This is a genomic window from Haloarchaeobius amylolyticus (genome assembly GCF_026616195.1).
GTDB classification, from domain to species: domain Archaea; phylum Halobacteriota; class Halobacteria; order Halobacteriales; family Natrialbaceae; genus Haloarchaeobius; species Haloarchaeobius amylolyticus.
The window spans coordinates 163736-274736 of record NZ_JANHDH010000002.1 but is presented as its reverse complement, the minus strand read 5'-3'; the positions used below and the strand labels follow the sequence as shown (position 1 = coordinate 274736).

The following is a 111001-nucleotide window of genomic DNA, read 5'->3' as shown; positions in this document are numbered from 1 at the left end:
CCGGAGGGCCACCCGTGCGACGAATCCACGGCGTCCCGGTCTTCGGCGTCTCGGTCGACCCCGAGACGCGGTGTGCCCACTACGACACCCGACGCGACGTGGTCGCCCTGCGCTTCGCCTGCTGCGACCGGTACTACCCGTGTTTCCGGTGCCACGAGGCCGTCGCGGACCACGACCCCGACCGCATCCCGCGGGCCGAGTTCGACCAGCCGGGCGTGCTCTGTGGCGCCTGTGGGACCGAACTGACGGTGACCGAGTACCGCGAGTGCGACGACGCCTGCCCCGACTGCGGACACGCGTTCAACCCCGGCTGTGCGAAGCACGCGGACCGGTACTTCGCGGTCGATGGGGAGGGTGGGTGAAGCCGGCCGGATACGAGACTGACCTTCTGGGTGGCGCGCGGGGACTCGCGTGTCTCAGACCGCGAGTCGGTAGCGCGCGAGGGATGAGCACCGCAGCGAAGTGGAGCACGGCGGAACGAAGCGAGGAGCACAATCGGCTGGGGAGGGTGTGGTTTCGGAGCTGTGCGGGGTGGGTTCGGGTGCGGTCTTTCGTTCCGCCAGCGCGAGTTACGTAGGCCACCAGACGTCCAGAGGCCACCAGACGTCCAGAGACCACCAGACGTCCGGAGGCCACCAGACGTCCGGCGCCAGCCACACGTCTGTGAGACTTCCCCCATCGACTCCTCCGAACACCAGCCATGATTCGCGAATCTCTCCAGCGACCCCGACCCCACCACAGAATCCCACACTTTCCACGGACCATCCACGCACCCCGCACCCACCACGTTTCCAGCTGGTTCCCTGAAAACCCAGGCCGCGGCCGTCGCTGGACCAAAAAGGTTGTAGCAGCCTGGGGGCTACTGTCTGGCGAACGACCATCCCGTCATGAACAGCAGGAAACACGTCTTCACCACGGTCGCCCTCGCGCTCCTCGTCGCCCTCGCCGGCTGTAGTGCCTTCGTCGGCACACCGACCGACGACGGCGACGACGACTCCCCGGAAGGGAAGGAGATCAAGGCCGACGCGGTGAACCAGATGCAGTCGGTCCACGCCTACAACTACTCGATGGTCACGGTCGTCGAGTTCTCCGACAACGAGCTGCGCACCGAGTCCAGCGGGACGGTGAACATCAGCGCCCAGCGCATGGCCGCGACGAACGTCGTCACCGCCGTCCGGACGAACTCGACGCAGACGCGCTCGTTCTCCGAGGCGTACATCTTCGGCGAGCAGCAGTGTCTGTTCATCGACGACGAGTGGAGCCAGTCCGACGTCGACCGCAGCCCGTGGCGCGCGAACGCCACCCTCGGCGCCCAGCAGGAGATCCTCAACAACTCCGAGACGACGCTGCGCAACGGCACCCTGAACGGACAGGACGTCTACGTCATCGAGGTCAGACCGAACCAGGAGGCCATCCAGCAACTGGTCGGCAACGACACCGGGAACGTCGACTTCGGCGAGGTGACCTACCGCCAGTACATCGACAAGGACTCGAAGAACCTCCTGCAGTCGACGATGAACGCGACCTACGTGGTCAACGGCCGGGCGGCCAATCTCAGCGTGAAGATGTCCTTCTCGGACTACAACACGACCCACGAGATCGAACTGCCCAGGGCTGCGGGCGGGAAGAACAGGCCCTGCGCCGGGATGAACGGTACGGCCGGGTCGAACCGCGTCGTCGCGCTGGCCTGAAACCGATAGCCGACGCCCGATTCTAGAGGTTCTCGTTCTGGTAACTGCCGTCGTACTCGTCCTCGTGGTCCGCCTCCGCCAGCACCAGCTGGGCGATGCGGGCGCCCTCCTCCAGCTCGATGTCGTGGTGGACCTGTAGCAGTCCCTCGCCGCGGCCCTCGTAGCCGGCGTCCCAGACCGCCGTGTTCAGCATGCAGGAGTTCCGCAGGAGCGACGAGCGCGGGTAGAGGAAGCCGACGTGGCCCTCGGGAATGTGGATGCGCTCGGCGTAGCGGACGACGTAGCCGCCGGGTTCGAGGTAGTGCGTCGGCGGCGAGTCGTCCTCGTACTGGTCGGGTTCGAGTTCGCTCCGGGCACCGACCTCCTTGCCGTCGCGGCCGATGCGACCCGGCTCGCGCTGTTCGAACACGGCGTCCAGCGTCAGGTCGACGCCGTTGGGCTGGACCTGCTCGTCTGTCGTCGGTGTCACGTGCTCTGCGACGAAGGCGCCTGCGCGGTGCATACGCGAGTCTTCCGGTGGAGTGGAATGTAGCTTGCGAGTTCGGACCGCCACAGGAGGCCGGCGGGGCATAAAAATCTGACTCCCAGGACCGGTCGGATCACCCGCCGTCGACCGGGAGTTGCGAGCGCACACCGGGTCTGTCGCGCTGGTCGGCAAGCATTGCACGAACCGACAGCAGAGACGGCGAATTCTGCACGGTCTTCCATCCATAAACACGCGGGATTTATGGTTGCGGGAGGTCGATTCCAGCATGCTATGGGACAGACTCTTACCGAGAAGATTCTCGAGGAGCACCTCGTCGAAGGTGAACTCGAGACAGGAGAGGAGATCGGGATCGAGATCGACCAGGTCCTCACACAGGACACCACGGGGACCATGGTCTGGCTGCAGTTCGAGGCGATGGACCTGGACGAGGTCCAGACCGAGATCGCCGCCCAGTACTGCGACCACCAGACCTACCAGTTCGACTTCAAGAATACGGACGACCACCGCTTCCTCCGTTCCGCCGCGGGCACGTATGGCGCGTATTTCTCTCGCCCCGGGAACGGTATCTGCCACAACGTCCACAAGGAGAACTTCGCCGCACCCGGCAAGACGATGCTCGGGTCGGACTCCCACACGCCGACGCCCGGTGGCCTCGGCGAACTCGCCATCGGTGCCGGCGGTATCGACGTCGCCGTCGCCATGGGTGGCGCCCCGTACTACATCGAGATGCCGGAGGTCGTCAACGTCCGACTCGAGGGTGAACTCCCCGAGTGGTCCTCCGCGAAGGACGTCATCCTCGAGCTGCTCCGTCGCCTCTCCGTGAAAGGCGGCGTCGGCAAGGTGCTCGAGTACACCGGCCCCGGTGTCGACACGCTCACCGTACCGGAGCGCACCACCATCACCAACATGGGCACCGAACTCGGCGCGACCTCCTCCATCTTCCCGACCGACGAGAAGACGAAGGAGTACCTCGCAAAGCAGGACCGCGAGGAGGACTACGTCGAGATCGGCCCCGACGAGGACGCCGAGTACGCCGACGAGATCGTCGTCGACCTCTCGGACATCGAGCCGCTCATCGCGTGCCCGTCGATGCCCGACAACGTCGTGCCCGTCCGCGAGGTCGCGGGCGAGCAGGTCGAGCAGGTCATGGTCGGCTCCTGTACGAACGGTGGCTACGAGGACATCCTCCCGGCCGCGAAGATGGTCGAGGGTCGCGAGGTCAACAAGAAGACCGAGATGATCGTCGCACCCGGTTCGAAGCAGGCCTCCGAGCTGCTCGCCCGTGAGGGCTGGGTCGCGGAGATGATGGCGGCCGGCGTCAACTTCTCCGAGGCGACGTGTGGTGCCTGTATCGGCATCGGCCACGTCCCCGCCAGCGACTCCGTCTCCCTGCGTACCTTCAACCGCAACTTCGAGGGCCGCTCCGGCATCGAGGACGACAACGTCTACCTCTGCAGCCCCGAGGTCGCCGCGGCAGCCGCCATCAAGGGCGAAATCATCGACCCGCGCGACCTGGCCGACGAAGTCGGCGACATGGAGGCGCCCGACTACGTCCTCCCCGACAAGTACGACGGCTCGAAGGCAGACCTCATCACCCCCGACGAGGCCGTCGACGACGAGCTCGTCAAGGGCCCGAACATCGGCGACGTCCCGCTGAAGGACGAACTCGACGCCAAGCTCGAGGGCGAGGCACTGCTGAAGATGGACGACAACATCACGACCGACCACATCATCCCGGCGACCCAGGACATCCTGATGTACCGGTCGAACGTCCCGAAGCTCTCGGAGTTCACGCTCTCGCGCGTCGACGACACCTTCGCCGAGCGCGCGCTCGAGTCCGACGGCGGCTTCCTCGTCGCCGGCGAGAACTACGGGCAGGGCTCCTCGCGTGAGCACGCCGCGATGTGTCCGATGTACCTCGGCATCGAGGGCGTCTTCGCACAGAGCTTCGCGCGCATCCACCGCGCCAACCTGTTCAACTTCGGTATCGTGCCGTACCTCATCGACGAGGAGACGTACGAGAAGCTCGACCAGGGCGACGACATCGAGGTCGTCGACGACGTCCGCGAGGGCGTCGACTCCGGCCAGGAGGAGTTCACCGTCCGCGTCAACGACGACTGGGAGTTCACCGCGACGCTCGACGCCTCCGAGCGCGAGCGCGACATGCTCGCCCTCGGCGGCAAGCTGCCGTGGACGAAGCAGCAGGCGACCGGCGGCGACGCCGCACCTGCGGACGACTGAACGCACGGATCCCGATTTCCGCCATTCTTTCGACGCGCTGAAACCGCTCCAGTGCCGACTCCGTCCCGATGGACCAGCGCCAGAGTCTCGTCGCGGGTGGGCTGTTCACCGTCTGCGGCGTCGTCGCCTGGGCGACGGGCCTGCCGTTCGTCTTCCCGAGCCTGGGCCCGACCGCGTTCGTGCTCGCGACGGCGGCCGACCCCGGCCCCCGTCGGGTCGTCGGCGGCCACACCGTCGGGGCCATCGTCGGGTTCGCGGCGCACGCACTCCTCGCGCCGGGACTCGTCGCCACCACGCAGTTCGCCCCCTTCGCACCCGCGTCGGTCCGCCTCGCCCTCGCCGGTGCCCTCGCCGTGGCCGGCACGACCGCCGGGATGCGCCTGAGCGGGACCGTCCACCCGCCGGCGTGTGCCACGACGCTCATCCTGTCGCTGGGACTGCTGGGCCGACTCCGCGCCGTCGGCGTGGTCGTCGCCGCGGTCACGCTCCTCTACGTGACCTTCCGTCTGGGGAGGCACGTGATTGATAGGCACGGGGAGCGAACCTACCCCACGTGACGACCACGGCCCCCAACCCCTCGAACGACGTGACCATCCGGCCGGCCGAGCAGGCGGACCTGCTGGCGGTCTACCGCATCGAGAAGTCGTCGTTCCCGCAGCCGTGGCCCTTCGACGCCTTCCAGCGCTTCCTCGACGCCCCGGGGTTCCTCGTCGCCACCGAGGGCCAGAAGGTGACCGGCTACGTCGTCGCCGACTGCATCCCGAACCACGGCCGCGGCATCGGCCACGTGAAGGACATCGCGGTCCATCCGAAACGCCGCGGGCAGGGCATCGGCCGACGCCTGCTCGCGCGAGCCATCGCGACGCTGGCCTCCCAGAACGCCACCTCCGTGAAACTCGAGGTGCGCGAGACCAACGACGTCGCGAAGGACCTCTACCGCGACTTCGGGTTCGAACCGCTCCGGCGCATCCCGCGGTACTACGACGACGGCGAGGCCGCACTCGTGATGGTCAAGGAACTGTAATCGAGGAAGCCACCGTTTTACGCGTCGCTCTCCTCCCCTCGCACATGGGATACGCCTGTCCAGTGTGTGAGGTCCCACACGCCGACGCGGAACACCTCGCGAACCACCTCGCGTTCACGGCGATGCTCCACAGCGACGAGCACGAGGACTGGCTCGACGAGCACGCCCCCGAGTGGGGCGACTCGAACCCGGCCGAACTCGGGCCGGTCGTCGCGGAGCACGTCGCGGAGACCGAGTTCGACGAGGTGTTCGACGACACGACACACCAGCACGACCACGACCACGGCCACGGTCGCTTCGAGGACGCGGTCGCCGAACAGGTCGGCCAGGGAGCGGGCCGGACCGCCCCCGCCGGCGGCCGGGGTGACCTGACCAGCGAGCAGGCCGACGTGCTCGAAGAGGCACGCGAACTCACCAGACAGATGCACGAGTCGGCGGAGGACGCGGCGACAGAGGATGGCGACGAAGACGAGGACGCCGCGGCCGACACCGAAAGCGAGTAACCGCCGGCGAACGGCACTTCGACCATGCACACCGTCGGGACCCTGACGCCGGAGACGGAAGCCGAGGCACGCGAGGCGTACGACACGGTCGGACCGACCGCCCAGCTCGTCGTCAAGGAGGTCGCCCGCTCGATGGACTTCGACCGCGAGGAGTACCGCGAGCGCGTCGACAGCGACGTGGTCGAGACCGCCCGCGACGTGCTGTTCGCCGCGGAACTCGCGGTCCACGTCGGCACGCGCGAGGAGTACGAGAACTGGCGCGAGGAGTTCGACGGCGAGGTGTTCGAGACCGGTACCGAGAACGTCGAGCACGTCGCCTGGCACGCCGCGCCCTTCGCCGGCGAGGCCGTCGCCGCGACGTTCCAGAACGAGGAAGACGCCGCCGTCGGCACGCTCCGCCGGCAGGCGCTCGGGCGCATCTACCGCGACCGCCTCTGAGTGCGGTCCGACGCGAAGAGCCGCGGATTCCGCCGACGAAACCCCCTTACTGCCCCCGTCCCAAGCCCACCGCATGCGACAGCGCTACGTGTTGCTCCTGGTCGGCCTGGTCGTCCTCCTGCTCGCGGTCGGCGCGCTGCCCTCCCTCCTCAAGAGCGGTGACCCGTACTACGTGACCGCGACCGAGGTCGAGACCGACCACGCCGCGGTCGCCGCCGAGAACCTCTCCGAGCGCCGCTACGAGTACGTCTTCGGGGCGCTCGAGGACGGCCGCTCGGCCGCCTACTACGAGGGCCCCTTCGGTCTGAAGGAGTCGTTCAGCAACTCGCCGTTCGACGAGTTCTCCGCCATCCGGACGTGGAACGGCGAGGCGGTCGAGGGCGACACCGTCTACGTCCGGCGAAACGGTACGGTTTACCGGCTGGCTATCACACAGACACCTGATGCCTGAGCACGACGAGTGGCCCGTCCTGGAGTCCGAGACCGAGTACGAGACCGGCTGGTACACCGGCGGCTACGACCGGGTCGAACAGCCCGACGGCAGCGAGAAGAAGTACTACTGGGCCGAGTTACCCGCGGCCGTCGTCGTCGTCGCGACCACTGGCGAGGAGGTCCTCTTCGTCGAGCAGTACCGCCCGACCATCCGCGAGACGCACCTGGAGTTGCCGGCTGGCATCGTCGAGGACGGCGAATCGTTCACCACGGCCGGGGCGCGCGAACTCCGGGAGGAGACCGGCTACGACCCTGCGGGCGTCTCGCTCCTGCAGGAGTACTGGTGCTCGACTGGCGTCCTCCGGCACCGCCGCGGCATCGTCTTCGCGGAGGGCCTGGAGCCCTGCGAGCGCGACCTCGACAGCAACGAGTTCCTCACCATCCACTCGGTCCCCATCGAGGACGCCCTCGACCGCGCCCGGGAGCAGCCGACCAACGACGCGACCATCGAGGGGCTGCTGCTGGCGAAGGAGGACGGGCTGCTGTAGCCAGGCCTGTCGAGTGATGGCGAACAGCCGGTGCATCGGCGCTCCGCCGCCGGTGCACCGGACACCAGCCTCGTTCGACGGCGGGCGGTTCTCACTGCATCGGCGGTGCTGGCCGCTCCTTCCTACTTGAACCCCCGGCACGCGCCCGGGTTCCTGCTCCAGCACGCTTAACCGGCGTGCTGGTCAACTACCGGCAACGATGGACGGCGAGATACAGCCAGCCGAGGTGAAAGACCTCCTCGACGCGGGCGAAGACGTCTGTGTCGTCGATATCCGTAACGAGTTGCACTACCAGGAGGCCCACATCCCCACCTCGACGAACCTCCCCTTCCAGCGGCTCACGAGGGACGTCGAGCGCTTCGAGGGCTGTGACCACGTGGTCACGGTGTGCCCGCACGGGCAGGCCAGCGTGCAGGCCGCCCGGCTCATCGGCTCCTACGAGGGTTTCGACGGGACCGTCGAGAGCATGGCCGGCGGGCTCGAGGCCTGGGAGTGGGAGTTCGAAGAAGGGAACGGCGACGACGACTCCGCGGAGACAGAGGAGTCAGAAGGGCCCGAAGCGCCGTTCTGAGTCCGGGCGAGCCGGCGGCTTTCCGTACGGATACTCACACAGTCAGCGCTCCCGCGCTGTCATCGAAAACGAAGAGACACGGTGACGCGTGGATCCAGGTCAGGCGACGTTGAATCCGCGGTCGCGGAGGAAATCCTCGATGCGGCCCGAGTGGTTGCCCTGCAGCTCGATGTGGTCGTCTTCGACCGTCCCGCCGCAGGCGAACTTCGATTTGAGGTCGGACGAGAGACTGTCGAGATCGACGTCCTTCGATCCGAACCCTTCGATGACCGTTACTTCCTTACCGTATCTGCGCTCGTCAATGCGGATTGTGAGTTCAGTATCACCCTTGGCGACGTCCTCGCAGACGCAGAGTTCCTCGGGCAATCCACACGTCGAGCAGACTTCCGACATTACAGGTCGGACATACGAAATCGCCCTATTAAACACTATCGGGTGTGCGTGCAACGAACGGAACCGCGGCGGCGATTTCAGCCGTCTTCGGTGATAGGACCAGCGCCGGAATCTGGAACAACGGCGGTTATAAAAGGACGCCGGATGGGCCAGCGTCGCGGTGCGCCGCCGTCCTACCGGCTGAACCGGCGGAGGATGGGCGTCTGGGCCCGGACCAGCTCGTCGACGAGTTCAACCGCCTCGTCGGCCTCCTCGCGGCTCACGCCGGGACCGTACACCGCCTTCTCGTGGAGTTCACCGACGCGTTCGGCCCGGGCGTCGAGGCCCGAGACGGAGAGGTTGCTGATGTAGCGTCTGGGTGACTCCTTCGTGCGTCTGGGCCGGTAGCGGCGTTCGAGCAGGAGTTCGAGGCGTTCGACCGCCCGGACCACGTCGGTCTCCGGGTCGCGTCTCGCGCCCTGCCAGCGCATCTTCGCCTCGCGCTGGACCGCGCCGGTGACGCCGGCCCGGTGCGCGCTGGCGGCGAGGCCGACCATCGCGACGAAGCCGAACGCGAGCATGCGCCGCTGGCTGTCGGAGAAGCCGTCGAAGCCGCCACCACCGCCGCCACCGGTCGTCGGGGTCGCGAACGTCCCGTTGAACTGGCCGTCGCCGCGGGGCGTCGTCTGCCCGAGGTTCGGCGTCCGGAAGCTACGGGTCTCGTTCGAACCGTTGACCGACCCGTTCGTCGTCTCGGTCGGTTCCGGCGTCGTCGTGAGCGGTTCGTCGGCGCTGTCGCCGGTGTCGACGTTGGGTTCGCCGCTACTGCGCGCGTCGGAGACGCGCTCGTACTCGGCGTCCTCGCGGGGGCCGGCCGGCGTCGGGTCGAACTTGACCCAGCCGACGTCGGGGAAGTACACCTCGACCCACGCGTGGGAGTTCAGGCCGCGCATGACCCACTCGTTCTCGTCGACCTGCTGCCCGGGGGTGTAGCCGACGACGTAGCGCGCCGGGATGTCCTGTGCGCGGAGCATCATCGTCATCGCCGTCGCGTAGTAGACGCAGTACCCGCGGTCCATGTCCAGCACGAAGTTCTCGGCGATGTTCCCCCGCGGGCGGTCGACCTCGAGCGAGTACTCCTTGTTGGCCTCCAGCCAGCGTTCGATGGCCACGGCCTGCTCGTAGGGGTTCTCGGCGCCGGCCTCGGCGACGATCTCCTGGGTCCGCTGCTCGAACTCGTTCGAGAAGTCGGGCTGGCTGCTGTCGGCGAGGTAGCGGCTGGTTATCTCGTCGGGGTAGTCGGTACCCGCGGTCCGGAGCGTCGACGGCCCGGCGGTCGGCACCTCGCTGATGACGCGGTAGGTGTCGTTGGGCTGGAAGCGCACCGAGGACCGCAGGCTCCCGAGTTCCGTGACCTGGGTGAAGTCACGGACCTGCCCGTCGACCCGGACCGGCTGGTTCGCCGCCGGCATGACGTTCAGGTTGGACTTGATGGTCACGAGTTGACTCATGCGTTCGGTCTCACCCGGTGGCCCGTCGAGCGACCCCGAGTAGGGTTGTGACTGGCCGGTGCGTATCCACTTCCCGCCCGTGAAGCGGTCGTAGGCCCCGACCCGCATGTACTGTGGGTCGTCCATCTGCGCAGTGAAGCGCACCTCGGGCGAGAGCTCGATGGAGCCCATGATGGTGGTCTCGCCGGGTGCCTCGGTCAGGCTGCCCTCGACCGTCGTCGGGCCGGTGTCGTACAGCCGGAGCGCCGACCCGGCGAAGGGGAGCTGGATGGCGGAGGCGATGAGCATCAGCGTGAACAGGACGACGAGCACGTCGGCCTGCATGATGGAGCCGCCGCGGCGTTCGAGTTCGCCGAAGCCGACCATCGCGATGCCGCCGAGGGTCCCACCGAAGAGCATGCCGCGGAGCAACCAGCCCTGGTTGCCGAGGTAGGTCGCGGCGTCCCCGGTGAGGATGAGGACGAGGAACGCGAGCCCGCCGACCACCGCCGACCAGACGTACCGGCGGCGGAACGCGAGGAACCACGAGAAGAACACGGGCGCCGGGGCGAACCCGAGGATCCACAGGTTCGCCGCCTTCAGCCGGAGGATGGTGAGCCCGGTGAGCAACGCGATGGTGTCGGCGATGATCTTGTCCCAGGCCTGGACCAGTATCTGGAGCCCGTTCGGGGTCGAGAGGATGTAGAACAGGTAGCTGCCGACTAGGAGCGTCGCGGCCAGCACGCCGGCGACCTGTTCGGAGATGACGCGCGAGAGGACCGCTGCGAGCGCGATGGAGAGCGTGACGGCGAACAGCAGCGCGAACGAGCCGCCGACGACCTGGGTGAGCTTGTAGAGGACCGTCACCCACGTCGCGGTGAGCACCGCGAGCCCGCCGAGGGCGAACAGCCGGTACCAGTTGACCTCGTCCTGTGCGGTCGCCGTGGCGGTGCTCCTCGTGGAGCCGGTGTGCGTACTCATGCTGAGACCTCCCGTGCAGCGGCGGCGGTGGTCGCGTCACCGACGAACGATTCGAACGGAACCGTGCTCTCGCGCATCTCGACGCTGACGCCGGTGTTCTCGCTGGCGACGATGACGATGTCGGCCTCCTCCCGGTAGCTCTCGGGGACCTGGCCGGGTCCGACGGTCGCGAGCCGGTGGAGGATGGCCTCGCGCTGGTCCGCCCCGGCGTCGACCGGGAGGTCGCCGTTGGGTGCGGCGAGTCCGACCGCGATACCCGCGTCGAGCAGGTAGAGCGCGATGCTGGCGGCGGCCTCGGCCATCTCGTCGTCCCAGCCGTCGGCGGCCTCTGCGGCGATCTTCACGTCGCCGAGGTCGTCCTCGGCGATGAACTCCTTGACGACGAGGTCGTCGCCGGTCCGCTTCGCGCTGGACTTCCAGTGGACGTCACGGAGCGAGTCCCCGCGGGCGTACTCGCGCAGGCTGTCGAACTCCTCCCGGTTGTGCTCGGGCGAGCCCTCGGGGAGCAGGTTGAGGTCGTGGCGGGTCGCCCCCGTGAGGGTGTAGACCCGCGGGTAGACGAGGACGGTGTCGTGCATGCTGTAGGTGTAGGTTCGTTCGGTGAGGCCGAGCACGTCCCGGACCGTCACCGACAGGGGACCGAGTTCGTGCTGGCCCCGGAAGAGGTACTCTATCTCGTAGGTCAACTCGTTGTCGCCGATGGTCGTGTCGAACTCGTTGCCGGCGGCACGGACACCGGTTGGCACGTCGTCGACGACGCGGGCGCCGACCGGCGAGGAGAGGTCGAACACGAGCCGGACCGGCTTCGTCTCGCCGATGTACCCGTCGTCCGGGACCTTGCGGGTGACCTCGGGACGGCCCGTCATGTAGAGCTGGATGCCCGCACCGAGCAGCGCCACGACCACGGGGATGATGATGGCCCCGAGCTGGCGGGACCCGAACCGGATGGCCATCGCACTCGTGAGGACCACGAGCGCGATCGCCCCGATACCACGTCGTGTGAGTATCATTCGACGCGGACGTTCTCGAGCGCCTCCTCGACGACCTGGACGCCCTGGTCGCGGGGGCCACTCGCCTCGAGCCGGATGCGGTGGCTCAGTACGCGCGGGGCCTCGACCTGCACGTCCTCGGGGATGACGTAGCCACGGCCCTCGAGGACGGCACGGGCCTGGGCCGCCCGGAAGAGGGCGATGGTGCCACGGGGCGAGACGCCGAGCTTGGCGTGTTCACGCGTGTACTGGGCGATGCGGGTGCCGTAGTCGCGGACCGCCTCCTTGACCGTCACGCCGGCGACCGTCTCGCGCGCCCGGCGGATGGTCTCCATGTCGGTCACCGCCTCGAGGTCCTCGATGGGGTGGTGGCCGACGACGCGGGCGAGCATCTCGGACTCCTCCTGCTGGTTCGGGTAGCCCAGGTGGAGCTTCTTCATGAAGCGGTCGACCTCTGCGAGCGGGAGTTCGTAGGTCCGGTTCGGCTCGACCGAGTTCTGCGTCGCGATGACCGTGAACGGCTGGGGGAGCTTGCGGGTCCGGCCGTCGACGGTCACCTGTTCCTCCTCCATCGCCTCCAGCAGCGCCGACTGGGTCTTCGGCGGTGCACGGTTGATCTCGTCGCCGAGGACCATGTTCGCGAACACGGGCCCCTCCTGGAAGTCGAACTCGCGCGTCTTCTGGTTGAAGACGTTGACGCCGGTGATGTCCGAGGGGAGGAGGTCGGGGGTGAACTGGACGCGCTTGAACGAGCAGTCGATGGAGGCCGCGATGGCCCTGGCGAGCATCGTCTTGCCGACGCCGGGAACGTCCTCGAGCAGGACGTGACCGCGGGCGAGGACCGTCGTGACGACGTGTTCGATCTCGTCGTGGTGGCCCACGATGACGTTCTCGACGTTGGCGATGACGTCGCGGCTGACCTGGGCCGCCTCCTCGATGGGCAGTGCGTCGAGGTTGGTTTCAGGGCGAGTCGTCTGCGGCGTGGCGTCTGGGGTGTTTGCATCCGTCATAGGTGGCTAGACCGACCAGTCCGGTCGACAGTGTATGGTGGAGGGCCGTTGTCTTGCGGTGCGTTGGTCACCCGCATATGTTTTTTGTTCGCTGAGGTAACGTGGTACGCACCTGGTAACCGGCCCCTCGACCCATCACTGCGATGGTGTTTGGTCCCTCTAGCGGCCCCATCCTTGTAACGTTGGCTGTGCCATACCATCCCAAAGAAGCCCGAAACCGGCATCCTCGACCGCTTCTCCCGTCGGTTCTCGATAGCGCTATGTAGTGTTCCCCCTCACCACGTCTTGCACTCGGCACAGACGAGCAGGCTCCCGTCCCGCCAGCGACGGTCGACCGTCGCGCCGCACTCGGCACACTCGCGACCGTCGGGCGACCACTGGAACGTCGTGACTGCCGGGTCGGTGTCCGTGCCCGACGACGACGCCGTCGTGTCTGCACCTGCCTCGGCCGCGCCGGTGTCACTCCCGCCGCTGTCACTCCCACCGGCGTCACCCTCGTCCGTCGTCGGTTCCGTCGCTGGTTCCGCTTCCGCCGCAGCCTCCGCCTCCCCGGACGCGAACTCGTCGAGCGACCTGTCTCGTGGCATAGGCCACCCTTTGCGGTCCGTCGTCTTGATGGCAACGGACAGAACCAAGTACCAGTGCTCGAAGCCACAGGTATGGTAAGCGGACTCCCGCGGGTGGTCCTGCAGAGCGCGACCGACCCGATCTACAACGTGGAACAGATAATCGAGGGCTTCACGCAGGTCGCACAGAACGGCGACCCGCTCTCGCTCGTCCTGCTCGCCGTCGGCGGCCTGCTGACGGCGCTCGCGGCCGGCGGCTTCGGCGTCCTCGCGGTGGGTGGCCTCGGCAGCGCTATCGTCAGGAGTATCGCTCGATCGCCGCCGCCAGAAGGCGAGGCGCAGTAGTCGGGTCCGGGCCGAGCGGCGTCCCCGCCACGAAGCTATCGGCGTACTCGAGGACGTCCCCTATCTTCTCACCGACCTGTTCCGGCGTGCCCGCGATACAGAACGCGTCGAGCATCGGCTCCGTCACCCGCCCGAACGCGGTGTCGAAGTCACCCTCACCGAGCGCCTCGCCGACGGCCGCCACCGCGTCGTGGTCGAGGCCGTGGCGGTCGAGCAGCGGTGGCGCGGCCCCGGCCGCGATGAACGCGACAGGTGGCCGGGCCGCCTCGCGCGCCGCCGCCTCGTCGTCCGCGACGGAGACGCTGGCGAACGCCGCGAAGTCGAACTCGCCGCGCGAGTCGGGGCGCTCCGACAGGCCCTCCTCGACGCGGTCGGCGGCCCATTCGAAGTCCCGCGGGTGCGATCCGTTGAGCAGCACCCCGTCGGCGTGCTTGGCCGCCATCCGGGTCATGTGCGGCCCCTGCGCCCCGACGTACACCGGGATGTGGCCCACGTCGAAGTTCAGTTCGGCCGCGGTCGCCTCGAAGGTCCCGTCGTGGTCGACGCGCTCGCCGTCCCAGAGCCGCTGTGCGACCTTGAACGACTCCAGCACCCGGCGAAGGGGGCGGTCGTGCTCGTACCCGAGGTTCGAGAGTGCCGACTTATCGCCCGCACCGATACCGAAGACGGCCCTCCCCTCCGAGGTCTCGTCCAGGGTCGCCACCCGCGAGGCGAGCGAGACGGGATGCGTCTCGTAGGGGTTGACCACGCCCGGCCCCACGTCGAGGTCGGTCTCGCGGGCGATGCGGTCGCAGACGACGAACGGGTCGCGGTTGAAGTGGTGCGACGAGGCGAACACCGTGTCGAACCCGGCGTCCTCGGCCGCGCTGGCGGTCGCCAGCAGTTCGTCGATGGGGTGCTCGGGCGTGAGTTCGATGCCGAGTCTACGCATCGTACTCCCACCCCCGCAGTGCCTGCCGGACGAAGTCGGTCTCCACGTCGCGGAACACGTCGTCGTGGCCCTCGAGGTCACCGAACTTCCAGCCGCGGGCGACCGTCACCGGCGTGCCACCGGCCCCTTCGCCGGCGACGAGGTTCGCGGCCGCCGCGAGTTCGTCGACGACGCACTGGACCGTGACGCCGAGCTCCCGGCCGTCGCGGTCGTGCTCGCCGCGCCAGTCCCGGCTCGCGGGCATCCCCGCCCAGCCGATGGCGACGGCGGTCTGGCCGTGGCGGAACGGGCGACCGCTCGTGTCCGTGACCACGACCGGGTTCCCGTGTTCGAGTCCCTCGTGGATGCGCCGGGCGCTCGCGGTGGGGTGCTCGGGGAGCAAGAGCAGGTCGTGGCCGGGGACGTTCGACCGGTCGATGCCGGCGTTGACGCCGACGTGGCCGAAGCGCGTCTCCGTCAGCAGGAACGGTTCCTCCATGAGCAACTCGGTGGACTCCTCGAGGACCGCCTGGGCGAACCGCGGGTCCTTCTCGTCGCCCGTGATGTCCTCGAGACGCTGTGCGATCTCGCGTGCTCGCGGGCCGGCGGGGAAGTCCGCGAGGTCCGCGGACCGCCCCTCCGCCTTCGAGACGACGGTCGAGGCGACCACCACCACGTCGTCCGGCTGGAGGTCGAACCGCTCGGACACGATGGCGGCGAGGTCGTCCCCCTCCCGGATCTCCGGGATGTCGGGCACGGGGTGTAGTTCCATGCACAGGGGTGTGGGAGCGCCGGAGAAAAGACCGCCGATGTTGGAAACGTGTGCCCCTACCCTACCGCGAGCCCTCGCGGAGTTCGACCGAGACCTCGCCGTCCGCGACCGCGGCGACGTACATCGTCGGCTCGATGGCCGGCGCGGCCCCGGTCGCGCTCCCGGGGTTCAGGAGCCTGACCCCGCGGACCGTCTCGTCCATGACCTCGTGGGTGTGGCCGCAGATACCGACGGCCTCGCCGTCGGCGGTCCGCTCGACAGCGCCGACGACCCGGTTCCGGTAGCCATCGAGGGGGCCGGTCCCGTGGGTGACGACGAACGTGACCCCGCCCAGCTCGACGGTCGCGACCTCGGGGAGGTCGAGCGACGGCGGGTCGACGTTCCCGGTGACCGCGGTGAGTTCGGGCGAGAACTCACGGACCGCCTCGTAGGTCTCGGGCGAGTCGAAGTCCCCCGCGTGGACGACGTGGTCGGCGTCCGCACACGTCTCGCGGACCCAGTCGGGGATGCGCGGTTCGCGCGAGGGGACGTGCGTGTCGCTGATGATGGCCAGGCGTACCATGTGCGACAGTGTGCCGCCCGCCGACAAAAACCTCCGTGGCGAGAGGGGAACGTTCAGGTCCCGGGCGGTCGTCGGGTCGACCATGAGCGACGGAACCCACGTCGTGACGGCGTTCCTGCGGAACGAGGGCACGGTGTTGCTACTCCGGCGGAGCGACGCGGTCGGGACGTACACGGGGCAGTGGGGCGGCGTCTCGGGCTTCGCCGAGGGCGACCCGGACGAGCAGGTGCTCGTCGAGATCACGGAGGAGACGGGCCTCGACGAATCGGCAGTCGACCTGGTCCGGTCGGGGACGCCGGTCCGGTTCACCGACGCGGACCTCGACCGGGACTGGGTGGTCCACCCGTACCTGTTCGACTGCGACACGCAGGAGGTCGCGCTGAGCGAGGAGCACGACGCGTACGAGTGGGTGTCACCTACCGAGATTCCCCGACGGGACGCCGTCCCCGAACTCTGGACGGCGTACGACCGGGTCGCGCCGACGGTCCGCAGCATCACCGCCGACGACGAGCACGGCGCGGCGTACCTGTCGCTGCGGGCGCTGGAGGTGCTCCGCGACCGCGCCGGGCTGCTCGTACAGGAGGACGCCGCCGACGAGGACGCGTGGGACGAGCTGGCCGACCTCGGCAAGCGGCTGCTGCGGGCGCGACCGAGCATGGCCGTGCTCCGGAACCGCGTGAACCGGGTGCTGGCGAGTGCGGACCGGGCGGCCGCGAGCGTCGAACAGTACGCCATCGACGGCATCCACCGGGCCGTCACCGCCGACACCGACGCCGCGGTCCGGGCCGGGGCACTCGTCGGCGACCGGACGGTGCTGACGCTCTCGCGGTCGGGGACCGTCCTGCGGGCGCTCCAGGAGGGTGACCCGACCGAGGTGTTCGTGGCGGAGTCCCGGCCCGGGAACGAGGGTGTCGACGTGGCCGAGACGCTCCTCTCGGCGTACCCGGTGACGCTGGTGACCGACGCGGGCGTCGCGCACACGATGGCCACCGAGGACGTGGACGCGGTGGTCGTCGGTGCGGACACGGTGCTCCCCGACGGGACGGTCGTGAACAAGACCGGGACCCGCGCGGCGGCGCTGGCGGCGGCCCACGAGGAGATCCCGCTCTACGTGGTCTGTTCGACGGACAAGGTGAGCATCGAGGCGACGGTCAACCTAGAGACCGGCCGTCGGTCGGCGGTCTACGACGGGGACGCGCCGCTCTCGGTGTCGAACCCGTTATTCGACGAGACGCCGCCACATCTCGTCGACAGCATCGTCACCGAACGCGGCGACCTCGACGCTCGCGAGGTCACCGAGGTCGCCGAGGAGTTGCGGTCCCTCGCGTCGTGGGGGGACCGCGAGGTACCGGACGAGACGGCCGAAGAGGAAGAGGACACGCGGAGTCCCGCCGGTCGGGAGTCGTAGGGCGAACAGGCGGCGTCGTCGCTCCGTCCGGGGCACACCGCACACCCGCCTCGACCGCCGGACGGCACTGGGTCAGCGCATGGCCCTGCTTGGCGCGTTCTGGTACTTGAACCGTGAGCCGAGGAGCCACCGCTGTCGGCCGCTCACGGGGTGTGGCACGTGTTGCGAGGGCAACTGGTGAAATTATGAACGACTATTACACCAACTGTTATAACGCGGGGGGTCCATGCTACGTGTAATGCAACTACGGGACGCACTCAACGATTACAAACACCATCGGCACGACGCGACCGCCTTCCCGGGCGAGTCCCGGTCGACGACTGGCCACTTCTCGGGACGGGACGGGCGGCTCGTCCACGTCGACCCGGACGGTTCTCTCTCTGACTACGGGTATCCGCTGACGGGGCTGAACGGGCTGGAACGGTCCCGGTTCGGCCTCCGCGTCGACGACGACGTCGTCTGGTTCGACCACTGCCAGCCGACCGCCCAGACCTACCACCGCCACACCGCGCTGGTCGTCACCGACCACGAGACACACCTCGGAAGCGTCAGCCAGTACGACCTCACACTCGGCGACGCCCACGTCACGTACTTCGACTGTGAGGACCTCTCGGGCGAGGACGTGGAGGTCGTCGCCTTCGTCGGGTTCGCCCCCGACGCCCAGGACACCCGCATCGGCCAGCTCCACCACGAGACCGCCATCGAGGTGTTCCACACCGACGAGCACGACTTCGTCGCCAGCGCGACCGGCTTCGCCGAGATACAGGGGCAGGTCGCCGCGAAGTACGGCGAGATACTGTCGGACGAGCCGGTCGACCTCCCCCGACCCATCAGCAACGGGCGCTACGAGGAGGCTCGCCTGAGCGGTAACCTCGTCGCGTTCCTCCCCGTCGAGGACGGCTCGGCGACGCTGACGACGCTCCTGACCGACAGCAGCGAGTTCCCGCGCGAGGACGCCCTCGCGCACCTCGACGACCTCGCGGCGACCTACACCGACGCGGGAGCCCTAGAGGACGCCGCCACCGAGCAGGTCGAGGTCCCCGTCCCCGACGACCACGACTATGCCGAGGCGATGGCGGCCGACCTGCGCGTCCTCTCGCTGCTCTCCGGGCGGACCGGCCTCCGTATCGCCGGCCCCGACTTCGACCCGTTCTACGCCTACTCCGGCGGCTACGGCTACACCTGGTTCCGCGACGACGCCGAGATATCCCTGTTCCTCCTGGAATCGGCCGCCGAGTACGACCTCGCCCTCGACGACTGGCACGACCAGAGCGCGGCCGCCTACGCCGACACCCAGCGCGAGGACGGCTCCTGGCCCCACCGCGTCTGGCCCCACGACGGCAGCCTCGCCCCCGGATGGGCCAACGGCCGGCTCGAGTCGGGCGACGACGTGGACTACCAGGCCGACCAGACCGGGAGCGTCATCGCCTTCCTCGGCGCCTACGCCGACGCGACCGACGACGAGGCAGACCGGACCGACGTGACGGCGACGCTCGAAGCCGCCCTCGACAGCCTCGACGACACGCTCGAGGACGACGGCCGGCCCGAGGTCTGCCAGAACGCCTGGGAGGACATGACCGGGCGGTTCACCCACACCGCCGCCACCTTCCTCGAGGCGTACGCGACCCTCGCCGGGACCGCGGGCGTCGACGCCGACCTCGCCGACCACGCCGCGAGCCGCGCCCGGCAGGTGTACGACGCCATGGACGACCTCTGGGTCCCCGAGAAGGGCATCTACGCGCTCCGGGAGTACACCGAGGACGAGGAGGAGGGCACCGTCCTCGACGCCCGGTGTGACTCCGCGACGCTGGCCGTGGCCGCCGCACACCGGACCTACGACCAGTTCGAGTCCGTCGACGAGGCCCGCCTCGACCGGCTCGTCTCCCACGTCGAGACGGTCGTCCAGACGCTCTGGCGCCGCCCCACCGACGAGGTCGAGGGGCTCATCCGCTACGAGGGCGACGGCTGGCGGATGCGCGAGCAGCACGACGAGAAGATCTGGTCCGTCTCGACCGCGTGGGGCGCCCACGCCGCCGCCAGCCTCGCGGCGGTCCTGCGCGACCACGGCGACGACCGCGCCGACGAGTTCGCCGCGCTGGCCCGCGAACTCCTCGCGCTCGTCCTCCCCGGCGGCCCGCTGTGCATGGACACCAGCTACCTCCCCGAGCAGGTGTTCGACGACGGGACGCCCGACAGCGCGACCCCCCTGGGCTGGCCCCACGCCCTCCGGCTGGCGACCGTCGCGCTGATGGACGAGTACGACATGCTGGCGGAACGGCGCGCCGTCGCCGACCAGTAGGGACGCTCCGCTCTCGTTTTCGCGGTCTGGGTCACGACCGGAATCAGGCCGCCCGTAAGGCGCTGATGAACAGAACGAGGAACAGCAGTCCGAAGATCGGGAACGTGATGATGACGATCCAGGCCCTGATGCGCCGCAAGACGGTGACCCCTGTCAGCTCGTCGTCGTCCGACGGCCCGACGGGGTCCCCGAGTCCGGCGAGCGCACGGACCTCGTAGTAGAGGTACAGGCCGCCGATACCGAACAGGAAGAGCGAGGCTGCGAGCGACAGCCACGCGCGCTGAGGGACCGACTGGATGGCGTCGAGCAGGAGGGGGAGCATCGGCCTGGCCAACGTGACGAATTGGAGACACGTAACCGTGTCGGCCGTTCGGAAGACCGCTTCGAGAGGAGAGGAAGAACGGGTTCAGGCCGTGACGGTCTGCTCTTCGCCCCGGTCGAGGAACAGCGACTCGCCGGTCTCGAGGTCGAAGAGGTGCACGTCATTGGAGTCGAAGGTGATCTGGATCTGCTGGCCGGGCTCGGGCTCGATGTCGGAGTCGACGCGGGCGATGAAGTCGTCGCCGATGTCGAGGTAGAGGTAGTTGTCGCTCCCGATGGGTTCGAGCACGTCGAGGGTGGTGGTCTGGGCGTTCGCGCCGCCGTCGGTGACGAACACGTCCTCGGGGCGGATACCCAGCCGGACGTCGTCCCCGCTGTTCACCCGGCGGAGCGCGCTGGTCTCGGCCTCGGCGAGCTGGAAGTCGAAGCCGTCGGGACCCTTCAGGCTGATGCGGCCGGCCTCGTCGTGTACCTCCACGTCGAGGAAGTTCATGCTCGGGGAGCCGACGAAGCCGCCGACGAACTCGTTCGTCGGGTTGTTGTAGACCTCCTTCGGCTGGCCGACCTGCTGGAGTTCGCCGTCTTTGAGGATGACGATGCGGTCGCCCATCGTCATCGCCTCCTCCTGGTCGTGGGTGACGTAGATGGCGGTGGTGTCGAGGTCGGCCTGCAGGCGCTGGATCTCGGTCCGCATCGAGGTCCGGAGCTTCGCGTCGAGGTTCGACAGCGGCTCGTCGAACAGGAACACGTCGGGTTCGCGGACGATGGCGCGCCCCAGTGCGACGCGCTGTTTCTGCCCGCCGGAAAGTTCGTCGGGCTTGTCGTCGAGCAGGTCCTCGATACCCATCATCTCGGCCGTCTCGATGACGCGCTGCTGGCGCTCGTCCTTCGAGAGGTCCGTACTCATGCGCAGGCCGAAGCCCATGTTCTGGGCGACCGTCTTGTGGGGGTAGAGCGCGTAGTTCTGGAACACCATCGCCACGTCGCGGTTGCGCGCGTGGACGTCCGTCACGTCCTCGTTCCCGATGTTCACCCGGCCGGCGGTGGGGCGCTCCAGCCCCGCGAGCATCCGCAGCGTCGTCGATTTCCCGCAGCCTGACGGCCCGACCACGGTGACGAACTCGCCGTCTTCGACCTCGATGGAGAGGTCGTCGACGGCCACGATCCGCCCGTTGTCGTACTCCTTTCGTAGTTCGTCCAGCGTTACTGTCGCCATTATTGGCATGAGTCGTTTTCCCACAGTATAGTTCTTGCCCTCTGAGCGAAAACTGTGATGCATAATTTCGTAGCACTTTTGCCATCCACGGCACCAGCTAGCACGACAATGAGTGACGAGAGCGAACACGACCGGTCCGGGTCGACGCGGCGCGCCCTGCTGGGCTCGCTCGGCGGGGTCGCGGCGGTCGGCCTCGCGGGCTGCAACGGCCAGAGCGACGGCAGTGGGACCACGGCCGACACCGGGACCACGGCGGGAGCCGGCACGGGGACCGGGACGACGACCGCGACACCGGAACTCGACCCGGTCGAACTCGCGCCCTTCTGGACGACCGGCGAGAAGTACGGGCTCGGCACGGTGGCGGACCACGCCGCCGACGAGTCCTCGCGCGTCTGGTTCACGCTGACGGCGGGCGCACTCACCGAGCCGCGCTTCCCGCGCGTCGACCTGATGCACTTCCGGACCGTGGACTTCCTCGTGACCGACGGCGAGGGCTACGTCGCCCGGAGCCACGACCAGAGTCGGCGCGACGACGACCCGGTCGAGCGCCGGGTCGTCCCCGCCGCAGACGACGCGCTGCTCTACCGCCACGAGGTCGCCGCGAGCGACGACCGCGACTGGTCGCTGCAGGTCGAGTACGCCGCCGACCCCGCCGGCGACGCCATCCTCATGGACGTGGCCTTCGACGCCGCCGACGAGTTCGACCTCTACCTCGTCGCGCGCCCGGCCATCTCGGCGGCGACCGCGGGCGACGCCGGCGTCAGGGTCACAGACGGCGACGGCTACGCGCTGGCGGCCGAGGACGCCCCGACCGGCGGGCCGGTGCTCGACGAGGACGGGAACCCCTACGTGGTCGCCGCGAGCGTGGCGGCCGCCGACGGCTTCGACTGGGCGACCGCCGCCGGCGTGAAGGACGAGTCCGCGATGGCGCTCGTCCAGCGAGGCGAGGCGCTCGACCCGAGCGATTCCGCCGAGGGGAACCTCGTCCTCGCCGGGCGACTCGGCTCCGGCAGCACCGAGACCACCGCCGCCATCGGCTTCGTGCAGGACGCCGCCGCGGAGGACGCGACCGCGGAAGCCAGGCGCGCGCTGGACCGCGGCTACGAGGCGGTCCGCGCCGAGTACCGCGCCTCCTGGCGGTCGTTCTTCGAGGACGTGCGCGTCCCCGACTCGGTCGCGGGCGACGACGCCCTCGAACCGCAGTACCGGACCGCCGCTATGGCCCTGCGCGCGGTCGAGGACAAGACCTTCCACGGCGCCGGCATCGCCTCCCCGTCGGTCCCCTGGGGCAAGGGCGTCATCGCCGACAAAGCGAGCGACGTGGGCTACAACTTCGTCTGGTCGCGCGACCTCTACCAGGCGTTCACCGCCCTCGACGCGATGGGGCACGCCGAGGCGGCCATCGCGGCCACCGAGTACCTGCTGACGGTCCAGCAGGACGAACAGGGCTTCCTCCCGCAGAACACCTACCTCGACGGGCGCACCCGCTGGGGCGGCGAGCAACTCGACAACGTCGCCTTCCCGCTCGTGATGGCCTACCAGCTGCGCGAACGCCACGGGCACGGATTCGATGAGGCGGCCTACGGCTACGACAGCATCCGGGCGTCCGCGGACTACGTGGCCCGGAGCGGCCCCGAGACGGCCCAGGAACGCTGGGAGGAGGAGGGCGGCTTCTCGCCGAGCACCATCGCGGCCGAGGTCGCCGGCCTCGCGTGCGCCGCGCGCCTGGCCGCGGACGAGGGCGAGCGCGAGGACGCGCTGGTCTACCTCGGCCTGGCGGACCGCTGGCGCGACGGCGTCTCGGAGTGGTGTGCGACCACGACCGGCGCGGACGGCCACGAGCCGCCGTACTACTTCCGCGTGAACGACGACCGCGACCCCGACGACGGTGCGGACCGCGGGCTGGCAAACGGCGGCCCGACGCTCGACGAGCGCGCCGTCATCGACGCCGGCTTCCTCGAACTCGTCCGACTCGGCATCGTCCCGGCCGACGACGAGCTGGTGCAGAACTCGCTGTCGGTGGTCGACGAGACCATCCGCGTCGACACGCCCAGCGGCCCGGCCTGGTACCGCTACAACGGCGACGGCTACGGCGAGGGCGAATCGGGCGCGCCGTGGTCGGTCGCACCGAACACGAAGGGGCGGCTCTGGCCCATCTTCACGGGCGAGCGCGCCGAGTACGAGCTCCGCGCGGGGACCACCTCGGGCGACCTCGCCCCGCAGAACCTGCTTCGGACGATGGCCCGGTTCGCCAACGAAGGCCGCATGATCCCCGAGCAGGTGTGGGACCGCGAGGAGCCGACCGAGTACGGCTGGGCGTTCGGCGAGGGCACGGGCAGTGCCACGCCCCTCTCGTGGAGCATGGCCCAGTTCGTCCGGCTCGCGTGGAGCCTCGACGTGGGTGAACCGGTCGAGACGCCCGCGTTCGTCGAGCAGCGCTACGTCGAGGGCGAACAGACGCCGGCGCCCTCGCTCGACGTGACCTTCCCCGACCCGGTCGTGGACACGACGGAGGTGTCCCTCTCGGGGACGACCGACGCGGCCGAGGTCGTCGTCAGGACCGGCGCGGAGACCACCCGACTGCCCGTCTCCGACGGCTCCTTCGACGCGACCGTCACGCTCGCCGAGGGTCGGAACCAGATCACCGTGGTCGCGCCGAGTGGCGACGACCCGCTGGAGACGGTCGGGCTGGCGACGGCCCGGACGTCGGTCTCGGTCACGGGGTCCTAGAGGTCAGGGGGTACAACGGGAGTTGTACAAACAATAGTGACGGAGCCGAATGATTTAAGGTGTGAAGGACTAATTCATCTAATATTCACCATGTCAATGGAACGCAGGGCAGTGCTCAAGAAGCTCGGTGTGGCAGGTACCCTCGGCACGCTCGCGGGCTGTGTGGGCGTCCAGGAGCAGTCGACCGACACGCAGGCGAACGACGGCGGCGGTGGCAACGATAACGACGGCGGTGGCGACTCCGACTCGGAAGAGACGACGACCTCGTCCGGACCGGCCGGCACCGCGAAGGTCTGGTACAGCCTCCCCGACACGGAGATTCCGGCACGCAAGGAGGCCATCGAGAACTTCAACGGCAACTCCAAGCACACCATCAAGGGTGCGGACATCGCCGACCTCGCGAAGAAGACGACCAGTGCCATCCCCGCCGGCCAGGGCCCGAAACTCTTCGAGTGGGCACACGACTGGGTCGGCGACTACTCCCAGCGTGGCTTCCTCGCTGGCCAGGGCGACGAACTCTCCGTCAGCCTCGACCAGTTCACCGACGCGGCCGCACAGGCCGTCCAGTTCGACGGCAAGACCGTCGGCCTCCCGCACTCCGCGGAGACCGTGGCGCTCGTCTACAACAAGGACGTCGTCGATTCCCCGCCGGAGACGGTCGCCGACATGCGCTCCGTGATGGAGGACTTCCACGACCCCAGCAACGGGAAGTACGGCATCGGCTACCCGTTCGACCCCTACTTCGCCAGCGCGTGGCTCCAGGGCTTCGGTGGCTACTACTTCGACCCCCAGAAGGACCCGATGCTCGGCCTCGAGCAGTCGAGTACCGTCAAGGGGCTCAAGTTCGCACTCGACAACTTCAAGCCGTACATGCCGAAGGACCCCGGCTACGAGGCCCAGGCAGCCGTCTTCGCCGAGGGCAACGCCGCCTTCGCCATCAACGGCCCGTGGTACCTCTCGACGCTCAACGAGAAGGGCGTGAACTTCGGCGTCACGAAGCTCCCCAAGCCCGAGGGCGGCGAGCCCAACCCCTACACGGGCATCACGATGTGGTACTTCTCGAAGGCGATGGCCGAGGGCGGCGCCAGCGCGTCCGCCGCCCGGTCGTTCGCCGAGTGGCACGTCACGAACGAGGACCGCGCACTGCAGGCCGCGAAGGACCAGGGCGCCATCCCGGTCCTCGACAGCCTCGCCGGCAGCGACGAACTCCCGCCGCGCGTCCGTGGCTTCTCCGAGGCCGTCGCACAGGGCTACCCGATGCCGACGCACCCGAAAATGAACAAGGTGTGGGGCCCGGTCGGCGACGCCCTCACCAAGGCGTTCAACGGCGACGCGGACCCCGAATCGGCCCTCGCACAGGCCGCGAAGAAGATCCGGTCCAACTGGGAGTAAGATGAGCACCGAATCTGGCGTCGCACAGCGGGTCGAAGACATCCCGTTCCTGGAGCGCGAAGACGCATCGCTCCTCCTCGTCCTGCCGGGACTGTTCATGTTCTCGGCGTTCATGCTGTTCCCCATCCTGTACCTCATCGGGGTGTCCTTCACGAACGCGAAGCCGTCGAACCTGTTCGCCGGCGAGGGCGCGCTGTCGCTCCTGACGTTCGGTGAGGCGACGTTCATCGGACTGGAGAACTACATCTCCGTCCTCACTGACCCCGCGTTCTGGAACTCCTTCGGCATCACGTGGCTGTTCGTCGCCACGAGCGTCATCCTGAAGATCTGCCTGAGCCTCGGCATCGCCCTCGTCGTGACCGGTGACCGCGTGCGCGGCAAGCGGTGGATGCGCTCGCTCATCATCGTCCCGATGGGCCTGCCGGCCATCTTCACCATCACCGTCTGGCGTGGCATCTTCAGCTCCGCCGAGTTCGGGCTGGCCAACCAGGTGCTTGGCACCCTCGGCATGGACTCCATCGCGTGGATGAGCAAGCGCTGGATGGCGTTCATGGCCTACAACATCACCGAGGCGTGGCTCGCCTACCCGTTCATGGTCATCATCACCGTGAGCGCGCTCCAGAACGTGCCCGACGAACTCCACGAGGCGGCGATGGTCGACGGCGCGGGCTACTTCTCGCGCTTCCTGCACGTGACGCTCCCGTCCATCAAGCGCCCCGTGCTGTTCGCGTCCATCCTGACCGCCGCGGCATCGTTCCAGCAACTGCTCATCCCCTTCGTGTTCAACAACGGCGGCCCCGCGCGCGCCAACGAACTCATCATCCTCTACGCGTACAAGGAGGCGTTCTCGTTCTCCCAGTACGGTGAGGGTGCCGCCATCAGCCTCGTCGCCGTCGTCATCATCGGCGCGTTCATGTGGCTGAACGTCAAGAAGGGCAAACTCGCCGACGGGGTGAACGAGGCATGAGCCTGCTCCGTGCCGTCGGCCGCAGCATCAAGGAGGACGTCAAGAACGTCCTGCTGACGCCGGTCGAACTCGTCCGGGAGGCCCGGTACACGGTCCACGCGGTCCGGTCGGGGAAGATCCCCGCCACGAAACCGCTGAAGACCGCGGGCATCACGCTCGGCGCACTCGTCGTCGTGCTCGCCCTGCTGTTCCCGCTGTACTGGATCCTCATCTCTGCGCTGTCGAGCTCCGGTGGCTCCATCTACTCGACCAGCGGGCTCGTCCTCTACCCCCAGAACCCCACGATGAAGAACTTCGTCTGGGTCATCGGCGACCTCATCATCCCGGGGTACGCCATCAGCCTCAACGTCCCCCTGACGAACTCCGCCATCGTGGTCAACACCCCGTCGATCACGTTCCTCGACGCCTCAGCCTACGGCATCGAGAACCCGTCCGGGTTCAAGAAGTTCTTCGTCAACAGCCTCACCGTCGCCATCCCGACGGTCCTCATCGCGATGTCGCTCATCGTGCCGGGCGCGTACGCGCTCTCCCGGCGCGAGTTCATCGGCCGCGAGAAGATCCTGTTCGGGTACGTCCTGCTGACCCAGGTCGGCGGCGGCCTCGGCATCGCGCTGCTCATCGGGCTGTACACCGTCTTCGTCCAGCTCGGCGTGAACGACAACAAGCTCGCGCTCTCGGTCTACTACGCAGCCACCGCCGTGCCGTTCAACACCTGGCTGCTCAAGACCTACATGGACGGCATCCCCGTCTCCTACGAGGAAGCCGCCATCGTCGACGGCGCACCCCCGTGGCGCGTCGTCACCGAGATCATCCTGCCGCTCTCGAAGGCCGGCCTCGCGACGGTGTTCATCTTCACCTTCCTCACGGGGTGGACGGAGTTCATCGTCGCCCAGACGCTGCTCGGCACCGAGAACTACACGCTCCCGGTCGGGCTGTACTCCATCATCGGCGAGTACTCCATCCCGTGGGCGCGGTTCTCCTCGTTCGCGCTGCTGTTCGCGACGCCCCTCGGCCTCGTGTACCTCTTCGCACAGCGGTACATCGAGGGCGGGCTGTCGTTCGGCGGCGTCGAAGGCTGAGCCGTCTGTCCTCTCCTCTCGCTGTCCCTGCGGTCGTTCGGTCGATGCCAGAAAGGTGGATTCTTGACGCTCGGTCTCCGACGGCTAGTCGGTGGCAGTGACGACAGTTACCCCCTCCGAGGGACTGTTTCTATTAGCAGAGGACTGATTTCGGGTATCTTTCTGGTAGGGATTAGTGCTCTGTTCAATTCTGTAGAAGGTAACAAATTCCGTGGTCCGTGCTGAATACAGAGCGCATATTCAGCAAGATTCAACGGATATTCTATTCGGTAAACCAATCGCAATCGTCAATATCAGGGTCATCACCAACTTTCAGCCGTAGGAAAAGCCCATTCTCATACCCGATATCGGCACGGAAGCGCTTAATTTTCTCCTTGTCGCACTTCCCCGAATCAGAGGAGGACGTTTTCTTAATTTCTATAACCAGAAGGTTGTGGTCGCTGGAACCTCTCTTATGAACGACAATGTCTGGAAAAACTGTCTGGGCATTCGTATCATCAACCTCTATTTTTCTCCCTTGGCACTCATCAGGTAGTTTGTCATAACGAACTCGTTTCTTCGAATCCACCGTCGCTCCGTTTTCTTTGGTGACTCTATTGTATTCTACATCAACGTCATAATCCATCTCAAAGGCTTCAACTTCTTGTTCTAAGTACATCGCAAGCCTATGGCTGATACTTCGCTCATTAGCATCGTTAACTAGTAGCTTCCTATCCCCATCTCCGTCCAACAATTTATTGAGAGACCTTGCAACAGCGCTTTCCACAGCGCTCGATGTCGGTGGCATATCCAATAATCTAACAGGGTGGTAATAAGTTCTGACCCATCATGACAAAGAGGAGAATAGTATGAACTAGCAGAACCCTTTTTCAGAATCCATCCTCTAAGTCGGTCACGAGGTTCATGACACAACCCGAGTAGTTCGAACGGGCCGTGCTGAATACAGCGCGCGAATCGGCCATGAGAGATCTCTGCGCCTTCGATCATCCGAGTTGGTAGATACAGCGCATCAACGTGGCAGGGATAACTCGCGTGTGTTGGTCGGATTATCCGACAAACGTTGCAAGAACAGCGACGAGTAAGGCGACGAAAGTCCCGACGAAGAGGCCGACGGCCGCAGCCACAATCACCGAAAAGTACAGTGACGAGGCCGTGACTGCCCCAACGACGACGATAACCACCGGAAGTTGCAGCCCGAATCGGGAGACGAACCCGGACACCGACTCGGATTGAAACGTCATGTGTAGCGGATTTTATTCCTGTGTAAAAAAGCCTCCGTGTCGAGGGATTTGCATTCCAGGTCTGTCGGCGCATTCAGCGACTCGAAGCCGGAACAACCGAGCTTCCATTGCTGACTACATCCTCTCTAATCAGCACGCCGCTTCTGGCAGACTCTGAGTGGGTTTCAGTGGCTGCACTAAAAAGGTGGAAATCAAATCGATGAAAGCCCGAGTACAGCCCCCCTCAGGACGTGCAGGGGGATGATTTTATGACCTTCCGCTATCTTCGTAGGGTCATGCCAGCGGGTGACAAACTGGATGACCGGTTACGCGAATTCCGAGCATCACTCGAGGCAATACCCGAGGTATCAGAACCACCGAAATCAACGCTTCGAATCCTTGGCTCGATGAGAGCGGAACAGCAATGGAATACACTTCTGGCGTACTTCCTCGACCCGTCTGAACCACATGGGTTCGATGCCGACCTACTCAAGCGCTTCTTGGATACAGTGAGCGAAGAAACTGGAAGTTCAATAGACTATATCCACAGAGACATTGAGAGGGTTCGGGTCGACACGGAAGTCACCTCACCTCAGAATAATCGACTCGACATCGTAATTCGTGCACCCGAGAAGTGGTTCGTCTGCATCGAGTCGAAGGTGGATGCCTCAGAAGGAGAGAGGCAGACTCAACGCTACATCCAAGACAAGCATATCGGTAACGAAGAGAAGAGCGAGTACCCCCAAGATGGACACCACTACGTGTTTCTGTCGAAGGCACACGCATCTGACTCGGCTGCGGAACGGTTCGAAGACTGTACTGGCGACACGTTGTGGATGCCTTTCACGAGGAACTGCATCGATCCCACGGTCAGTACCCAGAGCGGAGCGTCAGCCAGCTCAACGACTTTCTGTCGACGATAATCACGGTGACCAGCATGGAAGACAACGATTTTACACAAACTCAGAAGGAGAAGGTGCGACTTCTCAGCGAATACAGGAGCGACTTCGACGAGCTTCTAGAAGCCGCAGAAAAGCTCCGCCAGCGCTCAGTCGAAGAGTGGCCCGAACAGTTCCAGAAACAGCTGAGCGACGATCTGTGGAGCGAAGAGTGGATGATCCGTTGTGAGCCACGCGAATATGGGTGTATATTCAAACATGGCTGGTACCTCAACGATGAGAATTTAGAGCCGACTAACGTCGCCGAAGAAACGAATGGTTACTCCGGCCTCAGACTCCATTTCAACCACCTCATTCGAAGCGAGCAATCGTTCAGTCAGGGGCAGCTTACGTACAGACTCCGTTGTCCAACCAACGTCCCGCTACGGGACGAATTCCATCAGCTCTACAATAGCGAACAATGGCAGTCCAAGCTTGAGCCACTGTTGGACGAGAAGGGAATCACGAACAAAGGGAACAAGCGCGATTATATGCAGAAAACGTATGATGTCGACCAGTCGGGGCTTCCTGAGAGCTATTTCAAAACACTCGTAGTCGCGTTTAAGGAATACCTCGAGATCGCAGACATCGTCGATGAAATTCTGGATGAAGCTCGGGTGAATATCAAAGATTAATGAATTTGGGAGAAACGAGAGCAGAGTGGTTCTACCGGTAATTCCAATCCAAAAGTCATATTTGCAGTTCTGTCAACGTTCTATACGGGTCAGGAGCGTCGTCGGTGCGTTTGTTGTGCCAAAAATGAACAATCCACGCCGTTCTTCCCTGGCCCCTTACTTCAGTCCCGACCCCGAGTAGATACTCACACCTGATTTTGATCAGAGCAGGTGGAATATCTTATCTCGGTAGAGACTGCGGATGTCCTGATAGTGAGCGGTGAGATACTCGTCAATCGACTCACCTTCTCCAGCACCTAGCTTGTCCCCACGCATATACTGGACTAGCTCCCGCGGAATATTCTCTTTCAGTTTCCAGTAGCTCGTGAAGTAGTGCCGTCCGTAGTGCGATGTAATGTTCCGATAGCCCTCCAGATCATTGAATTCCGAGAAGTGCTCTTTCCACACTGTGTTCACAGCATCTCCTCGCTCGATTTTCTCGTACGTCCGCTTGCTCAGTATCAGCCACGGCTCTTCCACAGTTGGACGGGTAGGAAGGTACTGCATCAACACGCGCTTCGCTTCGTCGTCGATCGGTAGAATCCGAGGTCGGGACGACTTGTTGCCTTCACGCTCGTATTTCGACGGGATATAGAGCGCGTTCTCGTATCCCGCAAGCGCATCCGCGGTCCCGATTTCTGGGTACCACTCTTTGAGCCCGGAGTGTGCAATCGCGATGTCCTCGAGCCGGATGTTCAGTAACTCACCCACGCGAAGGCCGAACTTCAGCTGCCAGACCAGGAACAGCCGTTCGCGAACGTTGGTACAGTCAGCAATAACGGAGCGAAGTTCAGATATCGATATCGGAGGGTGCTTCAGCTCCTCATTCTTCCTCCCCAAGTCAGCTTCACGAAGTGCGATTCGGAACGGGTTGTAGTCGCCCGGGTGAGGAAAGGCGTGGTGTTCCTGCCACCACTCGTACGCACGATTGACGTTCCCAACCTTGCGCTTGGTCGTCGAGATGCTGTTTTCTCGGTCCTGGAGAAGGTACTCGATGAACCCTCTCACGTGGGTATTGCTCGGACAGGCGAAATGGCGGTCAACCTCTTGCATGAACTCCCGCCACTGGTCGAACGAGTACTGGTAGTTCTTCTGGGTAGACTCAGTTGGGTCCTTCGCCATGAGGACGCGGTCGAAGTACGCGTCCAATGGGTCGACCGCCAGCTGTTCGAACTGTCCCTCGTACTTCGTGAGGGGGTCCGGGTCTCGACCGAATGCTGTTGCTATTCGCGAGATCTCGTCGTCGGTATTGGGGAGAGTCATCCTCGTGTCACCTTCTCTTCCCACAATGCTCGACTCGGTTCGTAGGCGGCTGCAGCCATGACGAACGGGTGGTACCGATGAGGATAGTCCGTGTGATGGAACATCCACCGGTAGAACTTCTCGACGTCTCCCCAGTACCTCGCTGCAGTCTCGAGGGTTACGTCAAATTCTTCGATGAGTTTCTGCGCGTACGCGTCTGCGTCAGCAGGTGTGCAGAGTGCATGGTGGCGTTCTCTCGACTGCATGAACGACTTCCACCGCTCCTCAGCACGAGCCAGATATCTTCTCCGCCCGGGGGTGGCAGATTCATTCCAAGAACGAGTCGCCAGATACGCCCGCCACGTATCCCGGTTTTCGAACTCATTTTGATAGACACGTAGTCGGTGGTGGTCAGGCACTTGGTCGATTAATTTGTACATTCCAGCGCGAATTGTCGGATCGACTGGGATCCACCGACCAGTTTCAGTCATCGCCAGTACCCCCAACGAGCCTGTATTCACCGTCGACATACTCGATCTCGTCTCCATCAAGTTGGTCAACCAGTTCAGCGACGCGGACTGGAGCATCGTCGATGATGTGCTGTACTAGCTCAGGGAAGGTTGCACCTCCTGATTGGTGTTCCAAGAATTCAAGCACCGACTCACGCTCTCCACGATAGAGTTGCTCTTCGACTTCTTGGAGTCGTAATCGAGTCTGGTCCAGTTCCCGTTTCAGGTCGTTTCGCTGCTTGCGAAGTTCGTCTGAACCATTTCTCAAGTTCAAATTGAGATTCTTGTAGCCTCGCTCTACATTCTGGATTATAAAGCGGGATAGGCTCTTGTATCCTCTTTCATCCGCTAACTGCTTCCATTTTGCGTGCTGAGCCTTCTGAGGATAACACATCGTCGGCTGGGTATCCTCACCCACGTTAGTCATGGCGTTCACCCAAAGTTCTGTAGCAGATATGCCCCATCAGAGTTCGAGGTTCAAGAAGAAGTTGGAGGACAAAATCAAGCACCGATTGTTGCTCTCTTCCAAATGAGTATTTACTCATTCGCCTCCACCTCCTCTGAACACCTTGACAGCTCTATTCGTTGAGTCTCACCATCGACAGAGAGTTTAAGATAATCTGCTCCATCAACTTCGACGCCAAGTTCTCGGAGCTCATCGAGAGTCAGGTAGAGACATACACCGAGGGTGGTTCCATTTTCACCGGAGGGAAGTTCTATCCGTCTGCTAGACCCTCCGACATCTCCATCGGGGAGGTTTTTATTCAATGAATGACACCACCGTTTGAGGTATACTTGAGAAATCGGAGAATCTGCTCTCAATGCGGCCCCATCTGAAAAAGTTCTTTCGAGTCCTTCCACTTATACCAGGTATAGGAATATATTTTCCAATAATTGACTGAATAACCCAACAGTTGTAGCAAGGTTGAAGTGTTCTCTGTGGTGGATATGTTCCCACGGGGATGGTTGCTATACTCCACAGTCGATTCGGTTCGGTTGACCAACCTCGAGTACCGTCTCTTCGCAGAGGAAATACCCGAGCTCTGGTGGACAAAGCCATGGCCGTGTCAACCAGAGGTGGAACGGCCATTCTGCGAAGAGAATTTAAGTGGGGGTCTGGAAACTCACTGATTACAGCCGAAATATCGCGGCGTTTCTGGAGGGTTGCTCAATCAGACCCCCAAACAGTGGAACAGAGCGATCAGAAAATCTTGCGGCAGATAGAGAACAATCATGAGTTCTAACACCGATCAGCCAGTCGAAAATCCGATTCAGAAGTATCGAAATATAGACCCAGAACGCTTCGAAGACTCGCACCACAAAGATTGGGATGATAGGCAAGGAATCGCCTACAGGAGAGTCAGCAGCGAGGAACAGGCAAAAGAGGGGCGGAGTCTTGATTCACAGCAAGACCAAATTGAACGTCTCTGCAACGAGATGAACATCTCCTTGAAGGAAGAACTAATCACAGACGCAGGTCTATCGGGGAGTGACTTCGACAGACCAGGTATCAAAGAGATACTCAAGCTCGTGGATGAGTACGAAGTCGACTATCTGGTTGTAACTAGAATAAACCGCCTCGGACGAGACGCTCTGAAGACCATAAACCTCATCGGTAGGCTGCGAACAGAATTCGGAGTTAAACTGGTCACGAATCGATTCAAGGAGCTGGATTTCGCGAAACACGAACACAGACCGATAATCATCACTCAGGCCGGAGAAGCACAGCGCACGAACGAGTCTCGCAGCGAATCCGCTCAAAGGGGAGTTATCCAGAGCTTCAAGAACAAAAACTGGAACGCAGTCTACGACAAACCACCCTACGGCTACGAATCTACGAATCAAGGCTGGATCCGTCCGAAGATGTCTGCCGCGGCCAATGTGAGGAAGATATTCGGCACCTTCGTCAGTGCAACTCCTTCCAGAGCTTACACAGAAACCGCTGAGGCATTCCCAAGACAGGATTTCACGACGTCCCAAGTTAAGGAGATTGTCTCCAATGAGATCTACGTCGGATGGGCGATTGCGGTGATCATGGACACCTGTGGCCTATCTACCAATTTGTTCGCGGAAACGAAGTACGAGCGTGAGCTCGTGATTGTCAGTGATGACCTCTTCGAGATGGCACAGCGAAAAATTGAGAGGCTGGACGAACTGAACGGAGTTGACGACACTCAGAGAGGGTTAGAGAAACTGGAAGGTACTATGGAATCAGTTCCGGCGCTGATTACCTTTCCAGAGATGACCCTGCGGTGTCCCAATTGTGGTCAACCGATGACTAAAAACGGGACTCCGGAAGACCCCGAACGGCTCAGTCACTACTACCGCTGTAGCGACTGCGGGAACGAGCGGCTATTCCCGAAAAAGAGGGAACTCAGGCGGCTAGAATCAGAGCTATCTGATTTCAAACATTACGGTGGGAATGGTGACTGACATAGAGAGCATGAACCCAGCCGAGAGGGTCACCATGCCGGATTACGAGATGAAACTCCGCGCTAGCGGTGAGCGCGTTGAGGTAACCGTACCCTCCGATCTGGTTGAGTTCCACGAGTTGGAAGGTGGTGATCCAATCGCATTCAGGCCGACCCTACAGGATGGTGAAATAGTGTTCGACCTCTACCCAGGATTAGGTGGTTGGGCGAATGAGCGGAACCTTTCACAAACTGGGAAGTGTAATACAACGCTATTACGCTTCCCTAAGGAGTTCGCCGTTGAATCTGGGCTCTTTGACCTTGTGGAGACAGGTGGAGCTGAAGTAAAATTCAAGACTCATCTACAGAAAGAGCTCACCCTATCATTGAATCCCCCGGTAAGACCAGTGTGCTACGATGATGTACGAAAACTTGCCAAGCCATTCTATACTCGACTGGCGAAGAACACCAACCGGTACTCTCACCAACTGCGTATCGGAGTTCCTCAGGCGTGGTCTGACGAAGATCTCCTGAACCTAAATGGTGGGGAGAAGTATGCAACCCGGCTCGCTGCCCGTGGTGGACAGTTGGTAGTGGTTCTCGATTTGAGCGGCGAACAACTAAGCAGTGACAGGAGTAATGTCAGGGTCTTCTTCGAGAAGGACATGAGCTATCTCGAGAACACGGAATCCGAGAACTACAGTAGAATTGTCGGGACATTCTCAAAACCATTCGCCCACGGCTTAGATTTGTCTTCTCCTACTGATAGAAAGACCAGCGTGAAGATGTGGCCAGAACCGAATAGAATTGTGGTTCAACCTCTCCCATCGGGCAGAATAAACTGGTTTGCTATGTAGGTAGTATACAAAACTGATTCCACCAAGGGTCAGTCCTCCAAGTACTCAAGATATTTATCCAGAACTTCGGTCACGAGTCTTCGTTTTCTCTGCTTTGCCATTGCAGGCTTGGGAGCGTTGTTCGAAGTCTGAAACCGAGTCCGAACATCCGTTGCTTTCTGGAAAAGTTCGTCACTCAAGATTCGATATTCATCTACTCTTGCACTGACCGACCGAACCGAGTATTCACCAGTGTAAATGGGGTTCCTGAGAATAGCACCAACCGAGTTTGGTGTCCACTGCATATTCCCTTTCCCGAACCTCTGGTCCTGGTTTAATACCTCCGCTACAGCGGGCATGGACTCTTGCTCTATGTACTCCCTGAATATCCGTCTCACAAGGGTGGCTTCACTGGGAACGACCTCTAGATATCCGTCCTCGCGCACCTCGTACCCGAGCGGTGGCGATGAATTCGGCCATTTGTGTTCCATCGCCCTGGCGAGGTGACCCATCTTCGTTCGTTGCTTGATTAGTTCTCTCTCAAATTCGGCTGCGTTGGCTATATTCCTGAAATTGAATCTACCGGCTGGGCTCGTCGTATCCAGTTGCTCAGTCACGCTATGGAGTGCGAGTCCCATATCGGAGAATTGTTTCTCAAGCTGGACTGCGTGCATGATCGATCTCGAAAACCGATCCAGCTTCCAGAAGACGAGGACATCGAATGCATCGGCTTCAGCCATCGAAATCATCCGTTGGAACATTGGCCGGTCCGTATCACTCCCACTCTCGGCTTCGTCCTGGAAGATGTAGTGAACCTCCCAGCCGAGTAGATGGCATCGGTCAACACACAGGCGGACCTGTTCACCAATCGAGTATCCATATTTTTGGCTGGTGGTCGATGTTCGTGCGTAGACGGCTGCCCTGAGAATTGAATTGGATTCATTTGAAGGCTGGAGAGCCCCAACTAAGGCGGTATCTTGACTGGTCATTTTTTCACCTCATTTGAACGGATATCTCTTACTCTCACACGCAGAGTCTCTCCAGTGATCGCGGCTGTCTGCGCAATTTGTCGTTGGGTAACGAGTCCATCAGACGCGAGGTAGAGTGCAGCACCAGCAAACCCTACTGGGCATTTCCCTGAAATGGTAGTCTCGTCAAGAGACTCTAGCAGTTCCAGCGCAGCATCTTCGTACTGGGCATCGAGACTGAGCTCCTGACGAAGGTACGGCAGGTAGTCATTTGGACGACAGACAGGGCTCGGGCGGGCGAGTTCCCTCGTGAGTCGTCGAATGAGACGCCCAAGTGAACCAGCCCGGACAGTGGCCGCAGATGCAATACGACCCGTGGGACGTGGGTCCTGTAGTTCGCGTGCAGCCACAGCAATGACCGAACCAATCAAGAGTTCAGTGGGACGACCATCAGTGAGATTTTCGATAGCTGCCTCGGCATAGATGGCTGCCGCTCGCTCTCGGACGTTCGTGTCGAGGTTCAGTTCATCAGCAAGGGTATCTAGGACCCCCATTGCAGTGGCTACCTGCTGCTCGGTGCTGTTCGTTATCGTGTAGTAGTCTGACCACGAGAGTTCCATCGAGGCTTCATCATCTGAATTCTCCAAGATTGTCGGGTGTTCAATCGTATCAGAGGCAACAGCCCCACAGTCGTCGCAGATAGGTTCAAGCGACGAGACCAGCTCGCGGAGTCGACGAGATCCGCAGGCCGGACACTGACCGAATTTGTTCGAAAGTCGGTCTGATTCATTCGATACTGGAGTTTTGGTTGGCATTTATTCCTCTCTCCGGGTCGCAGGTTGTACATCTGGCTTCGGTTCCTCGAGGGTGGCCAATAGACCACTCTCAGCACATGGTTTGCAGTACGGCAGTTGCTCTAGGTCGCCGTCCCAATCCACGCTCTCGAACGAGTACGAGGAGCTACAAGCTGGGCACTGCCAGTCGTATGTACCCCACTCCTCAGCTAGTTCAGGATACCGCAGTGCCAGAGTCGGCGTTAGCTTCGCGTCAGGATAGGCCTCGAGGTAGTTCTCCAGTTGCGCTCTTGGATAGTCATCAGTGAACGGTAGCAGACCAGTGACGTCCTCGTCCGAGAACTGGCTTCCTGCCCGACCACAGCGTCTTCGGTACGGGCAGTAGTCGCACTCCCACTCGAATTCTGGAGTCGGTGGTGGGAGTGATTGACTTCGCCGATATTCTGAGTTCTGGCTGGCCCAAGTTAGAACTCGATCTTCCCAGAACTCTTGCTCGAACTGAACGTGGAATACTCTGGTCGAGAAGTCATCACGCTTCGCGTATAGGATGACTGCGTCCGAGAGTCTACGCTCGAATTGCTCCGAAAGACCGTAGAGATAGGCGTGAACCTGGGCAAGGTGCTGTGGTTTCGGGGCCTCGAGATTGCTGAGAGAGGTGGTCGTTTTAATCTCAGTCAACAGGAGCGGCTCGCTATCGGCGTCGACGAACACTGAATCCGTCTCACCGCGAATTCGAATTGACTGGTCTGTACTATCGACGGTGAAATCCACCCACATCGAATTTCGGATGTACTCGCCATCTCTGGTCAGGCTCTGAAGAAAGGGAACAGCGACCTCGGTTTCGAAACGCGAACCGAACCAGAAGATTCCAGTCGGCTCTCCTTTCTCCGCTGGAGCATTGTGGAGCTGGTAGTATACCCGACGGTGGCATTTGAGCAGCTGGCTTGGACTGTGTCGTCGTGGGTCTGGTACCGGAGAGGGTCCGTTGAAATAGGGTTTCCCCCTCTCGACGTTTCTCTTGTGTTGTTGGCTTTTGTACCAAGAATTGAGTTCATTAGCAAGAACGTTCGAAAGGACACCCGCTGATTCATCTGCCGAACAATCGAACGATTCAGTTCCACCCGAAGGATCGGGGACCATGTCATAAGCAGGGTCCGGTGCTACTTGTTCAACGGCCGATTGCGCTGTTCGTGATTGGTCCGCATCTGATTGTGTCTCAATTCAATAGGGGGTTGGACTTCCAAGAGACTTAGCACGGCCTGAATCACAAGCTGTGGTATCCAATCGATAAGTCGGTGAGAAGCTTGATAGCTGGCTCATTGATAGCCAAGAGGATTGCAGCAAGAGGGTATCGTGGGCCGCGTGAGACGGTCTGTCGCTTGGGGTCATAGATTACGATACCAGCGTCAGCAAGGGTAGGTAAATGCGTCTGAGAGAGTGCGTTGTACACATTTCGATACGGTTCCCCTGTCGCGTGATTAGTCGGAGTATTTTGCTCAATACTGGCAATTCTTCGAGCAAGTTCCCGGGTTGGTATCGTGTTTCGATCGGAGTCTCCCAAAATCTGAACGACAAGACGCCGTCTTGTAGCTCGAAAAGCATGATAGAGGGTCGAGATTATTTGTTCAGTCTCGGGGGCCGGCATGGATTGATTTCGGACTGGCCCATGATGGACAGCGTTTGTCGTCAGTACTGTCCGCCACAGTCGTCCGTCAGATAAGGAATTTTACCTATAACCACAAAAAGTTGTGTCTATAGGTTGCTCTAACCGGTCTGTAGACCGGTTTTGTACGGGTCTTAGGTCGTCTCAAGCAGGAATATAGATAGATGCGGCCCCGAATTGAGTGGATGACACAAGCTGATGAGCGGGTTCTAGAGTTTCTCCACGAGAAAGACATCGTCGCGTCTCCCCCGGTGATTGCTGCCAATATTAATTATACCAGTGAATATATTTCACGGAGATGTAAGCGATTATCTGATGGAGGACTTCTACAGCGAGTTGATCCTAAAAATTACAAAGTTACTGAACTCGGTGAGCAATATCTTGCTGGAGAGTTAGAAAAGGAAGACGTAGAATTGGAATGAAGCCCCGAAAAAGAGCGTTTATACACCTCGGGTGAAGAAGAACAGATGGTGGCTATGATGACGGTTACCCCCACTCAGCCCCTTGTGATGAAGGATTAAAACTGAGCCACCACCTTCACAAATCATTGTCCAGAATAGAGGAAGAACCTCTGTCACAACGGTCAATCAGTGACCATCTCAAGAAACTGGATCCAGAGTGAATCAGTCAGGCTAAGACTATTTCCAAGGACAAATATAGTCTAAGAAGAAAGATTTTAACGGGTTTCAGTGAGCCTACCAGAGAGGACCTCGTCGAATACCCACATCAGAGAATCCGTTTTTAGCTCGACCCGAATCAGACCCGTTGTCCACGTAAGCTCGAACTTGGAGGCAAGACGTCTTTCTGCCTAATCAGCGGCAACAATCTTACTCTCTCTACCTTTCTCACGCTGTTTGAGTTTGAACATGGGAGAAAGATCGAACCCATCCAGTTCAGCGTTGGTGCAGAACAACAGGACCTGCCGGTCTGCCTGGTTAATGGCCTCGAACATCCGTTCTCTGGTAGCATGATCCACGCGACCGAACATCGTATCTCCGATCAGCGGAGGGATCGCAGGCATGACCTCGCCAGCAACCAAAGCGGCGGCATTTGAGATGATCATCTGACCCCCCGCAGAGAGGGCGGCCATCTCTTTCGGGGAGCCATTTTCTTTTCTGCGAGCGACGAGACCATCCTGCCTCTCCTCAACGTGGTACAAGTCACGTTGATCAAGTTCTGGGAGCAGGTCGTTGATCCGACTGATCATCTCGTCTCCGAGGTCGTAGTCGTTGGCGAAGTATTCGGGGAGATCTGTGCCGCGTGCTGCTGACTGTCGGGCTGCTGCTTCGCCTACGGCTTCGACAAGTTCGCTCCAACTGGTGCCGCCCCAAGGGTCATCAATCCCAACCGAGGATTCCGCGTCCAGCTTAGAAAACGTGAAGGCAGGAAGCGGGAACATTGTGTTTATCGCCTCTGACGAGCTGGTGCTGACCCATTCACCATTCTGCTCCTCTTTGACCTGTAGCGAGTCCACGGAGTTGACCGGCCCCCGGCGTGTCTCGGACGTCTGGAACTTACGGGTGAAACGGAACCGTCGACTGATTTCGCTGTCAGCGATTACGGTCGAGACCTTGGCAGAGATTTCTTCACCAGGAGAGAGCTCGTCGACCAGTTCGTAGGTGACTAAAGGAGCTTCGTCGTCGAACTCCCCGGTGAGACAGAGATGTATCGAATCGGCTAACGTGGTTTTGCCCAGGCCGTTGGAGCCTAGCACCACGTCGATACTGGGTTCGTCGCTTCGGTCGAGATCCAGCCGGTGCTCGCCACGGAAGCATCGCAGGTTCTCTACAGTGAGAGACTCAATACGAATAACCACTGCTGTAAATTTCGGGGTAGGGTGTAATCAATGTTACTGGCCTATGTTACACCAATCCACAGAGCTTCTCGGCGTATTCACTGGATATCTACCGGGGGGATTCGTCGAGGATATTCTGGTACCGGTTGAGCTGTTTGGCCACGACCGGGCTGCGGCATCTGACTGCAATCTTTTCAGCATCCCAGTCTTCAGGACGTTTTCGCGGCCATACGCCGTACAGGTCGATTTTCGGAAGTTCCAGAATGCCGAATTGGACGGCGTGGAGGTAGAGAGCGGTAGATGCGTCTTCCCATGTGACACCCTTTTTCCGTGGAAGTTTTTGAGGGAAATCAACGAGTACCGAGGGTAGGCCACGATCTCTAGCCGTGGAGATGAACCCGGAGTCGTTGCTGAATAGCAGGAGATCGAACCCCCCGGTTTGGTGGACTCCTTCACAGGCAACGGTGATATTGTTATCCTCCATACCAGACTGAATCTTCTCGGTGTATAGTTCACGTTGTAGTCGGCTGAAATACTGTCGTCCAAGCCGGAGCTGCCGCGGTGTCTTCTTCAATTGGTTACGAAGTTCTCTATATTCTTGGCCGAAGGCGTCTTCGAGTTGCCGGGTGTTATTGATTTTTTCATCACCATCGTAGTTCATCAATTCGTCCCGAACCCCGGTGACGACGGCATATCCGTTCAAACCTCGCTCTTGCTCAGGGGCTACCCCCAGTTGGCGAGCAGGCCAGTACTGTATCAGGTTAGTGTCGAAGACTGCGAGGGATTCAGTGTTCCCATGTTCTAGACGCCGGTTTCTGTATGGGTCGATGAAGTCCGAAATCTCGTCTTGGTTTTCGAACTCTAGCACGCTGGAAGTAAATGCGCCAATGAAGGCCCTGTGGTCTGGGATTTCTGATTCTGCTTGTTCTCCGTGACGGCGTCCTACTTCGGATCTTTCTTTCTGGTATTGACTGACACCGTTTGTGAACCGGATAGAGGCGGGAGTTCCTCGATCCAGCTCAATTTTATAGAGGGTAGAGAGGATACTGGATTTGTGGTCTACGGAGATAATCGGGTTCCCGGTGCTGTAGAGTGCGTTGAAGAGAAGGGGAAGCTGCTCTCTGGTAATCTTGTAGATGTCGTCGGTGCTACCGTGATCTCCTGGACCGGTTAGTTCCAGAGCAGAGTTCTTTTGATAGTCTATGAGATTCATCTCGGGCCGTGGAATCATCGGGTAGATAGTGGACTCCAGGTTAGCTGGGTTGGAGCCTTCTAAGGTGTAGAGATGGTCGAGTTTGAACTGGTCGAGTTGGTTGCTGGCTCCGATAAGGCAGGCGTTAAGAAGCCGTGATCCGCTGGAGATGCTGACAGCGTTTCCATCCCCTTGTTCTTGAAGAGTCTCTAAGACGTGCTGTGAGAGCTTTTTAGGTTTATTGACGCTGGGTGTTATGGAGAGTTTGATCCTGGCGTCCACATTATATTCGCGGCAGACGTTCTCGATGAGTCGGCGGATGGAGGGCAGTACATCTTTGTCGTTCTCCGGTACGAAGACGAGAATGTCGTCAGGGTTATCGCCGCTTTCAATCGACGCTATTAGCGAGTTCAGGAGTGGTGTGGGTCGGCTATCTGTGACGCCGATCCAAGTATCAGCCATTATGACGTGAGAAGAGACCATCCCAGAAATATCTATTTGAGTTGGACAACGAGACCCAGGTCCTCTATCCAGGAGAGGGTCGGGCCCCCTTTTTTAGTTTCAAATACGTACTATTGCTGTGAATAAAACCGGGCAACTACGGAGGTGGTTACCGATATAGAATCTGTCGGAGAGATCTGACCACACTTCCGGGAATCGAAGAGTAGGCGTAGTGTTCGTCCGGATAAGTTGGTGATAAGAGTGGACGGCGAGGCTAGTGGTGACTTGGGTTAGGGTGATCGTCGTGCTGTCTTAGCTGAGAAGGATATCGGGTTCGAGGTGGTGGAGAAGCCGTTGAGTCTTCGGAGGTCAGGCTGAGATCGAGTTCTCCGCCATCGAGTTCGCGGGTATAGGTTTCTCGTTCCCAGGGCCGGTCCTCGATTGGCTCGAACTCCGTGGAGGAGATATCAAGCTGTGGGTCGACGTTGTATCCCTGTCTTCGGCCACAGTTCTGCTGAGTGGACAGCTTGTTCACCGGGCAGTAGAGTTGGTTGTCTGCGCCCCAGAAGCAGTCTTCGGGCTTTGAAACAGGTGATTTATGGCTGCTATTGTCTTTGAGTTGGTGGTTGAGTAGTGTGCTAGCGGTTCCCTTTGCTGCGCCTCCGAGGATCTTGGCAGCGAAGTATTCAATTCCGTTCATACTGCTTGTTTAAGTGTTGAATGAGAAGTATTTTCCGCCGAGGCCAAGTACTCCGTTCACTTCTCGTTCTGAAATTAAGTCTAAATTCCGGTGTTGTGTGGTATCAATATATGTCGGATGATTTCCAGACAACTTTCTCGTCAGGGAAGGTTGACTCGGTTTCAGATGAGTATCCGGATCTGAAGTCGTTGGACGTAAAGGTAGATGACGAAGATGGGTAACGACCGTGTTGATTACAAGGGGCCCGACGAATCTGAATTGCCGAGTCATGTCCAGTACCAGATCTGTGGTACGAACGCTTTGGTCGGATGGAGGGTAGCGGATTACTTGAAGGAGAAGCAGTTCACAGACAGGGTCTCGTGCCAGTAGCACGAGGACAAGAGCGGTATCGTCTCCTTCGAGATCAAGGGAACGGCAGCGTACGTTTAGACATCACTGAGTTCGCCCTGCTCAGTATCCACTTCCTTAGTTCTCCGTCAGGTTGTCCACGATCTTGTCGCGCATCTCGGTAGTACGGGTAGGTGCGTCCGGGTACTTCTTTCGGTAATCCTCCACATCGTCTATTTCTCCGGTGCAGTTCTGGCTTTGCAGGTGGCCTTTCTCGATGGTTTCGAGTTCTGTTCCGCATTCTCGACACTTGATGGGACTGGGAGCGTATTTCGTATCGGTCATGTTTTGTCGTGGATGAGCTCGATGAGTTCCTGTGCGTCTTTTTTGTCGAAGCTGTGAGTGTGGAAGTGCTGGGTTACGTCGTCGGAGTCGCTTACCGAGATGATCACCGGTGAGACGAGGACTGTTGACTCGGCTTTGGAGACTTCTGAAGCTGTGTGTAGCCAGAGTTTGGAGGAAGATTCTCTTCCGATTTCGTCGGCTTCCTCGCCTGGCATAATTGCCATTCGTTCCCTGTCTGCTTCTTTTGGCGAGTAGATTGCGACCGGTGGATACGACAGGGTTTCCTGTACAAGGGCGTCGATGACGAGGCTGCGTTCATGTGCCTCTGCTCTTTTCTCCATCATGGCTTCGCCGGAGGTTGGCGGAACCATGTCTTCCATGACGACGTTGAATTCTGCATTGTCGGGGTTGAAGCCGAGATCCTGGATCAGGTCGGAGATACGGTCTTGGGTTATCCGATGATCGTTGCTGATGTCGGTCACGGTGTCGACTATTCCATCGGCGTCACCAGGCATACAGGACTGTCTCATAATGCGGTTAAAGTATTTTCCCAGTCAGGGAATTTCAGAGATGCTATTGCTTTTTTGAGGGGGAGTTACCGGATACCGAGTTATATTACCCGGGGGCGGACGACCACTACTGAAGCCGTGTTTCAGTCTCCGAGGTCGTCGAGGAGTTCGTAGTAGCGTTCAAGGAAAGTGTCCAGCTTCGGCGGAGGCATGATCTCGCTTCTGATTAGGCGGGAGCCTTTCTCCGCGTAACAGTTGAGAGCCTGGGTTCCTTCATTGGAGAGTCGGGTATTGGTGTTAGAGTCCAGAAGGGTGAGCATCAGCTGCTTGATTTCCTCTTTCTGTCCCCAGGGAATCCCTTCGCGCTCAATCTCAGCCACGATCAGTGCCCCGTAGATCTCGTATTTCTGGTCTTCGTAGCTTTGGATGACATAGTCGACGAACTCCTGTTCTGCAGGAGGTTCTTCGTCGTCAGGGACCCGGCTCCGAGCTTTGATCCCAGCCATTGCGGAGAGGTAGTATTTGTCCCAGTCCGTATCCAGTTTGTTGATGGTGCTGTTCTTGTTTATGTTGCCGTAATAACTTCTGGCCTCTTTGCTGAGTCGGAATGACATTCAGGCCACCTCTTCCAGTTGTTCTTCTTCGGTTTCGGATTGGAAGTCCATGAAGTAGTCCTTGTCCAGGCTTTTCTCGACTTCGCCTGGTTGCTCGGTTTTGTGGATGGTACAGTATTTGATGTCGCCTGAATCGAGTTCGCTGACGAAGCGTTCGCGTTCGGAGGAGATTACGAAGATCACCAGTTGATCGAACAGGTTGGAGATGATCGGTGCGACTTCTGCTCGTTTCTCGTAGTCGATGCTGACCGCCGGGCTGTCGATGACGAACGGTACATCGATTGCGGAGTCCTCGAACAGGGTGGAGAGGTAGGCGTAGGCGATTGAGAGGCTTTGGCCTTCGGAGACGTCCTCTTTCCCTTTGATCCTGATGGAGTTGTCTATGGCCTCGATTTGTACTTGTGAGAGGCCGAGGATTTTCTTCAGGCGTTGGTTGGTTTCGTCGATCTGATTATGTTTGAGTTCGTTAAGGTATCGGTCGATAAACTCGTCGAAGATACTTTCGAGTTTGTCTGCTTTCTTCCCGAAGTTGACGGTGTTACTGGCTTCTCGAACCTCTTTTTTCCGCTCCTGGACTTTTTGGCGGCAGAGGTGGATGTTGTTCTTCCAGTCGAGACCGAGTTCTTCTCTCTCATTTTTGTCGGTGCTGGTGAGTTTACGAAGCTCTTCTTCTTTCTGTCTTTTCTGCCGTTTCTCCTCTTCTTTCTGCTCGGTGATCTTCTCAAGTCGTTCGCTGAGGTCCGGATCGTCAAGGTCGACTCTGCCTTTCTCCTGCTTTTTCTGCTCCAACTTCTCCCGTTTATCATCTAACTCCTCGAACTTGTCTTCATAGTCCTCGAAGTCGGGTACTCCTCGCAGGTTTTCTTTGAGCAGATTGAGGACGCCGATATCTTCTTCTGAAAGGTAGTGGTCGGCGTTGGTCAGAATGGTTTTGGCGTGTTCTTCGTCGATTTCCCTGCCGCAGATGCATTTCGGGCGTTTGGATAGCTCGGTGAAGAACTCTTGGGAGGTGGGTTTCGGCAGCTCCATGATGTTCATGTTCTTCACCAGTTTTCCCATGTCGTCGTGGAAGTCTCTGTGAAGTTGACTGGGAGAGCGCATCCGCTCTAGGAGTTCGTCCGTCGCGTCTTCTATTTCGCCTCGGACTTCGTTGATTTCTCGTTCCAGGCGCTGGTCCTTCTCTAGTTGCTCCTGGTTCTCGGCTAAGAGTTCGCTGCGTTCTGTACCTAAGTCCTGGATAGCGTCTTCGTGGTCACTGATTTCTGTTTCAAGGGTTTCTTCCCGCGCTTCCAGTTTTTCCAGTTTCTTCTGGGCGGTATCTAGTCGACCCTTGAGGTTGCGGTAACCGGATTCGCTTTTGACGCTTGTGACCTCTTCCTCGTTCTGTTTTTCTTCTACTTCTTGGGGGATCTTGTTCCTCTGATCCTCGATCCGGTTGAGGTAGTTGACGATTTTAAGGGCGTTCTCGGCTTCGTCTTTCCCGGTTTGGATGAAGTCTTGGGTGAGCTCGCCGTTGAAGACGAATAAGTTGGCGAAGGACTCGTTGATGATCGTGTTCAGTTCGTGGTTGGGTAGGGAGTGGCCGAGCATATCCCCGCCGCCAGTTTCGCTGGGGGTGATGGTCCGGTACTGGTGGTCGTAGGTTTCGTAGTCAAGTTCCAGACGGAAGGTGAACGGGGTGTCGTTGGATTTGAAGTCAGCTTCGAACCAGCCTTCTATTGCGTCGAAGTCCTCGGGTTCCAGGTTTGAGACGGTGAGCTCTCCTTCCTTGTTTTTACTCAAATCCTTACCTACGAGGACAGTCCGGATCAGGTCCATAGTAGTGGTTTTTCCGGTGCCGTTAGGCATCTGGACGAGCGAGATGTGGTGGGCGTCCTCGCCGTCTCGCGTCAAGTCGATTTCCAGGTCTTTGAACTCCCGGATGTTGTGGTACCGGAAGCCTGTGATTCTAAGATCCATCGAGTCTCTCCTCTTCGGTGAGTTCTACTGTGTTAATCAGTCCTTGCAGGTCGTTGCCGCCGAAGTTTTCCTCTATCGCGTTTTCGTAGAAGTTCAGGAATCTCTCCTTGACCACGTCTGATTGACCGTGTTTTTCCATTACCTCTTCAACGATTTCTTCGACTTCTGGTTTTGCCATGGGTCAGTTTTCCTCCTTTGAAACTTTGCTGAGGTCGTTGAGCCAGTCGTACCGAATCTTGTCCGGGGGTATGTCGACCTCGTCATCCTCATCGTCTTCGTTGTCCTCAGGTTCTTCTTCGATGTCACTCCTGACAACAAAGTCAACTATGTTAGCTGTTTTCCCAGGGTTATCAGGATCCGTTCTGAGTGCTCTGCCGATGCGCTGGATGGTGGTTCCTTTGGAACGGTTGGATGTGAACAGGATGATGTTCTTCACGGATTTGATGTCGATGCCTTCGGAGATTGCCTTGCTGCTGACAAGGGTGGAGATATCGCCGTTTGAGAAGGCTTCGAGTGTTTCCTCCGGGTCTTCCCCGTAGTAGGTCCGGTAGCTCTTGGTGTGGTTGTGGATGATTTTCTGGACCTTGTGCCCGTACTCCTTTGTCTCGACGAAGATGAGGCAGCCCTCGAGGATTTCAGGGTTGTTCTCCAGGTATTCTCGGAAGACAGGTAGTTTCTCCTCGGAGGTTTTCCGGACCTTAGCCAGCATGATGTACAGCTGGCTTTTCGGGATGTTCGGATTCTGCTGTTTCAAGCCGCTGTATTTGCCGAACGCTGCTTTTTGCTCTTCCTTGTCCTCTTCTGAGAGTTCGTAGAAGAGCGGTGTGTAGTCGAGTTCGGTGAGGATTCCTCTTTTGATTGCGTCTTCGGCGGAGAACTCGTAGACGACGGGCCCTACTTCGTCTCGTATGAAGTCGTTCCTGTCCGGGTCGTAGGGGTCGAAGGGTGTGGCGCTGAGGCCGAGCCGGTGTTTGAAGGCTTCGAGTTTTCCGGTCAAGTTGGCTTGTCGTGTGTCGCTACCGATGTTGTGGACTTCGTCCGCGATCAACAGGCTTCGAGGGATTTTGTTGTTGACATCGTTTTCGATTACTTCGTGTAGGTTATCATAGGAGATGATCAGGGCTTCCAACTTGTCACGGTTCTTGGTCAAGAACTGGCTGAGGTCGTGGTCGCCGTCGTATTCCTGGTAGATCCACATTTCGTCTGCGCTGAAGCTCTCTGATAGGGTGTCGTACCATTGGTCAAGGAGGTCGTTTCCTCGGGTGGCGACGACGATGTTCTCTACGGCGTCCTGTCTTAGCAGGCGGTTCAGGATTTTGAGGGAGGTCCGGGTTTTCCCGGTTCCGGTGGCCATGTCGAGGATGCCGTGACCGTTTTCCAGGAACTTGTTCACTGCTACTTCTTGGTGACGCCAGCGGTAGGCGCTGGTCAGTTTCCTTGATTCAGAGGGGTTGTCGTAGGGACGGTCGTCATCCCGTAGTTCAGCTATGTTGAGGGAGATACTGTCAGGCAGTGAGAGGCTGTACACCCCTCGTTTGGCGTTGTCCCAGATATCGTCGAACCGTCTCTCGTGCTTTGCCAATTTGTTTGCTTCGCGTTCGGAGTCCCAGGAAATGAAGACAGTGTAGGATTCGTAGTTTGAGAATCCTTTGCTGCTGTCGTTTTGGGAGCCGTGAAAGGCAATTTTGTCGTCGTTGGCGTCTCGCATGATTCCCCATTTGTCGTGGAAGTCGCCGGAGAGGTTTTCCCCGGTGATTGCGAGCTTGATGTCAAGAAGACCGTCAGCGATCATCCACGCAATGGTATTCTGGGTCTCTTTTTCGAGTCCCTCCTCAATGTCGGAGACCAAGTTTTTGAGGCGGTCGTATAGTTCCTGGCTTCGTTTAGCTTCCTCCCCTTTCTGAAGGGCTTCCCAGTCCTCTTCCTCCAGTATTGGACTGATTATCCACTTGGCGGTGCCTTCGTTCTCCGCGAGACCCTTCAGCCCTCTTGAAGCGTGCTTAAACCAATTGCTGGTAAAGTAGCCGACACCTCGCTTGTACTCTACCGAGACACTAAGGGCAGGGTTGTAAAATTCCTCAGCAAAGTCTACGTCAGAGGTTTCGATGACGTCGGGGAGATCCAAGTCTCTTAGCCCCTTGTCAGAACTTACCATCTGAAATCTAGCAATAGCTAGTAGGTATTTGAATTTTTCCCACAGGCCCCAAGTGCGGCTGATCTTAACTATCGTGAGGCAAAACCTCAAACTCAGATGGTCCTATTGAAACAGATCTGGAGAGGGTAATTGATGACTCCACTGGAATCCAGAACACCTCTTGCCATAGAGATGATCAGGAAGAACAGCTCGTAGATCACGGTTAGGGAATCTCACCCTAAAAGAGGAACGCAAACGGAATCCAATCGACTTCGTTTGATTGTCTATAACTGGCAAAGTATTTTTACAGTAGCACGGAGAGACCCTATTTAAGAAGAAAGCATGAGCGATTCAGACTCAGGGACATTTGATATCGACGCCCATCCGGTCAAAGAGTTTTTTATCGAAATCATCACTCGGGACGTGAAGTTGATCGACACCATTCCAGAGTTCGTGGATAACAGCATTGACGGGGCTACAAGAATTGCAGATGATGAAGAGGATCTATCTGGCCTCTATGTGCGGATTGATGCGGATTCTGATGAAATCACCATTAAGGACAATTGTGGCGGCATTCCAAGAGATCTCGCTGAGGACTATGCATTCCGATTTGGCAGACCTGATATGGAGGGGGGAGATCTGCCATCCAAGATAGGGAAATTTGGTGTCGGAATGAAACGCTCATTTTTCCGGCTCGGAAAAAACTTCCTCCTGGAAACTTACTACCACGGAAATAACGAAAGATATGTTATAGAGATTGATTCGGAAGAGTGGAAACAACACGATGGTTGGAATTTCACTGGGGAATCTATCGATGAAGATGATCCCCGTTGCACTCTGGACGAGACGGGGACAAGGATCCAGATCACAGACTTACACGAGTCCCCAAGAGAGAATTTTGGAGACAATCTTTTCATCTCCAAGCTGCGAAGCCATTTGACATCCGAATTTAGTATGTTTCTCAACCGAAGCTTAGAAATCATTCTGAACAACGAGGGACTTGGTTACTCTCCTTTGGAGATGCTGGAGGATGATGACTTCAAACCCGCTTTTCAAAACTTTATTTTCGAGCGCGAAGAAGAAGAAGTTGAAGTTGATATCCGAGCAGGTTTAGGAGAAGCTGACCCAAACAAGGCTGGTTGGTACGTCTTTTGTAATGGTCGGCTGGTGCTTGAAGCGGATCAATCAGAAATGACCGGTTGGGGGGACCCCCTACCGAAATATCACAACGACTTTGCCCGTTTTCGAGGCATGGTAAATTTCAAGAGCTCTGATCCGGGCGCGCTACCATGGAATACAACGAAAACAGACATAAACCCTGATTCAGGTGTGTATCAGAGAGGAAAACAGAGAATGATTTCAGTAACTCGATCTGTGTTCAATTTCTTACGAGAAGTTAGTAATCAGAAATCAGATATGAATTTGGGGCAGGGTGAGAGTTCTCCAATTGAACAAAGAATCGACTCCGGGGAGTACGTTGATGTTAATCAAATGGATACCAGTGAGGAACGAGATTTCACAGCCCCAAATCCTGAAGAAGTTGAAGAGGAGGATGAAGTTGGGTATATCAACTATAGCAGGCCCAAGGACAAGATTGAGGACATCAAAGATGTGTTGGGGGTTGGAACGTACAAGGAGGTAGGCGTTGAGACGTTTGAATACTTCTATTCAGATCAGGTAGAGAGATAAAGCATGCCGTCCTATGATGATATCAATTTCAGGCTGAGGCCTGCGAAGAGTATTGAAAGGAAAATGTTGGCTGAACTTTTACAGAGAGCAGTTCATCTTCATCCACATCGGGACTACCGGTACATCGGTTTTGGGTCAATCTTTTTCAGTGAATTCAGGATACTGCATAAAGAATATGGGATCGATGATATGGTGAGTATAGAGCGTGTTTTCCAAGACAAGGAACGGTTTGAGTTTAATACACCATACAGTTGTATCGATCTCATACTGAAAGATTCGAAGGATGCGCTCTCAGAAATTGACTGGGACAAGCCTACGATACTTTGGTTGGACTACGAGACCTGTCTACAAGAGTCTATGATAGACAACGAATTCCAGGTGTTCTTTTCTGAGGCTCCACCGGGCAGCTTCTTTTTCACCACTTTGAACGCTGTGCCAGATAAGGACAGTGGGTTAGAAGAAGATGAATCCCGCCTTGACCGATTGAAAAAAGAGGTTGGTGCCGATAACATCCCTGATACTATCAGTGACTCTGATTTATTCGGCAACGGAAAAGCGAAGACTTACCAGAAGATCCTATCTAATGTTATCGAATCATATTACCTCAGACCCAGGAATAAAGGTGTGGCGGAAGACGAGCAAATAAAATTCCAACAATTAGTAAATTTCGAATATGAGGATAATGCGAAAATGATGACGTTTGGCGGTGTGGTATATTCCGAGAGCATGGTGGATTCCATAGAAAAAGCGAATTTTGAGGAATTCGAGTTCGTTGAAAAGGGTTCAGACCTCTTCCAGATCGAGAATCCAAACCTGACCCTTGTTGAAGCGAGGTCTCTCGACGAGGCACTTCCTGGTGACCCGATCAGTAACGAAGTACCGATCTCTGATGAAAAAAAGGAAATGTACGAGAAAGTCTATCGCTATTACCCATCGTTTGTAGAAACCGAGCTATGACTGTTAGTGAGGAGATCCGGAACACAGCCTCGTCCAACCTTTACCTGGAGTGCTTTGAGATATCTCCGGATTGCTCTGAGGAGAGTTTTTATCAGTGATAAAAGTTTAGACCCAATGTGGTGCGTGAGTACGGGTTACATGTGGATATTGGTTCCTTAACATGTGAGGTTACCTTGAGATCAAAAGGCCGCATTGGTGTTGTCAAGTATGTCGATGGAGATCCGACCGTGAAAAGTGTCACCGGAAATTACTTCAAGCAAAACAGTGGGGTTGATACAGTCTCAACTGTTCGTCACGAACTAATCAACGTCCATCTGTTGAATACGGAGAACGATACGAGTCACGGCTCGAGATTCAAGGAGTGGGCGGAGAGACTGAATACTTAATTATATTGTGAGGTGTTTACAGAGGCGAGATGGTTGGTCGTCTGCAGGAGTTGTGAGTCTTAAATTACGAGATATCGAAAATCGAAGCTAGTTGAGCATCCCGAGAAATATCGGTGCAAGGAATGCAGCAGCGAATTTCAAGTAAAAGAGAGATAGTAATTGATGGATTGAATCTCCACCGCCATCGATACATACAAAGACTTGTTTTTGCCACGCTACAGTTCTAGAAGGACAGGTTGCGGAGTCTGTTAACTATCTTGATTACTTCGTCGGTGGCGTACTCAATCTCTTCTTTGGTGTTGTCTTTCCCGAAGCCGAATCGTATTGCGTTGTGCCACCTGGCTTCGTTCTCGGTGATGGCCTGAAGGACGTGTGAGGCTTCTACCTGGCCCGTGGTGCACGCCGAACCTGCTGAGACTGCTATATCAGGTTGCAGGTTCTTGACGAGGGCCTTGTTCTCTACGCTTGCGAAACTAATGTTCAGGTTGTTGGGTATCCGTTTCTCCGGATGACCGTTCAGGACGATATTGTCCAGCTCGTCGTTGAATCGTTCCCACATATAGGTGGTGAGCGCATTCACGTGGTTAGTACGTTCCTTCATGTTCTTGTCGGCCATCTCAACTGCCTTTGAAAACCCGACGATAGACGGTACATTGAGCGTACCAGATCTCCAGCCTCGTTCGTGCCCGCCGCCGTGAAGCAAAGGTTCGAGTTTCACCTTTGGATTTCTGCGGCGGACATAGAGTGCTCCGACGCCTTTCGGCCCGTAGATCTTGTGACCGGAGATAGACATCAGGTCGATCCCCATTTCCTCAACATCGATGGGGAGGTATCCGATTGCCTGGACTGCATCAGTGTGGAAGAAGACCTCTTTCTTTTTGGCGATGTCACCGATTGTGTTGAGAGGTGCGGTGGTACCGATCTCGTTGTTTGCGGCCATAATCGAGATTAGCACGGTGTCGTCACGGATCGCGGTTTCTACGTCGCTGGGATCGACCTGGCCGTGTTCGTCGACAGGAAGGTATGTAACAGCGAACCCTTTCTCTTCCATTGCTTCGCAGGCTTCGAGTACAGCTTCATGCTCGGTGACAGCTGTGATGACGTGGTTCCCCTTGTCGTGTTTGGCCGCGTACTCGGCTGCTCCCTTGATAGCTAAGTTGTCGGATTCGGTAGCTCCGCTGGTGAAGATGATTTCCTCGGGGCGGGAGTTCACCACTTCTGAGATGCGTTCTCTGGCTTCGTTGACCGCTCTTTTGGCGTTGGCCCCGTAGATGTGGTCTTCGCTCGCAGGGTTCCCGTAATGTTCTATGAAGTAGGGCTTCATCTCCTCAATGACGTCTTCGTCTACAGGGGTGGTGGCATGGTGGTCGAGGTAGATGGGAGTTTCCACGTCAGAAGTCATGTTATCCTTCCTGTTGTGCGTGCTTCCCTTTCACTTCACCGGGTACCAAATCTTCGAGATCGGTTAGGTCTCTGACGTTGCCGTGGACTCTGATCACTCCTCGGTTGAGGTGTGCGACGAACTCATCGTACAAATCCTCTTCAGGATCTTTGTTTTCCTGGATTAGCCGCTCCTTCAGGAGGGCCATGTAGAGTGCGTCGTGTTCTCCGAGGAGGGTGTACCGGTTGAACGTCTGGCCCTCGTTGTCGTATTCTTCCGGATTTGGTGGCCGTGGTTCGTTCAGGGAGTAGCAGAACCCGATCCGGCACAGGTAGTTCGGCGTCATGCCGGTGTTGGCTTTCAACATTTTCAACCGATTGGTGGCGTCGTTACCTATCGTGATGCGGTTGAACTTCTGGCTCATGAGGTGATCTCCTCCAGGGACTGCTGGTTTTCGTCATCGTCGCCCCAGAAGTAGCCCTTCGAGGGAATGGTCCGGCCTTCTGTTTCGTCGTATTCGAGGTGGTAGGCATTGGAGATGTATCCCTCTAGTTTCTGGTACTGGCTGTCGTCGATTTCCGTGTCGGTAGAAAAAATGATGACTTGGTGAGCTGCTTCGGGGAAGAAGTGCGTGATGAGGTTGTCCCGGTGGTCGTTGTCGAGGCGTCCAAGGGGCGTGTCGACGATGAACGGAAGTGGGCGGTCGGAGATATCTGCTAGCGCCCAGAGTAGAGAGGTGGCGAATATCTGTCGTTCACCCGCGGAAAGCTCGGTGTGCGGCTTTTTGTTGCCGTGGATGGTCTTGATGGAGATGTCAAGGGTGTCTTCGTCTATCTCAATCTCGTCGTAGAAATCGCCCTTGTTGGAGAGAGTGATGTACCGGTCACTGAGTTTGCTCTCCAGTTTCCGGAGTTTTTCCTTGGCAAGTTGTTCTCGGAAGTCTTGAACTGCGTCACGTACGTCTGTAGCTAGGTTTGCCCGTTCGGAGACATCTTCGACACGGGCTTTCTTCTCCAGTTTGTTCTCGATCTCGTTTTCTTTCCGTTCGAGCTTTGTCTGTGTCTTACTGGTCTCTTCTTCGAGTTCTTCCAGCTGAGACTTGATCGCACCTCTCTCTTCCGTCAGCTCGTTGAGGTCATCGATAAGCGGGGAGATGAGTTCTTCATCAGGTGCTTTGCCTAAGCCAGTTTCTACTTCCTGAAGTTCTCGGGTTTCTTCTTCCAGTTCTTCAGTTGCCTCTGACAGCTGCTGCGGAACATTGTGTAGGGCCTTGTCCACCAGAGAGTAGATTTCCTGGCGTTGTGCTTCGGAGAACTGGTGTGCAAGTTCTGGCTCTTCGTCATCGATCTCAAGACGTCCCTGGAGCTTTCGCTTGATACGTTCAGCGACTTCCCCGATCTGGTTTTCAGGAACATCGGTTTCCTGCCAGACATCATTATCTCCGAGAACATCGTTGAGTTCGTCAGTGAGTTCGTCTCTGGCAGTTACCTTGTTCTGCCGTTCTGTCTCAGTCTTGAGCCGGTCAACTACGGCCTCACACAGATCGGGTGCCAGGGTAAACGGGTATGCACCCATGGCGATTTCCCGGATCTGGTCCTCGCGTTGTTCAATACTGGCTTTGAGTTCTGCCCGACGTTCTTTCAGCTCTCCCCGCTTTTCGGCATATGATCCACCTTCCTGAGCGATTTTGGCTTCTTTGTTTTCGATCTTTGAATCCAGTTCCTGCAGCCTCTCTTTTTTCTCCTCCTTCTCCTGCTGGAGGTCTTTGAGTTCCTGCTCAAACTCGACTCGTTCTTCTCTGAGTTCTTCGAGTTCGTTTTTGATACCTTCGACCCCGCTTTCATCCAACTTGCGGGAGATGTAGATGGAGAGGTCAGTGTCCAGCCGTTCGACTAGGTCCAAACCTAAGAGGGAGTACATCGAGTCCTCGAAGTCGGCGTCAGATTCAACTGCGGATGCGAGTTCCTGAATTTTCTCGCCATCGAAAAAGAACAGCTGTGAGACGCCGGGCGGGACAAGTTCCTTGAGAAAGTCCTGCCACTGGTCTTCGTTCAGCTCAGAGGGTATCTGCCCGTTTCTCCGAACCTCCAGGTTCTCGACGATGCTCTTACCTCTGTCTCGCCAAGAGCGTTCGACCGAGTAGTGGTCAACTTCGCCCATGTGGGCGTACTCGAACTCCAGACGAACTGAGGCTTCGTCTGCTTTTCCGTCAGGATATTCGTGGAGTTTACTTCGGATAGTCTGTTCGTAGTCCTTTCTGGCGGTGCGGCGGCCGAGTGAAGATTTCCCGTGTAGGCAGAATCCTATGGCCTCAAACAGAGTGGTTTTCCCCGCCCCATTTTTCCCGCCGAACAGGACAATAGGAGAGTCGTCACTTGATGAGAGAGTGATCTCGTTGGGACCACGATAGGGTCCAAAGTCCGTGATTTCCAGTTTATTTATTCTCATAAAGTACCTTCAGCTTCCTCCGATACCGTCGTACTGCCAGGCTTCTATCCGGTCCTCTCCTTCGATCTCTGCAACGATTTCTTCCAGATCGCGCCAGTCCTCTCTCATGACTTTGTCTATCTCGCTGTAAATGGAGGCCCGGCGTTTCATTCCGTAGTGCTGGAACTCGGTGTCGAGCAGGCGTTTGATAAGTTCTGGTTGTACATCGTGATCCTCACAGATGTCTTTCAGAACTTCTGCTTCCATCTCTCCGAAGGAGCCGAGGTCGTCGTGTACCCAGTTGAGGTTGTTGTCCATGACCTCGTTGTAGATCCGTGGCACGGAGTCGGCCCAGTCTGCACGTTCTTCACGCCACAGACGGCGAATCTCTCTGAGTTCTTCCTCTCGAATCAGCTCCATCTCTTCGTCTCCAGGGAGACCCTCGTTGACTTCTTTCTGCGTTTCCAGAAGCTTGCGCAGCAGATCTTTGCAGAACTCGAACTTGTGGGCACGGGGGATGATGCCATCGCTGCCGTTGTTTTTCTCCTTGACGTAGCCGTGTTGACGGCCCTTTACTTGCCGGAATTTCGGCTTCTTCTCCGGGTCTTGGGTTTCTTTGAGAAAGTCACGGAACTCCAGCAAGGGTTCCATCCAGTCCTCGCCCTCGTCGATCATGTTTTGCATAGCCTTGTCCTCTGAGACGACGGTGCATGTCCAGCAACCGAACCGGCTGTTCCCGCAGGACGGGGTCTTCGTATCGATCACCATAGGGCACTCGTCGTCGGCTTCCTGATAGAGGGCTGCAAGGTCTCTATTGTTCTTGCCCCACGGGTTTTCGACAGCCTGGATGAGGTACGTCCAAACGTCATCGACGATCCAATCCTCAATGGGGGTGTAGACGAAGGCGTTAGCGAACTTGTTGTGGCGGGAGAGCACGCTGCTTTCGATGCTGTGCATCTCCATCACCTGCTCGCGGGTGGCTGATTCTGCTTTGCGTGCTCCCAAGACGACTATGACTTCACCGTGTTCGGAGACTTTGTTCTCGATGAAGCGGTCAGCAGGGTCGATTTTGAGGCGTTCGGTACACCAGCGGAAGTTCTGGTTCGGTGCTGGGTAGCCTCGGCCAATCAGGTTAACCCAGAATGAGTCGTCGACCTTGGGAGTGACCTTGTGAGCCGTGAAAGGTAGATTTTTCTTTTCTGCATATTCGTTGATATTTTCGAGAGTGGAGATGATGTGGTTGACAATCTTCGGAGTTTCGACTAAGGTATCACTTGAGATAACATGGATTGGCTTGTCTCTTTTATTCTCTGGGAGATCTTCGATAGCGTACCAAATTAGCTGGAGGGCAGTGGTTGAGTCCTTGCCGCCACTGTACCCAATGACCCAAGGACGGTCATCCGCTAGGTAAGTGTCCTGTATTTCTCCGTAGATATCTGCAAGTGAGCGGTTGTCGAAAACGGACTCTCCTTTCTCTTGTCCAGTTTTCGCAACTTCTAGATTATCGGTACTCATTCTATAGTCTCTTATTAGTGTTCCCAAGCGGAAACCACTTGAAGGTATTTGTACGCACCGATGTTTTAACCGATGCCCCCGCCTCGGTCACCGAGGTTTCCATACTAATTCCTCTCCACGGACTCCAGATTCTTCTAAGTTGATAGCGCCCTTCTCCATCGCCTTCTTTTTCAATAATTTATTTTTCATGACGAGAGTCTCGTGTTGTCTCCTACGTTTTCTCATAAGCGAGTTTCTTCGTATGTCGTTTGAATCTGCTTTTTTCTCTACGACTACGCAGTAGTCCTCCACACCATCCTCCACTGTCAGTCCGTAGTAGTACTCTTCTAGGATTTTCATACCTGTTTGGGGTTGTCGTCTGTTATTTCGAATCTGTATTTATCTTCGTTGTAGTAGGTTCCAGTTGTTTGAACAGCTGGTTCTCGTCAAAGTACGTCTTGAGGATATAGTTCTCTCCAATGTCGTATGCTGTTATTTCCTCCGTTTCAATGTCGAAGCTGGGCATCGTTTTTCTCCTCTCAACGTTGTCTCTCTTCTGTGCTATTCACTTCACACGAGCAAAAAGCCGACCCATTCGGAGTGAAAGTGAAACCAGGGTACAACTGCCGTTCATATATTCTAGTTTAACGATCCGACCAACCGCTATCTGTTGATTCGATATCGTCGCAACTACCCGACTGAGGAACCCCGTAGGAAATGTGACTTACTCGCTACCAAATCTGGTGGTCGTGGGTCAGATTCAAAGAGCGTTTCTCTAATTAGTCGCGCGAGCGTACTCGCGAAACATCACTTGACAAATGAGGTCAGAAGGTCAACAACGTTGCGCTGCTCTCTAATGATGGAACGTCATGCGCATCCGGGATCGCAATACTGCGGTTGGTTTCATTGAGCTGCCCCCGCTTGGTGCTGGGGACGGCACATTTTACACAGGTTTGCGGAGGCCTCATTCCGCGATGAACGATCAAAATACTGTCCAATCTATTATCAGAAATCGTCTTGCCCCCACTCAGCCCCTTGTGATGAAGGATTAATACTGAGCCACCAATCCTGTTCAGGGAGGAGCCGTAATCCTAACTTTACTTTCGCCTTGGTTCGCGAACCCTTATCACGTGCGAATGTATTTGTGTCTGATACAAAATCAATGACGACGCTCCTCCATGTCAGCGACACACACCTTGGGAATCGCCAGTACGGAAGTGACGTACGGAAAGACGATATGGCAGAGGCCTTTGATCAGGCAATCGACGTCGCTGTGGACGAGAACGTCGATGCCGTCATTCATACGGGTGATTTGTTCGATAGTCGAACACCTTCGCTGCCCGAAGTCACTCGCTGCATTCAGACGCTGCGGAAGCTCGACGAGGCAGACATTCCGTTCTATGGTATCGTCGGGAATCACGACCGCAAGATGGACGAACAGTGGCTCGACCTCATTCGCGAGACAGGGACTGCTGAACGCCTCTCTCGGGAACCGACGATAGTTGGCGGCGACGTTGCCGTCTACGGTATCGATTCCGTCACCAAACCGTCTTGGCACTCGAAGGACTTCACCCTTGAGCCACCCGAGGACTCAGATGCGTTCACGCTCCTCTGTATGCATCAACTGCTCGCACCGCCGATTCCCGGGTCAGAAGACTTCATGGCTGACCACTCGACCGAGGAAGTGCTCGACCGCGTCGGGATCGGCTTGGACGCGCTTGCTCTCGGCGACTACCACAAGCCGGAAGAGGACATAGTCGACGACGTTCCGGTCTGGTACGCTGGTTCAACCGAACGCTGTAGTCTCAGCGAAGAAGAACCGCGGAGCGTGAGTCTGCTCGAAATCGAAGACGGTTCCATTCGGCGACGGAAGCGCGAGTTGGACACGCGCGAGTTCGCCCCAATCTCAATCGAGTTTAGCGAGGGCGACGCGCACAGTCGTCTCAACGATGTGCTCGACCAGTACGACCTTGGGGACAAAGTCGCACACGTGACCCTTCGCGGCGAACGCACCGCCCTGACGTCTAGCGACGTCTACAGCGCCGTGATGGACCGTGGCGCCGCCGTCGCCAAAGTCAAGGACGACCGCGGTCGGCAGGAACTCGACCTCGGTGGTGGTCCCGAGGGTGACGTTCAGAACCCAGACGAAATCATCGACGAACAGATCGCCGGCAAGGACCTGAGCGAGACCGCCCTCTCAATCGACAAACGGGTTCGTGGCGACGAGGGCCTGCCGAACAACAAGAACGATGTTGCCGACGAGATAGAGCAAGACATCAAACAGGCCCAGAACGAAGCGTTCAGCGACGACGAAAGCGACACTACCGAGGAGGTGGCAGAATGAGAATCAAGAAACTGACCCTCCAGAACATCCGCAGTTACGAGAACCAGACAGTCGAGTTCCCGGAAGGAACGATCCTCGTTCACGGCGACAACGGCGCAGGGAAAACGTCCCTCCTGATGGGGATCTTCGGCGGGCTCTTCTTGTCTGATATTACCAGCGCCGGCAATCAGAGTTTCAACCTCGATGACTTGGTCCGCCGCGGCGAAGACAAAGCCCACGTCGAACTGGTGTTCGAGATCGACGGGGTTGACTACACCGTTGAGTGGACGTTCTATACGACGAGTACGGGCCCCGACGCGACGCTCACCTCTCCTGCGCTTTCCGAACCGGTGAGTCAAGTCAGCAACGTCAAAGACGAGATCCAGAAGATTCTCGGCATGGACAAGGACGACTTCTCGGCCAGCGTCTACGTCCGCCAGGGAGAGATCAACCGGCTCATCGATGCGGACACTCGGACTGAGCTGATTGACAGCCTCCTCAACCTCGACGTAATCGACGAGTACATCACGAAGATGGAGGGCGCGAAACGGGGCGCGAAGCGCATTCGACGCGATAACGAGAACTATCGAGAAAAGGCCGAACAGCAACTCGAAGAAAAGTACGACCGAGACGAGCCCCAGTTCGAGGCCGACATTAGCGATCTCACTGACGAGATTCAGGAGAAGGAGGGCGAGAAAGAGGAGGTTGAGGAATTCATCGACAAGCTGGATGACCGACGAAGCGACCTGGAGGGGAAAATCGAGTCGTACGAGGAAACGCTGGAAAAGAAGGAAGAGAAGAAGTCCCAGATCGAGGACGATGAGAGTTCCCGGGCTGAGAAACGGCAGGAGAAACAAGATGCCCAAGACGCCATCGAAGCCAAACGCGCCGAAATCGAGGAACTGGAAGATGGAATCACCGAGTTGGACGAAGCCGTCGAGTACGACCTGAGTACGCCAGCTGCAGCTGAGGACGCTGCCGAGTCCGTCCAAGAGGAGTATACTGACGCGCAACAGGAGCGCACGAAGCGGGACGGTGAATTAGAGACGGCCCATGACAACCTCCAGGGTCTCGAGAGCGACCTCGATGATGAAGAAGGCGAGTTAGAGTCGATTGAAAGCGAACTCGCTGAAGAGGAGACAACGCTTGAGGACAGGCAGGAGGAGCTGTCTCGCGAGGAAGACGAGTTGCAGCGCCGCGTTACTGCACGCAACGAAAAAGCAGCAGAGTTCCTCCCCGAAACACCGGCCGACGCGGTTGACGAGAGCGTTCGCGAAGAGGTTGAAGCACGCGTCGACGAACTCGATGACGAACGCGAGGAAGCCGACAAAGAACTCACCAGAGTCCGGACAGAGCTCAAACAAACGCGAGACGACCTGAAGGACAAAGAGGAGGAACTTCAGGAGACCGAGTCTGACCTCGAAACGGCGCGTGATGAGCGGGATTCGCGTGAGCAGGCGCTAGAGGAGTTGGAGTCCGAGGTTGAGACCGCAAAGGAAGAGTTCCACAGTCGCGTTGAGGGCCTTCAGCAGGAGGGCGACTCTCTCGCGGTGGAGATTACCGCAGATAGTCTGGCCGAGGTTCGAGATGAACGTATCCCTGGGAAACAGGATGAACTGACGTCTGAAATCGAGTTGGTTAGTGAATCGATTGCCGGGTTGGAAACCCGGGAAGAGCAGCTCCAAGAAGACATCGAGGAAGTACAGAATCTCAGCGACCAGGACAAGTGTCCCAAATGTGGCCAGGACGTGGACGAGTCCCATGTCGAAGACGAAATCGAGGACTATGAGGACGAACTGGCTCACGTTCGGGAGGAACTTGACGAGAAGCGCAATCGAAAGACCGACCTCGAGAACGAACGCACGGCTCTCGACGACCTCCTCGACGACGTTCGTGACGCAATCAACTATCGCGACGAGGTACTCGAGGAGAAGCGAAGCGCCCGTGACGACAAACAGGGCGAGGTAGACGACGCTAAGGACCGTGTTGACGAATTAGAGTCCGACATCAGCGAGCTGGAGGACCTCATTTCTGAGCTGGAAGACGAGATTGAGTCGCTTGAAGAAGAGGAGTCTGAACTGAGTGAGCAGGTCGAAGAACTCGAAGCAGAGGTTGACGCTGGCGAAACGGTTCTCGATGCGTTCGACGACGTCGAAGAGCAACGGGACACGGTCGATACGCTCCAAGACGAGGTCGAAGACCTGGAAGAGGACATCGGTGATCTCGAAGACGAGATCGAGGACGTCCATGAGACGATTGACGAACTGGAGGCCGAGATTGAAGCACAGGAGGAGACGGTTGCGGAAAAAGAGGCGGCACTCGAGGAGGCCGAGGAACGCGTCGATGAGATTGAGGAAATCCGGTCACGCGTCGGTGACGCCCAAGACAAGTACGACGAGATCGACGCCCTACAGAACGACATCGATCGCCACGAGCAAACAGTCGCCCACTGTGATGAGCGAATACAGGACCTGAACCAGCGCATCAGTACCCTGGAGAGTGAGAAAGAGGCTCTCGAGGAAGAACTGGGCGACACCGATGTCGACAGTCTGCGCGACGACCGCGACAAACTCGATGAACGCATCGAGGAACTGGAAGGGAAAGTCGAAATCTACGAATCGGAAATCCAGGAGCTTCGCGACCAGCGGATATCGCTGGAGAAAGACCTGGAGAGCCTGCGCGACCTGAAGGCGGATATTGATCGCTACGAACGCCAGTACCAGTGGGCAGACGCAGTCATCGGCGAGATCGACACGATGCTCGCTGCCTATCGCAGTTCCAAGTCGGAACTTCGCGAGCAATACCTCGGGTACCTGCGTGAGTACACGAACGAAATCTTCGACGAGGTCTACAAGAACAGCAGCTACCAGCAAGTCGTCATCCGCGAGGTAGAGAACAAGAGCGACCTCCAGTACGACCTGAAGCTCCTGCGCAATGACGGCGAATTGGAGGACCCGAGCAACGCCAGCGGCGGCGAGAGAGCGATCGTCAATCTCGCCCTCCGCGCCGGCATCTACCGGTTGATTGCCGAACTCGAGGGCGGCGACCGCGGCAAACTCCCGCCCTTCATCCTCGACGAACCGACCACCTTCCTCGACGAGGGCCACGTCGGCCAACTCGAGGAAATGCTCAATACAATCAGAAGCTGGGATGTCCCACAGGTCATCGTCGTCAGCCACGACGAAAGCCTGATTCACGGCGCCGACCACGAGTGCAGAATCACTATCGATGAGGAAACCAACACCAGCCAAGTTGAGATGCGAGCCGCTGGTGGTGACGAAACCGCGATAGGGGACGACTGATGGACTCGAACGCCCTCTCTGTCGTCCGCAACCTGTTCGACCACATCGACGCGAACGTACCGCGTGAACAGGACGAGCAGGCCGCATACGCCCGGGAGCTGTTTGACCTCCTCAGTCACTCTGGTGGGTCAATAGAAGCGCTCGGTGAACCCAGTTATCAGAAGACGCGGCTCAGCGAACTAGGCACGTGGACTGAAGACCCGTGGGCTCAGCCAACCTACGGTCTCGACGCGAGTACCACACAGCCGATCGAGTTCAACAACGGCCTCATCGTCGACACCGCCTACGCGAAGATTGGGGTCGTGGGGCAAGACGCTGACCACACAATCGAGGAATGCGGGACCGTCAAGACCGTCGTGCACTTCGCCGACAGCGATAGCACGCTCCACGATACGGACGCTACTGAGGGGAACGTCGAGGGCGAAGTCGTCCGGTTCCCGGACGTTGGTCGATCCCGAAACCTGTCGAAAGACGTTGCGACTGCGGCGCAACACTTGGCCGAGAGCGAGCATCTCATCGAGAACGTGGACAGTATCGACGGCGTCTGCTTCATCGATGGGGCCGTCTATCCCCTAGGCGTCGTCTACTGGCTGTTGCTCGACGAAATCGGCCGGTCAACGCCCGCAGGAGCGTGGGAGGTCCCACGGCGAATCCTCGGGAACTACGCCGACTTCGTCGATGAACAGTTCGAGAAAGACCTACCCGTCGTCGGCGTGGTAAAGACGTCGACGATGGACGAAGTCCTGACGGCCCTCGATGAGAAAATCTCGCGCCACAACCTCACCGACGACGACGGAGTCCGCATGGACGTACCTTGGACGCGCGACCACCAGTTCATGGGTGAGGTTCTTCGCGACAGCAGCCTCGACCACTTGACCTACACCTCCTGGTTCGTACAGGAAGAACTCCCGCTTCGGAACAAGTCGTTCGACCTGCTCGGCAGTATCGAGTCCAGACTCTCACATGGCGCTGCGAGCGATTACCGACGGGCGTTCTTTTACGTCCGACTCCCGAAGACGGGCGACGTCCTGCGTGTCGAGGCCCCGTATCTGATGGTCCGCGACGAGGATCGACGGAGGGCCGTCCAGTACAAGACCCTCAAGGAGATTGCGAAGAAGCAAGACGTCCCCGGTGCCGTCGGCCGCGCCGATCGTATCGCCCGCATCACCAGCAAAAACCGCGAAACAATTCGGAACATGATTCGCTCGAGCGAAGCGTCCTTCGACCACAATTGGGACGGCCGCTGGAGCGACATCGAAGACGTTGACCTCGAACCATGACTGACGAAATCGACGACCTCCTGAACGAAGACCCGACCCTCGAAGACGACGCGGACAGTTCGACCACGACTACCAACGAGGAGACGAGTGAAACGGACACGTCCAACACCACCAGTGTCGTTCCTGAGACGTCGGTTCCGAGCGCCGACGGCGACCTCGCCGAGGGCGAAATCGGCCACGTCCTCGCGAGCGAGGAGATCATGGTCGGCCGCGACGAATACAACGTCAACGCGTTCATCACTACCACTGAGCGTAACGAGATTCGGGTTGGAGACTACGTCCAAATCCCGTATCCGAACAGCAACGACGAACTCTTCGCGGTCACGGACAAGCTGCGCTACGAACCCTACACCGACCTCGACGATAAATCAGACACGCACAACCACATTAGCCGCCACCAGGATCTCGACGAGTCAGAGTTCGTCCTGGTTGCGGCCCTCGATCCGATTGCGATCCTGAGCCCGACGCAAAACGGAAGTCTAGACAGGGGAATCGTGAACCGGATTCCGAAACCGAACACGCCGGTGAGCCTCTCGCGCGACGACGAGTATCTTCGAACTGGCCTGAGTATTCCCGACGAGGGCCCGTTCTGTGGCTACCTCTCGGTCGGCGGCGAAGAGATGGTCATCAACGGCGACAAATTCCCATACTACCTGTCGAACCCAGGAATCGATCCTGAGACAGGAGAACCAGAGCCTGGTGAACCAGCGATTTTCAGACACTTGCTCGTCGCCGGCTCCACTGGGAAGGGCAAGACGCACTTCACGAAGAATCTGCTGCGGCAGTTCGTCGACGGGAAGCGCTACCCGATTGAGCACCATGAAACGGGCGAGCAATTACAGGGCCGGCTGAACATCGTGATCCTCGACCCTGAGAACGAATACTGGCAGATGGGCGAAGAGCCCGAGCTTGACGACGAAACCAAACAGAAACTACGTCGGCAGGGGATCAAGGTCGGTGGCGTCGACGATCTCGAAGTGTTCGTCCCAAGCATCGGAAACGTGCCGAACCCAGGAACCGGTACGCAGCAGCCCTTTGGCATCCCCTTCGAGCTCGTTCGGTCGCGTCCGCAGTTGCTGATGCCGTACCAGCCGCGTGAGACCATCCGTAGCGCTCTGGAGATGGCCCTCGACTCGTACTTCGACCATGCTGACGCCGAGGGGGAGACGCCGACGTACACCGACTTCCGCTCCTACGTTCAAACGAACGAGGAACTCCAAGACGACAGCGAGATCGCGAGTCAGACTTGGTCTGCAATGATTCGCCGCATCAAGGAACCGACGTTCGAGAACGTTTTCGACCACGGAATGTCGTCACTCACCGACCTCGCTAATGACATGTTCCGCGAGGGCCAGGTAACTGTGATACCCACGAGCCATCTTCGCGGTGCGAAAGAACACCTGACCGTGCTCTCGATCCTCTCGTACATCATCGAGAACAAAATCGACGACCACCACGTGGTCGACCAGATCAAGAACACGCCCATGCTGGTTGCCGTCGACGAGGCGCACAATTACTTCTCGTCGCCGGATTCCCTGCGTGAACAGTACATCGTGCGGCGTGCACGAGAAGCCGTCAAGCAGGGCCGCAAGGACAAGTTAGGACTGATGATGATCACGCAGAACCCCGAAGATATCGACGATGACATCTTGAAGCAAATCAATACGAACATCTTCCTCGGTCTGCGCGAGGAAGTCGTTGAGAAAGTGCCCTCGATACCGCGTGGGTTCAAGCGCGATATTCCGAAATTCGGCAAAGGACAGGCCGTCGTCAAAGCGCCTGACGTTGAATCAGTTGAAGTTATTGGCCTACCTGACTGTGTAACGAAACACGAGTGATTCGGCTGTCAGTAGGCTAGTTGGATACAACTTGGCCATCAGGGTCGCCAATTATCTGGAGGGTGGCACCAGCGCTCTCAATCCACTATAGACAGGTAAAGAGGTCTGTATTGACGTTTTCACTTTCACTAGCGTCTAAATGTCCGATATTTGTCACCTACGGAATGGGGGTCTTCTATAGCCAGCTGTTTCACCGACGCAGTCGCTGGGCTGTGTTCTTCAAAAAGAGCACCTGAACTCGGGAGAGACTTACTCGTCTTCGAGCGCCTCGTAGATCTCTTCATGGCGACGTCCATCGAGTTTCCCCATCTCGAGGAGAATCGCATGCCGTTCCTCGTCGCTCTCGGCTGTCTGGTACCGCTCGTACAGTCGGCGGGCTTCTTCGTCGACCGACGACGAGGAATCGGTGCTGGACGCCATTGTTGATTTAGGGTACTCGTCGTGCCCCTTTATCAATTGCGGCGAGCACACGCCCGGAAGTAGATGACCGTGGTCTCGGTGTCGACGGTCGCTTCGTCGGTCGCGAAGCGATGCAGCAAGGCTCGTATCTCGTCACCGTAGTCGAACGTGTACCCGTTCATCATGTAGAAGACGACCACGGTTCGGAGAGCGGTTCGCTTGTTCCCATCGACGAACGGATGGTCCGCAACGAGCAGCCGCATCAGATGAACTGCCTTCTCGTGAATCGTCTCTGGAACCTCACCGAAGAATCCCTCGGAAACGTACTGGATAGCAGATTCGATTGGGTCCGATGACCGGACCCCTGGTTCCGTCTTCTCACCCTCCTCGACTATCTGTTCGTGCAGGTCGAGGACCAACTGGACGGAGGGATACGTGAGGTCGTCAGCCACACTTCGTCTCTCTCTCACGCCACCCGATAATGATTTCTGCTGACGACACACCCGCCCGCCGGAGTGTACTAATAGAAATCGGCTTGCCCCCTCCGAGCCCCTTGTGACGAGGACTTCCACCGAGCCACCGACCTTTCGCGGCCTGTGACCGGAGAGGGGCTGTTGCCGCGGCCCGTGTCTTGAAGCGGCGTGCTGTGGACGCACTACCCATGAGCGAAGGCTCCACGAGAATCGCGGTGACGGGCGGCCTCGGCGGCGTCGGTAGCTGGGTCGTCGACCGGCTGGCGGGCGAGGGATACGACGTGCTCTCCATCGACGTGGAGACACCGGACCACCACGTCGAGGGGGTCCAGTTCGTCGCGGGTGACCTCACCGACGCCGGGGAGACGTTCGACCTGCTGTACGAGTTCGACCCGGACGGGGTCGTCCACCTCGCGGGGATTCCGGACCCGACGGGACACGCCGGGACGCGGGTGTTCGAGACCAACACGCTCTCGACGTACAACGTCCTGGTCGCGGCCGGGCGCCTGGGGGCGGACGTGGCGTGGACCTCCAGCGAGTCGGCGTACGGGTTCCCGTTCTCGGAGTCGCTGGTGCTCCCGGACTACGTCCCCGTCGACGAGTCGCACCCGATGCGGCCCGAGGACCCCTACGGGACCTCCAAGGTCGCGGGCGAGGAGGTCGCCGAGATGGTCGTGCGACGGTTCGGTATCCAGGTCGCATCGGTCCGGCCGTCGTGGGTGCAGTATCCCGGCGAGTACGAGGCGAGTGGGCTTCGCGAAGCCATCGACGTGGCCGACGTCGAGCCGGGAACGAAGCCGCCCGGGAGCGGGAACTTCTGGTCCTACGTCGACGTGCGGGACCTGGTCGACCTGCTGGTCCGGGCCGTCGAGGCGGATGTCGACGGGCACGAGCCGTACCTCTGTCACGCCGCGGAGAACTACATGGGCGTCGAGACCACGCGACTCATCGAGTCGGTCCGGGCGGAGCCAGCCCCCGACCTGGCCGCGCTCTCCGGGGAGCAGTGCGCTTTCACGACGCAGAAGGCGCGCGACGAACTCGGCTGGGAACCCCAGCACACCTGGCGCGAGGCCGAGGACGCGTCCGTCGAGGGGCCCTCGTTCGTCTGACCGGCGCCCTCGCTCGTCTGCGACCGACCGACGAACTGCGGCCTGTTCGACCGACAGCCTCGACCTGCACGGTCGCTGCACTCTTGGCCCACAGCCACGTCTCCAGTCGTATGGTCACCCTCCGCCCGGCAAGCCGCGAGGACATGCCCGCGGTCGCCAGCCTCCACGAGGCCTCGGCACGTGAACTCGGTCGCACGCACTACGACGAGCAGCAGGTGCTCGCCTGGTCCGGGCGGAAGGACCCCGAGAAGTACCCCTACGACGAGCCGGGCGAGCACTTCGTGGTCGCGGAACTCGACGGCGAGGTCGTCGGGTTCGGCCACCTCGCGGTCGAGGACGGGGAGGTCCGGGCGGTGTACGTCAGCCCGGACGCCGCGAGGTGTGGCGTCGGGTCCGCGCTGCTCGCCCACCTCGAGGCGACCGCCCGCGACGCCGGCCACGACGACTGCTACCTCTGGGCGTCGCTGAACGCGGTGGCGTTCTACCGGCAGGCGGGCTGGACGGTCGTGGAGTCGGACGTGGTCGAGACGTCGGGGAACGGCGTCACCGCCGAGTTGCCGGTCAAACTGATGGAGAAGGAGTTCGCGTAGCCATACTGTCGACTGTCCGTCTTTCACGCATGTCGCCACTCCGGGGTGACGAATCGCCTGAGTCAGGGACAGTCGACAGTATCACCACCCGAGGGTGCGCCGACGCTCGTCGCTCAGGGCGACGAAGGCGGCGGTCCACTCCGGGACGTCGGGATGGCCCTCGACCGCGGTGGGCGTGAGCCAGTGCAGGTCGGCGACCTCGTCGGGGGCCGCGACGTGTGCCTCGCCGTCCTCGTGGCGCGCGAGGAAGACGACGTTGAGGCAGGGGTCGCCGCCGTCGGTGACGAAGGCGTTGCTCTGGACGTACCGCAGGTCCGTGACGGCGAGGCCGACCTCCTCCCGGACCTCCCGGTGGACGGTGCTCTCGAGCGCGCTGGTGTCGTGGTCGGTGCGTTCGACCTTGCCGCCGACGAGGGCGAGGGTGCCTGCGGCGTGGTCCTCCTCGACAGCACGCTCGGCGAGCAGGTACTCCCCGTCGCGGTAGATGGCGGCCTCGACGTTCACGACGTAGCGTCCGGCAGATGTCATCGTCTTGTCGTCTCTGGCGAGGTACTTATCACCATCGGCCATCCGGAGAGGGCGACCCGGCGACCCGGAGATCGTCGGGCAGCGGTCCGGCAGGCTCAGAAGAACTTCAGCAGGTCGTCGCGCTTCTGGTCGTGGAGGATGTCTCGGACGGCCTCCTCGAAGGCGGTGATGCGGCCCTGCTTCGCCGAGATGGGCGCGATGGTGTCCTGCCACTGCTTCCACGGTGGGTAGAGTCCGAGGCGGTCACAGAGGTCGTTCAGGCGCTCGTCCCGGTCGTCGACCTTGTCCATCTTGTTCACCGCGACGACCGTCGGGACGCCGAGTTCCTGCAGGAAGTGGAACATCTCCACGTCGTAGGGGATGGAGTCCGGGCCGGAGTGGCGGTCGATGATGTCGATGACGCTCTTGCCGTCGACGACGACGACGCCGACGAGGAAGTGGTCGGCGTACTCCTCGAGGTAGTGGACGATGTCGTCCTTGATGGCCTCGCGGCGCTCCTCCTCGACCCCGGACATGAAGCCGAACCCCGGCAGGTCGGTGACCATGAAGTCCTCCGCGGCCCAGTCGTAGTGGTTGGGCGAGCGCGTCACGCCGGGCTTGCCACCCGTATCGAAGCGGTGCCCGGTGAGCTCGCGCATCAGCGTCGACTTGCCGACGTTCGACCGCCCTACCAGGACGACCTCGGCTTCGCGGTTCGGGCGGTTCTCGAACATGCACGGTCGTAGCCCGAGCACGGGCAAAAACGTGTCTGGTTCGGTCGCGGGGTCGCCACCCATCCCTGACTCCCCACCAGCCGCGGTCGAACGCTGGGACTATGGCCCCCACGCCCTTCGGGTGGCATATGGCTCCCGGTGAATCGCTCGCGGCGCTGTCGGTCGGCGTCGTCGACGCCCTGTTGCCCGCGACGCTCGCGGCACTGCTCGGCTACCTGTTCGCAGCCTACGCCCTCCCGACCGACACCGCGCTCATGTTCACCGCCCTCCTCACCGGTATCGTCTTCGTCGGCCTGACCGTCCACGGCTACAACCAGTTCCGGCACCGGCGCTGGCTCTTCCCGGCGACGAAGTGGCTGGTCGGGGCCGTCCGCGGGCTCAAGCCCTGAACCGGACAGGACCAGCCGACCCTTCTTATCCCATGCCGCAGCCATCCCCGGTATGCACTGACCGTCGCTGCCGGGGGGTCCGCGGGTGTGCGACGCCCTCCCTGGCAGCATGCAGTTCGCGTCGCCTGTTCGCCACCCACGAGCGACCCCGCCGAGCGGGAGCTATTTCTATCAGCCTTCCGTCGGCACTGACGTGCGACTCGTCCAGGTCATGATCCCGGCGGGCAAGCGCGAGGCCGTCCTCGACGTCCTCGACGACGAGGGCATCGACTACGTGCTCACCGACGAGACGAGTGGCCGGAAGTACACCGGCGTCGTCTCCTTCCCGCTCCCCTCCGAGGCCGTCGAACCCATCCTCCAGGAGCTCCGCGAGGCCGGTATCGAGCGCCAGTCCTACACCGTCGTCGTCGACGCCGAGACGGTCGTCTCCCAGAAGTTCGAGCGCCTCCAGGAGCGCTACGCCGAGGAGGAGGAGACGACCAAGCGCATCTCCCGCGAGGAGCTCAAGTCACAGGCAAGGGAGATGGCCCCGGAGCTGCCGGCGTACGTCCTGTTGACGGTCGTGAGCGTCGTCATCGCGACCGCCGGCGTGTTGCTCGACTCGGCCGCCGTCGTCGTCGGCTCGATGGTCATCGCGCCACTCATCGGGCCCGCGATGGCGGCGAGCGTCGGGACCGTCCTCGACGACGCCGACCTGTTCGCCCGCGGTGCGCGCCTCCAGCTGCTCGGGCTGGGGATCGGCATCGTCGCGGCCGCGGTCTTCACCGCGATGCTCAAGACGTTCCACCTCATCCCCCCGATGGACATCCTGATCGTCGGACAGGTTCAGGAGCGACTGCGCCCGGACATCCTCTCGCTGGCGGTGGCACTCGGCGCCGGTATCGCCGGCGCGATGTCGATGCGCTCGGGCGTGTCGGCCTCACTGGTCGGCGTCATGATCGCGGTGGCGCTCGTCCCGCCGCTCGCCGTCGTCGGCATCGGCATCGCCTACGGGAAGCCACTGGTCGTCCTCGGCGCGACCGTGCTCGTGCTGGTCAACGTCCTCTCCATCAACCTCGCCGCGACGGCCACGCTCTGGTACTCCGGCTACCGCCCCGAGCGCTGGCTCCGGCTCGACGACGCCCGGACCGCGACCATCAAGCGCGCGACCATCCTCGTCGCCTCCATCGCGGTCCTCTCGGTGTTCCTCGGCGGCGTCACCTACATGTCCTACACCACGGCCGCCATCGAGGACGACATGGTCGCCGGGGTCGAGACGACCGTCGCCGACAACCCCGAGCTCCGGCTGGTCGACGTCGACCTCGTCCACGACGAGAACCTCTACGAGCGCGTCTTCGACCCGCGCCCGGAGCGGGTCATCGTCACCCTCGCCAGGCCACCCGGCGAGACCTACCCCGGACTGCCGGAACGACTCCGCGAGACAGTAGTGAACGGCGACGACGTGGTGGTCGAGGTCCGGTACATGGAGTACCAGTCGGCGGGGAACGCGACCGAAACCGCGTAACCCGTGGGTGCTCGACAGTTCTTCTCGGTTGCCCGCCTACCAGAGCGTAGCATGAACCTGAAACTCGCGGTCGCGCTCGTGGCCCTGCTGGTCACGACCGCCGGCTGCCTCGGTATGGCCGGCCCCATCGGCGACGGAACGACCGTCGCCAGTACCGACGACGGTGACGCGGCGAGCACCGTCTCCGTCTCGGGCACCGGGACCGTCTCCGCGCCCGCCGACCTCGTGGTCGTCTCCATCGCGGTCGAACGCGAGGGCAAGACCGCCGACAGCGCCCGCACGTTCGCCGCCCAGGACGCGACGAAGATGCGTGACGCGCTCCGCGCGGCCGGCATCCCCGACGAGGACGTCGAGACGACGAGCTACCGGCTCGTCCCGCAGTACGACTACAAGGACGGCCGGCAACTCGTCGGCTACACCGCCGTCCACGCCTACGAGGTGTCGAGCAAGAACGTGAGCGACGCCGGGCGCATCATCGACGTCGCCGTCGCCAACGGCGCGGCCCGCGTCGACAGCGTCTCGTTCAGGCTGAGCGACGAGCGCATCGCCGAGTTGCGGACCGACGCCATCGCGAAGGCCGTGACCGCCGCCGAAGGGGACGCGAACGCTGCCGCGGCTGCGGCTGGCGTCTCCATCACGAAGGTCAAGAGCATCAGCGTCTCCGGTGGCGGCTACCAGCCGCCGTACCCGGTGTACCGGAGCGCGGAGGCCGACGCCGCGACGACGCTCGAACCCGGCCCCATCGACGTCGAGGTGACCGTCAGCGTCGTCTACGAGGTCGCCTGAGTCGACTCAGCCGTCGAAGGGCAGTTCGGGCTCGTACCCGACCGCCTCGACCGCGGCATCGAGCACGGTGTCGAGGTTCTCGTCCTCGGTGACGCTCATGTAGTAGTCCGCCTCGACGTCGCGTGAGACGTCGCTCTTGTTGCAGACCGTGATGACCGGCACGTCGTCGAACTGGTCCTCGACCGCCGCCAGCAGCTCCAGCTGTGCCTCGATGGGGTAGCCGCAGTTCGCGCTGGCGTCGAGGACGAACAGCACGCAGTCCGCGAGGTGCGTGAGCGCGGAGACCGCCTGGGCCTCGATGTCGTTGCGCTCCTGCGGGGGCCGGTCGAGCAGTCCCGGCGTGTCGACGATCTGGTAGCGGATGTGCTGGCGCTCGAAGTGGCCGACGCCGATACCTTTCGTCGTGAACGGGTAGGTCGCGGTCTCGTGGCGGGCGCGGGTGACCGCGTTCACGAACGAGGACTTGCCGACGTTCGGGTAGCCGGCGACGACGATGGCCGGCTCGTCCGGGTCGATGTCGGGCAGGATCTTCAACTCGTCACGGGCCGCCCCGATGCGGAGCAGGTCGTCTTCGACCTCCTCGACCACGTCCGCGAGGCGGGCGAACGCCTGCTTTCGGAACTTTCGGGCGGTCTCGAGGTCGTTGCGACGGATCTTGCCCTCGTACTCCTGGCGGATCTCGGCGGTCTTGCGGGAGGCCCAGGTGACCTCCGAGAGCGACTGCCGGAGTTCGTCGACGTCGACCAGCGCGTCGGCGAGTTCGTAGTAGAACGGGTCGACCTCGTCGAAGTCCGGCCAGGCGGTGACGACGTTCTCCAGGTTGTCCGAGAGGATGTTCGACGCCGTCTGGAGCATCGACGTCTGGGCGTCGTGTCCCGACTTGGCCCGGCCTGTCCGGGCGGCGCGGGAGAACGCCTTGTCGATGAGTTCCTCCGACCGTGGTGTCGTCGGAAGGTTCTCGAAAATCATGCACGGTGCTACGACAGTCGCGCATAAAAGCGCGTTTATCGTGTGTTCCGCGTGCGAGAGCGACACGCGGAAGGTCGTCTCTCCCGGGGGTCGGCGCCCGTCAGGCGTAGCCCGCGTCGAGGTACGCCTCGACCGACCAGCCCCAGATGTCGTCCTCGAGCCAGTGCAGCCCCCACCAGGTGTAGCCGTCCTCGTCGGTCGGCCCGTTGACGATCTCGGCGTTCGAGCCGGTCGGCATCGTCGCGACGATGGGGGAGTCGGTACCGGGCTGTTCGCGGGTGTTCAGGTCGGCGGTGCAGTGGACGATGTCGCCGTCGGACCAGCCGGTGTCGCCGCCACCGCCGGAGCCGTCGGTCACGAGCGACATGAAGTAGTCCCAGTCCCAGGTGTCGCCGGGGTCGTACTTGCCGCCGGTGACCTGCGAGCAGTCGTTGGGGTCGGGCACCTGGCTGTGGCCGATGATGCCGCCCTCGCCCGAGTAGGCCGAGCAGGGTGCGAGGTCGTACGTCGGATGCTGTTTGGGGATGTCGAAGGTGTCACAGACGTAGCGGGCGACCTCGGCGGCCTGCTGGTAGATGGTGTCGCCGAAGTTCGTCTCGTCCGCGTAGCCCTCGAGTTCGATGGAGACGCCCGTCTCGTTGTACTCCCAGTTGCCCTGGGTCCACGCGATGTCCTCCAGCCGGACCATCTTCGTTATCTGGTCGGCGGACTCCCCGACCACGTAGTGCGAACTCACGTTCGCGTCGGGGTTCTGGAACCAGCTGATACAGCCCTCGTAGGAGCCCTCGATGGTGTGCATCACGAGCCAGCGCATGTCGCTCGCGGTCCGGCTCGCGTTGGTGTAGTTGCTCGAGTCGGCCGGCTCCCAGCGGTCCGCGACCGCCGCGGCAGCCGTGGAGGCCGTCGCACCGACGACGCCGACCGCGCCGAGTGATGCGCCCGTCGCCTTCAGGAAGGAACGCCTGTCGTGTCGCATGGCGTGGGAAGCCATGACAGGGGCTCGCGGAAAAGCGGTTCCAAACTTCCCCCTAGTTCATGGCTGTTTGTTCTGGTAATTGCTATTAGAAATTCGGCTCGGGGAGGGAGTCACCGCCGCTCCGCCAGTTCCTCACGCAGGTCGCTCACGTCCATGTCCTTCATCGAGAGCAGGACGAGCAGGTGGTAGACGATGTCGGCGCCCTCGTGGGCGATCTCCTCGTGGTCGTCGTCCTTCGCGGCGAGGATGAGTTCGGTCGCCTCTTCGCCCAGTTTCTCCAGCACCGCGTTCTCGCCCTTCTCGTGGGTGAACAGGCTGGCGGTGTAGGAGTCCTCGGGGAGCGTTGCCTTGCGGTCTTCGATGACCGCGAACAGGTCGTCGAGAATCGCGTCTGTGTCCTCTGTCATGCGTAGTCGGCTACCTCGCGGATGTCGTCGAGCATCTCGAACTCGGACGGGTCACGCTTGCCGTCCTCGTACACGTCCTCCTCGACCTCGAGGGGCGCGTTGGTCCGGGCGGCCAGCGCGAGCGAGTCGCTCGGCCGGGCGTCGATGACCACGTCGCCCCGCGGGGTGTTGATGTGCAGGTCGGCGATGTAGGTGCCCGACTCGACACGGCTCACGACCACCCGGGTCACGCGGCCGCCGAGTTCCTCCATCACGTCCAGCAGGAGGTCGTGCGTGAGCGGGCGGCCGATGTCGGTGGCGTCCAGTCCGCGGACGATGGCGATGGCCTCGTCGAACCCGATGAAGATGGGTAACACGTCGTCGTCCTCCTCGACCTCGAGGACGACGACAGGGACGGGACCGTCCTGCGTCCCGGCGACACGGACCGTGTCGATGGATGCCTTCATAGCCCGACGGAAGGGAGCCAGAAAGAAAAGTCTGCGTTCTCGGCCTTCGCCTCGTCGGGACCCGACCCCGCCGGCGGACCCGTGGCCAGTCGCCGGACGGACGGCTCGCCCATCCGACCGACGACGCGGTGTGCTACTGGCGCGCCAGCTGCTCGGCCTCGTCGGCCGCGTCCGCGAAGAACGCCAGCCGGTGGATGCGCACGTCCGGCGTGAGTTCGGGGTGGAACGAGGTGCCGACGACCGGGCCGTCCCGGACCGCGACCGGCTTGCCGTCCCACTCCGCGAGCACCTCGACGTCCGCGCCGACCTCGTCGATGAGGGGGGCACGGATGAACACCGCCGGGAAGGGTTCGTCGAGGCCGTCGACGTCGAGCGGGGCCTCGAAACTGTCCTTCTGGCGGCCGAAGGCGTTCCGGTCGACGGTCACGTCGAGGAGGTCGAGCGTGTCGACGCGGTCGTCCTTCGCGTCGGTCGAGGCGACGATGAGCCCGGCACAGGTCGCGAGCAGCGGCTTGCCGGCCTCGACGTGGTCGATTATCTCCTCCGCGATGCCCTCCTCGTGGAGGAGCCGGGAGATGGTCGTCGATTCGCCGCCGGGGAGCAACAACAGGTCGCAGTCGGGGACGATGCCCGCGTCCCGTATCTCGTGGACCGTCACGTCCTCGCCGTGGGCCTCGCCAGCACGCCGGATGGCGTCGGCGTGTTCGGAGACGTCGCCCTGGACGGCGACGACACCAGCTGTCAGCGTCATACCCCGAGGTAACGACCGGTCGAAGAAAAGCGTCGTGTTCGGCGGCGGGTCGGCCGCGCCCTTACAGCGCGACGCGCATGACCATCACGAGCGCCCCGAAGAAGATGCCGAAGGCGACGATGGTCTTCGGGTCGACTCGGATGGCGTTGCGGTCCTCGGCGTCGAAGTACCGGACGAGTCCGGCACTCGACATGAGGCCGCCGGAGTTCTGTCCCTTGCTCATGTCCGTCCCTCCCGTCCGCGTGCCTCTAAGTCTTTCGACACGGTTCCGGGGGTCGGCGAGGGGGTCGCGGTCGTGCAGGCTGCCCACCGGAGCGCCCGCGAACCAAACCCTTATGCGCGGCGCGAGGGAATTTTCGACTCGTTATGGCAGTCACGCTCAAGGACTTCTATGCGGACTGGTGTGGCCCGTGCAAGACGCAAGACCCCATCCTCGAGGAACTCGAGGAGGACTGGGAGGGCCGCTTCACCGTCGAGAAGGTGAACGTCGACGAGGAGCAGGACGTCGCGAACGAGTACCAGGTACGGTCGCTCCCCACCCTCATCATCGAGAACGACGACGGTATCGTCGAGCGCTTCGTCGGCGTCACCCAGCGCGACGACCTCGAGGACGCCCTCGAGAAGGCCGGCGCGTAATCGACAACCACGCGAGGTTTCTTCCCGCTCTCCACCCGCCAGACCCATCTCTGGTAAGCGTACGTTTTTCACACTCGCCCGAGATAGCATACCGCATGGATTCCTCCCGGGGAGCGACCGGACCGGACGAGTCACACATGGTCATCGCCGACGTGACCGTTCCGGCCCACGCCTTCGAACTCGGACGCGTGTTCGAGGCGGTCCCCAACGCCCGGGTCGAACTGGAGCGCATCGTCCCCATCGACGGGGGACGGATGCCACTCATCTGGGTCTCGAACGAGGAACTCGCCGAGGCAAGGGCAAGCCTCGAGGCGTCGCCCGCGACCGCAGAGGTGTTCGAGCGAACCGACGACGGCGACCGGACCCTGTTCGAGGTCCGCTGGACGGACGAACTCGACGGGCTGGTGTCCGTCCTCGAGGAGACGAACGCGAAGTTGCTCGAGGGCACCGGCATCGGTGAGGGATGGGACCTCCGCATCCAGTTCGACCAGCGGAGCGCCCTCCGGGAGTTCCGCGACAGGTGTTCCGAGCGGGACATCAGGGTCATGCTCCGGCGCCTCTACAACCCGCACCTCCCCAGCGACACCGCGCTCCTCTCCGACGAACAGCGCGAGGCCCTCGTCCTGGCGTTCGAGCGCGGCTACTTCGAGGTGCCCCGACGGACGAGCGCGCGGGAACTCGGGCAGGAGCTGGGCATCAGCGACAATGCCTTCTCCCAGCGTCTCCGCCGGGGCCTCTCGGCACTGATCGAGTCGACGCTCGTCGGCCGATAAACACGGCCTTCGATATCGAACCCGTGCCTCGATATCGAACCGGGGTCGCGCCACTCACCGAGGAGGTGGCCCCCCTCACGGAGGACGGCAAGCGGCTGCTGTTCGAGGTGCGCTGGAGCACGGACGTCGACGGCTTCATCAGGGCGCTCCTCGAGACCAGGGCGAAGATGCTGGAGGGCGAGAACATCGGCGACGGCTGGGACTTCCGGCTGCAGTTCCCGAGCCACGACGACCTCTCTGAGTTCCGTCGCCTCTGCGACCGGCAGGAGGTCCCCCGACGGCTGTACAACCCGCACTTCCCCCGCGACGGGAACTCCATGTCGACCGAACAGCAGGAGGCCATCCTGCTGGTCTACGAACGGGCTACTTCCAGGTCCCTCGCAACGGCAACGTCGACGAACTGGCCGAAGTCGTCGGAATCAGCGACAATGCCTTCTCCCAGCGCCTCCGCCGGGGCCTCTCGAATCTCGCCTACGAGACGATGGTGAACCACTGAGACCGGTTCGACGACGGAATCGGTTCGACCCCGAAGGATGGCCCCTGCTCGCGCCGGGTACGCCGCCGTCAGGCATCGCGGGAACCCCGGTCCCGGCGGAGGACCGACCGTGTGTCCCGTGACTTCGATGTCGAAGGAAACGCCCGTCACCCGTGCGACCGAATACCAGACTGCGGGAGCGGAGAAGCACCGGCGGCTGCCAGTGTCGAGAACACCGTCGAAGGGGGGTGGTGTTCCTGGACGCCGTCGTAGGGGGTGGTGTCCCGGGGGGACGACGCCGGCGGCTTCGCGACGCTTCGAGCACCGTCACCGTGAAGACGGTGCGCTGGTCTCCCGCTTCGTTCTACCAGAAGACAGCGTCGTCGTGACCGACGGGGCCGTCCCCGGACCGGCGACAGTCGGTGTCGGTCCCGCTCAGTCGAACTTGACACCCACGTCGTGCATCCCGTCGTTGTAGCGGGCGATGTTGATGACGAGGGGCGTGATGCTCTCTACCTCTGCCGCGTTGGCCAGCGGGCCGGCGTCGAGCGAGCGCAGCCCCTCGATCTCGTCGGCGAGCTGGCGCACGATGTCCTTGGCGTCCGGGTCGTCGCCGATGACGAGCGTGTCGAGGTCGAGGTCGGCGTCGAGGTTCGCGAGGCGGTCCGCCGAGAGGTTGTGGAACGCGCCGACCGTCGAGACGTCGTCGGGTGCGGCGTTCGCGGCGAGGGCCGTCACCGACCCCGCGCCGGGGCGGTGGTAGTGCATGCCGTCCTCGTCGCCCTTCATGCCGACTGCGGGCGAGACGAGGATGGTGTCCTCGTCGAGCTTGTCCGCGACGCTCTCGACCGTGTCCGCGACGTGGTACGGCGGGACCGCGAGGACGACGACGTCGGCGCGGTCGGCCGCCATCTCGTTGGCGAAGCCGTTGACCTTCACGTCGACGCCGCGGCTGTCGAGTTCGGTCTCGTACTCCTCGGCCATCGTGCGCGCCTTCTCGGGGTCGCGCGACCCGATGAGTACCTCGTGGTCCGTGTCGTAGGCCCAGCGCAGGGCGAGCCCCTGTCCGATGTCACCCGTGCCGCCGAGTAGTGCGATTCGCATACCTGTGTCGTGGTCCCGGACGGGAAATAAGGGTTCGGAGTCGGCAGCCCGGGCCGGTGTCAGAAGCGCGCGGCGTCAGGAGAACAGGCCGTGGAGCCGGTCGAAGACGCCGTAGTAGATGATGACCTCGGCGAGGAGGAACAGGCCGCCGACGCTGCCGGCGACCGCCCCGAGCTGGTACTCCTGTCTGAGGTCCCAGAGCATCGCCGGGTCGAGCCGGCTGAACGCCGCGCCGGCGAGTATCAGCAGGCCGAGCAGGCAGCCCGCGAACAGCCAGAGCCGGTTGGGACTCCGGCCCTCGGCGGGGTTCTCTTTCGTCGCGACGTGGTACCCGAGCAGGAGCGTCAGGGGCAACGCAGCGCCGACGTACGCCATCGTGCTGAACACGTCGGGCGGACTGAACGTGGTGCCACCGACGACCGCGGGTGCGGCCCCGAGCGGGACCGCCCAGGAGAGCCGGCGGAGTATCAGACTCATCAGCGAAAGATTGTCCCGGTATCGTATAAAACTGCTATTCACTCGGACTGTTTTCACCGAGCCGTCGGCGAACTGGGGCGGCACTCGGGGCGAACCCGAGCCACCCGGCGAGCAGGAACGCGGCGACCAGCAGGAGCGCCAGCTCGACGGCCGAGAGGGTCGGGTCCGGGACCAGGAGGACGCCGAGGATCACCACGCCGAGCGTCGTGACGGCGAACACCCAGAGGTCGCGGACACTCGCGTCGAGCACCTGGTGGCCGTGGCGGGCGAACCAGACGCCGAGGACGAGCGCGAGCGCGACGCTCGGCGCGAGCCACAGCAGTTGCGAGAACGGGTCCGGCGGGGAGAGCCACGCGGGCAGCAGCCACGCGAGGAACAGCAGCGGGAACAGCGACCGGCGGAGGGAGGGCCCGGCAGACATAGACGGGTGTTCCGGCGGCAGAACCGAGAGTCTTCTCCTACTCCTCGACGCCGAGCAGCCCCGGCAGCAGGTTCACGTCGTCGAGGATGGCCTTCGCGCCGTAGGCGACGAACTTCTGCTTGCCCTCGACGCCGGTGAGGCCGCCGGTGAGGACGCCGACGCCGGTGTAGTTCCGGTCCTCGTCCTCCTCGTTCGCCCGCCGGGCCGTGGTCACGTCGTCGATGGTGTCGCCGACGAACACCACGTCCTCGCTGTCGAAGCGCTCCGCGAGCGTCATGAGCGCCCGGGGGTGGGGTTTGCCCTCCTCCCAGTCGTCCATCGTGAAGCGGTGCTCGTCGGGGACGTCAAGCCCGACCCGCGAGAGCGCGATGTCGGCCTCGGCCGCGGGGCGACCCGTGACGACGCCGACGTCGAAGTTCGCCTGGAGCGCCTCGATGGTCTCGGGCTCGATGATGACCGGTTCGTCGTGGATGAACCCCTCGCAGTCGATGTCGGGCTCGCCGCCCTCCAGCGTGCGATAGAGGTCGCTGCCGAGGTAGAGCTGCTGGAACACGTCGCGGAGTCGCTCGGTGTCCCACTCCTCCTTGATGCGCTCGAACGCGTTCGCGCCGACCTCGGACCCCACCACGAGTTCGGCGCTGTCGAGGCCGCCCCCGTGCTCGCGGATCTCGCCGGTGAACTCCTCGAGCGAGAGTGACAGCCCCTCCCGAAGCGCCAGGACGTACAGTGCAGCCGCGTACGTCAGTTCCCAGTCGTTGTTGAACCCACCCGCGTCCTTGAACGACTGGATGTCCTCCTTCCGGATGGTCTGGTCGTAGACGCGCTCGACGGACTCCACGATGGCGCGGCGATAGGAGTCCGCCACGTCCACGAGCACCCCATCGATGTCGAGGACGACCGTATCTGCCTCCATGTTCACGCACACTGGTCCGACGGGTAATGGGCCTATCGGACCGGACAGGCAGGACTACCGGAACCGTCGGTCAGCGCCCCGGGCCGTCACGGGCCACGTACAGCGTATCGGCGGGTATCGTCTCTCGCTCGACCGGAATCGCGGGCTGGTCGCCGCCCAGCGTCGTGAAGACGAAGTCCGCACCCACCCGTTTCGCGACGTCCCAGACGGGCCGGTGCAGCTCGGGCGGGACGTTCAGCGCGTAGATGGCGTCGGCGTCGCGGTAGACAGCGAGGTCGGGGTCGGTCACGTCGTCGCGGACGAACCGGACCCCGTCGGGGACGGGCCGGTCGTACACGTCGGTCGCGGTGACCCGGACGCCGCGCTCTGCGAGGCCGGCGGCCACGTCCGTCCGGTGCCCGACACCGACCTCGACGACGGTCTCGTAGCGTGCTAACCACCCGCAGAGAGCGGGTGTCGAATCGGTCGCCACGGCGGGATGTTTATGCCCGAAGCTGCCTTATCGTTTCTCATGCTCGTTGATATCGTTCCGGTGGGTGACGTATCCGCGCCCGTGAAGCGCGCGGCGTCCGAGGGGCTGCGGACGGTCTACGGCTGCGACGTGACCGTCCACGAGCCCCAGTCGCTGCCCAGTGGCGCGTACGACCCCAAGCGCAACCAGTACTCCGCCGAGGAGTTCATCCAGCTGGCCGAGCGCGTCGGCAACGGGGAGAAGAACATCGCCGTCACCCCCAAGGACCTCTTCTACCGGCGACGCAACTACGTCTTCGGGCTCGCCTATCTCGACGGGAGCGGCAGCGTCGTCTCGACCTACCGGCTCCAGACCTCCAGCGACGGCGGCTTCTCGAACAAGAGCTCCGAGGAGATCTTCGAGGACCGCATCCGCAAGGAGATCGTCCACGAGATCGGGCACACGCTCGGGCTCGAACACTGCGACAACAACCGCTGCGTGATGAACTTCTCACCCACCGTCCGCGAGGTCGACGTGAAAGAGGAGACGCTGTGTGGCTCCTGCCAGCGCATGGTGCTCTGAGGTGCGGTGATGCAGGGGGGTGGGCTCCCGGTCGGCTGGGTTCGCGAGTACGAGGGCCGACACGGTGCCGAATTCTACCACGAAGGTCGCAACCTCACCGTGAGCGTGCTCCCCCGCTACGACTCGCCGGGCGGTCGCGCCAGCGCGATGACGCCCTCGGCCTACGTCGTCCGCGTCCATCGCCTGTTCTCCGCTGACTTCGCGGTCCCGCTGACCGTGGGCACCGCGCGGACCTTCGGCGGCGCGAAGGGGCTCGCGACGAAGTACATGGAGCAGTTCTCCGCCGAGTTCGTCCGCCGGGACGGCCCCGACGACGCGGCCGCCATCGAGGCGCTCTCGGCCGTCGCGGAGTACTCCGACGACCTGCTCGTCAGCGTCGTCCAGTCCCGGACCGACTGGGGCCTGCAGGGCATCGCCCACTGTGCCCCCGGCAGCGTCGAGGTGATCTTCCGCGACGACGACCTGACGCTCTCGGAGGCCGAGGCGACCGGCCTGTACGAGGCGGTCCGGGACGGCACCGCGGCGACGGCCGGCCGGGACCACCCCGTCGGCACCCTGACGACGACCGACGCCGGGACCGTGGTCTGGCTCACGCCGACGGGCGACCCCGAGACGGGGACGCTGTTCCTGTTCGACCCGGACACGCCGCTGTCGGTTCCGGCGTTCTTCGAGGACACGAGCGACATCCTCCGCGGACGGGTGGACAGCCGAGCGCCCTAGCGGCGCCCTAGCGAGCGCGGTAGCCCTCGACGCCCGCCCCCGCCAGCAGCAGGGTCGCCGCGACCAACGCGTAGAGCTGTTCTGCCAGTCCGTTCGGGAGGACGTACTTCGACACCGAGACGACGAACGCGAGCGAGGTGGTCACCGTCGAGCCCTCGTCGACGTTCGAGGCGAGGTCTTCCTCGACGGCGCTCGGGCCGTCGGCGCTCCCGTCGGCCCTGGCGGGCTCGGCGGGGGTCACCCGGTCGGCCTCGTAGGGCAGGTCGCCGGTCTCGACCGCCCAGACGACCTCGCCGTCCTCGTCGAGTTCCACGACCCGGTCGTTGTAGGAGTCGGTGACGAGCGTGTGGCCGTTGGGCAATCGGTCGGCGTCGCGCGGCCAGTCGAACAGGCCGCTACCGCCGGCCTCCCACGTCTTCTCGCCGTCGGGACCGAACTCGACCACGCGGTCGTGCTCGCTGTCGGCCACCAGCAGGGAGCCGTCCCCGAGCCGGTCGGGGTTGTGCTGTTCGTACAGCGGGCCGGCCTCGCCTTCGAACTGGTTCGGGCCGATGACCGGCTCGACGCGAACCGACCCGTTATCGGCGACGTGGAGTTCGACCACGGTGTCGAAGTTCCGCAGACTCACCTGGAAGACGCCCGGTTCGATGCGGTCCACGTCGTTCATGTGCGTCCAGTCGCTCTCCGGGCCCATGTCGGCGGGTCGGTCGTAGGTGTCGGTCGCGTTCCACTGCCACAGTTTCTCGCCGGACGCGTCGACCGCGAACACGCGGTCGTTCCCGAGGTCGACCATGACGTACCGCGGCTCGCCGTCGACCACGTACCGGTCGGCGTCGTGGAGTTCGTGCTCGTGCTTCTCGACGTCGTACCAGGCGTACTCCCAGACCACGTCCGTCGAGTCGCGGTCGACCAGCTGGAGGGCGTTGCGGACGCAGCCGTCGGTCCCGTCGCTGGCGTAGGGCTCGGGACACTCGGTGTCGGGGACGGTGTCGGCCGTCGCGACCTGCACCGTCGAGGCGTCGACCGCCTCCACGTCGAAGACGTCGCCGGGGCCCTCGTACGACCAGACGACCTCGCCCTGTGGCGAGAGTTCGACGACGCGGCCCTCGTCGGCGTAGCCCTGGATGCCGACGAGGGTGTTGTGTTCGGGCGGTTCCTCGGCGACGGTCAGCCGCGGGTCGTCGGGGGCGGTGACGTAGCCGGCGAGCGCGACGGCCAGCAGGACCAGCGCCACGACGAGGAACAGCCGGGCGCGAACGCCGGGCTCGCGGAGCGAAGAGAGGGAGGCCGCGAGCTGTCGGATGTGGGACGGGGACCGTGTCACGGGCTGGGAGAACGTGGTGCGAGAACCTTACCCCTTCGGTTCGATACGACGGTTCGACGACCGGTCAGGGCGCGTAGTAGTACTCGCCCTCGGACTTCTGCTTGCGGTCGAGCTGGGAGTCCGGCTTGTTCACCCGCGGGCGCTTGGTGCGCTCGTCACGGCGGAACGTCACGTCGAGGTTCGCGAGGAACTCGTTCATGCCCGAGCGCATGCCCTGGGGCGTGCCGGCGTGGCCGTGGTGGGCCGGCTCGCCGTCGAACACCATCAGGCGGTCCGCGAGCAGGTCGATCATGTAGATGTCGTGGTCGATGACCATGACCGTCGCGTCCTGGCTCTCGGCGTAGCGCCGGATGGCCCGGGTCGCCTGCACGCGCTGCTCGACGTCGAGGTGTGCGGATGGCTCGTCCAGCAGGTAGAGGTCGGCGTCCTCGGAGAGACACGCCGCGATGGCGACGCGCTGGCGCTCACCGCCGGAGAGGTCGTTCAGGTTCTGCTCCATGATGCGGCCGAGCTGGAGCGGGTTGGCGATCTCCGTCTCCCAGTACGACGAGCCGAACTGGTCGGTGATGGACTGCAGGAAGACGTCGACCCGCATCGGCTGGTCGATCTCGATGTACTGGGGCTTGTAGGAGATGTCGAGCCGGAAGTCCAGCTCGCCTTTCGTGGGCTCGATGCTCCCGTTCAGGAGCTTCGCGAACGTCGACTTCCCGATACCGTTCGGGCCGACGATGCCCAGGACCTCGTTCTCGCGGATCTTGCCGCCCTCGACCTCCAGGCCGAACTCGCCCTCGCCGTAGCTCATCGCGAGGTCGGGGTACTCCGCGATGACCTCGCCCTTGCTGACGGTCCGCGGGGCGTGCTCCTCGAACTTGATGGCGTTCGGCCGGATGCGCATGTTCTCGTTGTCGAGGTAGCCCTTCAGGTACTCGTTGATGCCGTTCCTGACGGACTTCGGCGTCGTGATGACACCGTAGGCCCCCGGCTCACCGTAGGCGATGTGGAGGTTGTCCGCGAGCAGGTCGAGGATGGCCAGGTCGTGTTCGACCACCAGCATCGACCGGTCGCCGTCCTCGGCGAGGTCGCGGATGAGCCGCGCCGCGGTGACGCGCTGGCCGATGTCGAGGTACGGCGTGATCTCGTCCAGGAAGTAGAAGTCGGCGTCCCGGGCGAGGGTGGCCGCCAGCGCGACGCGCTGGAGTTCCCCGCCGGAGAGGTTGTCGATGTCCTGGTCGAGGACCGGCGTGATGGAGAGACGCTCGGTGAGCTGGTCGAGGACGCCGCGCTCGTCGGCGGATTCGAGCAGCGTCCGGGTGACCCCGTCGAACTGCTTGGGAATCTGGTCGACGTACTGCGGCTTGCGGGCGACGGTCACGTCGCCGTCGCGCAGCGACTTCAGGAAGTCCTGCAGCTCGGTGCCGCGGTAGCGGTCGAGGATCTCCTCCCACTCGGGCTCGTGGCCGTAGTCGCCGAGGTTCGGCGCGAGTTCGCCGGCGAGGATGCGGACGGCCGTCGTCTTCCCGATACCGTTCGGGCCGAGGATACCCGTCACGCGACCCTCCTCCGGGGCCGGCAGGCCGTACAGCGAGAAGGCGTTCTCGCCGTAGCGGTGGGCCGGCTCCTCGGAGAGCTCCTGTGGCAGGTTGATGATCTCGATGGCGTCGAACGGGCACTTCTCGACGCAGATACCGCACGTCTCGCCCAGACAGATCTCCTCGGAGATGCGCACCTGGTCCGGCTTGCCCTCCATGGCGTCCTCGCCACGCAGGGTGATGCACTCCTTGCCGGTGCGGTTGGGCGGGCAGTAGTTCTTGCACTCGTAGTTACAGCGGTCGGGCTGGCACCGGTCCAGGTCGACGACCGCGATGCTGTCCTCCGCCATGGTCAGTTCGCCTGTGCGCTGAGCATGATGCCCCACGTGACGAACCACATGGAGAACGTCATGAACGCGATGAAGAGGAAGTCTTTCGCGCCGAAGTCGTCCTTGTAGACGCCGAGCAGCCGCTGGAGTACGGGCTGGACGGCGATAGCGACGAGGACGACCGCCTGTGCGGGCTGGTGGAGGGCGGCCGCTGCTGGAGCCATGTCCCCCGTGAGCCACGCGGAGACGAACGCCGCGGCGACGCCAGCCGCCGCCGACAGCGTCGTGCGCGTGACCGTCCCAAAGTGCTGACCGCCGGAGTCGGTGCCGGAGTCAGCTGTTTCGGTAGCCATGGTCGTTGGTGTGTGACGACCGGTAAAAAGGCGTTCGCTTGTCGATTCGCGCGTGCGTTCCCCGTACCCGTTGGGGTCAATCTTTATGAGCGTGGACGCTTTCGAATCGTAATGATGGCCGCTACAACTGGGGAAGATCTCGAGGAGCTACCGCCGAGCGCGAAGCTCGTCTTCAAGGTACTCGAGTACGACGGGCCACTCACACAGAAACAGATCGTCGAGGAGTCCATGCTCTCCGCACGAACCGTCCGCTACGCCCTCGAACGGCTGCAGGACATCGACCTCGTGAACCAGGACGTGTACTTCGCCGACGCGAGACAGAGTCTCTACGAGATAGACGAGCAAGCGGTCGCGGCCGACGGCGGCGACGCGGAACCCTGCTGCGCGGAGTGAAATCCCTCTCCTTTCGACCACAGCACTGGCCAGTGACGACGCCGCCACGGCCGCCGGCTGCCACAGCCACATGGTACTTGTAGGTCGACCGCGACGCAGGTGATATGACCGACGAGGCGGAGTTCCAGCGCGCCCCACAGGAGAAGCGGACGTGGGTCATCGCGCTGGTGTTCGTGATGCTGGCCGCGAGCGTCCTCGGCGTCGCCGGGGCGTACGTCTTGGGCGGCCAGGAGCCCCTGAACCCACCCGACACCGAGTTCACCTTCGAGCGGACCGGCGAGTCACAGCTCCGCATCACCCACGCCGGCGGGGAGACGCTGACCGCCGGGAACCTCCAGATCGTCGTCGACGACTCCCGGACCACGTGGGACGCGACCGACTTCGCCATCGACGCGGACGCCGACGTGGCCGAGGGCGACTCGACGAGCATCTCGGGCGTCAGACCCGGCCAGACCGTCCAGCTCATCTACGACCGGGGCTCGCGGACCTACGTCGTCGGCGAGTACGACCTGCCAGCCAACGAGACGAGTGGCTGAGGTCCCGGTAGAGCGACCGCCCGCCCGACACCGAACCGCCTTTCTTCCAGCGCTGTCCAATCAGTGTCCATGAACGTCAAACGAATCGTCGTGGTGGTGGTGACGCTCTTCGCCGCCAGTATCGTCGCCGGCACGGTACAGGCGACGCCCATCGCCGGGCTCTCGGAGGCTCAGCGGACCGCCCTCGGCATCGCGTTCTCGACGCCCGCCGGGCTGCTCGTCTTCGGCCTCATCAGTTCGAACTTCGACGTGGACGACTACCTCGAGTCGCGCTCGCGGGCCGCGATGTTCGGCGACCTCGTCTTCGTGGAGCTGGCCGCGGTCATCGTCTCCCTCGGCGCGTCGACCGGGCTGGAAGGCGCACTGCCCGGACTGGCCGGCTGGATCGGCGCCGGTGGCGGCTACTTCGCGGCCTTCATCACGTTCAGCTGGCGGGCCAGCGAGTACCTCGTGAACCCGAACGAGGACGAGTAGCCGGCGACGCGGCGGGGCGACCCGGCACAAAGTACTTGCTATTGTCTAAAAAAACACATGTATGCGACGACGCGTCCTCCTCGTGGCCGGGGCCGGGCTCCTCGGCGGTTGCCTCGGTGACGGAACAGCGGCGGGGACCACCGCGACGACCTCGACCGACCCGACAGCGACGACCACCGCTGGAGACGAGGCCGATGCCCCTGACGGCGTCCCGGTCCCCGATGGCGAGTGTACCGTCGCAGACCTCCCCGACGGGGACTACCCGTCCCTTCCGGGGACGCTGGACGACGACGCCGCGACGGAGTTCGCCATCGCGTTCGAGAAGGCCTACGCCACCGCGGAGCTGGAGACCGACGAGGACGTGCGGGTGTCGGGCTTCGACGGCTGGGACGCGAGGGTGATGGAGCGGTTCGAATCGGGCGTGCTGGTCGCGGCGTCGGTGTCGGTCGACTTCTCGGAGGAAGGCTACGGGACCGGGACGATGCTCGGCAGTACCCCGTCCCACGGCTGGTACTTCGTGACCGAGGGGTACGCCGCGCGAGCCCCCGGCGAGGAGAACCCCGGCGACCCGCCGACGTACACGTGGGAACTCGTCGCTTGCGGGTGAGCGAAACGGCGGATAGACACGGTTTCGTCGCCCTTACGGGAAACTACCAGGTCGGGGCCCCCGAAGCCCTATGTGCCACTTCTCTGTATCTGGTACGAGCGCATGTGCTCTGGAAGCTACTACATCATGGCCCTGCTGGGCATCCTCTTCGCGCCACCCATGGTCCTCTGGCCGACGAGACTGGCGCGGTGGGACGAGATGCTGGGCGCCATCGGGCGACGGCCCAGTGGGGCCGTCGAACCGGCGGCGTGGAAGGTCGCGCTGACGCGGTACGCCGGGGTCGTCTGGACCCTCGTCGGCGTCGGCTCGCTCGTGGCCTGTGAGTTGCTGTGACGGGCTCGAGGTGGTGACGCCCCAGATTTAGGCCGTGTGGACCGTCACGGTGTTCTTGCGGTCGATGGCGCGCTCCAGTTCGTCGGCGATGGCCGAACCGCGCGAGACCTGCACCTCGCCGCCGCGGCCGACCGTCGCGGTGAACAGGTAGTCGCCGTCGGCGCGGACCTCGACCGTCTCGCCGGTGTGGCCGTCGACCGGGATGACGATGTGCCGGGAGGTGATCTCGGGCGTGACGAGCTGGCCGGTGGTGTCCTGCTGTCCTGATTGTGAACTGCTACCGCCGCCACCACCGCCCGACCCGCCGGTCCGGTAGTTCGGGTTCTCGTCGTGGGTCCGGACGTCGATGTCGATGCCGAGGCGGTTCTCCACGTCGTTGATGCGGCCGCCGCCCTTCCCGATGACCGCGGAGATGTCGTCCTCCTCGACGTAGACGACCGCCTTGTTCTGGCCCTTCAGGTCGACCGAGACGTGCCCGCGGGCGATGGAGCGGATCTCGCGCTCGATCTCCTGTTTCGCGATGCGGTCGACGCCGGTGTCGCTCTTGCCGTCGTCGTCGGTGAGCGGGACGGTGACGACCTGCCGGTTGAAGGTGTAGATCTCGTACTCGGGGCGGCCCGTCTCGAACTCGTTGATGGTGATGACGGGGCGGGCGAGGTCCTCCTCGGTGAGGCCGTGGGGGACCTTCACCTCGGTCTGGACGTCGTACACTTTGGCGATCTCACCGTCCTCGATGTAGACGACGGTGTCGACGACCTGCGGGATCATGCCGAGTTCCACGCGGCCGACGAGGCGCTGGAGCGCGTCGATGGCGCGGGTGGCGTGGACGACGCCGATCATCCCGACGCCGGCGAGGCGCATGTCGGCGAAGACCTCGAAGTCGTCGGTCTTTCTGACCTCGTCGTAGATGGTGTAGTCGGGGCGGACCATCAGCAGGGCGTCGGCCGTGTTGGCCATCTGTCCGTCGAGTTCGGTGTACTGGGTGATGTCCGGGCCGACCTGCAGGTCGCGCGGTTTCTCCATCGTCTTGACGGAGTAGTCGTTCTCGGAGATGAACCGGGCGACCGCCTGCGCGAACGTCGACTTCCCGGCGCCGGGCGCCCCGGAGATGAGGATGCCGCGCTGGCGCTCCAGGATGCGGTCTTTGAGCTCCCCGGCGTGCTCGTAGTCCTCCATGTCGGTCTGGGCGATGGGTCGGACCGCGGTTATCTCGATACCGTCCGAGAACGGCGGGCGGGCGACCGCGATGCGGTAGTTCCGGAACTGGACGATGTCCATGCCGTTCCGGGAGAGTTCGAGGAAGCCCTCGGCGGACTCCTTGGCGGCGTTGATGACCTCGTCGGCGTACTCCGACATGGTCGCCTCGTCGAGGGGCTCGTCGGCGATCTCGACGTAGTGCATGTCGCCGATGTCGCCGCGCTTGGCCTTCGGGACGGTGCCCGTCTTGAGGTGGACGCTCATCGTCGCCTCGTCGAAGTAGTTCTCGATGGCGAGGCGCTCGATCTGGCGGGCCTCCGCGGAGAGGAGTTCGACGTCGAGGCCCTTCGCCTGGGCGACGTGGGACTGCACCACGTCGCTGGTGAGGAAGGTCGCCCCCATCTCGGCGGCGAGGTCCCGGATCTGGGCGTCGATCTCGCCCTCGGCAGCGTGGTCGATGCTGCGCGCGTCGGGTCGCTTGCCGACGTACTCCAGGGTGATGCGCCCGTCGTCGGCGAGGTCGGCGAGCCGCTGGAGTTCTTCCAGTCCCTCCCAGCCGGTGTCGAGCCCGGCGTTCGCCTGCGATTCCAGCTCTGCGACGACGGCCTCGGGGACGGAGATGGTGGCCCCGGCGTACTCGCCGTCGTCGACTTTCTCGGACACGCGGCCGTCGATGACCACGCTCGTGTCCGGTACAACGTTCATGTGCGGTGTTCGGGGACGACGCTTCTTAAGCGCACGGACGCGCGTCCGTCGCCGTCCCGCCGCCGGCACAGATTCCAACGCGCTGGGAATCCCCCTGCTGGCTTAGGTGCAACCGAACACGTTCGTCAGCTATGCAACCGGAACAGGAGTTCGGCCAGGGTGGGCTGAACCGGTTCGTCGACGCCGGCGCACTGGTCGATGACATCGGACTGGACGCCGAGGAGGTGGCCTGGCGCAAGGAGTTCATCAACTTCGACGGCGAGGACGAGGAACGCCTCGCCGACCTCGAACCGCTCCTGCGCGAGCACCAGGACGCCATCGCGGACGACTTCTACGACAATCTCTTGCAGTACGACCAGACCCGGGCGGTCATCGAGCGTTCGCCGAAGGGGGTGGACATGCTCAAGCAGACCCAGCGGGCCTACCTCGTCTCGCTGGCGACCGGCGAGTACGACCAGCAGTACTTCGCGAACCGGGCCCGCATCGGGAAGCTCCACGAGATACTGGACATGCCCCTGAAACACTACGTCGGCCAGTACGGGGTGTACTACGACCTCATCCTCTCGGAGGTCGACGACCGCGTCCAGGGGCAGGTCGTCGACGCCATCGAGGAGTGGGCCGAGGAACGCGAGGACGAATCGGGTGGCGGCCTCGGCCGGCTCGTCGGCGCGCTCGGCTTCGGCGACGACGGCGACGACGGGCTGGACGACTCCTTCGAGGCGACGGTCCGCGAGGCTATCCACGACGGCATGCAGGACGTGCTCGCGCTGTTGCGCATCATCAACCTCGACCTGCAGGTCGCGACCGACACCTACGTCGACTCCTACAGCCAGCGCCTCGAGGACGCCATCGAGCGCCGCGAGCAGCTCGCCCACGAGGTCGAGTCCGAGGTCCAGGGCCCGGTCGAAGAGCTGCACGAGGCGTCCAGCGCGGTCTCGGAGAGCGCCCAGACCATCAGCGACCTGACCGAGCGACAGGCCGCCCAGATACAGGCGACCGCGGGCGAACTGGACGAGGTCAGCGCGGCCGCCGAGGAGGTCGCGGGCGTGGCGGACGAGGTCCGGGCCGAGAGCGAACGCACCGAGTCGCTGGCCGCGAACGGGGCCGAGGCGGCCGACGGGGCACTGGCGGTGCTGGCGGCCATCGAGGACGCGGCCGAGCGCGTCGAGGACGCGGCCACGACGCTCGAATCCCGCACCGAGGACATCGACGAGGTCGTCGAGCGCATCGACGGGCTGGCCGAGCGGACCTCGGTGCTGGCGACGAACGCGAACATCGAGGCGACGCGGGCCGACGCCACGAGCGACACGCTGAGCGTCATCGCGACCGAGGTGAAGTCCTTCGCCGAGCAGGCCCAGGACGACCTCGACGAGATCGAGGACGCGGTCGAGGGCGTCCGCGAGGCGACGACCGAGACGGTCGAGACGATGGACGAGACCGCCACGAAGGTCGAGGAGGGGACCGACCAGGTCCGCGAGACGGTGGCCCACCTCGACGAGATACACGAGTCCGCACAGGCCACCGCCGCCGGGATGGACGACGTGGCGGCCGCCGCGGACCAGCAGGCCGAGAGCGTCGAGACGCTCGCGACCTCGGTCGAGCAGGTCGCCACCGCCGCGGACCGGGTCGCCAGCGAGGCCGAGAACGTCGCGGCCGCGAGCGAGGAGCAGACCGCGAACGTCGCCAGCGTCGCGCAGGCGGTCCGCCGGCTGACCGAGTCGGAAGAGACCGGACAGACGCCGGTGTACGAGCAGTTCGTGTCACAGTAGCCGCCTGAACTTTCTTCCCCGCCGGGCGAGTCGCCCCTGCCATGGACGAATGCACCGCCCTGACCCGCGACCTCGTCTCGGTGCCGAGCCACGACGGCGAGGCCGCGGCCGGGGACGTCATCGAGGAGTGGCTCCGCGAGCACACCGACGCCGCCGTGACGCGGGACCGCACCGGCACCCACGCCGGGGAACCGGCCCGCGGTGGCAACGTCATCGCCCGGAAGGGCGACGGCGACCGGAGCCTCGCCCTCGTCGGCCACCACGACGTGGTGCCCCCGGACGCGTCGCAGGTCGACGACGACGGGAGCTACGTCGTCTACCAGGAGGACGGCCGGCTCTACGGCCGCGGTGCGGCGGACATGAAGGGTGCAGTCGCCGCCGCCATGCTGGCCTTCCGGGACGCCGACCCCGACTGCGAACTCGTGTTCGCCTCCTTCGTCGGCGAGGAGGTGGGCGGCATCGGCGCCCGGTACGCCATCGAGCAGGGCTTCGCCCCCGACCACGCCCTCGTGGCGGAGGGCTCCACCGGCTACGACTCCCCCGAGGGCGTGGTCGACGTGGCGCTCGCGCACAAGGGTCGCCGGGGCAGTACCGTCACGGCCCGCGGGTCGGCCGCCCACGCCAGCGAACCCGACCGGGGCGAGAACGCCATCTACCGCGGCTGCGAGGCGGTCGAGCGCATCAAGGCGCTGGAGTGGCCGACGACCGAAGCCGCCGGCGAGACCCTGGAGGGGAGCGTCGTCGTCACCGAGATCGACGGCGGTTCGGCCTGGAACGTCGTCCCCGAGACCTGCGCCATCACGGTCGACGAGCGCACCGTCCCCGGCGAACGCGCAGACCTCGACTCGGTCGCGGAACTCCCGGGCGTCGAGTGGACCGTCGACCAGGACCTCCCGCCGATGCGGTGTGGCGACGAGGAATTCGGCGACGCGGTCCGCGACAGCCTCCGGACCGTCCAGTCCGGGCAGGGCCAGCACGTCACGAAACCCCATGCGACCGACGCGGGTTGGCTCTCGCAGGCCGGCACCGAGTGCGTGGTCTGTGGCCCCAGCGAACCCGGCGAGGCCCACACCGCGACCGAGAGCGTGAGCCTCGCCGTGCTGGAGACCTGTTACGAGGCGTACCTGGTGCTGGCCGAGAGCTGGTCGTAGTCGGCCTGCGTCGGTATCTCGAAACCCGGCCTGGCGCGTGCGGTCGGCGGGCCTGAACGCGAGTGAAGGCCGCCGACGGAAGCGCGCGAGGGATGACCGGAACGGAACGCAGTGAAGTGGAGGGAATCGGCTGGGGAGGGAGTGGTCCGGTGCTGTAGCGGTGGCGGTGCTGTGCGGGGCCGTCTCCATGCCACCAGCGCGAGTGAACTGCTCGTTCCCACAGACATACCCAGCGAAACCCACCACCATCCCACACCAGCCACAAGCCCCTGCTCACAAGCCCTTGCTACCCACCCACACCACACCGCGAGATTGATGAGTTACGAACCGAAACTGACGCGGTATGGCAACCGAAGCCGCCACTGACGAGACGGGTGAACTCTACGAGGAGTTCCTCTCGACGGTCCAGCGACTCTCGAACGTCGGGTACGCCCAGCAGGTGCTGAACTGGGACCAGGAGGTCATGATGCCCGAGGAGGGCACACGCGCACGCTCCCAGCAGCTCTCCGCCCTCTCCGCGGTCGGCCACGAACTGCTCACCAGCGAGGAGATGGCCGGCTACCTCGACGACCTCGAGGCCGCCGACCTCGACCCCGAGCAGGAGGCGGTCGTCCGCGAGATCCGCCGGAAGCACGAGCGCGCGACCCGCGTCCCGACCGAACTGGTCCAGGAGATCTCCGAGACGACCTCCGAGGCCCACCCGAAGTGGAAGCAGGCCAAGGCCGAGGACGACTTCTCCATCTTCGCGCCGACCCTGGAGAAACTGGTCGAGCTGAAGAAGGAGTACGCCGAGTACATCGACCCCGACAAGGACCCCTACGCGGTGCTGTTCGAGGACTACGAGCCGTACCTCGGCCTCGACACCGCCGAGGAGACCCTGGCGCAACTGCGCGAGGAGCTCGTCCCCCTCATCGAGGACATCCGCGAGTCCGACGTGGAGCTGGCGACCCCCTTCGAGGGCGAGTTCGACGACGAGACACAGGAGGAACTGGCCCGTGACGTGCTCGACACGCTCGGGTACGACTGGGACCGCGGCCGCCTCGACACCGCCCCGCACCCGTTCTCGACGGGCACGCAGTTCGACGCCCGCGTGACCACCCGGTTCAACCCCGCCGACCCCCTCGGCGCGCTCACCTCGACCATCCACGAGTTCGGCCACGCCAGCTACACGCTCGGCCTGCCGGACGAGCACTACGGGACGCCCCTGGGCGAGGCCCGCGACCTGACCGTCCACGAGTCCCAGAGCCGCCTCTGGGAGAACCACGTCGGGCGCTCGGAGGCGTTCTGGGAGCGCTTCCTGCCCGCGATGAAGGAGCGCTTCCCGCAACTGGAGGACGCCACCCCGCGTGACGTGTACGAGGCCGCGAACACCGTGAAGGAGGACAACCTCATCCGCGTCGAGGCGGACGAACTCACCTACCACATGCACATCGTGGTCCGCTTCGAGATCGAGCGCGAACTCATCTCGGGCGACCTCGACGTCGAGGACGTGCCGGAAGCGTGGAACGACAAGTACGAGGAGTACCTCGGTATCCGGCCCGAGACCGACGCGGAGGGCTGCCTGCAGGACATCCACTGGAGCCACGGCTCCTTCGGCTACTTCTCGACGTACTCCCTGGGCTCGGTGCTCGCGGCCCAGCTCTACGACGCCGCCGAGGACGACATCGACGACCTCGAGGCGAAGGTCCGCGAGGGCGACTTCGAGGAACTCCACGCCTGGCTCACCGACAAGGTCCACCGACACGGCAAGCGCTACACGACCGACGACCTCGTGCGCGAGGCCACCGGCGAGGACTTCACGGCCGACTACTTCGTCGACTACGTCGAGTCGAAGTACGGCGCGCTGTACGACCTGTAACCGCCGACCTGTAACCGCTGCAGAACTTTTTTCCGCGGGTTCCGAGAACCGGCGTGCATGGCACCGCCCTCCAGGCGTGCGTTCCTCACCAGCGTCGCCGCCGGCACGAGCCTCTTCGCCGGGTGTGGCGGCCAGGCCGAGACCCGCCCCGACCGCTTCACCGTCACCTCGACGCGGACGACCCGGCCCGCCGACGGCGACGACCCGGCGCCCGACCCCGCCACCCTCCAGCGACGCGTCGACGTCCCCGCCCGCGGGTCGTTCGTCCGGGCGTACGACCACCGCGGGCTCTACGTCCTGGTCGACCCGCGCAGTCCGGTCCTGCGGGCGACCGGCAGCGACGACCTCCATCTGCAGGTCGAGGCACGTGGGTATCCGGCCCCCGGCCCGGGCGACGTCTTCGACGAGGAGCAGGTCGTCGTCGAGCCGTCGAGCGACGGGCGAACCGGCGTCGCGGTCCAGCTGGACATCGGCGACGCCCCGCAGAGCCGTCCCCTGTACTACACCGTGTCGCTGCGCCGTGGTGGGGGCGACGGCGACCCCGTCCACCTCCACGAGACCGACCCGTTCCTCCGGCGTCCGGAAGGGGTCACGGTCGTCACGTCACCCGTCGAGGAGCAGTTCTCGGACGGTGGTCTGGATGGGGGCGAAAGTGGGAGTGAGAGTGAGACCGAGAGCGAGGGCGAGAGCACAGACGACCGCGGACCGCGGCGCACCACGTTCGAGGGCACCATCCGGGTCGAGTACCCCGTCGGTGACGACCGCGTCCGCCTCGACGTGCCCACGTCGGCCTACCTGCTGGCCGAACACTACGGGTTCGAGGCACTGCATCGGAACGAACTCGTCGCGGCCTCGGCCGCGGACGGAGTCGTCACCCGGCTCGCCCGGAGCATCGTCGGCCAGGCCACCAGGGCAGGGGTCGCGAGCACGCCCCGGGAGCTCGTCGAGTTCGCCGTCGACGCGGTACAGGCGCTCCCGAACGGCCCCGACTCGGTGACCGGGACGTACGACCGCCAGCGCCAGTCCCTCGCCCGGACCGTCGCCGACCTCGGCGGGGACAGCGAGGACCGGTCGCTGCTCCTCGCCGGTATCCTCCAGACCGCCCAGTTCGGCGTCGACACCATCGTCGTGGACATCGACGGTCACGCCGCGGTCGGGGTGGGACTCGGGTCGGCGTCCGGGTACACCCACGTGGTGAACGGGGGGTCGTACCTCCACGTCGAGACCGTCGAGCCAGGCTGGGCGGTCGGCGAGGTCCCCGAGGAGTACCGCGACGCGCCAGTCGAGTGGTACGATATCTGAGTCGGTCGCCGGCCGGGGCGGACCCCGAAGTTGATTACCGCCACGGTCGGAGACTGTCACATGGCAGCATACGACGACCTGCTCGACCGGTACCGCCGCATCTCCAACATCGGGAACGCCGCCGGCCTGCTGAACTGGGACCAGCAGGTGATGATGCCCGACGGGGGGACGCCGGCGCGCTCCCAGCAACTCGCCGCGCTCTCGACCACACGACACGAGTTGCTCGTGAGCGACGAGACCGCCGACCTGCTCGATGCCGCCGAGGCCGCGGGACTCGAACCCGCCGAGCAGGCCGTGGTCCGGGAGATCCGCCGCGAGTACGAGCGCGAGACCGACGTGCCGAGCGACCTCGTCGACGAACTCACCCGGACCCAGTCCGACGCCCAGGAGACCTGGCAGGACGCCAAGGCCGAGAGCGACTTCGAGTCGTTCGCACCGACGCTGCGGGACCTGCGCGACCTCCACCGGGACCGCGCCGGGTACATCGACGACGCGAAATCGCCCTACGCGGTGCTGTTCGAGGACGGCGAGCCCTACCTCCCGCTCTCCCGGGTCGAGCAGGTGTTCGAGGAGCTGAAGGCGGAGCTGCCCGACCTCATCGAGGCCATCCGCGAGTCCGAGAGCGAGGTCGCCTGGCCCTTCGAGGGGAGCTACGACGAGGACGCCCAGCTCGCGCTCTGCCGGGACGCACTCGACTTCCTCGGCTACGACTGGGACCGCGGCCGCCTCGACACCGCCCCGCACCCGTTCATGTCCGGCAACCAGTTCGACGCCCGCATCACGACCCGGTTCAAGGAGGGCGAGCCACTCGATGCCCTGACCGCGGCCGTCCACGAGTTCGGGCACGCGACCTACCAGCTCGGCCTGCGCGACGACGCCTACGCGACCCCCCTCGGGGAGCCGCGGTCCTCGGGCGTCCACGAGTCCCAGAGCCGCTTCTGGGAGAACCACGTCGGTCGAACCCGCGCGTTCTGGGAGGCGTTCCTCCCGAAGTTCACGGACCGGTTCCCGCAGCATGCGGACGCGACGGTCGAGGACCTCTACCAGGCCGTGAACAAGGTCCGCCCGGACAACCGTATCCGGGTCGAGGCCGACGAGATAACCTACCACCTGCACATCATCCTGCGCTGTGAGATCGACCGCGCCTTCGTGGAAGGCGACCTCGCCGCCGACGAGATTCCGGCGACGTGGAACGAGAAGATGGACCAGTACCTCGGCGTGCGCCCCCGGAACGACGCCGAGGGCTGCCTGCAGGACATCCACTGGTCCTACGGCTTCGCCGGCTTCCAGAACTACACCGTCGGGAGCGTCCTCGCGGCGCAACTGGAGGCCGCCATGGAAGAGGACATCGGCGACCTCGACGCGCACATCCGCCGCGGCGAGTTCGAGCCGATGCACGAGTGGCTCACCGAGAACGTCCACGAACACGGCTGCCGGTACACCACCGACGAACTCATCGAGGAGGCCACCGGCGAACCGTTGACCGCGGAGTACTACCTCGACCACGTCCGCGAGAAGTTCGGCGAGCTGTACGACCTGTAGCGGGTCGCCGACACCTCGCCGGGGCATCGCCGCCGCGATTCGACAACCCTACACCGGCCCGGGGTGAGTCTCCACACATGTCACGTGCTCGTTCGGTCCGTCACGCGAAGTTCGCCCTCGCCGGGGCAGTCGTCCTCTTCGTCGCCCTCGTGGCGGCGACGCTCGGCCTCGGGGTGGCGGTCGGCGACCTCACCCAGCGCAACACGCTCGTCGCCGGGATGGGGGCCATCATCGCCATCGTCGGGCTCCAGTACGTCGTCTACGCCGAGGCCTACTCGGCCTGGCTCGCCGGCCTCATGTCGGGGTCGGCTGACTACGACCGCATCGAGGTCGACGAGGACGACGTCCAGCAGCGCAAGCGCGGCGGCCTGCTGATGGTCGTCGGTGGTCTCCTCGCCATCGTCATCTCCGTCCTCTAGTCGCCGGCTGCCGACGACACGCCCTTTATCCCGGTCCGTGCCGGACTGCCTGCTATGAACGTCGTGACACTGCTGCCGTCCGCGACGGAGATCGTCTTCGCGCTCGGGGTGGAGCCGGTGGGTGTCTCACACGAGTGCGACCATCCGCCGGCGGCCACAGAGCTGCCGGCCGTCGAGTACAGCCACGTCGACGCGAGCGCCAGCTCCGACGAGATCGACCGGCAGGTCCAGGAGGCCCAGTCGGAACACGGGAGCGTCTACGGCATCGACGTCGACCTGCTCGACGACCTCGACCCGGACCTCGTCGTCACGCAGGGGATGTGCGACGTGTGTGCCGTCGACGAGGTGCTCGTCGCGGAGGCCGTCGAGGCCATCGACGCGAACCCCGAGGTGCTGACGACCGACCCGCACAGCCTCTCGGACATCTACGACGACATCGAGCGCATCGGCGCCGCACTCGGCCGGGAGGCCGAGGCGGCAGACCTCGTCGACTCGCTCCGGTCCCGGGTCGCCGCGGTGGAGGAGCGTAGCCGGACAGGCGACCGCGAGCAGAAGCACCTGGCGGTGCTGGACTGGACCGACCCCGTGATGGTCGCGGGCCACTGGGTGCCCGAACTCGCCCACCGCGCGAACTGCGAGTACGGGATGGCCGCGCCCGGTGACCGCTCGGTCCCCCGCGAGTGGGACGACCTGCTGCGCTACGACCCCGACGTGCTCGTGGTCGCGCCCTGCGGGTTCGACCTCGACCAGATTCGCCGGAACCTCGGCGACCTGACCGACCGACCCGGGTGGGACGACCTCACCGCGGTCCAGGAGGGGAACGTCTGGGCCATCGACGGCGACCAGTACATGAACCGGCCCGGCCCGCGCACCGTGGACTCGCTGGAGCTGCTGGCCAGCGTCGTGCATCCCGAGGCGTTCGACCAGCCGCCCGAGTCGGTCGTCCGGCCGCTGGCCGACCTCGAACGCGAGCGATACGAGACGGCCTGACGGGATGGGGGACAGCTACCTGCACCTCCCGGCCGACTGCCGCGGACACCTCCTGGCGCACGCCAGGGCGGTCGCACCCGAGGAATCATGTGGCGTCCTCGGCGGGACCGAGGACTCGGACGGCGACTGGACCGTGACCAGCGTCCACGCCGTCACGAACGTCGCGGACACGCCCCGGACCCGGTACGAACTCGACCCCGAGGAGACGTACCGGGTCGTCGAGGCACTGGAGGACGCGGACGACGACGTGGTGGGCTTCTACCACTCGCACCCGACCGGCCCCGACGGTCCGAGCGCGACCGACAGGACACAGGCCACGTGGGAGGGGAAGGTGTACTGTATCGTCTCGCTGGGTGGTGAGACGGAGAACGAAAGCAGCGAGCCGGAGCCCGACGGAGAAGCACGCATCGGCGCGTGGGTCTGGACGGGCGAGGCGTTCGAGCCCGTCGAGCTATCCTGAACCGGCGGTCAGCGCCCGAGGATGCGCACGTCGCCGTTGCTCGACCGGACCGTGACGAGCGGGCTGTTCCCGCCGTTGACGTTCCCGCGGACCTCGTTGTCGTCCCAGGTGGTCGTGGTGAGTTCGATGTCGCGCCAGGAGACCTCGCCGTTGCCGGTCCGGGCCTCCAGGGCGACCTGTAGCGACGCATCGAGTCGTGCCGTCACGTCTCCGTTGGTGGACTGGATGGACACGTCCCCGCGGGTACCGACGACGTCCACGTCGACCTCGCCGTTGGCGGTCGTGGCCGCGTCGATGCCCTGGGTGTTCCGGGCGGTCACGTCACCGTTGCTGGATTGCAGCGTGACGTAGCCCTCGACGTCGCGGACATCCACGTCGCCGTTGCTCGTCTCGGCGACGAGGTCGCCGGCGACGTTCCGGACCGTGACGTCACCGTTCCGGCTCCTGGCGCTCGTGACCCGGACGCCCTCGGGGACGCCGATCTCGAGGTCGACCGAGACGCTCTGGGCGAAGAACCCGCCGTCGGCGACCCTGGCGACGACGCTGTTCTCCTCGCCGGTGTCGACCGTGACGGACACCCGGTCGAACGCGCCGGTCGTGCCCAGCGTCCGCATCGTGTACTTCACGTCGAGCTGGTCGCCGTCGATGGGTGCGACCGTCACGTCGCCGTTCTCGGTCTCGACGGCGAGGGTCCCGCCGTCGACCACGTACTGGTCCTGCCTGACGGCGGTGCTGGTGGCGAAGCCGGTGCAGCCGGCCAGGCCGACCGTGAGGGCCGTCGCCCCGGCGCCGAGGAGGTGTCTGCGTGAGATGGCTGTCATGGTGAAATATTCGCGTGCTGAGACGATAAAGCTCCCACGAGCCGTGTGAACGCGGGGCTGGCTCGCGATACCGCCCAGCAGCAGCGTTACAACCCCGGCCGGCGAACGTCCACGCGATGACACGACGTGCGGCCATCGTGGACCTCGACGGCACCGTCTGGCGCAGCGAGCAACTGATTCCCGGCGCCGACGAGGGCGTGCTCGCGCTCCGGGACGCCGGCCTCGACGTCCGGTTCGTCACGAACAGCACCAGCGTCGACCGGAGCCGGTTCCCCGAGACGCTGGAATCGCTGGGGCTGCCCCGCGACGTCGGCGGCCTCTCCTCGTCGGCCTCGGCCACCGCGACCTACCTCGCCGAGCACCACCCCGACGCCGACGTGTTCGTCGTCGGCCACGCGGTCCTGCACGAGGAGATCCGCGACGCCGGCCTCACCGTCATCGAGGACGGGGACGCCGACGTGGTCGCCGCCGGGAAGGCCTACGACATCAGCCACGAGCTGCTGACCCGGACGCTCCGGGCGTTCCACAGGGGGACCCTGTTCGTCGCGACGAATCCCGACCGGACCTACCCCACTCCGGAGGGGCTGGAACCGGGTGCCGGCGCGACCGTCGGCGCCATCGAGGGCATGACCGGCCGCGACCCGCTGGTCATCGGGAAACCGTCCGAGCACATGGCCGACGCGGTCTGTGAGACCCTCGGCGTGAAACCGGGCGAGTGCCTCGTCGTCGGTGACAACCTGCATACGGACATCCTGATGGGCGAACGCGCCGGGATGGAGACCGCGCTGGTGCTGACTGGCGCGACGACCCGCGAGGAGGCCGTGGCGTCGGATGTCCAGCCGGACCACATCCTCGAATCGCTGGGCGACATCGAGGAGATCCTGTAGGCGGGGCGAGCGCGGATTTCGGACCCATCCTCCCACCGGGGCGCGTGCTGGCGAGCGTGCTGCGGGAACCGCAGCCGCGAGCCGAAATCGCGCGAGGGACGAGACGCGCAGGCGAAGCCGAGCATCGGAGTCGGCTGGGGAGGGCGTGGTGCAGGGCTGTGCGGGTGCGGGGCTGTGCGGGGCGCTCGCGGTCTTCCATGCCGCCAGCGCGAGTCGACGAAGCGAACCACTCTACACTCGAAGCGTCGCCCGAACGAAACAGACGCACTCGCACGACGCGAATCCAGCAGACAGCAACACTATTCGATAGCGCAGGTCTCGGCGTAGTCCACGTCCGCCACGGACCCGATCTCCGGGTCGTCCCCGCAGACCGGACAGTCGGGATTCCGACGGACCGGCACCTCGTCGAAGCTCATGTCCATCGCGTCGTAGAGCAGGAGCCGGTCGTCCAGCCCTTCACCCGCCTCAAGCACCTTCTTGACGGCCTCGGTGGCCATGATGCAGCCCAGGGTGCCGGGCAGCACGCCCAGCACGCCGGTCGTCGCACAGTCCGGGACGGTCCCCGGCTCGGGGGCTTCGGGGAAGACACACCGGTAGCAGGGCGCGCCGGGTTCGTAGGTCGTCGCCTGCCCCTCGAACTTGTAGATGGCGCCGTGGACGAAGGGGGTCCCCGAGAGCACGCACGAATCGTTCACGAGATAGCGCGTCGCGAAGTTGTCGCTCCCGTCGACCACGAGGTCGTAGTCGGCGACGAGGTCGGTCACGTTCTCCCTGTCGACGCGGGCCTCGTGCACGTCGACGGTCACGTCCGGGTTCAGGTCGCGGACGAACCGGGCGGCGCTCTCGGCCTTCGGTTCGCCCACGTCGGCGTCGCGGTGGATGACCTGGCGCTGGAGGTTCGACCGCTCGACCACGTCGTCGTCCGCGATACCGAGACGGCCGATGCCGGCCGCGGCGAGGTACTCGATGGCCGGCGAACCGAGGCCGCCCGCGCCGACACAGAGGACCGACGCGTCGAGCAGGCGCTGCTGGCCCTCGGGGCCGACCTCGTCCATGATGATGTGCCGCGAGTAGCGGTCCAGCTGGGTCGGGTCGAGGCTGAGGTCGGTCATACGGCGACTTCGGCCGGTGGGGGAAAAACTCTCACGCCTCGGGAGCGGGGACGGAGGGCCCGAGCGCAGTGTCCGGAGCCAGTGGGGAGAGCCCCTGTGACGCTAGTATGTTATATATTCCCTTCCATGCGTTGGTGAGTGTCACACCACAATCGTTTAATACGTGGTGTGCTTTACCATGTCACATGGCGTCCGCACCCCAATCCGGTGACGACGTGTTCGACCAATTCCTCGCAGACCGCGGCCACGAGACAGAACCGGTAGGGTGGGATCGAAGCTACAACAAGCTCCAGTGCCCCGACTGCATGGCGCTCCACGACGAGAGCGCCGACACGTGCGGGGTGTGTGGCTGGGAACCGTAGCCACACGACCGCGGTCGACGGACAGTTGACGAGGTAGGTGTCGCGCTGGCGGTGCGCGCGCGAGACCCCCGATTTCGTTCTAACGGCGGTAGCAATCACCGATAGCGGCGGTTCTGCCCCAGTTATCGGTCACGATTGCCCCATCTCACCGACGACCGACGGGCTCCTGTCGGACTCGCTAACTCTGGAGACTCCCCGAGACCACCGGACCTTTCCCACTCATGCTCGCATGTGCGTGAAGTGATATCACATCCCTGAGAACCGGCAACCGAGGTCACTAGGGGGAAACATTATTAAAGATAATTCCATCTGACCAGAATGGAGATTCAAATGCCGGAATGCCAGAACTGCGGGTCTTTCGTCACAGATGCGTACGCCAGAGTGTTCACACCACGCGGCGTCGAGGACCCCCGCGTCTGTCCCAACTGCAAGGACAAGATCCGTGACGGAAGCGACGTACGAGAGGCCCGCTCTCCTCGAAACAACTAGCATCGTCTCCCGATCGAGGACCGTCTACCGACCGTCTCAGGCCGGTCGCTCACTACCCGTTCTCTCGCCGGTTTTCACCACCCCGCAGCGCCGTTGGTATCGGCTCACAGGGCCCGGAGCAAACCCATGCCTCTTATCCGTGTCGGCCCCCAGTATGCGTCTAATGACTGACGCCGAGACGAAAGTGACCCGCCTGTTCGGTGGCCCCGGCAGCGGGAAGACGACAGCCCTCCTCGACAAGGTGGAGGAGATCCTCGAAGACGAGGACGTGACCTTCCGAGACATCCTCGTCGTCTCCTACACCCGTGCGGCGGCAGCCGAGATCCGCGAACGGCTCGCCGAACGCCTCGACATCAATCCCCGCTCCCTCCAGGGGAACGTCTGTACGATGCACGCGAAGGCGTACGACCTGCTGAACCTCTCCCGCAGCGACGTCGTCGGCGAGTCCGACAAGGAAGAGTTCTGTGAGGAGTACGGCATCGAGTACGAGGACGAGTACGGCGGTGCCGGCCGCCGGACCGCCCGCTCGACCACCATCGGCAACAAGATCATCGCGACGAGCCAGTGGCTCCAGCGGACCAACCGCGACGTGGCCGACTGGTACGACGTCCCCTTCCAGTGGGACGTCGAGACCGTCCGCCTGCCCCCCGAGATCGACCCGAACGCCCAGGAGGGCAACAAGTACACCCCGACGTGGCCCTCGGACGACGACCGCATCGACGTCCCCGAGACCATCCGGGCGTGGCGCAAGTACAAGGGCGACAACGAGCTCGTCGGCTTCGCGGACATGCTCGAACGCGTCGAGCAGCGCTCGCTGCTCCCGAACGTCGACTACCTCGTCATCGACGAGTTCCAGGACATCACGACGCTCCAGCACCGCGTCTACGAGGAGTGGCGCCCCCACATGGAGGGCGTCCTCATCGCGGGTGACGACGACCAGGTCGTCTACGCCTGGCAGGGCGCCGACCCCGACCTCCTGCTCGACGCCGAGCCCGACGACGACGTCATCCTCCCCAACTCCTACCGCCTCCCCTCGCGCATCCTCAACATCGTCAACAAGGAGATCCGCCACATCGAGAAGCGTCAGGACAAGGACCTCAAACCCCGCAAGGAGGGCGGCGTCGTCGAGGCCGTCCAGAACCCCTCGATGCTCGACCTCGTCCGGAACGTCCGCCGGACCATCCAGAACGACGAGGGGACCGTCATGATCCTCTTCCGTGCCCGCTACCAGATGTTCCAGTTCATCGACGAGTTCATCACGGAGGGCATCCCGTTCAAGTCGCTGACCGACCAGCGCATGTGGACCGACCGCCTCGACGACTACGTCACCGCGGTCGAGGCCATCGAGGCCGACGAGGACATCAACGGCCTGCAGGCCCGCCGCCTCGCCGACATGCTGCAGGATTCGGCCTTCGGCACGAACGAGCGCGACGAGTTCTTCGACGCCATCGACGAGGCCCAAGAGGAGGCCGACGTCGAGGACCTCACCGATGTCTCGGTTTCGCCCGACTTCGTGAGCGACTTCGTCCCGTTCATGCCCGGCCCGGCCTCGGCGTCGGACATGGTCCGGAAGGTCACCTCCTTCCAGCGCAAGTCGATGAAGGCGTACTTCGCGACCGGCGACTACCGCGGCATGGACCGCGACCACGTCCGCGTGGGCACCATCCACTCCGCGAAGGGTCGCGAGGCCGACCACGTCTTCATGGGCACCGACCTCACCGAGAAGGTCGTCGAGCAGATGGTCGCGACGGTCGACGAGGACGCAGTCCCCGCCGACGTCGAGTTCACCAAGACCACCTCGCCGGTCCCCGTCCTCACCGACAACGAGCGCCGCGTCTTCTACGTCGGGATGTCCCGGGCCCGCGAGCGCCTCGTCCTGCTGGAGAACCTCGTCGACGGCGCCCCGACGCTCTCGGTCGACGTGCTCCTGAACAACGAGATCACCGGCACGGACCTCGACGACCTCATCGAGATGGCGAAGAAGCCGGCCGAGGCCGAAGCGGCCGACTGAGGCCACGTGATGTCGCTCTCCATCGATTTCGAGCCAGTCCAGCGCGAGCTGCGGGACCGCGACGCCTGCGCGTTCGTCCACGTCGGTCGCGAGGCCGACCCGACGCTGCGCTCCCTCGCCCGGACCGCCCACCTCGAGGGCGAACTCGCCGTCGTCGTGACGGCCGACCAGGCGCTGTTGCTCGCGCCCGAGGCCCCGGACGCGGCGGCCGAGGCGTACCCCGACGCACAGATTCTGCCCGCCGGCGAGGACATCCCGACCGGCACCCGGGTCGCCACCGTCCTGGACGACCTCGGCCTGTCGGGGACGGTCCTGGCGCCCCGGACCATCCCCCACGACGCCGCGCTCTACCTCGAGAACGAGGGCTTCGAGGTGGCCTCGACCGCGGCCGTCGAGGACGCCCGCGAGGCGAAGACCGACGCCGAACAGCTCCGCCAGACCACGGTCCAGTCGGCTGCCTGCGCCGGGATGCGCCGCGTCGCCGCGGTGCTGGCCGCGGCAGAGCCGGGTGACCTCACCGAAGACGGGCATGGGCATGGACACGGTCACGATTCCAGCCCTCACCCGGAACCCGACGACCACGACCACGACGGCCCCCTCATCTGGGAGGACGCCCCGCTCACTGCCCTCCGGCTCCGGCGCGAGGCCGACGCCGCCATGGCCGCCGAGGGCGTCGCTCCGGGCACGACCAGCATCGGCGTCGCCGGCCGAACCGCCACCCCACGCTCGGACGACCCCATCGAACCCGGCGACACCGTCGTCGTCGACCTCGCACCCCACGGCCCGGACGGCTACCACGGCCGGCTGGTCCGGACGTTCGTCGTCGACGGCGACGGCGGCTGGACCCGCCGCGCCCAGCTCGCGGTCGAGACGGCCCTCGACGCCGCCCTCGGCGAACTCGAACCCGGCGTCACGGCCGGCGCAGTTCTCACCGAACTCGAGGCCGAGGTCGCGGCCTACGGTTTCGACGGGGACGAGACGGCCGCCTACGGCGTCGGGCTGGAACGCCGGGAGGCCCCCCTGCTCGGCGAGCTGCCGGACGACACCGAACTCGACGCCGGGACGGTGCTGGCGCTGGACGCCGGCGTGACCGACGCCGAAGAAGGGACCGTCAGGCTCGCGGAACTGGTCGCGATAACCGACGACGGCGGGCGAGCGCTCGGGGCGTTCCCGCGCTCGCTGTCGCCCTGACGCGGGTCAGAGACAGGCTGCGTCTTACTCGCGGTTCGACTTCGATGTCGACTCGTCGATCTCCTCGGGCTCCTTGACGACCGTCTCGACGACCGACCCGGCCAGTTTTCCGGGGAGGTCGAACGGGCTGTCGATGTACTTCTCGACGAGGATCATGAGGACGCCGATGACGACCAGCGCCGCGCCCATGGTCGTCTCGCCGCGCAGGAAGAACATGTCCAGCCCGGCGGCTATCGCCGGGAGCGCGAACGCGAGTACAGCCAGCAGTTTCACCGATTCGATGATGCTCCGACCCATCGACAGTCTGTTGGCCATACCCCGACAAAAATGGTGCGGACCCTGCGGTAATCGCGGCGGTGGCTGGAGTCGGTCGGTGGTGCCGAAGTCGTTTCTAGCGTCGGTGGTCGGTGGTCGCAGTGAAACGGTGGATAGCGACAGCGGCCAGTCCACTCGCGCTGGCGGCATGGAAGACCGCCCCCGCATGGCACAGTACCGCGACCGCACCACACCCTCCCCAGCCGACTTCCTCCGTTTCGCTCCACTGCGTTCCGCTTCACGCCGGTCGTCCACCGTGAGAGCAGGCTCTCACGAGCCCTCGCGCGCGTTCGACTCCGCGGGTTCACTGCCGTTCACCACGAGAGTCAGCGCGCGCCACCCGGTAGATTCGACTCGTCCACCCCAGATAGCAACCCTTTCCGCCGCCCGGGCCGAAGCCCCGGCCATGTTCACCGGCATCGTCGAGGAGACGGGCGAGGTGGTCGACGTGACCGAGACCGACGACGGGCGACGCCTGCGCATCGCGGGCGACGTGGTCCTCGAAGACATCGGGCACGGCGCGAGCATCAGCGTCAGTGGCGTCTGCCTCACGGTCGAGGCGTTCGACGACGAGACGTTCTCGGTCTTCCTCGCCGAGGAGACCGTAGCGAAGACCTACCTCGGGACCGTAGGCGAGGGCGACCTCGTGAACCTGGAACGCGCCATGCCCGCCGACGGGCGCTTCGACGGCCACATCGTGCAGGGTCACGTCGACACGACGGCCGAGGTGCTGGCGGTCGACCGGGTCGGCGAGGACTGGCGCTTCACCTTCGAACTCCCCGCGGGCTACGAGCAGTACGTCGTCGACAAGGGCTCGGTGACGCTCGACGGCATCAGCCTGACCGTCGCCGAGAAGGGCGACGGCGAGTTCGCGGTCGCCATCATCCCGACGACCTACGACCTGACGAACCTCTCGGCGAAGGAGCCGGGCGACCACGTCCACCTCGAGGTCGACGTGATGGCGAAGTACGTCGAGAACATGCTGGACGGCTATACCGACCGGCTGGCCTGATTTCGCACCTCAGTACCGCGGCGGCTGGTCGAACTCGGTGAGTTCGGACTCGCCGTCCTCGACGCCGTGACCCTGCGCGCCGACCTCGTCGTAGGCGCGGCGGTAGTTCCGTATCTTCCGGTAGAGGAACAGCCCGATGGCGGTGTCGTAGACGACGACGTAGCCGAAGAACGCCGCGATGGGACTCACGTCGAGGGCGGCCGAGAGCAGCTGGGGCACCCGGCTGACGGTCATGTTGTAGGTCGCGTGGAACAGCGACGCGAGCAGGAGGCCCTTGACGACGATGGGGCCGAAGTACTCCCGGTTGAACTTCGCGAGGCCGAGGTAGAACCCGGCGATGGCGGAGTAGATGACGTGGCCCGGGCCGGCGAAGGCGCGGACCGTCGCGATGGCCGACCCCGCGTCGACGATGGGGACGGTCGACGCCTGGTTGATGCTGCTGGTGATGTAGACCGCGTTCTCGATGGTGGCGAAGCCGAGGCCGGCGATGGCGCCGTACACCGCACCGTCGATGACGGCGTCGAACTCGGGGCGCCGGAAGGGGTACATCCGGATGGCGAGCCACTTCACGAACTCCTCGCCCGGACCGACGATGAAGAAGAAGTAGATGAACCCGCCGAGCAGCGAGGTCGTGGGGATGCCGACGAGGCGGAAGCCGGCGCTCATCACCGTGTTGACGACGCTGGCGAACGTCGAGAACAGGATGGCGAGCAGGAAGGTGCCGACGACCAGTCGCAGGGGTTCGTTGGTCGTCACGTCGCTCCGGTAGATGTAGACCGCAAAGAGCAACGCGGGGACGATGGAGAGCACGACGAAACCGCCGACGAGTGGCGTGGTGACGGCGCCGATGGCGACCAGCCCGAACAGCAGGAGGGCGAGGATGCCCGCGACGACGATGACGCCGAACCGGGCCGCCGGCCGGAGGCCCTCGTAGATGCTGACGGCGAAGTCGTCGAACTCGGTCCGTGGCTCCCACGTCGCGATCTCGTACAGGTCACTGGCCCGGTCGGCAGCCCGCTCGACCGGGTCACGGCGTGGACTCATTGCCCAGTCGTACGGACATCGGCCCCGTAACGCTTCCCCCTACGGCAGAGCGTGTGTCCACACAGGACCCTAGGTGACGAACGTCGAATCCTAGAATGACATTAATCCTCAATACGCGTAATAGGGGGAGGCTTATGCGAGGTGAGCCCGCTATGCGAGACAATGACAGAGAATAACAGCCGACAGATGCTTTACACCCCGCTTCCGACGGAGGAGGACGGGTTTAAGAAACCAGTACCTACACTTACACCGACAGACGACGAGCCGACCACGACCACCACCCCGCCCTCTTCTCGCCCGACTCGCACGTCGTCCTCCTGGGGCGACACCGCAGCCGACGACTGATTTCCGACGAACCGCTCCGCGGTCGCTGTCGTACCAGTAAAGACCCTGCCTCCTGTAGCGGCGCGTATGCACTTCGACCAGCGGACGCAGGCGGCCCTGCGCGAGGTCGGCCTGTCCACCGACGAGTTGCAGGCAGCCTCCGCGGCCATCGCCGAGCAGACCGAGGCCGACGCCGCGGCGCTGATGGAGTTCTTCGAGACGAACGACGTGGTCTACTCCGACATGGAGATGGCCCACAGCGCCAGCGAGCACCCCGAACACACCGTCGAGTACTGTGACATCACCACGCACGCGGCCGAGATGCGAGGCTGGTTGCGCTTCGACACGTGGGGCGTGTTCGTCGAAGACGGCCGCCTCCTCGACGACGGGACCGTCGAACTCACGCTCGGCCCGAGCGTCCACGATCGGGTCCGTTTCGCACCGACCCGCGAGCAGCTATGAGTGTCCGGGTCCGGGGCATCTACACGACCGCGCTCACCCAGCTCCTGCTGTCGGAAGGGTTCGACGTGGTGCAGGCGTCCCCGCCCATCCGGCGGCGCTTCGAGGACCACGAGGCCGACCTCTCGGCGAAGCCGGCCGCGGTCGAGGTGGCGACCACCGACGACCGCCAGGGCGTCAGCCTCATCGGCGAGCGCGAGACGCTCGAATCGGTCCGCGAAATCGTGACCGGCGTCGGCGTCGACGCGCTCGACTGGGACGGCGCGGCCCCCCGCGGCGCGGTCTTCGACGGCGTCGTCTCCGAGACGCTCGGCAGCGGCGCGGTCGTCGACCTGGGCGATGCCGAGGGCTTTCTCCCGTTCCGAAAGGTCGAGGGCTACGTCGACGACGGCGACGTGGTCCGGGTGCAGGTCGACGAGCCGGCCGCACCATGGAGCGACGACCGGGCCCTGCTGGGGACCGACATCACGGTCCACGACGGGCTGGTCGAACTCTCGCAGGGGCGCTCGGGCGTCTCCGCGAACGTCGACGGCGAGCGCGCGACCGAGATCGTCCGCACCACGGAGATCCTCCCGGTGGAGGTCCCCGACGGCTGGGGCGTCCGCTGGCAGCGCGCGGCCGCCGACGCCGACATGTCGGTACTCGCCGACGCGCTCCAGGCCGCGGTCGACCGCGCCGCGGACCTCGAGGACCAGCTGGCAGACGCGGGCGGCGACCCCGACGACGCGCCGAACCGGCTCGCGCCCGGCGAGGGCACCGCCTGGGTCTGGTTCGGCCGCGAGTGCCGCTTCGGCCTCGACGAGATCCGCCGGGACGTCGAGCGCACGATGGTCGGCCACCACCGCATCAAGGCGGCCCATCGCGCCGCCAGTACCGCGGTCGACTTCGTCGAGGCGGTCTGTGACGACCCCGGCGGCGAGTTCCCGTTCCAGGCCGTCACCGAGCAGTTCGGGCCCCAGCGCGGCGACCGCATCGCGCTCGCCCACGGGAAGCCGGAGGGCCGGCTCATCGTGCTGGGCCGCGGCGAGATAACCGACTACGACCCCGCCGGACAGGTCACCCTCGAACGCCAGATGTCCGGCGGCGGCAGCTACGACGCCCTCGGCGTCGCCCGCGAGCAGGGGGACGTGGCCATCACGAAACTGAAGGAGGGGCGCTGGTGGTACCCGACGGTCTACCGCGGCGAGGACGGCACGAAGAAGGGCACCTACGTCAACATCTGCACGCCGGTCGAGCTGTTCCCCGAGGCGGCCCGCTACGTCGACCTCCACGTCGACGTGGTGAAACACGCCGACGGGACGGTCGAGCGGGTCGACGACGACGAACTGGACGAGGCGGTCGCGGCCGGGCACGTGCCGGCGGCACTCGCGGAGAAGGCCCGCAGCGTCGCCGCCGCGGTGGAACGCGCGCTCGAGTGAG

Annotated in this window: 117 protein-coding genes; 59 read left to right on the top strand and 58 right to left on the bottom strand. The window is 62.8% G+C overall.

All coding sequences use genetic code 11. The annotated features are described in order from the left end of the window. The first annotated feature begins 14 nt into the window (after window positions 1-14). Entirely contained in the window at window positions 15-362 is a 348-nt protein-coding gene (locus tag NOV86_RS13810) for a CHY zinc finger protein (RefSeq protein WP_267642116.1), read from the top strand. Window positions 363-887: 525 nt separating this feature from the next. Then, window positions 888-1691, top strand: coding sequence for a LolA-like protein (locus NOV86_RS13805; RefSeq protein WP_267642114.1), 804 nt, complete (start codon window positions 888-890; stop codon window positions 1689-1691). Between the two features lie 22 nt (window positions 1692-1713). Here the strand turns inward: NOV86_RS13805 and NOV86_RS13800 are convergent, their stop codons facing one another. Continuing rightward, entirely contained in the window at window positions 1714-2193 is a 480-nt protein-coding gene (locus NOV86_RS13800) for a deoxyuridine 5'-triphosphate nucleotidohydrolase (RefSeq protein ID WP_267642112.1), read from the bottom strand. Between the two features lie 255 nt (window positions 2194-2448). Between NOV86_RS13800 and NOV86_RS13795 the strand changes: the two genes are divergently transcribed. The 8 genes from NOV86_RS13795 (at window position 2449) to NOV86_RS13760 (ending at window position 7935) form a co-directional block, all read left to right on the top strand. Beyond that, a complete protein-coding gene (locus tag NOV86_RS13795) occupies window positions 2449-4419 on the top strand; it encodes an aconitate hydratase (protein WP_267642110.1) in 1971 nt (656 codons plus the stop codon). A 68-nt stretch (window positions 4420-4487) separates the two neighbouring features. After that, on the top strand, window positions 4488-4976 hold the full coding sequence (locus NOV86_RS13790) for an HPP family protein (RefSeq protein ID WP_267642108.1): 489 nt from the start codon (window positions 4488-4490) through the stop codon (window positions 4974-4976). Then, window positions 4973-5443, top strand: a complete 471-nt coding sequence (gene rimI / locus NOV86_RS13785) for a ribosomal protein S18-alanine N-acetyltransferase (RefSeq protein ID WP_267642106.1) — start codon at window positions 4973-4975, stop codon at window positions 5441-5443. The genes NOV86_RS13790 and rimI overlap by 4 nt, the downstream gene beginning before the upstream one ends. A 44-nt stretch (window positions 5444-5487) precedes the next feature. Further along, window positions 5488-5946 (top strand): DUF5810 domain-containing protein, encoded by a 459-nt coding sequence (locus tag NOV86_RS13780; protein WP_267642105.1) that lies wholly within the window; start codon window positions 5488-5490, stop codon window positions 5944-5946. Between the two features lie 24 nt (window positions 5947-5970). Continuing rightward, window positions 5971-6384 (top strand): DUF5809 family protein, encoded by a 414-nt coding sequence (locus tag NOV86_RS13775; RefSeq protein ID WP_267642102.1) that lies wholly within the window; start codon window positions 5971-5973, stop codon window positions 6382-6384. Between the two features lie 73 nt (window positions 6385-6457). Beyond that, window positions 6458-6835 carry a hypothetical protein gene (locus NOV86_RS13770; RefSeq protein ID WP_267642101.1) on the top strand — a complete coding sequence of 126 codons (378 nt, stop codon included), beginning with the start codon at window positions 6458-6460 and terminating at the stop codon, window positions 6833-6835. Continuing rightward, window positions 6828-7364 carry an NUDIX hydrolase gene (locus NOV86_RS13765; RefSeq protein WP_267642099.1) on the top strand — a complete coding sequence of 179 codons (537 nt, stop codon included), beginning with the start codon at window positions 6828-6830 and terminating at the stop codon, window positions 7362-7364. Before NOV86_RS13770 ends, NOV86_RS13765 begins: the two co-directional genes overlap by 8 nt. A gap of 199 nt (window positions 7365-7563) precedes the next feature. After that, window positions 7564-7935: a rhodanese-like domain-containing protein gene (locus tag NOV86_RS13760; protein ID WP_267642098.1), complete on the top strand. Its 372-nt coding sequence runs from the start codon at window positions 7564-7566 to the stop codon at window positions 7933-7935. A gap of 99 nt (window positions 7936-8034) precedes the next feature. Here NOV86_RS13760 and NOV86_RS13755 read toward each other — a convergent pair whose 3' ends face one another. The 5 genes from NOV86_RS13755 to NOV86_RS13735 form a co-directional block, all read right to left on the bottom strand. Next, complete coding sequence (locus tag NOV86_RS13755; RefSeq protein WP_261649976.1) at window positions 8035-8328, bottom strand: translation initiation factor; 294 nt, start codon at window positions 8326-8328, stop codon at window positions 8035-8037. 173 nt (window positions 8329-8501) lie between these two features. Next, entirely contained in the window at window positions 8502-10778 is a 2277-nt protein-coding gene (locus tag NOV86_RS13750; protein WP_267642095.1) for a transglutaminase TgpA family protein, read from the bottom strand. Further along, complete coding sequence (locus tag NOV86_RS13745; protein WP_267642094.1) at window positions 10775-11788, bottom strand: DUF58 domain-containing protein; 1014 nt, start codon at window positions 11786-11788, stop codon at window positions 10775-10777. Before NOV86_RS13745 ends, NOV86_RS13750 begins: the two co-directional genes overlap by 4 nt. After that, window positions 11785-12777, bottom strand: coding sequence for an AAA family ATPase (locus NOV86_RS13740; protein ID WP_267642093.1), 993 nt, complete (start codon window positions 12775-12777; stop codon window positions 11785-11787). The genes NOV86_RS13745 and NOV86_RS13740 overlap by 4 nt, the downstream gene beginning before the upstream one ends. A gap of 275 nt (window positions 12778-13052) precedes the next feature. Beyond that, window positions 13053-13364: a DUF7573 domain-containing protein gene (locus tag NOV86_RS13735; protein ID WP_267642090.1), complete on the bottom strand. Its 312-nt coding sequence runs from the start codon at window positions 13362-13364 to the stop codon at window positions 13053-13055. Between the two features lie 72 nt (window positions 13365-13436). Between NOV86_RS13735 and NOV86_RS13730 the strand changes: the two genes are divergently transcribed. Continuing rightward, window positions 13437-13688, top strand: a complete 252-nt coding sequence (locus NOV86_RS13730; RefSeq protein WP_267642089.1) for a DUF8024 family protein — start codon at window positions 13437-13439, stop codon at window positions 13686-13688. On the opposite strand, the gene NOV86_RS13725 is transcribed toward NOV86_RS13730, so the two are convergent. The 3 genes from NOV86_RS13725 to NOV86_RS13715 form a co-directional block, all read right to left on the bottom strand. Next, a complete protein-coding gene (locus NOV86_RS13725) occupies window positions 13642-14619 on the bottom strand; it encodes a 5,10-methylenetetrahydromethanopterin reductase (RefSeq protein WP_267642088.1) in 978 nt (325 codons plus the stop codon). The two genes, NOV86_RS13730 and NOV86_RS13725, sit on opposite strands and share 47 nt — an antisense overlap. Further along, the gene (locus tag NOV86_RS13720) at window positions 14612-15370 is read right to left on the bottom strand and encodes a coenzyme F420-0:L-glutamate ligase (RefSeq protein WP_267642087.1); all 759 of its coding nucleotides are present in this window, start codon (window positions 15368-15370) and stop codon (window positions 14612-14614) included. Before NOV86_RS13720 ends, NOV86_RS13725 begins: the two co-directional genes overlap by 8 nt. A gap of 61 nt (window positions 15371-15431) precedes the next feature. Then, complete coding sequence (locus NOV86_RS13715) at window positions 15432-15932, bottom strand: metallophosphoesterase family protein (protein ID WP_267642086.1); 501 nt, start codon at window positions 15930-15932, stop codon at window positions 15432-15434. Between the two features lie 82 nt (window positions 15933-16014). Between NOV86_RS13715 and NOV86_RS13710 the strand changes: the two genes are divergently transcribed. Together NOV86_RS13710 and NOV86_RS13705 are read left to right on the top strand one after the other, a co-directional pair. Beyond that, the gene (locus NOV86_RS13710) at window positions 16015-17340 is read left to right on the top strand and encodes an eIF2B alpha/beta/delta subunit family protein (RefSeq protein WP_267642084.1); all 1326 of its coding nucleotides are present in this window, start codon (window positions 16015-16017) and stop codon (window positions 17338-17340) included. A gap of 238 nt (window positions 17341-17578) precedes the next feature. Next, window positions 17579-19639 (top strand): DUF7997 domain-containing protein, encoded by a 2061-nt coding sequence (locus NOV86_RS13705; RefSeq protein WP_267642082.1) that lies wholly within the window; start codon window positions 17579-17581, stop codon window positions 19637-19639. 43 nt (window positions 19640-19682) lie between these two features. On the opposite strand, the gene NOV86_RS13700 is transcribed toward NOV86_RS13705, so the two are convergent. Next, entirely contained in the window at window positions 19683-19961 is a 279-nt protein-coding gene (locus NOV86_RS13700; protein ID WP_267642081.1) for a hypothetical protein, read from the bottom strand. Window positions 19962-20045: 84 nt separating this feature from the next. Next, window positions 20046-21176 (bottom strand): ABC transporter ATP-binding protein, encoded by a 1131-nt coding sequence (locus tag NOV86_RS13695; RefSeq protein ID WP_267642080.1) that lies wholly within the window; start codon window positions 21174-21176, stop codon window positions 20046-20048. A 108-nt stretch (window positions 21177-21284) separates the two neighbouring features. Between NOV86_RS13695 and NOV86_RS13690 the strand changes: the two genes are divergently transcribed. The 4 genes from NOV86_RS13690 to NOV86_RS13675 all read left to right on the top strand — a co-directional run bounded on the left by NOV86_RS13690 (window position 21285) and on the right by NOV86_RS13675 (window position 27344). Beyond that, the gene (locus NOV86_RS13690) at window positions 21285-23906 is read left to right on the top strand and encodes a glycoside hydrolase family 15 protein (protein ID WP_267642078.1); all 2622 of its coding nucleotides are present in this window, start codon (window positions 21285-21287) and stop codon (window positions 23904-23906) included. A gap of 90 nt (window positions 23907-23996) precedes the next feature. Continuing rightward, on the top strand, window positions 23997-25298 hold the full coding sequence (locus tag NOV86_RS13685) for an extracellular solute-binding protein (RefSeq protein ID WP_267642077.1): 1302 nt from the start codon (window positions 23997-23999) through the stop codon (window positions 25296-25298). Window position 25299: 1 nt separating this feature from the next. Further along, a complete protein-coding gene (locus NOV86_RS13680) occupies window positions 25300-26265 on the top strand; it encodes a carbohydrate ABC transporter permease (RefSeq protein WP_267642075.1) in 966 nt (321 codons plus the stop codon). After that, on the top strand, window positions 26262-27344 hold the full coding sequence (locus NOV86_RS13675; RefSeq protein ID WP_267642074.1) for a sugar ABC transporter permease: 1083 nt from the start codon (window positions 26262-26264) through the stop codon (window positions 27342-27344). The genes NOV86_RS13680 and NOV86_RS13675 overlap by 4 nt, the downstream gene beginning before the upstream one ends. 262 nt (window positions 27345-27606) lie before the next feature. On the opposite strand, the gene NOV86_RS13670 is transcribed toward NOV86_RS13675, so the two are convergent. Both NOV86_RS13670 and NOV86_RS13665 read right to left on the bottom strand, forming a co-directional pair. After that, window positions 27607-28131, bottom strand: a complete 525-nt coding sequence (locus NOV86_RS13670) for a hypothetical protein (protein WP_267642073.1) — start codon at window positions 28129-28131, stop codon at window positions 27607-27609. Between the two features lie 259 nt (window positions 28132-28390). Next, window positions 28391-28585 (bottom strand): hypothetical protein, encoded by a 195-nt coding sequence (locus tag NOV86_RS13665; protein WP_267642072.1) that lies wholly within the window; start codon window positions 28583-28585, stop codon window positions 28391-28393. Between the two features lie 275 nt (window positions 28586-28860). On the opposite strand from NOV86_RS13665, the gene NOV86_RS13660 reads away from it, so the two are divergent. Together NOV86_RS13660 and NOV86_RS13655 are read left to right on the top strand one after the other, a co-directional pair. Continuing rightward, entirely contained in the window at window positions 28861-29487 is a 627-nt protein-coding gene (locus NOV86_RS13660) for a PD-(D/E)XK nuclease family protein (protein WP_267642071.1), read from the top strand. 14 nt (window positions 29488-29501) lie between these two features. Next, entirely contained in the window at window positions 29502-30137 is a 636-nt protein-coding gene (locus NOV86_RS13655; RefSeq protein ID WP_267642070.1) for a hypothetical protein, read from the top strand. 201 nt (window positions 30138-30338) lie between these two features. Here NOV86_RS13655 and NOV86_RS13650 read toward each other — a convergent pair whose 3' ends face one another. The 4 genes from NOV86_RS13650 to NOV86_RS13635 form a co-directional block, all read right to left on the bottom strand. Beyond that, window positions 30339-31439, bottom strand: a complete 1101-nt coding sequence (locus NOV86_RS13650) for a tyrosine-type recombinase/integrase (protein WP_267642069.1) — start codon at window positions 31437-31439, stop codon at window positions 30339-30341. Beyond that, complete coding sequence (locus NOV86_RS13645) at window positions 31436-31684, bottom strand: hypothetical protein (protein WP_267642067.1); 249 nt, start codon at window positions 31682-31684, stop codon at window positions 31436-31438. Before NOV86_RS13645 ends, NOV86_RS13650 begins: the two co-directional genes overlap by 4 nt. A gap of 217 nt (window positions 31685-31901) precedes the next feature. Continuing rightward, window positions 31902-32354: a hypothetical protein gene (locus NOV86_RS13640; protein WP_267642066.1), complete on the bottom strand. Its 453-nt coding sequence runs from the start codon at window positions 32352-32354 to the stop codon at window positions 31902-31904. A 110-nt stretch (window positions 32355-32464) separates the two neighbouring features. Next, window positions 32465-32788 carry a hypothetical protein gene (locus NOV86_RS13635; RefSeq protein WP_267642065.1) on the bottom strand — a complete coding sequence of 108 codons (324 nt, stop codon included), beginning with the start codon at window positions 32786-32788 and terminating at the stop codon, window positions 32465-32467. A 372-nt stretch (window positions 32789-33160) separates the two neighbouring features. On the opposite strand from NOV86_RS13635, the gene NOV86_RS13630 reads away from it, so the two are divergent. Together NOV86_RS13630 and NOV86_RS13625 are read left to right on the top strand one after the other, a co-directional pair. Continuing rightward, window positions 33161-34360, top strand: coding sequence for a recombinase family protein (locus tag NOV86_RS13630; protein WP_267642064.1), 1200 nt, complete (start codon window positions 33161-33163; stop codon window positions 34358-34360). Then, the gene (locus NOV86_RS13625; protein WP_267642063.1) at window positions 34350-35195 is read left to right on the top strand and encodes a hypothetical protein; all 846 of its coding nucleotides are present in this window, start codon (window positions 34350-34352) and stop codon (window positions 35193-35195) included. The genes NOV86_RS13630 and NOV86_RS13625 overlap by 11 nt, the downstream gene beginning before the upstream one ends. A gap of 29 nt (window positions 35196-35224) precedes the next feature. Here NOV86_RS13625 and NOV86_RS13620 read toward each other — a convergent pair whose 3' ends face one another. The 4 genes from NOV86_RS13620 to NOV86_RS23415 all read right to left on the bottom strand — a co-directional run bounded on the left by NOV86_RS13620 (window position 35225) and on the right by NOV86_RS23415 (window position 38581). Then, on the bottom strand, window positions 35225-36163 hold the full coding sequence (locus tag NOV86_RS13620; RefSeq protein ID WP_267642061.1) for a recombinase family protein: 939 nt from the start codon (window positions 36161-36163) through the stop codon (window positions 35225-35227). Beyond that, window positions 36160-36957 carry a transcription initiation factor IIB family protein gene (locus NOV86_RS13615; protein WP_267642060.1) on the bottom strand — a complete coding sequence of 266 codons (798 nt, stop codon included), beginning with the start codon at window positions 36955-36957 and terminating at the stop codon, window positions 36160-36162. The genes NOV86_RS13620 and NOV86_RS13615 overlap by 4 nt, the downstream gene beginning before the upstream one ends. Continuing rightward, complete coding sequence (locus NOV86_RS13610) at window positions 36958-38076, bottom strand: CRISPR-associated protein Cas4 (protein ID WP_267642058.1); 1119 nt, start codon at window positions 38074-38076, stop codon at window positions 36958-36960. Between the two features lie 124 nt (window positions 38077-38200). Next, entirely contained in the window at window positions 38201-38581 is a 381-nt protein-coding gene (locus NOV86_RS23415; protein ID WP_438266720.1) for a DUF7344 domain-containing protein, read from the bottom strand. Between the two features lie 182 nt (window positions 38582-38763). On the opposite strand from NOV86_RS23415, the gene NOV86_RS13605 reads away from it, so the two are divergent. Next, window positions 38764-39021: a winged helix-turn-helix domain-containing protein gene (locus NOV86_RS13605; RefSeq protein WP_497007455.1), complete on the top strand. Its 258-nt coding sequence runs from the start codon at window positions 38764-38766 to the stop codon at window positions 39019-39021. A gap of 386 nt (window positions 39022-39407) precedes the next feature. On the opposite strand, the gene NOV86_RS13600 is transcribed toward NOV86_RS13605, so the two are convergent. The 9 genes from NOV86_RS13600 to NOV86_RS13560 form a co-directional block, all read right to left on the bottom strand. After that, window positions 39408-40415, bottom strand: coding sequence for an AAA family ATPase (locus NOV86_RS13600; protein ID WP_267642055.1), 1008 nt, complete (start codon window positions 40413-40415; stop codon window positions 39408-39410). A gap of 88 nt (window positions 40416-40503) precedes the next feature. Beyond that, entirely contained in the window at window positions 40504-42048 is a 1545-nt protein-coding gene (locus tag NOV86_RS13595; protein WP_267642053.1) for a hypothetical protein, read from the bottom strand. A gap of 253 nt (window positions 42049-42301) precedes the next feature. Continuing rightward, window positions 42302-42727 carry a hypothetical protein gene (locus NOV86_RS13590; RefSeq protein WP_267642052.1) on the bottom strand — a complete coding sequence of 142 codons (426 nt, stop codon included), beginning with the start codon at window positions 42725-42727 and terminating at the stop codon, window positions 42302-42304. Window positions 42728-43192: 465 nt separating this feature from the next. Continuing rightward, window positions 43193-43399 carry a hypothetical protein gene (locus NOV86_RS13585; protein WP_267642051.1) on the bottom strand — a complete coding sequence of 69 codons (207 nt, stop codon included), beginning with the start codon at window positions 43397-43399 and terminating at the stop codon, window positions 43193-43195. Beyond that, complete coding sequence (locus NOV86_RS13580; protein WP_267642049.1) at window positions 43396-43914, bottom strand: hypothetical protein; 519 nt, start codon at window positions 43912-43914, stop codon at window positions 43396-43398. The genes NOV86_RS13585 and NOV86_RS13580 overlap by 4 nt, the downstream gene beginning before the upstream one ends. Window positions 43915-44051: 137 nt before the next feature. Continuing rightward, on the bottom strand, window positions 44052-44522 hold the full coding sequence (locus NOV86_RS13575) for a hypothetical protein (protein ID WP_267642048.1): 471 nt from the start codon (window positions 44520-44522) through the stop codon (window positions 44052-44054). After that, the gene (locus NOV86_RS13570; protein ID WP_267642047.1) at window positions 44523-46481 is read right to left on the bottom strand and encodes an AAA family ATPase; all 1959 of its coding nucleotides are present in this window, start codon (window positions 46479-46481) and stop codon (window positions 44523-44525) included. Continuing rightward, a complete protein-coding gene (locus NOV86_RS13565) occupies window positions 46471-46659 on the bottom strand; it encodes a CxC ATPase DNA modification system associated small protein (RefSeq protein WP_267642046.1) in 189 nt (62 codons plus the stop codon). The genes NOV86_RS13570 and NOV86_RS13565 overlap by 11 nt, the downstream gene beginning before the upstream one ends. Window positions 46660-46662: 3 nt before the next feature. Next, window positions 46663-48636, bottom strand: coding sequence for a DEAD/DEAH box helicase family protein (locus NOV86_RS13560; protein WP_267642044.1), 1974 nt, complete (start codon window positions 48634-48636; stop codon window positions 46663-46665). A gap of 321 nt (window positions 48637-48957) precedes the next feature. Here NOV86_RS13560 and NOV86_RS13555 point away from each other — a divergent pair, with 321 nt between their 5' ends. Beyond that, complete coding sequence (locus NOV86_RS13555; RefSeq protein ID WP_267642042.1) at window positions 48958-50304, top strand: ATP-binding protein; 1347 nt, start codon at window positions 48958-48960, stop codon at window positions 50302-50304. Window positions 50305-50307: 3 nt separating this feature from the next. Then, window positions 50308-51261, top strand: a complete 954-nt coding sequence (locus NOV86_RS13550; RefSeq protein WP_267642041.1) for an O-methyltransferase — start codon at window positions 50308-50310, stop codon at window positions 51259-51261. Window positions 51262-51870: 609 nt separating this feature from the next. Here the strand turns inward: NOV86_RS13550 and NOV86_RS13545 are convergent. The 5 genes from NOV86_RS13545 to NOV86_RS13525 all read right to left on the bottom strand — a co-directional run bounded on the left by NOV86_RS13545 (window position 51871) and on the right by NOV86_RS13525 (window position 57309). After that, on the bottom strand, window positions 51871-53049 hold the full coding sequence (locus NOV86_RS13545) for a cysteine desulfurase family protein (RefSeq protein WP_267642040.1): 1179 nt from the start codon (window positions 53047-53049) through the stop codon (window positions 51871-51873). A 1-nt stretch (window position 53050) separates the two neighbouring features. Next, window positions 53051-53452 carry a DNA sulfur modification protein DndE gene (gene dndE / locus NOV86_RS13540; protein WP_267642038.1) on the bottom strand — a complete coding sequence of 134 codons (402 nt, stop codon included), beginning with the start codon at window positions 53450-53452 and terminating at the stop codon, window positions 53051-53053. Next, window positions 53449-55476: a DNA sulfur modification protein DndD gene (gene dndD, locus NOV86_RS13535; RefSeq protein ID WP_267642036.1), complete on the bottom strand. Its 2028-nt coding sequence runs from the start codon at window positions 55474-55476 to the stop codon at window positions 53449-53451. Before dndD ends, dndE begins: the two co-directional genes overlap by 4 nt. A 9-nt stretch (window positions 55477-55485) precedes the next feature. Further along, on the bottom strand, window positions 55486-56970 hold the full coding sequence (dndC, locus tag NOV86_RS13530; protein ID WP_267642035.1) for a DNA phosphorothioation system sulfurtransferase DndC: 1485 nt from the start codon (window positions 56968-56970) through the stop codon (window positions 55486-55488). Window positions 56971-57057: 87 nt separating this feature from the next. Then, on the bottom strand, window positions 57058-57309 hold the full coding sequence (locus tag NOV86_RS13525; protein WP_267642034.1) for a hypothetical protein: 252 nt from the start codon (window positions 57307-57309) through the stop codon (window positions 57058-57060). Between the two features lie 802 nt (window positions 57310-58111). Here NOV86_RS13525 and NOV86_RS13520 point away from each other — a divergent pair. From NOV86_RS13520 to NOV86_RS13505, 4 genes are read left to right on the top strand one after another with little or no spacing between them, the layout of a single operon-like run. Further along, a complete protein-coding gene (locus NOV86_RS13520) occupies window positions 58112-59293 on the top strand; it encodes a DNA repair exonuclease (protein ID WP_267642033.1) in 1182 nt (393 codons plus the stop codon). Beyond that, window positions 59290-62574: an AAA family ATPase gene (locus NOV86_RS13515; RefSeq protein ID WP_267642032.1), complete on the top strand. Its 3285-nt coding sequence runs from the start codon at window positions 59290-59292 to the stop codon at window positions 62572-62574. Before NOV86_RS13520 ends, NOV86_RS13515 begins: the two co-directional genes overlap by 4 nt. Beyond that, the gene (locus NOV86_RS13510) at window positions 62574-63854 is read left to right on the top strand and encodes a DNA double-strand break repair nuclease NurA (protein WP_267642031.1); all 1281 of its coding nucleotides are present in this window, start codon (window positions 62574-62576) and stop codon (window positions 63852-63854) included. The genes NOV86_RS13515 and NOV86_RS13510 overlap by 1 nt, the downstream gene beginning before the upstream one ends. Continuing rightward, complete coding sequence (locus NOV86_RS13505; RefSeq protein ID WP_267642030.1) at window positions 63851-65692, top strand: ATP-binding protein; 1842 nt, start codon at window positions 63851-63853, stop codon at window positions 65690-65692. The genes NOV86_RS13510 and NOV86_RS13505 overlap by 4 nt, the downstream gene beginning before the upstream one ends. A 249-nt stretch (window positions 65693-65941) precedes the next feature. On the opposite strand, the gene NOV86_RS13500 is transcribed toward NOV86_RS13505, so the two are convergent. Continuing rightward, entirely contained in the window at window positions 65942-66112 is a 171-nt protein-coding gene (locus NOV86_RS13500) for a hypothetical protein (protein ID WP_267642028.1), read from the bottom strand. A gap of 32 nt (window positions 66113-66144) precedes the next feature. After that, complete coding sequence (locus tag NOV86_RS13495; RefSeq protein WP_267642027.1) at window positions 66145-66543, bottom strand: type II toxin-antitoxin system death-on-curing family toxin; 399 nt, start codon at window positions 66541-66543, stop codon at window positions 66145-66147. Between the two features lie 209 nt (window positions 66544-66752). Between NOV86_RS13495 and NOV86_RS13490 the strand changes: the two genes are divergently transcribed. Together NOV86_RS13490 and NOV86_RS13485 are read left to right on the top strand one after the other, a co-directional pair. Continuing rightward, entirely contained in the window at window positions 66753-67673 is a 921-nt protein-coding gene (locus NOV86_RS13490; protein WP_267642026.1) for an NAD-dependent epimerase/dehydratase family protein, read from the top strand. Window positions 67674-67783: 110 nt separating this feature from the next. Continuing rightward, window positions 67784-68263, top strand: coding sequence for a GNAT family N-acetyltransferase (locus NOV86_RS13485; protein WP_267642025.1), 480 nt, complete (start codon window positions 67784-67786; stop codon window positions 68261-68263). Window positions 68264-68344: 81 nt separating this feature from the next. Here the strand turns inward: NOV86_RS13485 and NOV86_RS13480 are convergent, their stop codons facing one another. After that, a complete protein-coding gene (locus NOV86_RS13480) occupies window positions 68345-68833 on the bottom strand; it encodes an NUDIX domain-containing protein (protein ID WP_267642023.1) in 489 nt (162 codons plus the stop codon). Window positions 68834-68886: 53 nt separating this feature from the next. Further along, window positions 68887-69504 (bottom strand): GTP-binding protein EngB, encoded by a 618-nt coding sequence (gene engB, locus NOV86_RS13475; protein WP_267642021.1) that lies wholly within the window; start codon window positions 69502-69504, stop codon window positions 68887-68889. 128 nt (window positions 69505-69632) lie between these two features. Between engB and NOV86_RS13470 the strand changes: the two genes are divergently transcribed. The 3 genes from NOV86_RS13470 to NOV86_RS13460 all read left to right on the top strand — a co-directional run bounded on the left by NOV86_RS13470 (window position 69633) and on the right by NOV86_RS13460 (window position 72183). Further along, entirely contained in the window at window positions 69633-69893 is a 261-nt protein-coding gene (locus NOV86_RS13470) for a hypothetical protein (RefSeq protein ID WP_267642019.1), read from the top strand. 193 nt (window positions 69894-70086) lie between these two features. After that, window positions 70087-71397 (top strand): TIGR00341 family protein, encoded by a 1311-nt coding sequence (locus tag NOV86_RS13465; RefSeq protein WP_267642018.1) that lies wholly within the window; start codon window positions 70087-70089, stop codon window positions 71395-71397. A gap of 51 nt (window positions 71398-71448) precedes the next feature. Beyond that, window positions 71449-72183, top strand: coding sequence for an SIMPL domain-containing protein (locus tag NOV86_RS13460; protein ID WP_267642017.1), 735 nt, complete (start codon window positions 71449-71451; stop codon window positions 72181-72183). Between the two features lie 6 nt (window positions 72184-72189). Here the strand turns inward: NOV86_RS13460 and NOV86_RS13455 are convergent, their stop codons facing one another. The 6 genes from NOV86_RS13455 to NOV86_RS13430 all read right to left on the bottom strand — a co-directional run bounded on the left by NOV86_RS13455 (window position 72190) and on the right by NOV86_RS13430 (window position 75955). After that, window positions 72190-73152, bottom strand: a complete 963-nt coding sequence (locus tag NOV86_RS13455; RefSeq protein WP_267642016.1) for an NOG1 family protein — start codon at window positions 73150-73152, stop codon at window positions 72190-72192. A 100-nt stretch (window positions 73153-73252) separates the two neighbouring features. Next, a complete protein-coding gene (locus NOV86_RS13450; RefSeq protein WP_267642015.1) occupies window positions 73253-74128 on the bottom strand; it encodes an N-acetylmuramoyl-L-alanine amidase in 876 nt (291 codons plus the stop codon). Between the two features lie 110 nt (window positions 74129-74238). Beyond that, window positions 74239-74535: a phosphoribosyl-ATP diphosphatase gene (hisE, locus tag NOV86_RS13445; protein ID WP_267642014.1), complete on the bottom strand. Its 297-nt coding sequence runs from the start codon at window positions 74533-74535 to the stop codon at window positions 74239-74241. After that, window positions 74532-74981, bottom strand: a complete 450-nt coding sequence (locus tag NOV86_RS13440; protein WP_267642013.1) for a bifunctional nuclease family protein — start codon at window positions 74979-74981, stop codon at window positions 74532-74534. Before NOV86_RS13440 ends, hisE begins: the two co-directional genes overlap by 4 nt. 133 nt (window positions 74982-75114) lie before the next feature. Continuing rightward, window positions 75115-75732, bottom strand: a complete 618-nt coding sequence (pdxT, locus tag NOV86_RS13435; RefSeq protein WP_267642011.1) for a pyridoxal 5'-phosphate synthase glutaminase subunit PdxT — start codon at window positions 75730-75732, stop codon at window positions 75115-75117. A 61-nt stretch (window positions 75733-75793) separates the two neighbouring features. Then, window positions 75794-75955, bottom strand: a complete 162-nt coding sequence (locus NOV86_RS13430) for a preprotein translocase subunit Sec61beta (protein WP_267642009.1) — start codon at window positions 75953-75955, stop codon at window positions 75794-75796. A gap of 143 nt (window positions 75956-76098) precedes the next feature. Here NOV86_RS13430 and NOV86_RS13425 point away from each other — a divergent pair, with 143 nt between their 5' ends. From NOV86_RS13425 to NOV86_RS23220, 3 genes are all read left to right on the top strand, one after another. Then, window positions 76099-76368, top strand: a complete 270-nt coding sequence (locus NOV86_RS13425) for a thioredoxin family protein (RefSeq protein WP_267642008.1) — start codon at window positions 76099-76101, stop codon at window positions 76366-76368. A gap of 95 nt (window positions 76369-76463) precedes the next feature. Further along, entirely contained in the window at window positions 76464-77141 is a 678-nt protein-coding gene (locus NOV86_RS13420) for a helix-turn-helix domain-containing protein (RefSeq protein WP_267642007.1), read from the top strand. A 253-nt stretch (window positions 77142-77394) separates the two neighbouring features. Then, window positions 77395-77637 (top strand): helix-turn-helix domain-containing protein, encoded by a 243-nt coding sequence (locus tag NOV86_RS23220; protein ID WP_368408785.1) that lies wholly within the window; start codon window positions 77395-77397, stop codon window positions 77635-77637. Window positions 77638-78051: 414 nt separating this feature from the next. Here the strand turns inward: NOV86_RS23220 and npdG are convergent, their stop codons facing one another. The 5 genes from npdG to NOV86_RS13390 form a co-directional block, all read right to left on the bottom strand. Continuing rightward, window positions 78052-78720, bottom strand: a complete 669-nt coding sequence (npdG, locus tag NOV86_RS13410; RefSeq protein WP_267642006.1) for an NADPH-dependent F420 reductase — start codon at window positions 78718-78720, stop codon at window positions 78052-78054. Window positions 78721-78795: 75 nt separating this feature from the next. Further along, window positions 78796-79197 (bottom strand): hypothetical protein, encoded by a 402-nt coding sequence (locus NOV86_RS13405; protein ID WP_267642004.1) that lies wholly within the window; start codon window positions 79195-79197, stop codon window positions 78796-78798. Between the two features lie 34 nt (window positions 79198-79231). Beyond that, window positions 79232-79618 carry a hypothetical protein gene (locus NOV86_RS13400; RefSeq protein WP_267642003.1) on the bottom strand — a complete coding sequence of 129 codons (387 nt, stop codon included), beginning with the start codon at window positions 79616-79618 and terminating at the stop codon, window positions 79232-79234. A 37-nt stretch (window positions 79619-79655) separates the two neighbouring features. Further along, window positions 79656-80531, bottom strand: a complete 876-nt coding sequence (locus NOV86_RS13395; RefSeq protein WP_267642002.1) for a TIGR01548 family HAD-type hydrolase — start codon at window positions 80529-80531, stop codon at window positions 79656-79658. Between the two features lie 70 nt (window positions 80532-80601). Next, the gene (locus NOV86_RS13390) at window positions 80602-81003 is read right to left on the bottom strand and encodes a UPF0146 family protein (protein ID WP_267642001.1); all 402 of its coding nucleotides are present in this window, start codon (window positions 81001-81003) and stop codon (window positions 80602-80604) included. 39 nt (window positions 81004-81042) lie between these two features. On the opposite strand from NOV86_RS13390, the gene NOV86_RS13385 reads away from it, so the two are divergent. Beyond that, window positions 81043-81564: an archaemetzincin family Zn-dependent metalloprotease gene (locus tag NOV86_RS13385; protein WP_267642000.1), complete on the top strand. Its 522-nt coding sequence runs from the start codon at window positions 81043-81045 to the stop codon at window positions 81562-81564. Between the two features lie 9 nt (window positions 81565-81573). Continuing rightward, window positions 81574-82284, top strand: coding sequence for a hypothetical protein (locus NOV86_RS13380; RefSeq protein ID WP_267641999.1), 711 nt, complete (start codon window positions 81574-81576; stop codon window positions 82282-82284). Window positions 82285-82291: 7 nt separating this feature from the next. Here the strand turns inward: NOV86_RS13380 and NOV86_RS13375 are convergent, their stop codons facing one another. The 3 genes from NOV86_RS13375 to NOV86_RS13365 all read right to left on the bottom strand — a co-directional run bounded on the left by NOV86_RS13375 (window position 82292) and on the right by NOV86_RS13365 (window position 85819). Beyond that, window positions 82292-83608 (bottom strand): hypothetical protein, encoded by a 1317-nt coding sequence (locus NOV86_RS13375; RefSeq protein ID WP_267641998.1) that lies wholly within the window; start codon window positions 83606-83608, stop codon window positions 82292-82294. Window positions 83609-83672: 64 nt separating this feature from the next. Next, on the bottom strand, window positions 83673-85487 hold the full coding sequence (locus NOV86_RS13370) for a ribosome biogenesis/translation initiation ATPase RLI (protein WP_267641997.1): 1815 nt from the start codon (window positions 85485-85487) through the stop codon (window positions 83673-83675). A 2-nt stretch (window positions 85488-85489) separates the two neighbouring features. Continuing rightward, window positions 85490-85819, bottom strand: a complete 330-nt coding sequence (locus NOV86_RS13365; protein ID WP_267641996.1) for an EMC6-like membrane protein — start codon at window positions 85817-85819, stop codon at window positions 85490-85492. Window positions 85820-85933: 114 nt separating this feature from the next. On the opposite strand from NOV86_RS13365, the gene NOV86_RS13360 reads away from it, so the two are divergent. From NOV86_RS13360 to NOV86_RS13340, 5 genes are all read left to right on the top strand, one after another. After that, window positions 85934-86212, top strand: a complete 279-nt coding sequence (locus NOV86_RS13360; protein ID WP_267643114.1) for a MarR family transcriptional regulator — start codon at window positions 85934-85936, stop codon at window positions 86210-86212. A 104-nt stretch (window positions 86213-86316) separates the two neighbouring features. After that, window positions 86317-86748, top strand: a complete 432-nt coding sequence (locus NOV86_RS13355) for a type IV pilin domain-containing protein (protein ID WP_267641994.1) — start codon at window positions 86317-86319, stop codon at window positions 86746-86748. 69 nt (window positions 86749-86817) lie between these two features. Further along, on the top strand, window positions 86818-87222 hold the full coding sequence (locus tag NOV86_RS13350) for a hypothetical protein (protein ID WP_267641993.1): 405 nt from the start codon (window positions 86818-86820) through the stop codon (window positions 87220-87222). A gap of 61 nt (window positions 87223-87283) precedes the next feature. After that, the gene (locus tag NOV86_RS13345; protein WP_267641991.1) at window positions 87284-87829 is read left to right on the top strand and encodes a hypothetical protein; all 546 of its coding nucleotides are present in this window, start codon (window positions 87284-87286) and stop codon (window positions 87827-87829) included. Between the two features lie 102 nt (window positions 87830-87931). Continuing rightward, a complete protein-coding gene (locus NOV86_RS13340; RefSeq protein WP_267641988.1) occupies window positions 87932-88162 on the top strand; it encodes a DUF6199 family natural product biosynthesis protein in 231 nt (76 codons plus the stop codon). 27 nt (window positions 88163-88189) lie between these two features. Here NOV86_RS13340 and NOV86_RS13335 read toward each other — a convergent pair whose 3' ends face one another. Further along, window positions 88190-90064, bottom strand: a complete 1875-nt coding sequence (locus NOV86_RS13335; RefSeq protein WP_267641986.1) for a PINc/VapC family ATPase — start codon at window positions 90062-90064, stop codon at window positions 88190-88192. A gap of 131 nt (window positions 90065-90195) precedes the next feature. On the opposite strand from NOV86_RS13335, the gene NOV86_RS13330 reads away from it, so the two are divergent. From NOV86_RS13330 to NOV86_RS13295, 8 genes are all read left to right on the top strand, one after another. Then, window positions 90196-91833 carry a globin-coupled sensor protein gene (locus NOV86_RS13330; protein ID WP_267641985.1) on the top strand — a complete coding sequence of 546 codons (1638 nt, stop codon included), beginning with the start codon at window positions 90196-90198 and terminating at the stop codon, window positions 91831-91833. 41 nt (window positions 91834-91874) lie between these two features. After that, a complete protein-coding gene (locus NOV86_RS13325; protein WP_267641983.1) occupies window positions 91875-92984 on the top strand; it encodes a M20 family metallopeptidase in 1110 nt (369 codons plus the stop codon). Between the two features lie 343 nt (window positions 92985-93327). Further along, window positions 93328-94842, top strand: a complete 1515-nt coding sequence (locus NOV86_RS13320) for a carboxypeptidase M32 (protein WP_267641981.1) — start codon at window positions 93328-93330, stop codon at window positions 94840-94842. Window positions 94843-94899: 57 nt separating this feature from the next. Then, window positions 94900-96144: a hypothetical protein gene (locus NOV86_RS13315; protein WP_267641980.1), complete on the top strand. Its 1245-nt coding sequence runs from the start codon at window positions 94900-94902 to the stop codon at window positions 96142-96144. A gap of 60 nt (window positions 96145-96204) precedes the next feature. Then, window positions 96205-97686, top strand: coding sequence for a carboxypeptidase M32 (locus tag NOV86_RS13310; protein ID WP_267641979.1), 1482 nt, complete (start codon window positions 96205-96207; stop codon window positions 97684-97686). 77 nt (window positions 97687-97763) lie between these two features. Then, entirely contained in the window at window positions 97764-98105 is a 342-nt protein-coding gene (locus NOV86_RS13305) for a hypothetical protein (protein WP_267641977.1), read from the top strand. A gap of 54 nt (window positions 98106-98159) precedes the next feature. After that, window positions 98160-99095 carry an ABC transporter substrate-binding protein gene (locus tag NOV86_RS13300; RefSeq protein ID WP_267641976.1) on the top strand — a complete coding sequence of 312 codons (936 nt, stop codon included), beginning with the start codon at window positions 98160-98162 and terminating at the stop codon, window positions 99093-99095. 4 nt (window positions 99096-99099) lie between these two features. Then, the gene (locus NOV86_RS13295) at window positions 99100-99555 is read left to right on the top strand and encodes a desampylase (protein ID WP_267641974.1); all 456 of its coding nucleotides are present in this window, start codon (window positions 99100-99102) and stop codon (window positions 99553-99555) included. 8 nt (window positions 99556-99563) lie between these two features. On the opposite strand, the gene NOV86_RS13290 is transcribed toward NOV86_RS13295, so the two are convergent. Beyond that, window positions 99564-100376: a DUF4097 family beta strand repeat-containing protein gene (locus NOV86_RS13290; protein WP_267641973.1), complete on the bottom strand. Its 813-nt coding sequence runs from the start codon at window positions 100374-100376 to the stop codon at window positions 99564-99566. A 116-nt stretch (window positions 100377-100492) separates the two neighbouring features. Between NOV86_RS13290 and NOV86_RS13285 the strand changes: the two genes are divergently transcribed. After that, window positions 100493-101263, top strand: coding sequence for an HAD-IIA family hydrolase (locus NOV86_RS13285; RefSeq protein WP_267641971.1), 771 nt, complete (start codon window positions 100493-100495; stop codon window positions 101261-101263). 299 nt (window positions 101264-101562) lie between these two features. On the opposite strand, the gene ubaA is transcribed toward NOV86_RS13285, so the two are convergent. Next, window positions 101563-102375 (bottom strand): SAMP-activating enzyme E1, encoded by an 813-nt coding sequence (ubaA, locus tag NOV86_RS13280; RefSeq protein ID WP_267641970.1) that lies wholly within the window; start codon window positions 102373-102375, stop codon window positions 101563-101565. Between the two features lie 185 nt (window positions 102376-102560). Here ubaA and NOV86_RS13275 point away from each other — a divergent pair, with 185 nt between their 5' ends. The 4 genes from NOV86_RS13275 (at window position 102561) to NOV86_RS13265 (ending at window position 106428) form a co-directional block, all read left to right on the top strand. Beyond that, window positions 102561-102737 carry an HVO_0416 family zinc finger protein gene (locus NOV86_RS13275; protein WP_267641968.1) on the top strand — a complete coding sequence of 59 codons (177 nt, stop codon included), beginning with the start codon at window positions 102561-102563 and terminating at the stop codon, window positions 102735-102737. Window positions 102738-103067: 330 nt separating this feature from the next. Next, window positions 103068-103226, top strand: coding sequence for a DUF7563 family protein (locus NOV86_RS23410; protein WP_438266724.1), 159 nt, complete (start codon window positions 103068-103070; stop codon window positions 103224-103226). Between the two features lie 163 nt (window positions 103227-103389). Next, the gene (locus NOV86_RS13270; RefSeq protein ID WP_267641967.1) at window positions 103390-105237 is read left to right on the top strand and encodes a UvrD-helicase domain-containing protein; all 1848 of its coding nucleotides are present in this window, start codon (window positions 103390-103392) and stop codon (window positions 105235-105237) included. 9 nt (window positions 105238-105246) lie between these two features. After that, on the top strand, window positions 105247-106428 hold the full coding sequence (locus tag NOV86_RS13265; protein WP_267641966.1) for a M24 family metallopeptidase: 1182 nt from the start codon (window positions 105247-105249) through the stop codon (window positions 106426-106428). Window positions 106429-106452: 24 nt separating this feature from the next. Here the strand turns inward: NOV86_RS13265 and NOV86_RS13260 are convergent, their stop codons facing one another. Then, the gene (locus tag NOV86_RS13260; protein ID WP_267641965.1) at window positions 106453-106743 is read right to left on the bottom strand and encodes a DUF7533 family protein; all 291 of its coding nucleotides are present in this window, start codon (window positions 106741-106743) and stop codon (window positions 106453-106455) included. Between the two features lie 406 nt (window positions 106744-107149). Here NOV86_RS13260 and NOV86_RS13255 point away from each other — a divergent pair, with 406 nt between their 5' ends. Continuing rightward, window positions 107150-107755, top strand: a complete 606-nt coding sequence (locus NOV86_RS13255) for a riboflavin synthase (protein WP_267641964.1) — start codon at window positions 107150-107152, stop codon at window positions 107753-107755. A gap of 9 nt (window positions 107756-107764) precedes the next feature. On the opposite strand, the gene NOV86_RS13250 is transcribed toward NOV86_RS13255, so the two are convergent. Next, window positions 107765-108799 (bottom strand): PrsW family intramembrane metalloprotease, encoded by a 1035-nt coding sequence (locus NOV86_RS13250; protein ID WP_267641963.1) that lies wholly within the window; start codon window positions 108797-108799, stop codon window positions 107765-107767. Between the two features lie 411 nt (window positions 108800-109210). Here NOV86_RS13250 and NOV86_RS13245 point away from each other — a divergent pair, with 411 nt between their 5' ends. After that, window positions 109211-109585, top strand: coding sequence for a DUF7532 family protein (locus tag NOV86_RS13245; protein WP_267641962.1), 375 nt, complete (start codon window positions 109211-109213; stop codon window positions 109583-109585). After that, window positions 109582-111000 (top strand): ribonuclease FAU-1 family protein, encoded by a 1419-nt coding sequence (locus NOV86_RS13240; RefSeq protein ID WP_267641961.1) that lies wholly within the window; start codon window positions 109582-109584, stop codon window positions 110998-111000. Before NOV86_RS13245 ends, NOV86_RS13240 begins: the two co-directional genes overlap by 4 nt. Window position 111001: the final 1 nt, after the last annotated feature.

Coding starts and splice junctions, on each gene's coding strand:
- NOV86_RS13805 (WP_267642114.1), top strand. CDS start 888: ATGAACAGCAGGAAACACGTCTTCACCACGGTCGCCCTCGCGCTCCTC.
- NOV86_RS13800 (WP_267642112.1), bottom strand. CDS start 2,193: ATGCACCGCGCAGGCGCCTTCGTCGCAGAGCACGTGACACCGACGACA.
- NOV86_RS13795 (WP_267642110.1), top strand. CDS start 2,449: ATGGGACAGACTCTTACCGAGAAGATTCTCGAGGAGCACCTCGTCGAA.
- NOV86_RS13790 (WP_267642108.1), top strand. CDS start 4,488: ATGGACCAGCGCCAGAGTCTCGTCGCGGGTGGGCTGTTCACCGTCTGC.
- NOV86_RS13780 (WP_267642105.1), top strand. CDS start 5,488: ATGGGATACGCCTGTCCAGTGTGTGAGGTCCCACACGCCGACGCGGAA.
- NOV86_RS13775 (WP_267642102.1), top strand. CDS start 5,971: ATGCACACCGTCGGGACCCTGACGCCGGAGACGGAAGCCGAGGCACGC.
- NOV86_RS13770 (WP_267642101.1), top strand. CDS start 6,458: ATGCGACAGCGCTACGTGTTGCTCCTGGTCGGCCTGGTCGTCCTCCTG.
- NOV86_RS13765 (WP_267642099.1), top strand. CDS start 6,828: ATGCCTGAGCACGACGAGTGGCCCGTCCTGGAGTCCGAGACCGAGTAC.
- NOV86_RS13760 (WP_267642098.1), top strand. CDS start 7,564: ATGGACGGCGAGATACAGCCAGCCGAGGTGAAAGACCTCCTCGACGCG.
- NOV86_RS13755 (WP_261649976.1), bottom strand. CDS start 8,328: ATGTCGGAAGTCTGCTCGACGTGTGGATTGCCCGAGGAACTCTGCGTC.
- NOV86_RS13750 (WP_267642095.1), bottom strand. CDS start 10,778: ATGAGTACGCACACCGGCTCCACGAGGAGCACCGCCACGGCGACCGCA.
- NOV86_RS13745 (WP_267642094.1), bottom strand. CDS start 11,788: ATGATACTCACACGACGTGGTATCGGGGCGATCGCGCTCGTGGTCCTC.
- NOV86_RS13740 (WP_267642093.1), bottom strand. CDS start 12,777: ATGACGGATGCAAACACCCCAGACGCCACGCCGCAGACGACTCGCCCT.
- NOV86_RS13735 (WP_267642090.1), bottom strand. CDS start 13,364: ATGCCACGAGACAGGTCGCTCGACGAGTTCGCGTCCGGGGAGGCGGAG.
- NOV86_RS13730 (WP_267642089.1), top strand. CDS start 13,437: ATGGTAAGCGGACTCCCGCGGGTGGTCCTGCAGAGCGCGACCGACCCG.
- NOV86_RS13725 (WP_267642088.1), bottom strand. CDS start 14,619: ATGCGTAGACTCGGCATCGAACTCACGCCCGAGCACCCCATCGACGAA.
- NOV86_RS13720 (WP_267642087.1), bottom strand. CDS start 15,370: ATGGAACTACACCCCGTGCCCGACATCCCGGAGATCCGGGAGGGGGAC.
- NOV86_RS13715 (WP_267642086.1), bottom strand. CDS start 15,932: ATGGTACGCCTGGCCATCATCAGCGACACGCACGTCCCCTCGCGCGAA.
- NOV86_RS13710 (WP_267642084.1), top strand. CDS start 16,015: ATGAGCGACGGAACCCACGTCGTGACGGCGTTCCTGCGGAACGAGGGC.
- NOV86_RS13705 (WP_267642082.1), top strand. CDS start 17,579: ATGCAACTACGGGACGCACTCAACGATTACAAACACCATCGGCACGAC.
- NOV86_RS13700 (WP_267642081.1), bottom strand. CDS start 19,961: ATGCTCCCCCTCCTGCTCGACGCCATCCAGTCGGTCCCTCAGCGCGCG.
- NOV86_RS13695 (WP_267642080.1), bottom strand. CDS start 21,176: ATGGCGACAGTAACGCTGGACGAACTACGAAAGGAGTACGACAACGGG.
- NOV86_RS13690 (WP_267642078.1), top strand. CDS start 21,285: ATGAGTGACGAGAGCGAACACGACCGGTCCGGGTCGACGCGGCGCGCC.
- NOV86_RS13685 (WP_267642077.1), top strand. CDS start 23,997: ATGTCAATGGAACGCAGGGCAGTGCTCAAGAAGCTCGGTGTGGCAGGT.
- NOV86_RS13680 (WP_267642075.1), top strand. CDS start 25,300: ATGAGCACCGAATCTGGCGTCGCACAGCGGGTCGAAGACATCCCGTTC.
- NOV86_RS13675 (WP_267642074.1), top strand. CDS start 26,262: ATGAGCCTGCTCCGTGCCGTCGGCCGCAGCATCAAGGAGGACGTCAAG.
- NOV86_RS13670 (WP_267642073.1), bottom strand. CDS start 28,131: ATGCCACCGACATCGAGCGCTGTGGAAAGCGCTGTTGCAAGGTCTCTC.
- NOV86_RS13665 (WP_267642072.1), bottom strand. CDS start 28,585: ATGACGTTTCAATCCGAGTCGGTGTCCGGGTTCGTCTCCCGATTCGGG.
- NOV86_RS13660 (WP_267642071.1), top strand. CDS start 28,861: ATGCCAGCGGGTGACAAACTGGATGACCGGTTACGCGAATTCCGAGCA.
- NOV86_RS13655 (WP_267642070.1), top strand. CDS start 29,502: ATGGAAGACAACGATTTTACACAAACTCAGAAGGAGAAGGTGCGACTT.
- NOV86_RS13650 (WP_267642069.1), bottom strand. CDS start 31,439: ATGACTCTCCCCAATACCGACGACGAGATCTCGCGAATAGCAACAGCA.
- NOV86_RS13645 (WP_267642067.1), bottom strand. CDS start 31,684: ATGCAGTCGAGAGAACGCCACCATGCACTCTGCACACCTGCTGACGCA.
- NOV86_RS13640 (WP_267642066.1), bottom strand. CDS start 32,354: ATGACTAACGTGGGTGAGGATACCCAGCCGACGATGTGTTATCCTCAG.
- NOV86_RS13630 (WP_267642064.1), top strand. CDS start 33,161: ATGAGTTCTAACACCGATCAGCCAGTCGAAAATCCGATTCAGAAGTAT.
- NOV86_RS13625 (WP_267642063.1), top strand. CDS start 34,350: ATGGTGACTGACATAGAGAGCATGAACCCAGCCGAGAGGGTCACCATG.
- NOV86_RS13620 (WP_267642061.1), bottom strand. CDS start 36,163: ATGACCAGTCAAGATACCGCCTTAGTTGGGGCTCTCCAGCCTTCAAAT.
- NOV86_RS13615 (WP_267642060.1), bottom strand. CDS start 36,957: ATGCCAACCAAAACTCCAGTATCGAATGAATCAGACCGACTTTCGAAC.
- NOV86_RS13610 (WP_267642058.1), bottom strand. CDS start 38,076: ATGGTCCCCGATCCTTCGGGTGGAACTGAATCGTTCGATTGTTCGGCA.
- NOV86_RS23415 (WP_438266720.1), bottom strand. CDS start 38,581: ATGCCGGCCCCCGAGACTGAACAAATAATCTCGACCCTCTATCATGCT.
- NOV86_RS13605 (WP_497007455.1), top strand. CDS start 38,764: ATGCGGCCCCGAATTGAGTGGATGACACAAGCTGATGAGCGGGTTCTA.
- NOV86_RS13595 (WP_267642053.1), bottom strand. CDS start 42,048: ATGGCTGATACTTGGATCGGCGTCACAGATAGCCGACCCACACCACTC.
- NOV86_RS13590 (WP_267642052.1), bottom strand. CDS start 42,727: ATGAACGGAATTGAATACTTCGCTGCCAAGATCCTCGGAGGCGCAGCA.
- NOV86_RS13585 (WP_267642051.1), bottom strand. CDS start 43,399: ATGACCGATACGAAATACGCTCCCAGTCCCATCAAGTGTCGAGAATGC.
- NOV86_RS13580 (WP_267642049.1), bottom strand. CDS start 43,914: ATGCCTGGTGACGCCGATGGAATAGTCGACACCGTGACCGACATCAGC.
- NOV86_RS13575 (WP_267642048.1), bottom strand. CDS start 44,522: ATGTCATTCCGACTCAGCAAAGAGGCCAGAAGTTATTACGGCAACATA.
- NOV86_RS13570 (WP_267642047.1), bottom strand. CDS start 46,481: ATGGATCTTAGAATCACAGGCTTCCGGTACCACAACATCCGGGAGTTC.
- NOV86_RS13565 (WP_267642046.1), bottom strand. CDS start 46,659: ATGGCAAAACCAGAAGTCGAAGAAATCGTTGAAGAGGTAATGGAAAAA.
- NOV86_RS13560 (WP_267642044.1), bottom strand. CDS start 48,636: ATGGTAAGTTCTGACAAGGGGCTAAGAGACTTGGATCTCCCCGACGTC.
- NOV86_RS13555 (WP_267642042.1), top strand. CDS start 48,958: ATGAGCGATTCAGACTCAGGGACATTTGATATCGACGCCCATCCGGTC.
- NOV86_RS13550 (WP_267642041.1), top strand. CDS start 50,308: ATGCCGTCCTATGATGATATCAATTTCAGGCTGAGGCCTGCGAAGAGT.
- NOV86_RS13545 (WP_267642040.1), bottom strand. CDS start 53,049: ATGACTTCTGACGTGGAAACTCCCATCTACCTCGACCACCATGCCACC.
- dndE (WP_267642038.1), bottom strand. CDS start 53,452: ATGAGCCAGAAGTTCAACCGCATCACGATAGGTAACGACGCCACCAAT.
- dndD (WP_267642036.1), bottom strand. CDS start 55,476: ATGAGAATAAATAAACTGGAAATCACGGACTTTGGACCCTATCGTGGT.
- dndC (WP_267642035.1), bottom strand. CDS start 56,970: ATGAGTACCGATAATCTAGAAGTTGCGAAAACTGGACAAGAGAAAGGA.
- NOV86_RS13525 (WP_267642034.1), bottom strand. CDS start 57,309: ATGAAAATCCTAGAAGAGTACTACTACGGACTGACAGTGGAGGATGGT.
- NOV86_RS13520 (WP_267642033.1), top strand. CDS start 58,112: ATGACGACGCTCCTCCATGTCAGCGACACACACCTTGGGAATCGCCAG.
- NOV86_RS13515 (WP_267642032.1), top strand. CDS start 59,290: ATGAGAATCAAGAAACTGACCCTCCAGAACATCCGCAGTTACGAGAAC.
- NOV86_RS13510 (WP_267642031.1), top strand. CDS start 62,574: ATGGACTCGAACGCCCTCTCTGTCGTCCGCAACCTGTTCGACCACATC.
- NOV86_RS13505 (WP_267642030.1), top strand. CDS start 63,851: ATGACTGACGAAATCGACGACCTCCTGAACGAAGACCCGACCCTCGAA.
- NOV86_RS13500 (WP_267642028.1), bottom strand. CDS start 66,112: ATGGCGTCCAGCACCGATTCCTCGTCGTCGGTCGACGAAGAAGCCCGC.
- NOV86_RS13490 (WP_267642026.1), top strand. CDS start 66,753: ATGAGCGAAGGCTCCACGAGAATCGCGGTGACGGGCGGCCTCGGCGGC.
- NOV86_RS13485 (WP_267642025.1), top strand. CDS start 67,784: ATGGTCACCCTCCGCCCGGCAAGCCGCGAGGACATGCCCGCGGTCGCC.
- NOV86_RS13480 (WP_267642023.1), bottom strand. CDS start 68,833: ATGGCCGATGGTGATAAGTACCTCGCCAGAGACGACAAGACGATGACA.
- engB (WP_267642021.1), bottom strand. CDS start 69,504: ATGTTCGAGAACCGCCCGAACCGCGAAGCCGAGGTCGTCCTGGTAGGG.
- NOV86_RS13470 (WP_267642019.1), top strand. CDS start 69,633: ATGGCTCCCGGTGAATCGCTCGCGGCGCTGTCGGTCGGCGTCGTCGAC.
- NOV86_RS13460 (WP_267642017.1), top strand. CDS start 71,449: ATGAACCTGAAACTCGCGGTCGCGCTCGTGGCCCTGCTGGTCACGACC.
- NOV86_RS13455 (WP_267642016.1), bottom strand. CDS start 73,152: ATGATTTTCGAGAACCTTCCGACGACACCACGGTCGGAGGAACTCATC.
- NOV86_RS13450 (WP_267642015.1), bottom strand. CDS start 74,128: ATGCGACACGACAGGCGTTCCTTCCTGAAGGCGACGGGCGCATCACTC.
- hisE (WP_267642014.1), bottom strand. CDS start 74,535: ATGACAGAGGACACAGACGCGATTCTCGACGACCTGTTCGCGGTCATC.
- NOV86_RS13440 (WP_267642013.1), bottom strand. CDS start 74,981: ATGAAGGCATCCATCGACACGGTCCGTGTCGCCGGGACGCAGGACGGT.
- pdxT (WP_267642011.1), bottom strand. CDS start 75,732: ATGACGCTGACAGCTGGTGTCGTCGCCGTCCAGGGCGACGTCTCCGAA.
- NOV86_RS13430 (WP_267642009.1), bottom strand. CDS start 75,955: ATGAGCAAGGGACAGAACTCCGGCGGCCTCATGTCGAGTGCCGGACTC.
- NOV86_RS13425 (WP_267642008.1), top strand. CDS start 76,099: ATGGCAGTCACGCTCAAGGACTTCTATGCGGACTGGTGTGGCCCGTGC.
- NOV86_RS13420 (WP_267642007.1), top strand. CDS start 76,464: ATGGATTCCTCCCGGGGAGCGACCGGACCGGACGAGTCACACATGGTC.
- npdG (WP_267642006.1), bottom strand. CDS start 78,720: ATGCGAATCGCACTACTCGGCGGCACGGGTGACATCGGACAGGGGCTC.
- NOV86_RS13405 (WP_267642004.1), bottom strand. CDS start 79,197: ATGAGTCTGATACTCCGCCGGCTCTCCTGGGCGGTCCCGCTCGGGGCC.
- NOV86_RS13400 (WP_267642003.1), bottom strand. CDS start 79,618: ATGTCTGCCGGGCCCTCCCTCCGCCGGTCGCTGTTCCCGCTGCTGTTC.
- NOV86_RS13395 (WP_267642002.1), bottom strand. CDS start 80,531: ATGGAGGCAGATACGGTCGTCCTCGACATCGATGGGGTGCTCGTGGAC.
- NOV86_RS13385 (WP_267642000.1), top strand. CDS start 81,043: ATGCTCGTTGATATCGTTCCGGTGGGTGACGTATCCGCGCCCGTGAAG.
- NOV86_RS13380 (WP_267641999.1), top strand. CDS start 81,574: ATGCAGGGGGGTGGGCTCCCGGTCGGCTGGGTTCGCGAGTACGAGGGC.
- NOV86_RS13370 (WP_267641997.1), bottom strand. CDS start 85,487: ATGGCGGAGGACAGCATCGCGGTCGTCGACCTGGACCGGTGCCAGCCC.
- NOV86_RS13365 (WP_267641996.1), bottom strand. CDS start 85,819: ATGGCTACCGAAACAGCTGACTCCGGCACCGACTCCGGCGGTCAGCAC.
- NOV86_RS13360 (WP_267643114.1), top strand. CDS start 85,934: ATGGCCGCTACAACTGGGGAAGATCTCGAGGAGCTACCGCCGAGCGCG.
- NOV86_RS13355 (WP_267641994.1), top strand. CDS start 86,317: ATGACCGACGAGGCGGAGTTCCAGCGCGCCCCACAGGAGAAGCGGACG.
- NOV86_RS13350 (WP_267641993.1), top strand. CDS start 86,818: ATGAACGTCAAACGAATCGTCGTGGTGGTGGTGACGCTCTTCGCCGCC.
- NOV86_RS13345 (WP_267641991.1), top strand. CDS start 87,284: ATGCGACGACGCGTCCTCCTCGTGGCCGGGGCCGGGCTCCTCGGCGGT.
- NOV86_RS13340 (WP_267641988.1), top strand. CDS start 87,932: ATGTGCTCTGGAAGCTACTACATCATGGCCCTGCTGGGCATCCTCTTC.
- NOV86_RS13335 (WP_267641986.1), bottom strand. CDS start 90,064: ATGAACGTTGTACCGGACACGAGCGTGGTCATCGACGGCCGCGTGTCC.
- NOV86_RS13330 (WP_267641985.1), top strand. CDS start 90,196: ATGCAACCGGAACAGGAGTTCGGCCAGGGTGGGCTGAACCGGTTCGTC.
- NOV86_RS13325 (WP_267641983.1), top strand. CDS start 91,875: ATGGACGAATGCACCGCCCTGACCCGCGACCTCGTCTCGGTGCCGAGC.
- NOV86_RS13320 (WP_267641981.1), top strand. CDS start 93,328: ATGGCAACCGAAGCCGCCACTGACGAGACGGGTGAACTCTACGAGGAG.
- NOV86_RS13315 (WP_267641980.1), top strand. CDS start 94,900: ATGGCACCGCCCTCCAGGCGTGCGTTCCTCACCAGCGTCGCCGCCGGC.
- NOV86_RS13310 (WP_267641979.1), top strand. CDS start 96,205: ATGGCAGCATACGACGACCTGCTCGACCGGTACCGCCGCATCTCCAAC.
- NOV86_RS13305 (WP_267641977.1), top strand. CDS start 97,764: ATGTCACGTGCTCGTTCGGTCCGTCACGCGAAGTTCGCCCTCGCCGGG.
- NOV86_RS13300 (WP_267641976.1), top strand. CDS start 98,160: ATGAACGTCGTGACACTGCTGCCGTCCGCGACGGAGATCGTCTTCGCG.
- NOV86_RS13295 (WP_267641974.1), top strand. CDS start 99,100: ATGGGGGACAGCTACCTGCACCTCCCGGCCGACTGCCGCGGACACCTC.
- NOV86_RS13290 (WP_267641973.1), bottom strand. CDS start 100,376: ATGACAGCCATCTCACGCAGACACCTCCTCGGCGCCGGGGCGACGGCC.
- NOV86_RS13285 (WP_267641971.1), top strand. CDS start 100,493: ATGACACGACGTGCGGCCATCGTGGACCTCGACGGCACCGTCTGGCGC.
- ubaA (WP_267641970.1), bottom strand. CDS start 102,375: ATGACCGACCTCAGCCTCGACCCGACCCAGCTGGACCGCTACTCGCGG.
- NOV86_RS13275 (WP_267641968.1), top strand. CDS start 102,561: ATGGCGTCCGCACCCCAATCCGGTGACGACGTGTTCGACCAATTCCTC.
- NOV86_RS23410 (WP_438266724.1), top strand. CDS start 103,068: ATGCCGGAATGCCAGAACTGCGGGTCTTTCGTCACAGATGCGTACGCC.
- NOV86_RS13270 (WP_267641967.1), top strand. CDS start 103,390: ATGACTGACGCCGAGACGAAAGTGACCCGCCTGTTCGGTGGCCCCGGC.
- NOV86_RS13265 (WP_267641966.1), top strand. CDS start 105,247: ATGTCGCTCTCCATCGATTTCGAGCCAGTCCAGCGCGAGCTGCGGGAC.
- NOV86_RS13260 (WP_267641965.1), bottom strand. CDS start 106,743: ATGGCCAACAGACTGTCGATGGGTCGGAGCATCATCGAATCGGTGAAA.
- NOV86_RS13255 (WP_267641964.1), top strand. CDS start 107,150: ATGTTCACCGGCATCGTCGAGGAGACGGGCGAGGTGGTCGACGTGACC.
- NOV86_RS13250 (WP_267641963.1), bottom strand. CDS start 108,799: ATGAGTCCACGCCGTGACCCGGTCGAGCGGGCTGCCGACCGGGCCAGT.
- NOV86_RS13245 (WP_267641962.1), top strand. CDS start 109,211: ATGCACTTCGACCAGCGGACGCAGGCGGCCCTGCGCGAGGTCGGCCTG.
- NOV86_RS13240 (WP_267641961.1), top strand. CDS start 109,582: ATGAGTGTCCGGGTCCGGGGCATCTACACGACCGCGCTCACCCAGCTC.